Annotated in this window: 96 protein-coding genes, 2 tRNA genes and 1 pseudogene (2 of these 99 cut by a window edge); 27 read left to right on the top strand and 72 right to left on the bottom strand. The window is 70.9% G+C overall.

Annotation, left to right across the window (positions count from 1 at the left end; translation table 11 throughout):
- Positions 1-1,277, bottom strand: partial view of a 2-isopropylmalate synthase gene (gene leuA / locus AB0B50_RS34015; protein WP_362339670.1) — the 5' portion only. It extends 445 nt beyond the left edge of the window; the window shows 1,277 of its 1,722 coding nt (coding positions 1-1,277); its start codon is at positions 1,275-1,277; its stop codon lies off the left edge, out of view.
- Between the two features lie 290 nt (positions 1,278-1,567).
- On the opposite strand from leuA, the gene AB0B50_RS34010 reads away from it, so the two are divergent.
- The 4 genes from AB0B50_RS34010 (at position 1,568) to AB0B50_RS33995 (ending at position 5,676) form a co-directional block, all read left to right on the top strand.
- Positions 1,568-2,644 (top strand): M4 family metallopeptidase, encoded by a 1,077-nt coding sequence (locus AB0B50_RS34010; protein ID WP_362339669.1) that lies wholly within the window; start codon positions 1,568-1,570, stop codon positions 2,642-2,644.
- A 44-nt stretch (positions 2,645-2,688) separates the two neighbouring features.
- Positions 2,689-2,955, top strand: a complete 267-nt coding sequence (locus AB0B50_RS34005; RefSeq protein WP_362339668.1) for a protealysin inhibitor emfourin — start codon at positions 2,689-2,691, stop codon at positions 2,953-2,955.
- Positions 2,956-3,070: 115 nt separating this feature from the next.
- Positions 3,071-4,441: a GH1 family beta-glucosidase gene (locus AB0B50_RS34000; protein ID WP_362339667.1), complete on the top strand. Its 1,371-nt coding sequence runs from the start codon at positions 3,071-3,073 to the stop codon at positions 4,439-4,441.
- Positions 4,438-5,676 carry an MFS transporter gene (locus AB0B50_RS33995; protein WP_362339666.1) on the top strand — a complete coding sequence of 413 codons (1,239 nt, stop codon included), beginning with the start codon at positions 4,438-4,440 and terminating at the stop codon, positions 5,674-5,676. Before AB0B50_RS34000 ends, AB0B50_RS33995 begins: the two co-directional genes overlap by 4 nt.
- A 66-nt stretch (positions 5,677-5,742) precedes the next feature.
- On the opposite strand, the gene era is transcribed toward AB0B50_RS33995, so the two are convergent.
- Entirely contained in the window at positions 5,743-6,696 is a 954-nt protein-coding gene (gene era, locus AB0B50_RS33990) for a GTPase Era (RefSeq protein ID WP_362339665.1), read from the bottom strand.
- A 196-nt stretch (positions 6,697-6,892) separates the two neighbouring features.
- Between era and AB0B50_RS33985 the strand changes: the two genes are divergently transcribed.
- Entirely contained in the window at positions 6,893-8,194 is a 1,302-nt protein-coding gene (locus tag AB0B50_RS33985) for an ammonium transporter (protein ID WP_362339664.1), read from the top strand.
- Positions 8,191-8,529, top strand: coding sequence for a P-II family nitrogen regulator (locus AB0B50_RS33980; RefSeq protein ID WP_362339663.1), 339 nt, complete (start codon positions 8,191-8,193; stop codon positions 8,527-8,529). The genes AB0B50_RS33985 and AB0B50_RS33980 overlap by 4 nt, the downstream gene beginning before the upstream one ends.
- A gap of 254 nt (positions 8,530-8,783) precedes the next feature.
- Here the strand turns inward: AB0B50_RS33980 and AB0B50_RS33975 are convergent, their stop codons facing one another.
- Positions 8,784-9,137: a cytidine deaminase gene (locus tag AB0B50_RS33975; protein WP_362339662.1), complete on the bottom strand. Its 354-nt coding sequence runs from the start codon at positions 9,135-9,137 to the stop codon at positions 8,784-8,786.
- Between the two features lie 26 nt (positions 9,138-9,163).
- Positions 9,164-10,057, bottom strand: a complete 894-nt coding sequence (locus tag AB0B50_RS33970; protein WP_362339661.1) for a helix-turn-helix transcriptional regulator — start codon at positions 10,055-10,057, stop codon at positions 9,164-9,166.
- A gap of 91 nt (positions 10,058-10,148) precedes the next feature.
- Between AB0B50_RS33970 and AB0B50_RS33965 the strand changes: the two genes are divergently transcribed.
- The gene (locus AB0B50_RS33965; RefSeq protein WP_362339660.1) at positions 10,149-11,591 is read left to right on the top strand and encodes an MFS transporter; all 1,443 of its coding nucleotides are present in this window, start codon (positions 10,149-10,151) and stop codon (positions 11,589-11,591) included.
- 57 nt (positions 11,592-11,648) lie between these two features.
- Here AB0B50_RS33965 and AB0B50_RS33960 read toward each other — a convergent pair whose 3' ends face one another.
- Together AB0B50_RS33960 and AB0B50_RS33955 are read right to left on the bottom strand one after the other, a co-directional pair.
- Positions 11,649-11,858 (bottom strand): DUF397 domain-containing protein, encoded by a 210-nt coding sequence (locus AB0B50_RS33960; RefSeq protein ID WP_362339659.1) that lies wholly within the window; start codon positions 11,856-11,858, stop codon positions 11,649-11,651.
- 193 nt (positions 11,859-12,051) lie between these two features.
- Positions 12,052-12,972: a helix-turn-helix transcriptional regulator gene (locus AB0B50_RS33955; protein WP_362339658.1), complete on the bottom strand. Its 921-nt coding sequence runs from the start codon at positions 12,970-12,972 to the stop codon at positions 12,052-12,054.
- A gap of 443 nt (positions 12,973-13,415) precedes the next feature.
- On the opposite strand from AB0B50_RS33955, the gene AB0B50_RS33950 reads away from it, so the two are divergent.
- Positions 13,416-13,547: a hypothetical protein gene (locus AB0B50_RS33950; RefSeq protein WP_362339657.1), complete on the top strand. Its 132-nt coding sequence runs from the start codon at positions 13,416-13,418 to the stop codon at positions 13,545-13,547.
- Between the two features lie 205 nt (positions 13,548-13,752).
- Here the strand turns inward: AB0B50_RS33950 and AB0B50_RS33945 are convergent, their stop codons facing one another.
- From AB0B50_RS33945 to hrcA, 16 genes are all read right to left on the bottom strand, one after another.
- Positions 13,753-14,109, bottom strand: a complete 357-nt coding sequence (locus AB0B50_RS33945) for an MmcQ/YjbR family DNA-binding protein (protein WP_362339656.1) — start codon at positions 14,107-14,109, stop codon at positions 13,753-13,755.
- Positions 14,106-15,413, bottom strand: coding sequence for a hemolysin family protein (locus AB0B50_RS33940; RefSeq protein WP_362339655.1), 1,308 nt, complete (start codon positions 15,411-15,413; stop codon positions 14,106-14,108). Before AB0B50_RS33940 ends, AB0B50_RS33945 begins: the two co-directional genes overlap by 4 nt.
- A gap of 4 nt (positions 15,414-15,417) precedes the next feature.
- The gene (gene ybeY, locus AB0B50_RS33935) at positions 15,418-15,915 is read right to left on the bottom strand and encodes an rRNA maturation RNase YbeY (RefSeq protein WP_055701710.1); all 498 of its coding nucleotides are present in this window, start codon (positions 15,913-15,915) and stop codon (positions 15,418-15,420) included.
- A gap of 12 nt (positions 15,916-15,927) precedes the next feature.
- On the bottom strand, positions 15,928-16,962 hold the full coding sequence (locus AB0B50_RS33930) for a PhoH family protein (protein WP_362339654.1): 1,035 nt from the start codon (positions 16,960-16,962) through the stop codon (positions 15,928-15,930).
- Between the two features lie 294 nt (positions 16,963-17,256).
- Positions 17,257-18,360, bottom strand: a complete 1,104-nt coding sequence (locus AB0B50_RS33925) for a PfkB family carbohydrate kinase (protein WP_362339653.1) — start codon at positions 18,358-18,360, stop codon at positions 17,257-17,259.
- 63 nt (positions 18,361-18,423) lie between these two features.
- Positions 18,424-19,737 (bottom strand): glucarate dehydratase family protein, encoded by a 1,314-nt coding sequence (locus AB0B50_RS33920; protein WP_362339652.1) that lies wholly within the window; start codon positions 19,735-19,737, stop codon positions 18,424-18,426.
- A gap of 93 nt (positions 19,738-19,830) precedes the next feature.
- Positions 19,831-21,021: a macrolide family glycosyltransferase gene (locus AB0B50_RS33915; RefSeq protein WP_362339651.1), complete on the bottom strand. Its 1,191-nt coding sequence runs from the start codon at positions 21,019-21,021 to the stop codon at positions 19,831-19,833.
- A 170-nt stretch (positions 21,022-21,191) separates the two neighbouring features.
- Entirely contained in the window at positions 21,192-22,193 is a 1,002-nt protein-coding gene (locus AB0B50_RS33910) for an adenosine deaminase (protein WP_362339650.1), read from the bottom strand.
- Positions 22,194-22,240: 47 nt separating this feature from the next.
- A complete protein-coding gene (locus tag AB0B50_RS33905; protein ID WP_362339649.1) occupies positions 22,241-23,146 on the bottom strand; it encodes a ribonuclease Z in 906 nt (301 codons plus the stop codon).
- Between the two features lie 14 nt (positions 23,147-23,160).
- Positions 23,161-23,514 (bottom strand): histidine triad nucleotide-binding protein, encoded by a 354-nt coding sequence (locus AB0B50_RS33900; protein ID WP_362339648.1) that lies wholly within the window; start codon positions 23,512-23,514, stop codon positions 23,161-23,163.
- 116 nt (positions 23,515-23,630) lie between these two features.
- Positions 23,631-26,849: a S41 family peptidase gene (locus tag AB0B50_RS33895; protein ID WP_362339736.1), complete on the bottom strand. Its 3,219-nt coding sequence runs from the start codon at positions 26,847-26,849 to the stop codon at positions 23,631-23,633.
- Between the two features lie 37 nt (positions 26,850-26,886).
- On the bottom strand, positions 26,887-27,528 hold the full coding sequence (locus AB0B50_RS33890) for a hypothetical protein (RefSeq protein WP_362339647.1): 642 nt from the start codon (positions 27,526-27,528) through the stop codon (positions 26,887-26,889).
- A 301-nt stretch (positions 27,529-27,829) separates the two neighbouring features.
- Entirely contained in the window at positions 27,830-28,570 is a 741-nt protein-coding gene (locus AB0B50_RS33885; RefSeq protein WP_362339646.1) for a 16S rRNA (uracil(1498)-N(3))-methyltransferase, read from the bottom strand.
- On the bottom strand, positions 28,567-29,640 hold the full coding sequence (locus AB0B50_RS33880; protein ID WP_362339645.1) for a nitronate monooxygenase: 1,074 nt from the start codon (positions 29,638-29,640) through the stop codon (positions 28,567-28,569). The genes AB0B50_RS33885 and AB0B50_RS33880 overlap by 4 nt, the downstream gene beginning before the upstream one ends.
- A gap of 163 nt (positions 29,641-29,803) precedes the next feature.
- Positions 29,804-30,943, bottom strand: a complete 1,140-nt coding sequence (dnaJ, locus tag AB0B50_RS33875; protein WP_362339644.1) for a molecular chaperone DnaJ — start codon at positions 30,941-30,943, stop codon at positions 29,804-29,806.
- The gene (gene hrcA / locus AB0B50_RS33870) at positions 30,944-31,960 is read right to left on the bottom strand and encodes a heat-inducible transcriptional repressor HrcA (protein WP_362339643.1); all 1,017 of its coding nucleotides are present in this window, start codon (positions 31,958-31,960) and stop codon (positions 30,944-30,946) included.
- Positions 31,961-32,153: 193 nt separating this feature from the next.
- On the opposite strand from hrcA, the gene AB0B50_RS33865 reads away from it, so the two are divergent.
- Both AB0B50_RS33865 and AB0B50_RS33860 read left to right on the top strand, forming a co-directional pair.
- Entirely contained in the window at positions 32,154-32,891 is a 738-nt protein-coding gene (locus AB0B50_RS33865; RefSeq protein ID WP_362339735.1) for an MBL fold metallo-hydrolase, read from the top strand.
- Between the two features lie 34 nt (positions 32,892-32,925).
- The gene (locus tag AB0B50_RS33860) at positions 32,926-33,750 is read left to right on the top strand and encodes a DUF3097 domain-containing protein (RefSeq protein ID WP_362339642.1); all 825 of its coding nucleotides are present in this window, start codon (positions 32,926-32,928) and stop codon (positions 33,748-33,750) included.
- A 75-nt stretch (positions 33,751-33,825) separates the two neighbouring features.
- Here the strand turns inward: AB0B50_RS33860 and hemW are convergent, their stop codons facing one another.
- On the bottom strand, positions 33,826-35,058 hold the full coding sequence (gene hemW, locus AB0B50_RS33855; protein ID WP_362339641.1) for a radical SAM family heme chaperone HemW: 1,233 nt from the start codon (positions 35,056-35,058) through the stop codon (positions 33,826-33,828).
- Between the two features lie 62 nt (positions 35,059-35,120).
- A complete protein-coding gene (locus AB0B50_RS33850; RefSeq protein ID WP_362339640.1) occupies positions 35,121-37,037 on the bottom strand; it encodes a SpoIIE family protein phosphatase in 1,917 nt (638 codons plus the stop codon).
- A 237-nt stretch (positions 37,038-37,274) separates the two neighbouring features.
- On the opposite strand from AB0B50_RS33850, the gene AB0B50_RS33845 reads away from it, so the two are divergent.
- On the top strand, positions 37,275-41,369 hold the full coding sequence (locus AB0B50_RS33845) for a HAMP domain-containing protein (RefSeq protein WP_362339639.1): 4,095 nt from the start codon (positions 37,275-37,277) through the stop codon (positions 41,367-41,369).
- Between the two features lie 12 nt (positions 41,370-41,381).
- Positions 41,382-41,966, top strand: a complete 585-nt coding sequence (locus tag AB0B50_RS33840) for a response regulator (protein ID WP_362339638.1) — start codon at positions 41,382-41,384, stop codon at positions 41,964-41,966.
- Positions 41,967-42,034: 68 nt separating this feature from the next.
- Here the strand turns inward: AB0B50_RS33840 and AB0B50_RS33835 are convergent, their stop codons facing one another.
- The 4 genes from AB0B50_RS33835 to lepA all read right to left on the bottom strand — a co-directional run bounded on the left by AB0B50_RS33835 (position 42,035) and on the right by lepA (position 47,118).
- Positions 42,035-43,924, bottom strand: coding sequence for a long-chain fatty acid--CoA ligase (locus AB0B50_RS33835; protein ID WP_362339637.1), 1,890 nt, complete (start codon positions 43,922-43,924; stop codon positions 42,035-42,037).
- 233 nt (positions 43,925-44,157) lie between these two features.
- Positions 44,158-44,463 carry a hypothetical protein gene (locus tag AB0B50_RS33830; RefSeq protein WP_362339636.1) on the bottom strand — a complete coding sequence of 102 codons (306 nt, stop codon included), beginning with the start codon at positions 44,461-44,463 and terminating at the stop codon, positions 44,158-44,160.
- 192 nt (positions 44,464-44,655) lie between these two features.
- Positions 44,656-45,012, bottom strand: a complete 357-nt coding sequence (locus AB0B50_RS33825) for a hypothetical protein (RefSeq protein WP_362339635.1) — start codon at positions 45,010-45,012, stop codon at positions 44,656-44,658.
- A gap of 234 nt (positions 45,013-45,246) precedes the next feature.
- Positions 45,247-47,118, bottom strand: a complete 1,872-nt coding sequence (gene lepA, locus AB0B50_RS33820; protein WP_362339634.1) for a translation elongation factor 4 — start codon at positions 47,116-47,118, stop codon at positions 45,247-45,249.
- Between the two features lie 217 nt (positions 47,119-47,335).
- On the opposite strand from lepA, the gene rpsT reads away from it, so the two are divergent.
- Positions 47,336-47,596 (top strand): 30S ribosomal protein S20, encoded by a 261-nt coding sequence (gene rpsT, locus AB0B50_RS33815; RefSeq protein WP_055702434.1) that lies wholly within the window; start codon positions 47,336-47,338, stop codon positions 47,594-47,596.
- A gap of 263 nt (positions 47,597-47,859) precedes the next feature.
- On the opposite strand, the gene AB0B50_RS33810 is transcribed toward rpsT, so the two are convergent.
- Both AB0B50_RS33810 and holA read right to left on the bottom strand, forming a co-directional pair.
- Positions 47,860-48,030, bottom strand: a complete 171-nt coding sequence (locus AB0B50_RS33810; protein ID WP_362339633.1) for a hypothetical protein — start codon at positions 48,028-48,030, stop codon at positions 47,860-47,862.
- Positions 48,031-48,211: 181 nt separating this feature from the next.
- Complete coding sequence (gene holA, locus AB0B50_RS33805) at positions 48,212-49,198, bottom strand: DNA polymerase III subunit delta (protein WP_362339632.1); 987 nt, start codon at positions 49,196-49,198, stop codon at positions 48,212-48,214.
- Between the two features lie 72 nt (positions 49,199-49,270).
- On the opposite strand from holA, the gene AB0B50_RS33800 reads away from it, so the two are divergent.
- On the top strand, positions 49,271-49,516 hold the full coding sequence (locus AB0B50_RS33800) for a hypothetical protein (protein WP_362339631.1): 246 nt from the start codon (positions 49,271-49,273) through the stop codon (positions 49,514-49,516).
- A gap of 49 nt (positions 49,517-49,565) precedes the next feature.
- Here the strand turns inward: AB0B50_RS33800 and AB0B50_RS33795 are convergent, their stop codons facing one another.
- The 6 genes from AB0B50_RS33795 to leuS form a co-directional block, all read right to left on the bottom strand.
- Complete coding sequence (locus AB0B50_RS33795) at positions 49,566-50,447, bottom strand: YceI family protein (RefSeq protein ID WP_362339734.1); 882 nt, start codon at positions 50,445-50,447, stop codon at positions 49,566-49,568.
- A 173-nt stretch (positions 50,448-50,620) separates the two neighbouring features.
- Positions 50,621-53,260: a ComEC/Rec2 family competence protein gene (locus tag AB0B50_RS33790; RefSeq protein ID WP_362339630.1), complete on the bottom strand. Its 2,640-nt coding sequence runs from the start codon at positions 53,258-53,260 to the stop codon at positions 50,621-50,623.
- Positions 53,257-54,126, bottom strand: a complete 870-nt coding sequence (locus AB0B50_RS33785) for a ComEA family DNA-binding protein (protein ID WP_362339629.1) — start codon at positions 54,124-54,126, stop codon at positions 53,257-53,259. The genes AB0B50_RS33790 and AB0B50_RS33785 overlap by 4 nt, the downstream gene beginning before the upstream one ends.
- Before the next feature lie 368 nt (positions 54,127-54,494).
- The gene (locus tag AB0B50_RS33780; RefSeq protein ID WP_362339628.1) at positions 54,495-55,340 is read right to left on the bottom strand and encodes a DegV family protein; all 846 of its coding nucleotides are present in this window, start codon (positions 55,338-55,340) and stop codon (positions 54,495-54,497) included.
- A 51-nt stretch (positions 55,341-55,391) separates the two neighbouring features.
- A complete protein-coding gene (locus tag AB0B50_RS33775) occupies positions 55,392-56,135 on the bottom strand; it encodes a hypothetical protein (protein WP_362339627.1) in 744 nt (247 codons plus the stop codon).
- Positions 56,136-56,252: 117 nt separating this feature from the next.
- Entirely contained in the window at positions 56,253-59,153 is a 2,901-nt protein-coding gene (gene leuS / locus AB0B50_RS33770) for a leucine--tRNA ligase (protein ID WP_362339626.1), read from the bottom strand.
- 541 nt (positions 59,154-59,694) lie between these two features.
- Here leuS and AB0B50_RS33765 point away from each other — a divergent pair.
- Positions 59,695-60,747: a cytochrome b/b6 domain-containing protein gene (locus AB0B50_RS33765; protein ID WP_362339625.1), complete on the top strand. Its 1,053-nt coding sequence runs from the start codon at positions 59,695-59,697 to the stop codon at positions 60,745-60,747.
- Positions 60,744-62,336 carry a ferredoxin gene (locus tag AB0B50_RS33760; RefSeq protein ID WP_362339624.1) on the top strand — a complete coding sequence of 531 codons (1,593 nt, stop codon included), beginning with the start codon at positions 60,744-60,746 and terminating at the stop codon, positions 62,334-62,336. The genes AB0B50_RS33765 and AB0B50_RS33760 overlap by 4 nt, the downstream gene beginning before the upstream one ends.
- Positions 62,337-62,424: 88 nt before the next feature.
- Here AB0B50_RS33760 and AB0B50_RS33755 read toward each other — a convergent pair.
- Positions 62,425-62,497 (bottom strand) — tRNA-Ala (locus AB0B50_RS33755).
- Positions 62,498-62,619: 122 nt separating this feature from the next.
- On the opposite strand from AB0B50_RS33755, the gene AB0B50_RS33750 reads away from it, so the two are divergent.
- Complete coding sequence (locus AB0B50_RS33750; RefSeq protein ID WP_362339623.1) at positions 62,620-63,894, top strand: glycosyltransferase 87 family protein; 1,275 nt, start codon at positions 62,620-62,622, stop codon at positions 63,892-63,894.
- 7 nt (positions 63,895-63,901) lie between these two features.
- Here AB0B50_RS33750 and AB0B50_RS33745 read toward each other — a convergent pair whose 3' ends face one another.
- From AB0B50_RS33745 to AB0B50_RS33700, 10 genes and pseudogenes are all read right to left on the bottom strand, one after another.
- Complete coding sequence (locus tag AB0B50_RS33745; protein ID WP_306334254.1) at positions 63,902-64,135, bottom strand: hypothetical protein; 234 nt, start codon at positions 64,133-64,135, stop codon at positions 63,902-63,904.
- Positions 64,136-64,138: 3 nt separating this feature from the next.
- Complete coding sequence (locus AB0B50_RS33740) at positions 64,139-64,321, bottom strand: hypothetical protein (RefSeq protein WP_362339622.1); 183 nt, start codon at positions 64,319-64,321, stop codon at positions 64,139-64,141.
- Positions 64,322-64,391: 70 nt separating this feature from the next.
- Positions 64,392-65,216 (bottom strand): annotated as a pseudogene (locus tag AB0B50_RS33735) (MFS transporter); the annotation flags it as partial.
- A 139-nt stretch (positions 65,217-65,355) separates the two neighbouring features.
- Positions 65,356-65,428 (bottom strand) — tRNA-Ala (locus AB0B50_RS33730).
- Between the two features lie 159 nt (positions 65,429-65,587).
- Complete coding sequence (locus AB0B50_RS33725; protein WP_362339621.1) at positions 65,588-66,229, bottom strand: histidine phosphatase family protein; 642 nt, start codon at positions 66,227-66,229, stop codon at positions 65,588-65,590.
- Positions 66,226-66,669: a ribosome silencing factor gene (rsfS, locus tag AB0B50_RS33720; protein ID WP_362339620.1), complete on the bottom strand. Its 444-nt coding sequence runs from the start codon at positions 66,667-66,669 to the stop codon at positions 66,226-66,228. Before rsfS ends, AB0B50_RS33725 begins: the two co-directional genes overlap by 4 nt.
- Before the next feature lie 98 nt (positions 66,670-66,767).
- Positions 66,768-68,492: an LCP family protein gene (locus AB0B50_RS33715; RefSeq protein WP_362339619.1), complete on the bottom strand. Its 1,725-nt coding sequence runs from the start codon at positions 68,490-68,492 to the stop codon at positions 66,768-66,770.
- A gap of 16 nt (positions 68,493-68,508) precedes the next feature.
- Positions 68,509-69,147, bottom strand: coding sequence for a nicotinate-nucleotide adenylyltransferase (gene nadD / locus AB0B50_RS33710; RefSeq protein WP_055702806.1), 639 nt, complete (start codon positions 69,145-69,147; stop codon positions 68,509-68,511).
- Positions 69,148-69,224: 77 nt separating this feature from the next.
- Positions 69,225-69,389 carry a hypothetical protein gene (locus AB0B50_RS33705; RefSeq protein WP_362339618.1) on the bottom strand — a complete coding sequence of 55 codons (165 nt, stop codon included), beginning with the start codon at positions 69,387-69,389 and terminating at the stop codon, positions 69,225-69,227.
- An 86-nt stretch (positions 69,390-69,475) separates the two neighbouring features.
- Positions 69,476-69,784, bottom strand: a complete 309-nt coding sequence (locus AB0B50_RS33700; RefSeq protein ID WP_362339741.1) for a hypothetical protein — start codon at positions 69,782-69,784, stop codon at positions 69,476-69,478.
- Positions 69,785-69,883: 99 nt separating this feature from the next.
- Here AB0B50_RS33700 and AB0B50_RS33695 point away from each other — a divergent pair, with 99 nt between their 5' ends.
- Entirely contained in the window at positions 69,884-71,002 is a 1,119-nt protein-coding gene (locus AB0B50_RS33695; protein ID WP_362339617.1) for a M48 family metallopeptidase, read from the top strand.
- A 13-nt stretch (positions 71,003-71,015) separates the two neighbouring features.
- On the opposite strand, the gene AB0B50_RS33690 is transcribed toward AB0B50_RS33695, so the two are convergent.
- The 5 genes from AB0B50_RS33690 to proB form a co-directional block, all read right to left on the bottom strand.
- Entirely contained in the window at positions 71,016-72,104 is a 1,089-nt protein-coding gene (locus tag AB0B50_RS33690) for a hypothetical protein (protein WP_362339616.1), read from the bottom strand.
- A 113-nt stretch (positions 72,105-72,217) separates the two neighbouring features.
- Complete coding sequence (locus tag AB0B50_RS33685; protein ID WP_362339615.1) at positions 72,218-72,832, bottom strand: hypothetical protein; 615 nt, start codon at positions 72,830-72,832, stop codon at positions 72,218-72,220.
- A 167-nt stretch (positions 72,833-72,999) separates the two neighbouring features.
- Positions 73,000-74,292 (bottom strand): glutamate-5-semialdehyde dehydrogenase, encoded by a 1,293-nt coding sequence (locus AB0B50_RS33680; RefSeq protein ID WP_362339614.1) that lies wholly within the window; start codon positions 74,290-74,292, stop codon positions 73,000-73,002.
- 145 nt (positions 74,293-74,437) lie between these two features.
- Positions 74,438-74,926, bottom strand: coding sequence for a hypothetical protein (locus tag AB0B50_RS33675; protein WP_362339613.1), 489 nt, complete (start codon positions 74,924-74,926; stop codon positions 74,438-74,440).
- Between the two features lie 227 nt (positions 74,927-75,153).
- A complete protein-coding gene (proB, locus tag AB0B50_RS33670; RefSeq protein WP_362339612.1) occupies positions 75,154-76,260 on the bottom strand; it encodes a glutamate 5-kinase in 1,107 nt (368 codons plus the stop codon).
- A 327-nt stretch (positions 76,261-76,587) separates the two neighbouring features.
- Here proB and AB0B50_RS33665 point away from each other — a divergent pair, with 327 nt between their 5' ends.
- Positions 76,588-78,681: a hypothetical protein gene (locus tag AB0B50_RS33665; RefSeq protein WP_362339611.1), complete on the top strand. Its 2,094-nt coding sequence runs from the start codon at positions 76,588-76,590 to the stop codon at positions 78,679-78,681.
- 96 nt (positions 78,682-78,777) lie between these two features.
- Here AB0B50_RS33665 and obgE read toward each other — a convergent pair whose 3' ends face one another.
- From obgE to AB0B50_RS33575, 18 genes are all read right to left on the bottom strand, one after another.
- Positions 78,778-80,226 carry a GTPase ObgE gene (gene obgE, locus AB0B50_RS33660; protein WP_362339610.1) on the bottom strand — a complete coding sequence of 483 codons (1,449 nt, stop codon included), beginning with the start codon at positions 80,224-80,226 and terminating at the stop codon, positions 78,778-78,780.
- 151 nt (positions 80,227-80,377) lie between these two features.
- Positions 80,378-80,632, bottom strand: a complete 255-nt coding sequence (gene rpmA / locus AB0B50_RS33655; RefSeq protein ID WP_010986870.1) for a 50S ribosomal protein L27 — start codon at positions 80,630-80,632, stop codon at positions 80,378-80,380.
- Between the two features lie 14 nt (positions 80,633-80,646).
- Positions 80,647-80,967: a 50S ribosomal protein L21 gene (gene rplU / locus AB0B50_RS33650; RefSeq protein WP_362339609.1), complete on the bottom strand. Its 321-nt coding sequence runs from the start codon at positions 80,965-80,967 to the stop codon at positions 80,647-80,649.
- Between the two features lie 198 nt (positions 80,968-81,165).
- Positions 81,166-82,524: a phospholipase D-like domain-containing protein gene (locus tag AB0B50_RS33645; RefSeq protein WP_362339608.1), complete on the bottom strand. Its 1,359-nt coding sequence runs from the start codon at positions 82,522-82,524 to the stop codon at positions 81,166-81,168.
- Positions 82,525-82,790: 266 nt separating this feature from the next.
- Positions 82,791-86,924, bottom strand: coding sequence for an Rne/Rng family ribonuclease (locus AB0B50_RS33640; protein WP_362339607.1), 4,134 nt, complete (start codon positions 86,922-86,924; stop codon positions 82,791-82,793).
- Positions 86,925-87,161: 237 nt separating this feature from the next.
- Positions 87,162-87,962 carry a TIGR03936 family radical SAM-associated protein gene (locus AB0B50_RS33635; protein ID WP_362339606.1) on the bottom strand — a complete coding sequence of 267 codons (801 nt, stop codon included), beginning with the start codon at positions 87,960-87,962 and terminating at the stop codon, positions 87,162-87,164.
- Between the two features lie 48 nt (positions 87,963-88,010).
- Positions 88,011-89,261, bottom strand: a complete 1,251-nt coding sequence (locus tag AB0B50_RS33630; RefSeq protein WP_362339605.1) for a hypothetical protein — start codon at positions 89,259-89,261, stop codon at positions 88,011-88,013.
- 6 nt (positions 89,262-89,267) lie between these two features.
- A complete protein-coding gene (locus AB0B50_RS33625; RefSeq protein ID WP_362339733.1) occupies positions 89,268-89,759 on the bottom strand; it encodes a GNAT family N-acetyltransferase in 492 nt (163 codons plus the stop codon).
- Between the two features lie 69 nt (positions 89,760-89,828).
- Positions 89,829-91,754 (bottom strand): TIGR03960 family B12-binding radical SAM protein, encoded by a 1,926-nt coding sequence (locus AB0B50_RS33620; protein ID WP_362339604.1) that lies wholly within the window; start codon positions 91,752-91,754, stop codon positions 89,829-89,831.
- 52 nt (positions 91,755-91,806) lie between these two features.
- Positions 91,807-93,471, bottom strand: coding sequence for a CYTH and CHAD domain-containing protein (locus AB0B50_RS33615; protein ID WP_362339603.1), 1,665 nt, complete (start codon positions 93,469-93,471; stop codon positions 91,807-91,809).
- A gap of 62 nt (positions 93,472-93,533) precedes the next feature.
- On the bottom strand, positions 93,534-94,730 hold the full coding sequence (gene rodA / locus AB0B50_RS33610) for a rod shape-determining protein RodA (protein WP_362339602.1): 1,197 nt from the start codon (positions 94,728-94,730) through the stop codon (positions 93,534-93,536).
- Positions 94,731-94,783: 53 nt separating this feature from the next.
- A complete protein-coding gene (gene mrdA / locus AB0B50_RS33605; RefSeq protein WP_362339601.1) occupies positions 94,784-96,961 on the bottom strand; it encodes a penicillin-binding protein 2 in 2,178 nt (725 codons plus the stop codon).
- A 64-nt stretch (positions 96,962-97,025) separates the two neighbouring features.
- Complete coding sequence (gene mreD, locus AB0B50_RS33600) at positions 97,026-97,697, bottom strand: rod shape-determining protein MreD (protein WP_362339600.1); 672 nt, start codon at positions 97,695-97,697, stop codon at positions 97,026-97,028.
- A gap of 11 nt (positions 97,698-97,708) precedes the next feature.
- Positions 97,709-98,653 (bottom strand): rod shape-determining protein MreC, encoded by a 945-nt coding sequence (gene mreC, locus AB0B50_RS33595; protein ID WP_362339599.1) that lies wholly within the window; start codon positions 98,651-98,653, stop codon positions 97,709-97,711.
- 144 nt (positions 98,654-98,797) lie between these two features.
- The gene (locus AB0B50_RS33590; protein ID WP_030362602.1) at positions 98,798-99,817 is read right to left on the bottom strand and encodes a rod shape-determining protein; all 1,020 of its coding nucleotides are present in this window, start codon (positions 99,815-99,817) and stop codon (positions 98,798-98,800) included.
- A 304-nt stretch (positions 99,818-100,121) separates the two neighbouring features.
- Positions 100,122-100,535 (bottom strand): nucleoside-diphosphate kinase, encoded by a 414-nt coding sequence (gene ndk / locus AB0B50_RS33585; protein WP_362339598.1) that lies wholly within the window; start codon positions 100,533-100,535, stop codon positions 100,122-100,124.
- Positions 100,536-100,643: 108 nt separating this feature from the next.
- Positions 100,644-100,994, bottom strand: coding sequence for a DUF4233 domain-containing protein (locus AB0B50_RS33580; protein WP_362339597.1), 351 nt, complete (start codon positions 100,992-100,994; stop codon positions 100,644-100,646).
- 4 nt (positions 100,995-100,998) lie between these two features.
- A complete protein-coding gene (locus AB0B50_RS33575) occupies positions 100,999-102,510 on the bottom strand; it encodes a folylpolyglutamate synthase/dihydrofolate synthase family protein (RefSeq protein WP_362339596.1) in 1,512 nt (503 codons plus the stop codon).
- A 155-nt stretch (positions 102,511-102,665) separates the two neighbouring features.
- Between AB0B50_RS33575 and AB0B50_RS33570 the strand changes: the two genes are divergently transcribed.
- Entirely contained in the window at positions 102,666-103,682 is a 1,017-nt protein-coding gene (locus AB0B50_RS33570) for a rod shape-determining protein (RefSeq protein ID WP_362339595.1), read from the top strand.
- Positions 103,683-104,035: 353 nt separating this feature from the next.
- Here the strand turns inward: AB0B50_RS33570 and AB0B50_RS33565 are convergent, their stop codons facing one another.
- Positions 104,036-105,196 (bottom strand): histidine kinase, encoded by a 1,161-nt coding sequence (locus AB0B50_RS33565; protein ID WP_362339594.1) that lies wholly within the window; start codon positions 105,194-105,196, stop codon positions 104,036-104,038.
- Between the two features lie 196 nt (positions 105,197-105,392).
- Between AB0B50_RS33565 and AB0B50_RS33560 the strand changes: the two genes are divergently transcribed.
- The 5 genes from AB0B50_RS33560 to AB0B50_RS33540 all read left to right on the top strand — a co-directional run bounded on the left by AB0B50_RS33560 (position 105,393) and on the right by AB0B50_RS33540 (position 110,626).
- A complete protein-coding gene (locus tag AB0B50_RS33560; protein WP_362339593.1) occupies positions 105,393-106,040 on the top strand; it encodes a hypothetical protein in 648 nt (215 codons plus the stop codon).
- Positions 106,041-106,052: 12 nt separating this feature from the next.
- Positions 106,053-107,189: an ATP-binding protein gene (locus tag AB0B50_RS33555; RefSeq protein ID WP_362339592.1), complete on the top strand. Its 1,137-nt coding sequence runs from the start codon at positions 106,053-106,055 to the stop codon at positions 107,187-107,189.
- A complete protein-coding gene (locus AB0B50_RS33550; protein WP_362339591.1) occupies positions 107,186-107,872 on the top strand; it encodes a response regulator transcription factor in 687 nt (228 codons plus the stop codon). Before AB0B50_RS33555 ends, AB0B50_RS33550 begins: the two co-directional genes overlap by 4 nt.
- Positions 107,873-108,074: 202 nt before the next feature.
- Complete coding sequence (gene wecB, locus AB0B50_RS33545; protein WP_362339590.1) at positions 108,075-109,241, top strand: UDP-N-acetylglucosamine 2-epimerase (non-hydrolyzing); 1,167 nt, start codon at positions 108,075-108,077, stop codon at positions 109,239-109,241.
- Between the two features lie 35 nt (positions 109,242-109,276).
- On the top strand, positions 109,277-110,626 hold the full coding sequence (locus tag AB0B50_RS33540) for a glycosyltransferase (RefSeq protein ID WP_362339589.1): 1,350 nt from the start codon (positions 109,277-109,279) through the stop codon (positions 110,624-110,626).
- 84 nt (positions 110,627-110,710) lie between these two features.
- On the opposite strand, the gene AB0B50_RS33535 is transcribed toward AB0B50_RS33540, so the two are convergent.
- Complete coding sequence (locus tag AB0B50_RS33535) at positions 110,711-113,335, bottom strand: valine--tRNA ligase (protein WP_362339588.1); 2,625 nt, start codon at positions 113,333-113,335, stop codon at positions 110,711-110,713.
- 136 nt (positions 113,336-113,471) lie between these two features.
- Here AB0B50_RS33535 and AB0B50_RS33530 point away from each other — a divergent pair, with 136 nt between their 5' ends.
- Both AB0B50_RS33530 and AB0B50_RS33525 read left to right on the top strand, forming a co-directional pair.
- Positions 113,472-114,428 (top strand): hypothetical protein, encoded by a 957-nt coding sequence (locus AB0B50_RS33530; protein WP_362339587.1) that lies wholly within the window; start codon positions 113,472-113,474, stop codon positions 114,426-114,428.
- A gap of 202 nt (positions 114,429-114,630) precedes the next feature.
- Positions 114,631-115,343 carry the 5' portion of a hypothetical protein gene (locus AB0B50_RS33525; protein WP_362339586.1) on the top strand. It continues 301 nt past the right edge of the window, so 713 of the gene's 1,014 nt are visible here — the first part of the coding sequence; it begins with the start codon at positions 114,631-114,633; the stop codon falls past the right edge of the window.

Genomic DNA, 115,343 nt, shown 5'->3' with positions numbered 1-115,343 from the left:
GAGAACTCGATCTGCATGCGGCGCGGCAGGTCCAGCTTGTGGTCGTTCTGCAGGACGTACGCGATGCCGCCCTTGCCGGACTGCGAGTTGACGCGGATGACGGCCTCGTAGGAACGGCCGACGTCCTTCGGGTCGATGGGCAGGTACGGCACGGCCCACTCGATGTCGTCGACGGTCTTGCCCTGGCCCGCGGCCCGGGTCTCCATCGCGTCGAAGCCCTTCTTGATGGCGTCCTGGTGGGAGCCGGAAAAGGCGGTGTAGACGAGGTCGCCCGCGTACGGGTGGCGGGGGTGGACCTCCATCTGGCTGCAGTACTCGTACACACGACGGACCTCGTCGATGTCCGAGAAGTCGATCTGCGGGTCGACGCCCTGCGAGAACAGGTTCATGCCCAGCGTCACCAGGTCGACGTTGCCGGTGCGCTCGCCCTGGCCGAACAGGCAGCCCTCGACGCGGTCGCCGCCGGCCATGACGGCCAGCTCCGCGGCGGCGACGGCGGTGCCGCGGTCGTTGTGCGGGTGGATGGACAGGCAGACGAACTCGCGGCGGGAGAGGTTGCGGCTCATCCACTCGAAGCGGTCCGCGTGCGTGGACGGCGTCGAACGCTCCACGGTGGCGGGCAGGTTGAGGATGATCTCGCGCTCCGCGTCGGGCTGCCAGACGTCCATGACGCCCTCGCAGACCTCCAGCGCGAAGTCCAGCTCGGTGTCGGTGAAGATCTCGGGGCTGTACTGGTAGCCGAAGGTCGTCTCGGGGCCCAGCAGCTTGTCGGCGTACTCCATGACCAGGCGCGTGCCGTCGACGGCGATCTGCTTCACGGCGTCGCGCGAGCCGCGGAAGACGACGTCGCGCCAGACGGGCGCGGTGGCGTTGTACAGGTGGACCGTCGCGCGCCGGGCGCCCTTCAGGGACTCCACCGTGCGCTCGATGAGCTCCTCGCGCGCCTGGGTCAGGACGGAGATCGTCACGTCCTCGGGGATCGCGTCCTCGTCCTCGATGATCGACCGTACGAACTCGAAGTCGGTCTGGCCCGAGGAGGGGAAGCCGACCTCGATCTCCTTGTAGCCCATGCGGACCAGCAGGTCGAACATCGCGCGCTTGCGGGCCGGGGACATCGGGTCGATCAGCGCTTGGTTGCCGTCGCGCAGGTCGGTGGAGAGCCAGCGGGGGGCGACCGTGATCCGCTTGTTCGGCCAGGTGCGGTCGGGGATGTCCACCTGCTCGTACTGCCCGTACTTGTGGACGGGCATGGAGGTGGGGCGCTGGAAGTTCGGCATGTGCGGGGCTCCTCGGGAATGTCCGGAAGGACGGCCGACGGTCTTAGCGCAACACCGAACTCCGCGGGGAGGGGGTCGGCCTCGACTACAGGCCCTCGCCGCGGCAGCTAAGGAGAAGCAGCCCGAATCGCATGATGGGGCGAGCCTAGCCGAGCCGCGCGTCGTGCGCGGGCCCGTATCAGTATGCGGGATCGCCGCCAGGTAACGGCTATGGCGTGATCAATACCTCTATTTCACTAATCATGGTTGCAGGTAGTGACAGCGGCATGACCCAGTGCCACATTGCCGCCATGACCGCCAACCCGACGGGTTTCGAGCCCGTTTTCTGCACCATCGTGCCGCCCCACGTCCTGGACACTCTCGCCCAGAGCCAGGACCCCGCACTCGCCGCGCCCGCCCGCCGCACCCTGGAGCGGGACGCCATCGAGCGCACCCACCGCCGTCTGACGACCGTCATCGGCGCGCCCAGCGTGACCCCGCCCAAGGAAGCCGCGGCGGGCAAGCCGCACCGCACCATCTACGACGCCAAGCACCGCACCGAGCTCCCCGGCCGCAAGGTCCGCGGCGAGGGCGACAAGCCCGGCAAGGACGCCACGGTCAACCGCGCCTACGCGGGCCTCGGCGCGACCTTCGAGCTGTACCAGAAGTCCTACGAGCGCAACTCCATCGACGGCAACGGCCTGCCGCTGAACGCCACCGTGCACTACGGCGAGGACTACGGAAACGCCTTCTGGAACGGCGAGCAGATGGTCTTCGGCGACGGGGACAACGAGATCTTCCTCGACTTCACCATCCCCGTGGACGTCATCGGCCACGAGCTCACCCACGGCGTCGTGCAGTACACGGCCAACCTCACGTACTTCGGCCAGCCGGGCGCCCTGAACGAGTCGATGGCCGACGTCTTCGGCTCGATGATCAAGCAGTACACACTCGGCCAGACCTCGTCCGAGGCCGACTGGCTGATCGGCGCCGGCCTGCTCGCCCCGCGCGTCACCGGCAAGGCGCTGCGCTCCATGAAGGAGCCCGGCACCGCGTACGACGACGACGTGCTCGGCAAGGACCCGCAGCCCGCCGACATGGACCACTACGTCCGCACCGGCCGCGACAACGGCGGCGTGCACATCAACTCCGGCATCCCCAACCGCGCGTTCTACCTGGTCGCCGACGCGCTCGGCGGTCACTCGTGGGAGCGGGCCGGACAGATCTGGTACGCCGTCCTGACCGGCGGCGAGCTGGCGCAGGACGCGTCCTTCACGGACTTCGCGAAGCTGACGGTCGCCGCGGCACGCGCGAAGTACGGCGACGGCGACGAGCTCAAGGCCGTCATCGACGCGTGGTCCACGGTCAAGGTTCCCGCCACCGACTGACGGGCGCGCTACCGGCCGCCCATCCCGTGGAGTAGACAGGACCCATGCGTATCCAGGTGAAGCGGACCGGAGGATTCGCGGGCATCGACCGGCACGCCGAGGTGGACACCTCGGGGCTGGCCGATGCCCCGGAATGGCACGCCCTGGCCGAACGGGCCCTGGCCGAGGGCAGGAGCACCCCGCCGATAGGAGTGCCGGACGGCTTCAACTACCAGCTGACGGTGGACGGGCGCACGGTGTACTGCTCGGACCCGCGCCTGACGGAGCCGCAGCGGAAGCTGATCTCACGGGTACTGAAGGAGGGCTCGTAGCCTCACCCTGAAGAACACCGCCCTGAAGAACCTCGCCCGGAAAACCTGAGCATTGTTCATCTTTTCCGCGCACGCCCATTGACTTCCGTACTCGGCGGTACGGAAGATCCCGGCCATGGCAGCGAGTGCGGCGACATCGGCGAGAGACCCGTTCCCCCAGTTCCCCCACGACTTCCTGTGGGGTGTGTCCACATCGGCCCACCAGATCGAGGGCGCCGTCGACGAACGCGGCGCCTCGGTCTGGGACGCGTTCACGGCCGTGCCGGGGAACGTGAAGGACGGCACGACGGCCGCCGTCGCCTGCGACCACTACCACCGCTACCGCGAAGACGTGGCGCTCATCAGGGAGTTGGGGGTCGGCGCGTACCGCTTCTCCGTCTCCTGGCCGCGCGTCCTGCCCACGGGGGCGGGCCCGGTGAACGCGGCAGGGCTCGACTTCTACGACCGCCTCGTCGACGAGCTCTGCGCGGCGGGGATACGCCCCGTCCCCACCCTCTTCCACTGGGACACCCCGCTGGCCGTGCACAAGGCGGGCGGCTGGCTCGCGCGGGACACCGCCGAGCGCTTCGCCGACTACGCGGCCGTGGTGGCGGCCCGCGTCGGCGACCGCGTCACCAAGTGGATCACCCTCAACGAACCCGCGGAACACACCCTGTTGGGCCACGCGCTCGGCCAGCACGCGCCCGGCGAGCGGCTCCTCTTCGACGCCCTGCCGGTCGCCCACCACCAGCTCCTCGCGCACGGCCTCGCCGTACAGGCCCTGCGCGCGGCGGGCGCCGACGACATCGGCATCGCCAACTCGCACGGCCCGACCTGGCCCGCGTCCGCCGCGGACGAGGACACGGCCGCCGCGGACTTCTACGACGTACTCCTCAACCGCCTCTTCGCGGACCCGCTGCTGCTCGGCCACTACCCGGAGGGAATGGGCGAGTTGATGCCCTCGCCGGACCTCTCGGCGGACCTGAAGGTGATCTCCGAGCCGCTCGACTGGTACGGGATCAACTTCTACCAGCCGACGAAGGTGGGCGCCCCGCTCCCCGAGGGCACGGCCGCGGAGTTCTCCGGCGTCACGCTCCCGCCCGAACTGCCCTTCTCGCCACGGGAGATCGAGGGGTACCCGGTCACGGACTTCGGCTGGCCGGTCGTCCCGGACTCGCTCACAGAGCTGCTGACCGGCTTCCGGGACCGGTACGGCGACCGGCTTCCGCCCCTCGTCGTCACCGAGAACGGCTGCTCGTACGAGGGTCTGGACGACCAGGAGCGGATCGCCTACCTGGACGGTCATCTGAGGGCGCTGCACCGGGCGTTGGAGGCCGGGGTGGACGTACGCGGCTACTTCGTCTGGTCCCTCGTCGACAACTTCGAGTGGGCGGAGGGGTACCGGCAGCGTTTCGGCCTCGTCCACGTCGACTACGACACGCTGGAGCGCACCCCGAAGGCGTCGTACGGCTGGCTGCGCGAGGTTCTGCGGGCGCAGCGCCCATGACCGGCACCGCGCTCGCTGAGCCGACCGCACGGGTCGGCCGGGGCTGGACCACTTCGCTTTCGGTGGCCAACGGCGCGATCTGGGTGGGCTGGTACGGGCCGCTGCAGATCCTCCTCGCCGTCCAGGCGGAGGACCTGGCGCCTGCGGGCACGTCGAAGGAGGCGGTCCTCGCCTGGGTGACGGGCGTCGGCGCGGTGGTGTCCCTCGCCGCGAACCCGTTCTTCGGCGCGGTCTCGGACCGCACGACGTCCCGCTGGGGTCGCCGCACCCCCTGGATCGTGGCGGGCACGGCAGGCGGCGCGGCCTGTCTCCTCCTGCTCTCCGCGGCGGACTCGGTGTGGTGGATGGCGGCGGGCTGGTGCCTGGTCCAACTCACCCTGAACGCCGCCTTCGCCGCGATCACGGCAGCGGTGCCCGACCGGGTGCCGCGGCTTCAACGGGGCTCCGTGGGCGGCTGGTTGGGCGCGGCGCAGCTGCTCGGCGTGGTCGTCGGCACGGGGCTCGTGACGGTGGCGGGCGGGACGGTCGCGGGGTACGCGGCGTGCGCGGTGTTCACGGTGGCGGGCGTGCTGCCGTACGTAGTACGCCACAGGGACCTGCGCCTGCCTGCTGCCGACCGCCCGCCCTGGCAGTGGCGGAGCTTCCTGGCGGGCTTCCGGCTGAGCCCGCGCCGCCACCCGGACCTGGGCTGGGCCTGGCTGACCCGCTTCCTGATCAACACGAGCAACTCGATCGTGCTGCTGTACCTGCTCTACTTCCTCAGGGACCGCCTCAACCACGGGGACCCGGACGAGGGAGTACTGATCCTGACGGCGGTGAACGGAGCGACGATGCTCGCCACGGTCGTGGTGGGCGGCGCCTGGTCGGACCGGCTGGGCCGCCGCAAGCCGTTCGTGATCTGGTCGGGCGCGCTGATGGCGGCGGCGACGGCCCTGCTCGCCGTCTGGCAGACCTGGCCGGGCGCGATCGTGGCGGCAGCGGTCCTGGGCATCGGCTTCGGCGTCTTCACGTCGGTGGACTTCGCCCTGATGACGGACGTCCTCCCCGAGGCCAAGGACCGCGGCAAGGACCTGGGCATCATCAACATCGCCAACTCCCTCCCCCAGGTAGCGGCCCCGGCTCTGGCGGCCCCGATAGTGACGCACCTGGGCGGCTACCGGGTCCTGTACCTGACGGCGGCGGTGACGGGGCTGGTGGGGGCGGTGCTGGTGACGCGGATCAGGGGAGTCGAGTAGAGCCTGTCCGGCGGTTGAGGACGAACTCGGCGAAGCCGGTGATCCACCGAGCCCCGCGGAACCCGCTCAGAATCCGAGCTTGCGAAGCTGCCGAGGGTCCCGCTGCCAGTCCTTCGCGACCTTGACATGCAGATCAAGGAAGACGGGCGTCCCGAGGAGCGCCTCGATCTGCTTCCTGGACTTGATGCCGACGTCCTTCAGCCGCTTGCCCTTGGGGCCGATGATGATCCCCTTCTGGCTCGGCCGCTCGATGTACACGAACGCGTGGATGTCCAGGAGCGGCTTGTCCGCCGGGCGGTCCTCGCGCGGGATCATCTCCTCGACGACCACGGCGATGGAGTGCGGCAGCTCGTCCCGCACACCCTCCAGCGCGGCCTCGCGGATCAGCTCCGCGACCATGACCTGCTCGGGCTCGTCCGTGAGGTCGCCCTCGGGGTAGAGCGCGGGGCCCTCGGGCAGGAGCGGGACGATCAGGTCCGCGAGAAGCCCGACCTGCTTGTCGCCCACGGCCGAGACCGGGATGATCTCGGCCCACTCGAAGCCGAGCTCCTTGCCGAGCTGGTCGATGGCGATGAGCTGCTCGGCCAGGGCCTTGCTGTCGACGAGGTCCGTCTTCGTGACGACCGCGATCTTCGGCGTCTTCTTGATGGACGCGAGCTCCTTGGCGATGAACCGGTCGCCGGGCCCGATCTTCTCGTTCGCGGGCAGGCAGAAGCCGATGACGTCGACCTCGGCCCACGTCGTCCGCACGACGTCGTTCAGGCGCTCGCCGAGCAGCGTCCGCGGCTTGTGCAGCCCGGGGGTGTCCACCAGGATCAGCTGCGCGTCAGGCCGGTGCACGATGCCACGCACCGTGTGCCGCGTGGTCTGCGGCTGGTCCGCGGTGATCGCCACCTTCTTGCCGACCAGAGCGTTCGTGAGGGTGGACTTGCCCGCGTTGGGGCGGCCGACGAAGCAGGCGAAGCCGGCGCGGTGCACGGCATCGGACGGCTCGGCTGAAGACGGGGTACGAACGCTCATGGCGCCCATTGTCCCTGATCCCGCGAGCCCCGCCGCACCGGCACGGCCCCCGGCCCCGCCCCGCACGGCCTCCGCGCCCGCGCCGTGAGCCCCCGTGAGCCCTCAGAAACCGCTCGGCAACCCCTCGGCAACACGAAACACGGCGGAAACCCCCGGGTGCCCGATACGAAACGCGGGCCCGTGACGCTCTCCCCCCATGACGACCTCCGCCGCCCCCCACCTCGACACGGGCGACACCGCCTGGCTCCTCGCAGCGACCGCGCTGGTCCTCCTCATGACCCCGGGCCTCGCCCTGTTCTACGGAGGCATGGTCCGCACGAAGAGCGTGCTGAACATGCTGCTGATGTCCTTCGTCTCGATAGCCCTGGTCACCGTGGTCTGGCTGCTCGCCGGCTACTCGCTCGCCTTCGGCGACGACGCCTTCGCCGGCCTCATCGGCGACCTCGACCACATCGGGATGGCCGGCATCGGCCCGACCACCCTCACCGGAACCGTCCCCACCCTCCTTTTCACCACCTTCCAGCTCACCTTCGCGATCATCACGGCCGCGCTGATCAGCGGCGCCGTCGCGGACCGCACCAGGTTCGCGGCGTGGCTGGTCTTCGTCCCCGTCTGGACCCTCCTCGTATACGTTCCCGTGGCGCACTGGGTCTGGGGCCCCGAAGGCTGGATCGCGAACGCGCTCGGCGCCCTGGACTTCGCGGGCGGCCTGGTCGTCGAGATCGCCTCGGGCGCCTCCGGCCTCGCCCTGTGCCTGGTGCTCGGCCCGCGCATCGGCTTCAAGAAGGAGGCCATGCGCCCGCACAACCTCCCCATGGTCCTGATGGGTGCGGGCCTGCTCTGGTTCGGCTGGCTCGGCTTCAACGGCGGCTCGGCCCTCGGCGCGAACGGCCTGGCGGCGGCGTCGTTGCTGAACACCGTCCTCGCCGGCTGCACGGGCCTGCTCGGCTGGCTCCTCGTGGAGCAGCGGCGCGACGGCCACCCCACGACGTTCGGCGCGGCGTCGGGCGCGGTCGCGGGCCTGGTGGCGATCACGCCGTCGTGCGGGGTCGTCGACGTCCTGGGCGCCGCGGTGATCGGCCTCGCGGCGGGCGTGGTCTGCTCGTACGCCGTGGCGTGGAAGTTCCGCCTCGGCTACGACGACTCACTGGACGTCGTGGGAGTCCACCTGGTGGGCGGGGTGGTGGGCACCCTCCTGATCGGCCTGTTCGCCACGGCCACGATGACGGCGGGCGGCCAGGAGGGCCTCTTCCACGGCGGCGGGCTCGCCCAACTCGGCAAGCAGGCGGTGGCGGTGGCGGCCGTGGCGACGTACACGTTCGCCGTGACGTACGGCATCGGCAAGGCCATCGACGGACTGATGGGCTTCCGGGCGTCGCCCGAGGACGAACTGACCGGCCTGGACCAGACACAGCACGCGGAGAGCGCCTACGATCACGGCGTCCTGACGAGCCCTGTGGGCTCCGCGTCGGTCAAGAAGGGGAGCACCGTCGCATGAAGCTGATCACCGCGATCATCAAGCCGTTCCGCCTGGACGAGGTGAAGACGGCACTCCAGGAACTCGGCATCCAGGGCCTGACGGTCACCGAGGCCAGCGGCTACGGCCGCCAGCGCGGCCACACCGAGGTCTACCGCGGCGCCGAGTACCGGGTCGACCTGGTCCCGAAGGTCCGCGTGGAGGTGGTCGTCCCGGACCTGGACGCGGACCCGGCCATGGACGCGATCGTTCGCGCGGCGTATACGGGGAAGATCGGCGACGGCAAGGTGTGGGCGGTCCCGGTGGACACGGTGATCCGTGTCAGGACGGGTGAACGGGGCCCCGACGCAGTGTGACGGCAGATCACCGGCTCCGCCGAGTCCGTCCTCAAGCACCGGACGGGCTGGATCTTCCAGCCCGTCCGGTGCTTGTCGTCCTTCAGCCCGTCCGGTGCTTGTCGTCCTTCAGCCCGTCCGGTGCTTGTCGTCCTTCAGCCCCTCCGGCGTTTGACGTCCTTCAGCCCCTCCGGCGTTTGAGGAGCGGGGTCTGGGGCGGAGCCCCAGTTTCGGGAAGGGGCGGGATCGGGGAAGAACCCGCCGGAGGCAAGACCTCAGCCCGCCTCCACCCGCACCCGAACCTCCCCGTCGGCCCCCGCGAGGAACACCGGCGTACCGGCCCCGCCAAGGTCCCGCACAGCCGCCAGATCCTCAGCCGAGACACCCTCCGCCCCGGAAACGACCGCCGCCGCCTCCAGCGACTCCGCCCCCGAAGCCACCGCCATCGCGACCGCCGTCCTCAACGCCGACAGCTGAAGCGAATCCAGCGCAACGGTCCCCGCCACATACGTACGCCCCGTCTCATCCCGCACAGCCGCCCCCTCAGGCACCCCATTACGGGCCCGAGCAGAACGAGCCAGGGTGACGATCTTGCGGTCCTCGGGATCCAGCGCGGCACTCTCAGTCATGCCCCGAGCATACGGAGCACGCCCCACTACCCCGCCACCGGATGGATCGACCCCCGCCGCCCCTCCGGTGACGCCAGCCACGCCAACTTCCCCGCCGTGTCCACCTCCGCGTCCGGCAACGGCGTATGCAGCACGATCGTGAGATCGGGCCTGGCCGGCACCTTCAGCTGGGTGGACTGAAGGAACAGCGTCCCCGCCACCGGATGCTCGATCTCCTTGGTGACCTGCCCCCCGGGCAGGACGTCCCGCCGCTCCCACAGCTCCACGAACTCCGCACTCACCGCCTTCGCCTCGGCGATCACCGCCGCGAACCCGTCGTCGTCCGGCAGCTCCGAGCACGCGGCCCGGTACATCGCCACGACCTGCGGAGCGTTCCGCTCCCAACTGCTCGCTCGCTCACGGTAGATGGAGTCGGTGAAGAAGGTGAGCAGACAGTTGTCGGAGGTCTCCGAGCGCATGCCGAGCACGGACGCCGACGCGTCGTTGTACATCACGCAGTTCCAGTACGCGTCCATGATGTGCGCCGGATACGGCAGCCACGCCTCGATGAGCCGCCGCAGCCCGTCACACATGTCCTGGTCGTCCCTGGCGACCTCGGGCCGCGGCGGATTGAGCCCGGCGAGGACGTAGAGGTGACGCCGCTCGGCGCCGCTGAGCCGAAGGACGCGCGCCACGGAGTCCAGGACCTGCGGCGACACGGAGATGTCGCGGCCCTGCTCCAACCACTGGTACCAGGACGCCCCGACCCCGGCGAGGACCGCGACCTCCTCGCGGCGGAGCCCCGGCGTGCGCCGCCGACCGCCGCCGTCCGGCAGCCCGGCCTCCGCAGGGCTGACCCGGGCGCGCCGGCTCATCAGGAACTCCCGCAGCTCGCCGAGGCGGTGGGCCTTCGCGGCGTCCGGGACCGACGCTGTTGCCATGTGCTGCTCCCCCAAGCCCTGACTGGTGTTACGGCCACCAGCATAAGTTCCCGCTCCCCACGGGTATTCCGGCCGATCCAAGCTCTTGACCATGGCGATCGACACCTCCACCGCCCCGTCCACCCAGGCCGCCCCTCCGGCGCCACAACCGCACACCCCCGCTCCCGCACCCAAGCTCTCCTCCCGCGACAGGCTCATCCTGTTCGTGCTCTGCGCCGCGCAGTTCATGGTCGCGCTGGACTTCTCCGTCCTGAACGTGGCCCTGCCCGTGCTCGGCGCCGACCTCGGCATGAGCCAGTCCGCCCTGCAGTGGGCGGTGACCGCCTTCGCGCTGCCCTCGGGCGGCTTCCTCCTCCTCTTCGGCAGGACCGGCGACCTGTTCGGGCGGCGCAGGCTGTTCCTCGCCGGGCTCGCGCTCTTCGGCCTGGCCTCGCTGCTCGCCACGTTCGCCTGGGACCCGGCGTCGTTCCTGGCCGGGCGCGCGCTGCAGGGCGTGGGCGCCGCGGCCATCGTGCCGACCGGCATGTCCCTGCTGACCACGACCTTCCCCGAGGGCCCGCAGCGCGAGAGGGCCCTCGGCATCTCCGGCACGCTGCTCTCGCTCGGCTTCACGGTCGGCATGGTGCTCGGCGGCGTCCTCACCGACACCCTCGGCTGGCGCTCCACCATGGGCCTGCTGACCCTGTTCGCACTGATCGTGCTGCCGCTGGCGCCGGGCCTGCTGCCGGAGTCCCGCACCCCCGACCGCCCGCGCCTGGACATCCCCGGAGCGGTGACCGTCACCGGCGGTCTGCTCGCCCTGATCTACGCCCTGTCGACGGCCGCCGAGCGCGGCTTCGGCGGCACCGACGTCATCGTCACGCTGGTGGCGGGCGTCCTGCTCCTCGCGGCCTTCGGATACGTCGAGTCGCGCACCGCCTCGCCGCTGGTCTCCCTGCCCATGCTGGGCCGCCGCACGGTGGCGTGGGGCAACCTGGGCGGTCTGGTCACCTTCTCGATGATGACGACGGTCGTCTTCGTGCTGACCCTCTACTTCCAGGAGATCCTGCACCTGTCGGCCTTCGAGACGGGCCTCGTCTTCGGTGTGCAGGGCGTCCTGTCGGTGGTCGCCGGTGTGTACGCGCCCAAGGTCATCGGCCGCTTCGGCGCACGCCGCACGCTGGTCGGATCCCTGGTCGGTCAGGGCCTGTTCGTGGCGGCGCTGCTCGGCATCGGCGAGGGCGGCTGGTCGGTGTATCTGGCCACGGCCGCGGTGTCGGTGGCGAGCATGTTCCACCTGGGCGCGATCGTCTCGTACGGCGTGACGGTCACCTCGGGCGTCCCCGACGAGGAGCAGGGCCTGGCGACGGGCCTGGTCACCTCGACCCAGCAGGTGGGCATCACGATCGGCATCCCGCTGCTCGGCGTCCTCGCGACGACCACGACGGACCTCCTCGCGGGCACGCGGACGGTCCTCCTGATCGACGCGGCGGTGGTCCTTACGACGGCGGGCCTGATCTCGCTCGGCCTGCGCCGCACCGCCCTCCGCGCCTAGCCGCCCCCTCACACAGTGACGGCCCGACCCCCTTGGGAGGCGGGCCGTCACCATGTCTCATGGGCGGCGCGCCCCGGCGGACGGCGCCGCCCGGTCCGCCAGGACGAGGAAGGCCGACCAGGCCTCCGGGCCGAAGGCGAGCACAGCGTCCCGGGGCCGTGTCGAATCGCGCACACGCACCGCCTCACCGGTCCAGGCGATCTCCACGCACGCGCCGTCCGGACCATCGCTCGCGCGGCTCTTGCGCCACGTCCATGAGCTGCCCACGCTTCTCCTCCACCCCGGGTGCGGAAGACCAGCCGTCGCTGCTCACGGCGGAAGGACGGAGGCCGGGATTCCAGCTCAGTCGGCTCCCCCGTGCGGCTGGTGCAGGGACACGCAGCACCTCTTCCAGAATAACGGGGCGCCATTCGAATATGAACGACCCGTTTCCCGCCAAGATCCCGTGGTCCAGGGCGAGTTACTCCTGCGCGACGGCCGCCTCCACGGGGGTCGCGTTCCCGAGCAGCGTCTCCAGATCGTCCCTGCCGTCCTCCATCCTGTCGGCCAGCGCCCGCAGCAGAGTGCCGATGTCGTCCTTGATGGCGAGGTCCTCGAGCTCCCAGAACCGCTCCAGGTAACGGCCCGTCTCGTCCGGGGCGTTGGTGGTGTACGAGTCGCCTCGCGGGTTCTCCAGATAGAGCGAGTCCGGCATCTCGTCGGCCTCGAACTCGAAGTGGCTGAAGGGCCCTTGGATGCCCGCGTGGGCACCGATGCTGAAGGGCAGGATCTGGATGGTGACGCCCGGCCTGGCCGCCAGCTCGGCGAGCCGCTCCAGCTGGGCGCGCATCACGCCGCGGCCGCCGACATGTCGGCGCACGACCGCCTCGTCGAGGACGTAGAAGAGCTCGCGCCCACCCGAGGTCAGCAACTCCTGCCGCGCCAGGCGGACTTCGACACCGCGCTCAAGGCGCTCGTCGGAGATGCTCTTGTTGTAGGAGAGCATGATGGCGCGCGCGTACTCCTCGGTCTGCAGCGGCCCCGGCACCACCATGGCGCCGTAGTGCCGGATGATCGACGCCGAGGACTCCAGGGAGAGGAACTCCAGGAACTCCTTGCGATAGAGGTCGCGGTACTCGCTGTAGGGCATTCTCCGGCTGCCCCGGGCCAGATCGAGCAGCTCGTCGATCTTGCGCCGGTCCCTGATGCCGTACGCATCCAGGAGAGGCCGCAGGTCGTTGACCGAGATGCCCACCTCACCGGCCTCGATGCGGATCAGCTTGGAGGGGCTCCACTCCATCTTGGACGCGACCTGGCGCTGCGTGAGGCGGGCAGCGGTCCGCGCCTTGCGGAGCTCGGTGCGCAGCCGCAGCCGCTGGAGTGCCGCATTTGGCACGCTCATGATGGCTCCACCCCCAAGCGGACCGTGCGAGGTGCAACATAGCAGACTAGCAGCTTACTCATCGAGACCTTCCGAGGCGACGGTTCACGTCACTGCCAGGAGAACCCAAGCCGCCCGGAGCGGCAACAGGAGGGCCCGGCAGTTGCCGGATAGCTATATCGCATTTGGCGAGCTGCGCATCGGAGGCTCCGAAGATGACACTTACTTCGGCCACCTGTCCGACAGGAGTCTACCCAGCTGCTCACGTGCAGGCTACGCTGGTCTGAAGCAGCGGCACGCCCAACTGACCATTCCAGCAAGGAGGTTGACTACCAGGACCGACACGGCACCGGCTCACTCCATCGAGTGCCGCGAGGTCGACGGTTCCCTCTTCCTGGCGCCGCCCATCCGTGGATCGCCGCGGTATCCACGACATACGTGGGACCAGGAAGGAGAACAGCCCGATGGCCGAGAAGCCTGACGGGCGCCGCACCATCCACAAGTGGACGGAATGGGCCGCGATGTCGGCTCCGTGGATCAGCCTCGCACTGCTGGTCCAGGAGATCATCGACAAGTGGGTCATGCCCCACGTGTAAGACGGAACTGGCCCCGACCTGGGGGCCGGGGCCAGATGCGGCGGACGCCATCGCACAGACGTTTCCACTCCGAGTTCCCTTGGCCGGCAGCCCGGAGTGGGAGCGTTTCGGATCCGCCTGTCACTCCATTCTGCCGCCCCTCCACCCCGATGGCGAGGGGCTGTTGGGACACTCTGCCGAGCACACCCCGGGTCGCGTACGCCCCTCAAGGGCGATCGAGACGCAGGCGCTCCGCCCGTGGCAGACCCGCGACCACCAAGTCGTACGAGTCCTCGACGAGCTCCCTGATCTGGCGGTCCGGCAGGTCGCCGTCGACCGTGACCGTGTTCCAGTGGCGCTTGTTCATGTGCCAGCCCGGCACGATCTCGGCGTGCGCGGCCCTCAACCGGTCCGCGATGTCCGGCTCACACTTGAGGTTGACGGTGAGCGGACGCCGGTCGAGCGCCGTGAGCGCGAACATCTTTCCCGCCACCTTGAAGACCGAGGTCTCCGGCGTGAACGGGAAGTCCTCCACGGCGTCGTTGAACGAGAGGCAGAACGCCCGCAGCTCCTCGGGTGTCATCCGGATTCCCCCTCCTTCTCCGCGTCCCCACCGGACGCGACCGGCTCCACGAGCACCGTCACGATCTTGTTCCTGCGGCCGGCCGCGGACTCCGCGGTGAGCCTCAGCTCCCGCCCGTCCGGCAGCGCCACGACCGCCGAGGCCCCCGCGATCGGGACGCGGCCCAGTTGCTTGGCGAGCAGACCGCCGACCGTCTCGACGTCCTCGTCGTCGAACTCGTCGAGCCCGAAGAGCTCCCCGAGGTCGCCGATGTCGAGCCGCGCCGTCACGCGGTAGCAGCCGTCGGCGAGCTCCTCGACGGGCGGCAGTTCACGGTCGTACTCGTCGGTGATCTCGCCGACGATCTCCTCGAGGATGTCCTCGATCGTCACGATCCCGGCCGTGCCGCCGTACTCGTCGATGACCACGGCCACGTGGTTGCGCTCCTGCTGCATCTCGCGCAGCAGGTCACCGGCGTTCTTGGTGTCGGGCACGAAGGTCGCGGGGCGCATCGCCGTCGACACGAGCTCGGACTCGCTGTCGCGGTTGATGTGCGTCTTCCTCGCCAGGTCCTTCAGGTACACGACGCCCACGATGTCGTCCTCGCTCTCGCCCGTCACGGGGATGCGCGAGAAGCCGGAGCGCAGCGCGAGGGTGAGCGCCTGGCGGATCGTCTTGAACCGCTCGATGGAGATCAAGTCCGTGCGCGGCACCATGACTTCGCGCACGAGCGTGTCACCCAGCTCGAAGACGGAGTGCACCATGCGGCGCTCCTCGTCCTCGATCAGGGACTCCTTCTCGGCGAGGTCGACCATCGCCCGCAGCTCGGCCTCGGAGGCGAACGGGCCGCGCCGGAAGCCCTTGCCGGGCGTGAGGGCGTTGCCGATGAGGATCAGGAGCGGCGGGATCGGGCCCATCACGCGGGCCAGCGGGAGCAGGACGTACGCCGCGGCGGTCGCCGTGTTCAGCGGGTGCTGACGGCCGATGGTGCGCGGGGAGACCCCGACCGCGACATAGCTGACGAGGACCATCACGCCGATGGCGACGGCGAGCGCCTGCCAGGTCTCGTCGAACTCGTTCAGACAGGCATACGTCACCAGGGCCGCCGCCGCCATCTCGCACGCCACCCGCACAAGGAGTGCCACGTTGAGATAGCGGGTCGGATCGGCGGCGACCTGCGCGAGCTTCGCGCTGCCGCGCCGCCCGGAGCGGACCGCCTCGTCCGCGCGGAAGCTGGAGACGCGGGCGATGCCCGCCTCGGCGCAGGCCGCGAGCCAGGCGACGACGACCAGGGCGACGGCGCCCACGATCAACTGAGGGCTCATGGCGCTACGAGACGGTGGGCGCCGGGGACGGGCCGGTCAGGCCCTTCTCGGCGCGCCAGCCGTCGACGATCGCCGCCTGCAGGCCGAACATCTCGGCCTTCTCGTCGGGCTCCTCGTGGTCGTACCCGAGCAGGTGCAGCACTCCGTGGACGGTCAGGAGCTGGAGCTCCTCGTCCATGGAGTGCTGCGTCGGCGCGTCGGCGCCCTGCTTGGTGGCGACCTCGGGGCAGAGCACGATGTCGCCGAGGAGGCCCTGCGGGGGCTCGTCGTCGTCCTTCATGGGCGGCCGCAGCTCGTCCATCGGGAAGGACATGACGTCCGTGGGCCCCGGCAGGTCCATCCACTGGATGTGGAGCTGCTCCATGGCGTCGGCGTCCACGACGATCACCGAGAGCTCGGAGAGCGGGTGGATGCGCATCCGCGCGAGGGCGTAGCGGGCGATGTCGAGGATCGCCTGCTCGTCGACCTCGGTTCCGGACTCGTTGTTGACGTCGATCGACATGACGCTGCTGGTCTACTTCCCGTTGTTGCCGCCGCCGGTGGCGCGGCTGTCGTGCTGCTCGTACGCGTCGACGATACGGCCGACCAGCTTGTGCCGTACGACATCGTGGGACGTGAGCCGCGAGAAGTGGATGTCCTCCACGCCGTCGAGGATCTGCTGGACCTCGCGCAGACCGCTCTTGGTGCCGCCCGGCAGGTCGACCTGGGTGATGTCACCGGTGATGACGATCTTCGAGTCGAAGCCGAGGCGGGTGAGGAACATCTTCATCTGCTCGGCGCTGGTGTTCTGCGCCTCGTCGAGAATGATGAACGCGTCGTTCAGCGTCCGGCCGCGCATGTACGCGAGCGGCGCCACCTCGATGGTCCCCGCGGCCATGAGACGCGGGATGGAGTCCGGGTCGAGCATGTCGTGCAGGGCGTCGTACAGCGGGCGGAGGTACGGGTCGATCTTCTCGTACAGCGTGCCGGGCAGGAAGCCGAGGCGCTCGCCCGCCTCGACCGCGGGGCGGGTCAGGATGATGCGGTTGACCTGCTTGGACTGCAGCGCCTGCACGGCCTTGGCCATGGCGAGGTACGTCTTGCCCGTACCGGCCGGGCCGATGCCGAAGACGATCGTGTGCTTGTCGATCGCGTCGACGTACCGCTTCTGGTTCAGGGTCTTGGGGCGGATGGTGCGGCCGCGGGACGAGAGGATGTTCTGCGTGAGGACCTCGGCGGGGGTCTCCTCCGCGCCGTTGCCGTTCTCGTCCGCCCTGAGCATGGCGATCGAGCGTTCCACTGCGTCCTCCGTCATCGGCTGACCGGTGCGGAGCACCAGCATCATCTGGTCGAACAAGCGCTGGATAAGGGCGACTTCGTGGGCGCTGCCCACGGCGCTGATCTCATTGCCCCGGACATGGATGTCGGCCGCCGGGAAGGCCTTCTCGATCACCCGCAGCAGGGCGTCGCCGGAGCCGAGGACGGTCACCATCGGGTGGTTCGCCGGGACGGTGAAGTGGGCTCGGGCCTGGTCCTGTGCGTCGGTGTGAGTTGTGGGTGTCTGAGTCATGGGCCGGCTCTGAAGGCCTGCTCATCCTCCTCATGCGGGGCTTGGTGGCCGCTCGACAGCCTTGCGGCTTCCAGGGTACGACGGGGCGCTGACAGAGCCGTAGGCCTTTTCTCCCCAGACGCACCGTGAGGCACGTGGCAGACCGTTTCCGCTGTGGGCAGGCGTTCCGCAGGGCGAGGGGGGTCCCTCCTGCTCGAGCGAAGCCGAGAGCTTGGGGGAGGGCGGGCGCAGCCCGAAGCCGCCGGGCAACGGGTGGCAAGGCGCCAGCCCCGGCGCAGCCGGACCGCACCCTCACTAGGCCGAGCGGAACCCAATGGTGGGAACGGCACGGCGCAGGGGCCACGGCCGGGCAGCGGCCGGAAGCAGCCTCTCCAGGAAGGCATAGCGCCGCAGCGCCACCGGGTCCTGGTCGTCGAACTCCCGCACCCTGCGCCACCAGGCCCCCACCTCCGCCCACCCGGGCGCGGAAAGGGACCCGCCGAACTCCTGCACCGAGAGCGCCGCCGTGAGCCCCGCGAAGGCGAGCCGGTCCGCCAGCGGCCACCCCGCCAGCGTCCCGGTGACGAACCCCGCGACGAAGACGTCCCCCGCCCCGGTGGGATCGAGGGCCTCCACCTCGATGGCGGGGACCTCCGCCGTCTCCCCCGTCCGCCCGTCCACCGCGTACGCGCCCTCGGCCCCCAGCGTCACCACCGCCAGCGGCACATGCGCGGTCAGCGCCCGCGCCGCGGCCCGCGGGCACGACGTCCGCGTGTACCGCATCGCCTCCTCCGCGTTCGGCAGGAACGCCTCGCAGTGCTCCAGGTCGGCGAGGCCCGCCAGGTCCCACCGCCCGGTGTCGTCCCACCCCACGTCCGCGAAGATCCGCGTACCGCTCCGCGCGGCCTGCGCGATCCACGGCGCGCGCGTGCCCGGCGCCAGCGAAGCGATGGCGGCACGCGCGCGTGGCGGGCACGCCGGGGCGCCCCCGTCGGGTGCGTCCGCGTCCGGCGGCGGCTCGTGCCCGTGGCTGACCATGGTCCGTTCGCCCTCGTACGCCATGGAGACCGTGACGGGCGAGTGCCAGCCGGGCACGGTCCGCGACGTCGTGAGGTCGATGCCCTCGCCCTGTTCGAGGGCGTCCCAGCAGTACTCCCCGTAGTGGTCGTCCCCGAAGGCCGCGGCCAGCGAGGTGCGCAGGCCGAGCCGGGCGAGCGCGGTCGCCATGTTGGCGACGCCGCCGGGGCTCGACCCCATGCCGCGCGCCCAGGACTCGGTCCCGCGCACGGGCGCGGAGTCGAGCCCGGTGAAGATGATGTCGAGGAAGACCGTGCCGGTGAGATAGACGTCGCAGTCCGGATCACCGGCTCTGCGTGCCGTCTTCAGCGGGTCGACGGTGGGCTGTACGGGTACGACCATGCAGGCAACGTAACGGACGAGCCGCACGGAGGCCCGGGGTACCCGCGCGGCACGACGGAACAGTCACCAGCGCGGCACCGCCGGAGTCACCCACTGCGGATCGACCACCCGCATCGCCGCCGCGTCGTCCCGCTCCCGCATCGCCCGGAAGTCCGGGTCGAGCCAGCGCGCGTGCAGTGCGGCGAGCCGCTCCCTGTCGAGCTCGACGCCGAGCCCGGGGGCGTCGGTGACGGCGACCTTGCCCTCCACGAACCGCAGCCGCGAGGTCAGCACGTCCTCGGCCTGCCACGGGTAGTGCGAGTCGCAGGCGTACCGCAGGTCGGGCACGGTCGCGGCGACGTGCGTCATCGCGGCCAGGCTGATGCCGAGGTGGGTGTTGGAGTGCATGGAGACGCCCACCCCGAACGTCCGGCAGAGCGTGGCCAGTTCACGCGTACGCCGCAGGCCGCCCCAGTAGTGGTGGTCGGAGAGCACCACCCGCACGGCCCGCTTCGCGAAGGCCTCCGGTATCTCCTCGAAGGTCGTCACGCACATGTTCGTGGCGAGCGGCACCCGCGTGCCCGCCGCGACCGCCGCCATCGCGTGCGTGCCGAGCGCCGGGTCCTCCAGGTACTCCAGTACGTCGCCGAGCTCGGCCGCGACCTTCAGCGAAGTCTCCACGGACCAGGCGCCGTTGGGGTCGAGCCGCAGCGGCGCGTCAGGGAACGCCTCGGCGAGGGCGCGGATCGCGGCGATCTCCTCGTCCGGCGCCAGGACGCCGCCCTTGAGCTTGAAGGAGGAGAAGCCGTACCGCTCCACGAAGAGCCGGGCCTGGGCGACGATCCCGGCCGGATCGAGCGCGGCACCCCAGCCGTCGACCGGCTCGCTCGCGATGCCCTCCGGGTGCTCGCCCCACTTGTAGAAGAGATAGGCGCTGTACTCCACGGCGTCCCGCACCTTCCCGCCGAGCAGCGCGTGCACGGGCAGGCCGAGCGCCTTGCCGAGCGCGTCCAGGCACGCCACCTCGAACCCGGAGACGACGGAGAGCCGCAGCTTGTCGGCGGTCTGCACCCCGCGCAGGCCGCCGACGTCCACGGAGTCGTCGACCCGCGCGGCATCCACGGCCACGTCGTCCGCGAGTGTGAACAGCCCGTTCAGATCGGAGACCGCACGCCCGACCAGCCGCTCGGCGAGCGGCCGGGCGAGCTCCAGATACTTCCCGTCCCCGTAGGTCTCCCCGATCCCCGTCACGCCGCCCTGTGTGACCACCTCGACGATGAGGCGCGGGGTGTAGGGCTGATGGACGCCCTGAGTGTTGAGGAGCGGCGGATCGGCGACGAGGACGGGCGTGAGACGGACATCTTCGATGACGAGGCTGCCGGAACACTGTCCATACATGAGAACGGAGACTAGGTACGCGAACGCACGCTAGTCAACGGCCCGTTCCCCGCGCCCCTGTTGAGGGGCGCGGGGAACTGCGCGAAACAGCAACTAAAGCTCGGCCTCGATCAGATCAGCGGCCCGAGCTGTACCTCCATCACCCCGCACCTCCGCCTTCAACCGCGCACAACGCTCCGCCACTTCAGGATCCGAGGTCAGTTCAAGCAGCGCCGACCTCAGAACAGCCGCCGTGGCCGCCTCCGTGTCGATACGCCGGGCCACCCCCAGCTCCACAAGCCGATCCGCATTCATCGGCTGCTCCGCACCCTGCGGCACGGCGATCATCGGCACCCCGCAGAAGAGCCCCTCCGAGCTGCTCCCCATGCCCGCATGGGTCACAAAGGCGTCGGCCTGCTCAAGAATCGCCAACTGCGGCACCCAGGAGCGGACTTCGACATTGGCCGGAAGAGCATCACCAAGCTCCGCGGGAGACACGTGCTTGCCGATCTGCAGCACCACGTGCCACCCCGGCAGATCCCCGAACGCGGCCACGCAGCTCCGGTAGAACTCCGGCTGCTGCGTGTACGCCGAGCCGAGCGAGACCAGGAGCACCTTCCCGGCGCCCGCGGGCCGCTCCCAACTCCCCTGCTTCGCACGGTCCCCGAAGCAGGGCCCGACGAAGGAGATCCGCTCGGCGTCGACGGTGTCGGCGTGCGGCTGCATGGCGCGCGGGATGGTGGCAAGGGCCCGCGGCGGCACGCCGGAGAACTCGCCGACGTCCAGCGTGGTGGCCCCGCACCCGGCGAGCCACTCCTTGAAGCGGGCCTCCAGGACATCGGCTCCCGGCAGCTGGGCGAGCATCGCGCCCACGTCCTCCTGGTAACTGCCCCAGGCCACATACGTGGGCGACAGCTGCACGAGCGGCCGCCCCTGCGCCTCGGCGAGCGCACGGGCGACGTACGCCCCGATGTCGTACAGGTACAGATCGGCGGGATCGTCGTCGTACGCCGCGCGGAGCTGCGGAAGCACCGCCATCGCGTCGTCGAGGAAGAGCCCGCTGGCCTCGATGGGGTCCTCGGGCCAGATGTTGTCGCGGTGCGGGAGCGTCGACTCGTACGCGACGAGTTCGGCGCCGGTGGGCTCGATCAGCCCCGCGGCGGCCGGGTCGTTGGCGTACGTGACGCGGTGGCCGCGCGCCACCAGCTCACGGATGATCTCCAGGCTGGGCAGCACGTGGCTGACCATCGGGACGCCGATCATCGCAATATGGGCACGGCGACGGGAAGGTCCACGAGATGACATGAGAGTTCCTTCGAATGCAGAAAGCTACGGATGAGGACACGACGGCCCACCGCCTCGGCCTCTCTACGCGGGCAAAGCCTCACGAGGGGCGGGCGGGGGCCAGAAGGCCGTGTCAGCCGTAGATCTGCGCGATGGAATCCATGCCGGGACCGTAACCCGGCGCCCCGCGATCAGTCGAACGAATAAGCCTCGACCTCGGCGAGGTACTTCGCCCGCAGCGCCTCGTCCGCCGCGTCCCGGTCCAGGAAGGCCGCCTCGAAGGAGTTCCGCGCGAGGGTGCGAAGCCGTTCCCGGTCGAGCCCGAGGGCCTCGCGCACGGCGTGGAAGGTGTCGTCGACGTACCCGCCGAAGTAGGCCGGATCGTCGGAGTTGACCGTGCACATCAGGCCGGCGTCCAGCATCCGCGCCAGTGGGTGCTCCTCCAGGACGTCGATGGCGCGCAGGCGGACGTTCGAGAGCGGGCAGAGCGTGAGCGGCACCCGTTCGCGGACCAGGCGCTCGACGAGCTCGGGGTCCTCCATGCAGCGCAGGCCGTGGTCGACGCGCTCCACGCGCAGCACGTCAAGGGCCTCGGTGATGTACGCGGGCGGGCCCTCCTCACCGGCGTGGGCGACGAGCCGCAGCCCCAGGGCGGAAGCTGCCTCGTACACCTCCTTGAACTTGACCGGCGGGTGACCGACCTCGGCCGAGTCGAGGCCGATGCCGATGATCCGGTCCAGGTACGGCTCGGCGGCCCGGAGGGTCTCCATCGCGGACTCGGCGGACTCGTCGCGCAGGAAGCACATGATGAGCCGCGTGGAGACGCCGTGCCGCTCCTCGCTGCGGTCCAGGGCGCGGGCCAGGCCCTCGATCACGGTGCCGATGGGGACGCCGCGGGCGGTGTGCGCCTGCGGGTCGAAGAAGATCTCGGCGTGCCGCACGCCCTGTGCGGCGGCGGAGGCGAGGTAGGCGTCCGCGAGCTCCTCGAAGTCGGCCTCGGTGCGCAGCACGGCCATGAGGCTGTAGTAGAGGTTCAGGAACGTCTGGAGGTCGTCGAAGAGGTAGGCCTTGCGGAGCTCTTCGGTGTCGGCGTAGGGCAGTTCGACGCCGTTGCGTGCGGCGAGCGCGAAGGCGAGCTCGGGTTCGAGGGTGCCTTCGATGTGCAGGTGGAGTTCGGCCTTGGGGATCGGCATGGTGCGGTCTCGCTCAGTTCTCTGGTGGCGCAGTTCTTTGGTGGTGCTCAGGTTCGTTTGGGCAGGGGTACGCGCAACAGGTCGCGGGCGACGGTGAGTTCACCGTCGAAGCCGGCGGCGCGGGCCTGCTGTTCGTAGACGTTCGGGTCGGGGTAACGCTGGCTGAAATGCGTCAGGACGAGGTGGCGCACACCCGCGTCGATCGCCACCCGGGCCGCCTGGCTCGCCGTCAGATGCCCGTGGTCGGTGGCGAGTTGCTCGTCCTCGTCGAGGAAGGTCGACTCGATGACGAGCATGTCGCAGCCCTCGGCCAGCGCGTACACGCCGTCGCAGAGCCGGGTGTCCATCACGAAGGCGAACCGCTGGCCGCGCCGCGCCTCGCTGACCTCGTCGAGGGTGACGTCGCCGAGGCGGCCCTCCTTCTGGATCCGCCCGATGTCGGGCCCCTTGATGCCGCGCTCGGCGAGCAGCCGCGGCAGCATGCGCCGCCCGTCGGGCTCGGTGACGCGGTAGCCGAAGGACTCGACGGGGTGCGAGAGCCGAACCGCGTCCAGGGTGTACGAGGGAGTGGTGGCCAGCGGTCCGTCCGCGGCGACCGGCGCCTCGGTGAGCGACACGGTCTCGCGGTAGGCCGTCGCGTACCGCAGACGGTCGAAGAAGTGCTGCCCGGACGCCGGGTAGTGGGCGGTGACCGGGTGCGGGACCCGGTCGAGGTTGATGCGCTGGATCACCCCGGCAAGGCCCAGCGAGTGGTCGCCGTGGAAGTGCGTCACGCAGATCCGGTGCAGGTCGTGCGCGGCGACCCCGGCGCGCAGCATCTGGCGCTGCGTGCCCTCGCCGGGGTCGAACATGATGCCCTGGCCGTCCCAGGACAGGACGTAGCCGTTGTGGTTGCGGTGCCGGGTGGGGACTTGGCTCGCCGTGCCGAGCACCACCAGTTCACGTACGGACAAGGGGAGTTGCCCCGCTATCCGGGCGGCCACTGGAGGCCGCGGCCGCCCAGGACGTGCGCGTGCGCGTGGAAGACGGTCTGGCCCGCGCCCGCGCCGGTGTTGAAGACGATGCGGTAGCTCTCGGACTTCTCCTCGGCCGCCACGTCGCCCGCCTCGCGCAGCACATCGGCGGCGATCTTCGGCTCGGCGGCGGCGAGCGACGCGGCGTCCGGGTAGTGCACCTTGGGGATCACCAGGACGTGGGTCGGCGCCTGCGGGTTGATGTCGCGGAAGGCGAGGGTCGTCTCGGTCTCCCGGACGACGGTCGCCGGCACCTCACCCGCGACGATCTTGCAGAACAGGCAGTCGCTTTGCGCTTCGCCCGCCATGGGCCGCCTCCTAGCTGAGCACGATGGGATCGCTGAGAACGATCAGTACGTGATGATGGGAACGATCAGTACCTTCGGCATGCTATCGGCCCCCTGTGCCGGAGGCCGGGGCACGGTCACTCCGTGCCGGGCACGGGCGGGGCGGCCTTCGCCGGGTTCTCCGCCAGGGCGGCGAGCGCGATGCGCACGGCCTCGTCCAACTGCGGGTCGCGGCCTGCGGTGTGGTCCTCGGGCGTGACGACGACCTCGACGTCCGGGTCGACGCCGTGGTTCTCGACGCCCCACTCCTGGCCCTCCATCCAGAACGCGTACTTCGGCTGGGTCACCAGCGTCCCGTCGACCAGGTGGTAGCGGCTGTCGACGCCGATGACACCGCCCCAGGTGCGCGTGCCCACCACGGGGCCGATGCCCAGCGCCCTGATCGCGGCGTTGACGATGTCGCCGTCGGAGCCGGAGAACTCGTTGGCGACGGCGACGACGGGGCCGCGCGGCGCGTCCACGGGGTAGCTGAAGGGGCGCGAGCCGCGGGGCATGTCCCAGCCGATGATGCGGCGCGCCAGCTTCTCCACGACGAGCTGCGAGGTGTGCCCGCCGCGGTTCTCGCGGACGTCCACGACCAGGCCCTCGCGGGCGACCTCGACGCGCAGGTCCCGGTGGATCTGCGCCCAGCCCGGCGCCTGCATGTCGGGCACGTGGAGGTAGCCGAGGCGGCCGCCCGAGCACTCGTGGACGTAGCGGCGCCGGTCGGCGACCCAGGCGTGGTAGCGCAGCGCCTCCTCGTCGTCCACGGGGACCACCACGGCATGGCGCGGATCGCCGCCGCCCGAGGGCGAGATGGTCAGCTCGACGGCCTTGCCCGCGGTGCCCACGAGGAGCGGGCCGGGTCCTGTGACGGGCTCGACGGTCCTGCCGTTGACCTCGATGACCGCGTCGCCGGGGCGGACCGCGACGCCGGGCGCGGCGAGCGGTGACTGCGCGGCGGGGTCGGAGGTCTCCGAGGGCAGGATCCGGTCGATGCGCCACAGGCCGTCCTCGCCGCGCGAGAGGTCCGCGCCGAGGAGCCCTTGGCGGTGCGCCCCGCCCGCGCCGCCCGAGATGACGTACGCGTGAGAGGTGCCGAGCTCGCCGTGCACCTCCCAGAGCAGGTCGACGAGGTCGTCGTGGGTGGCGACGCGGGCCAGGCAGGGGCGGTAGCGATCCAGGACGGCGTCCCAGTCGACGCCGCCCATGTCGGGCCGCCAGAAGTTGTCCCGCATGAGGCGGCCCGTCTCGTCGTACATCTGGCGCCACTCGGCGGCCGGGTCGACGGTGTGGCGCACCCGGGAGAGGTCGACGGTGATGTTCGAGTCGCTGTCGTCGTCGCCGGACGCGCGCCGGTCGCTGGGTACGACCTTCAGCTTGCCGTCGGTCCACAGCAGGACCCGCTTGCCGTCGCCGGTGACCGCGAAGTGGTCGGCGTCGGCGGCCAGTTCCTCGACGCGGCGCTGCGCGAGGTCGTACCGCTCCAGCTCGGTCTTGGGGTCCGGGTCGTCCGGCGTCGCGCGGGAGGCGCCGAGGACGCCGCGCACCGGGTGGCGCAGCCAGAGGAGCCCGTCCTTGGCGGCCCGCAGCGTGGTGTAGCGGGCGGCCTCGACGGGGAACGGCACGATGCGGTCGGCGAGCCCGTCGAAGTCGATGCGGGTGACGGGCGCGCCCTCGCTGTCGGGCGTCTCGGCGCCGGGGCTGTCCTGCGCCTCGAAGGGCCTGCCGTGCCGCTGCGGCCCGAAGGGGGACGGCGTGGTCGCGGCGAGCGTGATCAGGTGGGGCCGCGAGCCGCCGACGAAGGCGAGGTCGAAGACGTGCTCGTCGTAGACCGGGTCGAAGGCGCGGGCGGACAGGAACGCCAGGTGCTTGCCGTCGAGGGTGAAGGCGGGCGCGTAGTCGCGAAAGCGCAGCGGGGTCGCGTCGGACACCGACAGGTCGGCGGTGTTGGCGAGTTTGAGCTGGCGCAGCGGGCGCGGCCCCGCGTGGGACCAGGCGAGCCACGCGGAGTCGGGCGAGAAGACGAGCCCGGTGGCCTCGCCGTCCTCGCTGCGGTCGACCTCGCGGACCTCGCCGCTCTCCCGCTCGACGAGCAGGACCCGGCCGTCGTGCGAGGCGACGGCGGCGCGGGAGCCGTCCGGCGCCATGGCGAGCGAGAGGACCCGGCCGAGCTGTCCCGCGGCGAGCCTGCGGGGCGTGGCGCCGGGCGCGGGTCCTGTGGCGGGCGCGAACTCCAGGGCCTCGTCGCCCTCGGCGTCCGTGACCCACACGACGTGTTCCTCGCCCTGCACACGGAAGGTGCGGGGCAGCCTGGCGCGCACCCCGTGCTCGGCGGCGAGGGCGCGGGCGGGGCCCTCGCGGTGCGTGACCCAGTGCACGGAGCCGCGCACGGAGACGGCGCTGCCGCGTCCGGTGTGGTCGGGCGCGGCGGCGCCGAACCAGCGGGCGGCGGCGACGGGATGGGGCTGCAGATCGGTGCGCTGCCCGCCGAGCCGGACGTCGACGCGGCGCGGTTCGGCGTCCGACAGGTCGTCCAGGAGCCAGAGTTCACCGGCGGACACATGGACGACGCGAGTGCCGTCGGTGGCGGCGTGCCGCGCGTAGAAGCCGTCGATCGGGGTGTGCCTGCGCAGATCCGAACCGTCGGGCAGCGACGAGTACAGCGCCCCGACGCCTTCGTGGTCGGAGAGGAAGGCGATGCGGTCCCCCACCCACAGCGGATACTCGATGTTCCCGTCGAGGCCTTCGTGTACGCGTACGAAGGACTGGTCCTCCCCCGCGGCGCGGATCCACAGCTTGCCCGCCGTGCCGCCGCGGTACCGCTTCCACCAGGCGGCCTCGCGGCCCATCGGGGCGGAGAGCAGCAGGACTTGGCCCTCGGGGCCGTGGGCGACGTCGCCGACGACGCCGTACGGCAGGGTGGCCGCGGGGCCGCCGTCGAGCGGCACGGCGCGCGCCCAGGTGCGGCGCGCCGAGGGCCGGCCCTCGGCGCTGACCGCGAGGACCTGCCCCTCGGGGGTCCAGCCGCGCACGGCGGTCTTCCAACTCCCCCAGTACGTCAGCCTCTTGGAGGGGCCGCCGTCGACCGGCGCGATGTGCACCTCGGGGGCGCCGTCGCGGGTGGAGGTCCAGGCGACGGTCGTGCCGTCCGGGGAGATCCTGGGGTGGTTCACGGGCATGTTGTCCGCGCTGACCCGCCAGGCGCGGCCCCCGTCGAGAGGCGCGACCCAGACGTCGTCCTCAGCCGTGAAGGTGATCAACTCGCCGTGGATGTGCGGGAACCGAAGGTACGCAGTCTGTGTCACATCGCCCAGCCTAGGCAGGCTCCGCGCGGGTCGGCACAGGTTTGGATCACTTGCCCGGGATGCAGTTGCAGGTGGGGTCGGGCGCCGGGTCGGGAGGGGCGGTCACCGTGACGGTCGTGGTGGGCCCGGGTTCGGGCTCCTGGTGGGAAGGCGTCGTGGACGGCTGGTCCCCGCCGTCATGGCCGCCGTCGCCATTGCCGTCGCCGTTTCCGTCATCGTTTCCGTTGTCCGCCTCGCAGTTGCCCAGGACGTCGACCCGGAACCACTCCTTGCCGCCGACCTTGGCGGTGAGGTTGCCCCGTACGCAGGCCCCGTCGACGACGGAGTGCACCCGGCCCCTGATGGTGATGTCCGTGCCGTCGTCGGTCTCGCCCTGGCAGTCCACCTTGACCACGGACTCGACATTCGCGGACTCGCTGCGTGGCGTGACCTTGTCCTCGAAGCTGGCGGTGCAGCTGAGCCACGACACGTCGACGCCCTGCCGCTCCAGCTCCTTGGTGCCCATCTCGTCGGTGGTGATGGCGACGGCGGAGGTGTTGATGTCCCCCTCCACCGGCTCGCACGCGGTGACGCCCAGCGCCGCGGCGCCGGCGAGCCCTACCGCGTACAGAATCGTCGGACGCCGTGTCCTCGCCGCCGGGCGCCGCGTCCCCGCAGCCCGGTCGCGTAACCGCCTCAAAGCCCCCATAGGCGGCAGAGTGCCACCGCACGCGCCGATGCGGTAGACCGCTTGCGGCCATCTGTCCACTCACGGACCGAAAGGAGCCCTCGCGGCCGAAAGGGGTTCGTCGGGGCCGGAAGGGGGCCATCGGGGCCGGAACGAATCATCGCGGCCGGAAGGGGGCCATCGGGGCCGGAACGAATCATCGCGGCCGAAAGGGGGTCATCGGGGCCGGAACGGGTCCTCGCGGCCGGAAGGGGCTCCTCACGGCCGGAAGCACGGACGCCCGCCCCTGAACGGGTTCCAGGACAGCCCTCGGAGGGTTCGGTCAGGACCAGCGGCCCGTGCGCCCGAGGAGCAGCGCGGTCGCCGCGGTCCCTGCGGTCGAGGTGCGCAGCACGCTGCGCCCGAGCCGGTAGGGCTTCGCGCCCGCCTCGGCGAAGGCCGCCAACTCGTCGGGGGAAACGCCCCCTTCGGGCCCGACCACCAGCACGACGTGCCCGGCCGCCGGGAGTTGGGCCGTGGCCAGCGGCTCGCTGCCCTCCTCGTGCAGGACGGCAGCGAAGTCGGCTCCCGCGAGGAGGGCGGCCACCTGCTTGGTCGACGCGGCGTCGGCCACCTCGGGGAAGCGGACCCGGCGCGACTGCTTGCCCGCCTCGCGCGCGGTGGCCCGCCACTTGGCGAGCGCCTTGAGGCCGCGGTCGCCCTTCCACTGCGTGATGCAGCGCGACGCGGTCCACGGCACGACGGCGTCGACGCCGGTCTCCGTCATGGTCTCGACGGCGAGTTCACCGCGGTCGCCCTTGGGCAGCGCCTGCACGACGGTGATCCGCGGCGACTCCTCGGGCTCCTCGGCCACGGCGCCCATCGTCACGACGAGCCGGTCCTTGCCCTCGGTGTCGAGGACCACGCAGTCCGCCCAGCGTCCCGCGCCGTCGGTCAGGACGACGTCCTCACCGGCCCGCAGCCGCTTCACGGAGACGGCGTGCCGCCCTTCGGGCCCCTCCAGTACATAGCGTCCGCCGTCGCCCGCGTCGAAGTGCTCGACGACGAAGACCGGGGCGGTCACGCGGCGCCCTCCGAAGCCAACGAGGCCTTCGCCTCGGCCAGTTCGGCCACGAGGACCTCCACGAGCTCCCCCGCGGGCAGCTCCCGGGCGAGCCGGTGGCCCTGCCCGGCCCAGAGCGCCATGGCCTGCGCGTCACCGGCCTTCGCCGCGGCCTTGCGCAGCCCGCTGGTGAGGTGGTGGACCTGGGGGTAGGCGGCGGGGGCGTACGGCCCGTGCTCGCGCATGAAGCGGTTGACGAGGCCGCGCGCGGGGCGTCCGGAGAAGGCCCGCGTCAGCTCGGTCCGCACGAAGAGCGGATTGGTCATGGCCTGCTTGTGCAGGGCGTTCGCGCCCGACTCGGGGGTGACGAGGAAGGCGGTGCCGAGCTGGGCCGCGTCGGCGCCCGCGGCGAGCACGGCGGCGATCTGCGCGCCGCGCATCAGCCCGCCGGCGGCGACGATCGGGATCTGCACGGTCTCGCGGACCTGCGTGATCAGCGAAAGGAGACCGATCCCGGCGCCGTCGGCCTCGGGGTTGTCCTTGTGGGTCCCCTGGTGCCCGCCCGCCTCGATGCCCTGCACGCACACGGCGTCGGCGCCGCACCACTGGGCGGTCTGCGCCTCCTCGGGCGAGGTGACGGTGACGACGGTGAGGGTGCCGACGCGCGCGAAGGCGTCGAGGACGTCGCGGGTGGGGCACCCGAAGGTGAAGGAGACGACCGGCACGGGGTCGTCGAGCAGGATCGCGAGCTTGGCGTCGTACCCGTCGTCGCGCCCGCTGTCCGGATCGCCGAGCTCCGTCTCGTACCAGGTCGCCTCGCCGGCGAGCTGGCTGCGGTAGACCTCCACGGCCGCCGCGTCCGCGGTGTCGGGCTGCGGCATGAAGAGGTTGACGCCGAAGGGCCGCGAGGTGAGCCCCCGCAACTGTTTGATCTCCTGGTACATCCCGTCGGCGGTCTTGTACCCGGCGGCGAGGAACCCGAGCCCACCGGCATCGGAGACGGCCGCGGCCAACTGCGGGCCGGAGGCACCGCCGGCCATGGGGGCCTGCACGATCGGACAGCGGCAGAGATCGGTCAGTGCGGAGGACATGACGGCATCGTGCCACGTCCTCCCGCACCGACCGAATCGCCCCTTCCGGGTACGCGACGGCGGCTGGCCGCTCCCGCTGTGGGCAGGCGTTCCGCAGGGCGGAACGGGTGGGCACAGCCCGAAGCTCCCGGGCAACAGTCAACGAGGCGCCCGCAGCAAAGGGCTAGCGCCCGTTGAACGCATCCTTCAACCGCGAGAACAACCCTTGCTGCCCCGGCTGGAACTGCCCCGTGGGCCGCTCCTCGCCCCGCATCTTCGCCAGCTCCCGCAGCACCCGCTCCTGCTCGGGGTCGAGCTTCGTCGGCGTGAGGACCTCGACGTGCACGATGAGGTCACCGCGCCCGCCGCCCCGCAGATGCGTGACACCGCGGCCGTGCAGCGGGATCGACTGCCCGGACTGGGTCCCCGGGCGGATGTCGACCTCCTCCATGCCGTCGAGCGTCTTCAGCGGCACCTTCGTGCCGAGCGCGGCCGCCGTCATCGGGATGGTGACGGTGCAGTGCAGATCGTCGCCGCGCCGCTGGAAGACCTCGTGCGGCAGCTCGTGGATCTCCACGTACAGGTCGCCGGCGGGGCCGCCGCCGGGGCCGACCTCGCCCTCGCCCGCGAGCTGGATCCGCGTGCCGTTGTCGACACCGGCGGGGATCTTCACGGTCAGCGTCCGGCGCGACCGGATGCGGCCGTCACCGGCGCACTCCGGGCACGGCGTCGGCACGACGGTGCCGAAGCCCTGACACTGCGGACACGGCCGCGACGTCATGACCTGCCCCAGGAAGGACCGCGTGACCTGCGACACCTCACCGCGACCGCGGCACATGTCACAGGTCTGGGCGGAGGTACCGGGCGCGGCACCCTCACCACTGCAGGTCGTACACACCACTGCGGTGTCGACCTGGATGTCCTTGGTGGTCCCGAAGGCGGCCTCTTCGAGGTCGATCTCCAGACGGATCATGGCGTCCTGGCCCCGGCGCGTGCGCGACCGCGGCCCCCGCTGCGACGCCGTCCCGAAGAACGCGTCCATGATGTCGGAGAAGTTGCCGAAGCCACCGGCGCCGAAGCCGCCCGCGCCTTGGCCGCCGCCCGCCTGGGACAGGGGGTCGCCGCCGAGGTCGTAGACCTGCTTCTTCTGCGGGTCCGACAACACCTCGTACGCGGCGTTGATCTCCTTGAAGCGCTCCTGAGTCTTCGGATCCGGATTCACATCCGGGTGAAGCTCACGCGCCAGCCTCCGGAAGGCCTTCTTGATCTCGTCCTGGGAAGCGTCGCGGCGCACGCCTAGTACGGCGTAGTAGTCCGTGGCCACTTACGACTCCGCCAGGATCTGTCCGACGTAACGTGCCACTGCGCGTACTGCTCCCATCGTTCCCGGATAGTCCATGCGGGTCGGTCCGACCACGCCTAGTTTGGCGACTGCCTCGCTGCCCGAACCGTAGCCGACCGAGACCACGGACGTGGAGCTGAGGCCCTCATGGGCGTTCTCATGACCGATCCGTACGGTCATGCCCGAATCCGTAGCCTCCCCAAGCAACTTGAGGAGCACGACCTGCTCCTCAAGGGCTTCGAGAACGGGCCGGATGGTGAGGGGAAAGTCATGTCCGAAGCGGGTGAGATTGGCGGTGCCGCCGATCATCAGCCGCTCCTCAGTCTCCTCGACGAGTGTCTCGAGGAGGGTGGAGAGGACGGTCGCGACGGTGCCGCGATCCTCCGCCTCGAAGGCCTCGGGCAGGTCCTGCACCAGCTGCGGCACGTCCGCGAAGCGGCGGCCCGCGACCCGGCTGTTGAGCCGCGCCCGCAGATCGGCGAGCGAGGCCTCGCCGAACGGTGCGGGACAGTCGATCATGCGCTGCTCGACCCGGCCGGTGTCCGTGATGAGGACGAGCATCAGACGCGCGGGAGCCAGCGAGAGCAACTCCACGTGCCGCACCGTCGACCGCGTGAGCGAGGGGTACTGCACGACGGCGACCTGCCGTGTGAGCTGCGCGAGCAGCCGCACGGTCCGTCCCACGACGTCGTCGAGGTCCACGGCGCCGTCGAGGAAGTTCTGGATGGCGCGACGCTCGGGCGCGGTCATCGGCTTGACGCCGGCGAGCTTGTCGACGAACAGGCGGTACCCCTTGTCCGTCGGGATGCGCCCCGCGCTGGTGTGGGGCTGGGCGATGAACCCTTCCTCCTCCAGCGCCGCCATGTCGTTGCGGACGGTGGCCGGAGAGACCCCGAGGCGGTGCCGCTCGGTGAGCGCCTTGGAGCCTACGGGCTCCTCCGTCCCCACGTAGTCATGGACGATGGCGCGCAGCACTTCGAGCCTGCGTTCACTGAGCATCGCGCACACCTCCAACCGTCTCCGTCGTTCACACCGAGCCCCCGGACCCCCGAGCCCCCGGCCTGGCACTCACCGCAGGGGAGTGCCAGCCTTCCAAAAGGTCAGTGTACGGCCGTGAGGTACGCACGGGGCAAGGCCGGACCCCCTAAGTCATGCCGACGTGTGCCGCAGGAGCTAGCGTCACCGTATGGACGTGGCGCTGGCATGGGAAGCGGCGGGCTGGGAGCGACTCGCACCGCGCGTGGGGAGGTGCCGTCTGCCGGTCTGGGACTGCACGGCGGGGCTCGTCGTCGGCGACGACGCGGCCCTCATGATCGAGGCGGGTTCGAGCCTGGCCGAGGGCGCGGCCCTGCGCACCCGGGCACGCGGGATCCTGGGCGGCGGCCGCCGGGTCACGCACCTCGCCCTCACGCACCCGCACTTCGACCACGTCCTCGGGGCGGCCGCCTTCGCGGGCGTGGAGGTGTACGGCGCCGTGGGCATCGACACGGTCTTCGCCAAGGGCCGCGACGAGCTGCGCGCGGACGCGGTGCGGCACGGCGTTGACGCGGACGCGGCGGCGGAGGCTGCCGACCTCCTGGTCCACCCGCACCATCTGGTGTGCGGGGAGTGGACGCTCGACCTGGGCGGCGGCGTCCAGGTGCTGCTCGCGAACGTGGGCCCCGGGCACTCGGGCCACGACCTGGCGATCCTGGTCCCCGGCACCGACGGCGGGCGGGAGATCGTCTTCTGCGGCGACCTGGTCGAGGAGTCGGGCGAACCGCAGGCGGGCCCGGACGCGGTGCCGAAGCGGTGGCCCGCGGCACTGGACCGGCTCCTGGAGCTGGGCGGCGAGGACGCGCTGTACGTGCCGGGGCACGGCGCGACGGTAAATGCGTCCTTTGTCCGTGAGCAACGCGCCACACTGGCGTCCCGTTTCGGCGTGTCGTAGGACAAGGAACGCCACTCTTCCTATGGTCGGCGGAATGCGCCAGTACTCCGCCGACCTCACGCCGCCCTGGAAGAAGCCGAAGCCGGTCCCCGAGGTGGCGGCGGACGTCGGCCTCGTGGTCGAGGAGCTGAGCACCGGTTTCTGCGGGGCGGTGATCCGCTGCGAGAAGACGGCGCAGGGCCCGACGGTGACGCTGGAGGACCGCTTCGGCAAGCACCGCGTCTTCCCGATGGAGCCGCGGGGCTTCCTCCTGGAGGGCCGCACGGTCACCCTCGTCCGCCCGACCACGACGGCACCGGCTCCCCCGCCCCGCCCCACGCGTACGGCGTCCGGCTCGGTGGCGGTCCCCGGCGCGCGGGCCAGGGTCGCCCGCGCCGGGCGCATCTACGTGGAGGGCCGTCACGACGCCGATCTTGTGGAGCGGGTCTGGGGCGACGACCTGCGCATCGAAGGCGTCGTCGTGGAGTACCTGGAGGGCATCGACGACCTCCCCGCGATCGTCGCGGAGTTCGCGCCGGGCCCCGACGCGCGCCTGGGCGTCCTGGTCGACCACCTGGTCCCCGGCTCCAAGGAGTCCCGCATCGCGGCCGAAGTCACCAGCGCGCACGCCCTGGTGGTCGGCCATCCGTACATCGACGTGTGGGAAGCGGTGAAGCCGTCCTCGGTGGGCATCGCCGCCTGGCCCCGGGTCCCGCGGGGCCAGGACTGGAAGACGGGCGTGTGCAGGGCCCTGGGCTGGCCGGAGAACACGGGCGCGGCCTGGCAGCACATCCTGTCCTCGGTCCACACGTACAAGGACCTGGAGCCGCAACTCCTGGGCCGGGTGGAAGAACTGATCGACTTCGTCACCCTGCCGTAGCCCCTCCGGGCGGGGCCCGCTTCCTTCCTCGGCACCGGGCGGCTCCGGGCTGCGCCCGCCCTCCCCAAGACCCCCTCAGTCCACCAGGTCCCGAACCACCGCATCGGCCAGCAACCGCCCCCGCAACGTCAACACCGCCCGCCCCTCCGCGTACGGCCCGGCCTCCAGCAGGCCTTCGTCCCGCGCCCGCGCAGCCGCCGCGAGCCCCGCCTCCCGCAGCAGCGACAGCGGGCACCCCTCCCGCAACCGCAGCTCCAGCAGAATCCGCTCCACCCGCCGGTCCTCGGCGGACAGCACCTCACGCCCGGCCCCGGGCGACCCGCCACCGGCCAGCGCCCCCGCGTACGCGCCGGGATGCTTCACGTTCCACCACCGCACGCCCCCCACATGGCTGTGCGCCCCCGGCCCGGCCCCCCACCAGTCGGCCCCCCGCCAGTACAGCTCGTTGTGCAGGCACCGCCCGGCCTCGGACGTGGCCCAGTTGGACACCTCGTACCAATCGAACCCCGCACCCCCGAGCACCTCGTCGGCGATGAGATACCGGTCCGCGTGCACGTCGTCGTCGGTCATGGGGACCTCCCCGCGCCGAATCCGCCGCGCCAGCTGCGTCCCCTCCTCCACGATCAGCGCATAGGCGCTGACGTGGTCGGGCCCGGCCCCGATCGCCGCGTCGAGCGAGGCCCGCCAGTCGTCGTCCGTCTCCCCCGGCGTGCCGTAGATCAGGTCGAGGTTCACGTGCTCGAAGCCCGCCGCCCGCGCCTCGGCGACACACGCCTCGGGACGTCCGGGCGTATGCGTACGGTCGAGGATCTTCAGGACATGCTGCTTGGCACTCTGCATGCCGAAGGAGACCCGGTTGAACCCACCGGCCCGCAGCTCGCCCAGATAATCCGCGTCGACGGACTCGGGATTGGCCTCGGTCGTGATCTCCGCGTCGTCCGCGAGCCCGAACTCGTCCCGTACGGCACCCAGCATCCGTACGAGATCCTTCGCGGCCAGCAGCGTGGGCGTCCCGCCCCCGACGAAGACGGTCCGCACGGGCCGCGGGTCGTCGCCCAGGACCTTCCGCGCGAGCCGCACCTCGTCGATCAGGGTGTCGGCGTAGTTGTCACGGGAGGCGAGCACACCGCCGGAGCCGCGCAGCTCGGTCGCCGTGTAGGTGTTGAAGTCGCAGTACCCGCAGCGCGTGGCGCAGTACGGAACGTGCAGGTAGAAGCCGAGGGGGCGGGCGGCCGCGCCGTCCAGGGCGGACGCGGGCAGCGCCCCGTCCTCGGGCATGGGCTCACCATCGGGCAGTGCGGAAGGCATGCCTTCGATTGTCCCGCACGCAAGGAGCCCCCGGATGTCCCGCCCTCAAGGCCGCCTCGCGATCACCGCGCCTGCAACACCAGCAACGCAAGATCGTCGTCCGGCGGCCGCTCCGAGAACTCGTGCACGAGCCGCCGGATCCGCTCCGCCACGAGCCCCGCGTCCAGCCCCGCACACCCGGCAAGGGCACGGGCGAGCCCGTCCCCGTCGTCGAACTGCAGCCGCCCCGAGCGCCGCTCGGTCACCCCGTCCGTGACGCACAGCAGCGTCTCGCCGGCCCGCAGCTCGAAGCTCACGCTCGTGTACGTCTCGTCGTCGACGACGCCCAGCAGCATCTGCGGAGTGGCCGCCTCCCGCACCTCCCCCTCCGGGGACAGCAGGAGCGGCAGTGGATGCCCGGCGCACGCGATGGTGCACCGCACGCCCCCTTCGTACGGAACCAGCTCGCCGTACAGGAGCGAGAGGAAGCGCGATGTGGGCCCGTCCGGCGGGACGCCCTGGCCGCCCGCCACCGCGACGACCGCCGCGGCCGCGTCCGCCGCCTCGGTCGCGTCGTCCAGGAGCAGCTGGTTGAGCCGGTCCAGGACCTCGGCGACCTGGTAGCCCTCGCGGGCGAGCAGCCGCAGCCAGGGCCGGGCGAGGCCGATGACGACCGCCGCCTCGGGGCCCTTGCCCTGGACGTCGCCGAGCGCGAAGCACCAACGGCCCTCGCCCGCCTGAAACACGTCGTAGAAGTCGCCGCCGGGACCGCCCTTGTCCCGTGGCTCGTACACCACGCCGCTGTCCACGCCGGGGATCTGCGCGACCTGGCTGGGCAGCAGCCCGCGCTGGAGGACCTGACTGATGTTGGCCTGGCGCTGATAGCGGCGCGCGGTGCTGATCGCGAGCGCCACGCGGCGGCTGAAGTCCTCGATGAGACCGGTGACTTCGTCGGGGAAGCGCACCAGCCCCGCCCGGCCGATGACGAGCGCGCCGAGCGCACGCCCGCCCGCGGCCAGGCGGTACGCGAGCGCCGTGCCGGACGAGTCGCCCGCCAGCGCCTCGCCGGGCCAGGGGACGGGGAAGGCGCCCGAGCCCGCCGCGTCGGGCAGCCGCGGCGGCTCCTTCTCCAGGACCCGGCGCAGCTCCTCTATCCGGTGCTCACTGGTGTGCCAGACGCGGGCGAGCCGTGCTCCCTGGCCGCCGTCGGTCCCGCGCCCCACCCCTTCGGAGGTGTCGTGGAGCCACACCGCGCACCAGTCCGCGAGGCGCGGCACAAGGAGCTGTCCGGCCAGGGCGGCCACCAGGTCCTCGTCGAACTGCCCGGCCAGCAGGTCGGACGCCTCCGCGAGGAAGGTCAGCGCGCCGCGGTTGACCCAGTCCGTGTCGTGCGTGGCCCGCTTGGGGAGCGGCGCGAGGATCTCGGCGGCGCGCAGTCCGCGCTGCAGCGCCTGTTCGCTCGCGTACGACTCGATCTCGTGGACGGCCTGGACGCCCTCGATGGGCAGCCGGGCCCAGACGGTCTTGGTGCCCGTGCGGTAGGTGATGCCCCAGGACTCGGAGAGGGTCGCGACGAGTTGGAGACCGCGGCCGTACTCGGGGGTGCCGGACGGCGGCGGTCCCTGTTCGTTGCGCACGGCGCGGGAGGGGTGGTGGTCGGAGACCTCGATGACGAGGAACTCGTTGCTCTCGCCGGGGACGGCACCGTCGAGGCGGCACAGCAGCTCCACTGCGGTGCCCGCGTGCACGACGGCGTTCGTCACCAACTCGCTGACCAGGAGCACCGAGTCGTCGGCCAGGCGGTCGGTGAAGCCCCCGGCCGCGGACACCCCCAGCTCGGTCCAGTCGGCGAGCGCCGCGCGCACGAATCTGCGCGCCGCGGCGGGAGCCAGCGGGTTTCCGGGCAGCGACGTACGCACCACCGCCGGTGGCCCCGGTCGGTCCGGGGCTGTGACGGAGGAGCGATATTCGGTCTCCCGTTGCATCGGAATGGACCCCACGGTGCGGCTCCTGAGCAGTTCGGTCGAATACGCCTCAGGCGACACCGACAGAGTGACAGACTGACCATGCCCATAAGCACCGAGTCACTGAAGTGGGCCGCTATGAGTGAGAACAGTGCTATGCCTGCGCTTAAACCTGGCCGGATTCCAGCTCCCGCGCAGACGGCCGATTCCGATGCCCCCGGAGGCGTCGGTACGGAACCGACCGCCACACAGCTGCGCCCTCTTCTCGCCGCCATGCGGGCCGCGCGGGACGGGGAATTCGCCAAGGTCACGCCCGTCGGCGACGGCCTGACGGCTGAGCTGTGCTCGGTCTTCAACGAGATGGTGGACCGCTCCCTCCACTTCGACGGCGAACTCGTCCGCGTACGCCGGGAGATCATCCGGCACGGCCGCCTGGACGAGCGCTTCGCCGCGAGCCCCGGACAGGGGAGGTGGGCCGCCCGTGTCACGGAGGTCAACACCCTCCTGGACTCCCTGGTCGCCCCGGCGGCCAACGCCACCCGCGTACTGAACGCGGTCGCGGGCGGTGACCTCACGCAGCGCGTCGACCTGCACGACGGCACCCGTGAACTCCGGGGCGATCTGCGCCGGCTCGGCCGCGCCGTCAACACGATGGTCGACCAGCTGTCCCTCTTCACGGGCGAAGTCACGCGCGTCGCCCGCGAGGTCGGCACGGAGGGGCGCCTCGGCGGACGCGCGAAGGTGCGGGGCCTGTCGGGCAGTTGGCGGGACGTGACCGAAGCCGTCAACACGATGGCGGCACGGCTCACCGCCCAGGTGAGGGACATCGCCCTGGTGACCACGGCCGTGGCCCAGGGAGACCTGACCCGCACGGTCACCGTCGAGGCGACGGGCGAGCTCCTCGAACTGAAGCTCACCGTGAACACGATGGTGGAGCAGCTCTCCGCGTTCGCCGCCGAAGTGACGCGTGTGGCGCGCGAGGTGGGCACGGAGGGCCAGTTGGGCGGCCGCGCCCAGGCACGCGGCGTGTCGGGCGTGTGGAAGGACCTCACCGACAACGTCAACTTCATGGCGTCGAACCTCACCTCGCAGGTCCGCAACATCGCCCAGGTCACCACCGCCGTCGCCAACGGCGACCTGAGCCAGAAGATCACCGTCGACGCCCGGGGCGAGATCCTGGAGCTGAAGTCGACGGTGAACACGATGGTGGACCAGCTCTCCGCCTTCGCCGACGAGGTCACCCGCGTCGCCCGCGAGGTCGGCACCGAAGGAAACCTCGGTGGCCGCGCCCAGGTGCGGGGCGTCTCCGGCGTCTGGAAGGACCTCACCGACAACGTCAACTTCATGGCGGACAACCTCACTTCGCAGGTCCGCAACATCGCGCTCGTGTCGACGGCAGTCGCCCAGGGTGACCTCGGCAAGAAGATCACGGTCGAGGCGAAGGGCGAGATCCTCGAACTGAAGTCGACGATCAACACGATGGTGGACCAGCTCTCCGCCTTCGCCGACGAGGTCACCCGCGTCGCCCGCGAGGTCGGCACCGAAGGAAACCTCGGCGGTCAGGCGCAGGTCCGCGGCGTCTCGGGCGTGTGGAAGGACCTCACCGACAACGTCAACTTCATGGCGTCGAACCTCACTTCACAGGTCCGCAACATCGCCCAGGTCACCACCGCCGTCGCCAACGGCGACCTCTCCAAGATGATCACGGTGACGGCGCGCGGGGAGATCCTGGAGCTGAAGGACACCGTCAACACCATGGTGGAGCAGCTGCGCGCCTTCGCCGACGAGGTCACCCGCGTGGCCCGCGAGGTCGGCACGGACGGCCGGCTCGGCGGGCGCGCGCAGGTCCTCGGCGTCTCCGGTGTGTGGAAGGACCTCACCGACAACGTCAACTACATGGCGGACAACCTCACGGGCCAGGTCCGCAACATCGCGCAGGTCGCGACGGCGGTGGCCCAGGGCGACCTCTCCAAGAAGATCGACGTGGACGCGCGCGGCGAGATCCTGGAGCTGAAGACCACCATCAACACCATGGTGGACACGCTCTCCTCGTTCTCCTCCGAGGTGACCCGCGTGGCCCGCGAGGTGGGCTCCGAGGGCCAACTGGGCGGCCAGGCCCGGGTCGAGGGCGTGTACGGCACGTGGAAGCGCCTGACGACGAACGTGAACGAGCTGGCGCTGAACCTCACCACCCAGGTGCGCGCCATCGCCGAGGTGGCCTCCGCGGTGGCGCAGGGCGACATGACCCGCGCCATCACGGTCGAGACGCGCGGCGAGGTCTCCGAGCTCAAGGACAACATCAACCTCATGGTCTCCAACCTCCGCGAGACCACCCGCGCCAAGGACTGGCTGGAGTCCAACCTCGCCCGCCTGGCCGGCCTGATGCAGGGCCACCGCGACCTGATGGAGGTCGCCGACCTGATCCTGCGCGAGCTGACCCCGCTGGTGAACGCGCAGTACGGCGCCTTCTTCCTGGCCGACCCGGACACGGCGGAGGCCCCTGCGCCCACCCAGGTCACCGCGAAGGGCCTCGCCTTCATCGCCGGGTACGGCTCCGCACAGGGCTCCGTCGTCGACACCGGCGGCATGCCCGCACAGGGCCTGGTGCGCCAGGCGGCCCTGGAGAAGAAGCGCATCCTCGTCGAAGAGGTCCCGCCGGACTACATCAAGATCCATTCAGGGCTCGGCGACGCCGCGCCCGCCACGGTCGTCATCATCCCGATCCTCTTCGAGGACAAACTGCTCGGCGTGATCGAGCTGGCGACGTTCTCCCGCTTCTCCGACGTCCACCTGGCCTTCTTCGACCAGTTCGTGAACACCATCGGCGTCGCGATCAACACCATCATCGCCAACTCCCGTACGGAGTCGCTGCTCGGCGAGTCCCAGCGCCTGGCCACTCAGCTCCAGGAGCGCTCGGACGAACTCCAGCGCCAGCAGGCCGAGCTGCGCCGCTCGAACGCGGAGCTGGAGGAGAAGGCGGCCCTGCTCGCCACGAGTTCGCAGTACAAGTCGGAGTTCCTCGCGAACATGTCGCACGAGCTGCGCACGCCGCTCAACTCCCTCCTGATCCTGGCCCGGCTGCTCTCCGACAACCCCGACAACCACCTCTCCGACCAGGAGGTGCAGTTCGCGACGACGATCCACCGCTCCGGCTCCGATCTGCTCCAGCTCATCAACGACATCCTGGATTTGTCGAAGATCGAGGCGGGCAGGATGGACGTACGCCCCAAGAAGCTCCCGCTCATCAAGGTCCTCGACTACGTCCACGCGACGTTCCGCCCGCTCACCCTCGACCGGGGTCTTGCTTTCGACGTGTCGGTGGGCGAGGACGTGCCGCGCGAGATGTTCTCCGACGAACAGCGCCTCCAGCAGATCCTGCGCAACCTCCTGTCGAACGCGGTCAAGTTCACCTCGTCGGGCAGCATCGAGCTGCGCGTCAGCCGCGTGAAGGACAACTCGGTCGACCGCATCCTCCACGACAACGACGACCTGCTCTGCTTCGCCGTCAGCGACACCGGCATCGGCATCCCGTCCGAGCAACTCCCGGTGATCTTCGAGGCGTTCCAGCAGGCCGACGGCACCACCAACCGCAAGTACGGCGGCACCGGCCTCGGCCTCTCCATCAGCCGCGAGATCGCGGGCCTGCTCGGCGGCCGCATCACCGCACAGAGCCATCCCGGCCAGGGCTCGACCTTCTCGCTGTACGTTCCCGTGGTGCACCCCGGTCACGGCGCGGCCGCCATCGCGTACGCCGCCTCGCGCACCCAGCACCTGCCGGAGCCCATCGAACAGGCCGCCCTGCGCCCGCACACCGCCCTGGAACCCGACGACAGCTGGCCCACCCCCACCAAACTGGAGGAGTGGAAGGAAGGCCGCGCGGGCCGCATACTGCCGGGCCGCCGGGTGCTGATCGTCGACGACGACATCCGCAACGTCTTCGCACTCACCCACGTACTGAGCCGCGTCGGCATGCCCGTCCTCTACGCGGAGAACGGCCGCGAGGGCATCGAGACGCTGGAGCGCAACCCGGACGTCGACATCGTCCTGATGGACATCATGATGCCGGAGATGGATGGGTACGAAACCATGGCAGCGATCCGCCGCACCCCCCGCTGGCGGGGTCTGCCCATCGTCGCCCTCACCGCGAAGGCCATGCCCGGGGACCGCGAGAAGGCCATCTCGCAGGGCGCCACCGACTATGTCCCGAAACCTGTGGACGTGGACCAACTGCTCGGCGTCGTCTGCTCCCTCCTGGACCCGGAGGGCGCAAAAGCAGCCGAGCAGTCCACCTCCCCCGATTCAGAGTCCGTCGCCGTGGAACAGGCAAGTGCCCAGGGAGAAAGCGCTGTTCCGCCGACAACCGAATGAGGCACCGTGACCATGAGCGCAGAGTCCACGACCGACAACCGCGCGAGCATCCTCCTTGTCGACGACATGGAGGACAACCTGATGGCACTAGAAGCAGTCCTGGGGTCGTTGAACGAGCCATTGGTGCGCGCCCGTTCGGGCGAGGAAGCCATGAAGGCGATTCTGCGGCAACGATTCGCCGTGATCCTCCTGGACGTCCGGATGCCCGGCATGGACGGCTTCGAGACCGCGTCGAACATCAAGCGCCTCGACCAGACCAAGGACGTGCCCATCATCTTCCTGACGGGCACGGACAACGACGCGGGCTACGCCTTCCGCGGGTACGCGACGGGCGCCGCGGACTACCTCACCAAACCGTTCGACCCCTGGGTGCTGCGCGCCAAGGTCACCGTCTTCCTCGAACTGCACCGCAAGAACCGGCAGTTGGAGCGGATACTGGCCCGCGAGCAACGCCAGTTCGACGAGCTGGCCGCGCGCCTCTCGGCGATCGAGACCCATATGGCGGCGAGCAGCCTGAAGGACGTCCTCGAACTTCGCCGCCAAGTGACGCACATGGAGGAACTGGTGCAGGAAATGCGCCGCGGGCGGGGCGTCTAGCACCCCGCCCGCCATGAGCCCGAGGGGCCCCGCGCCCGGGGCCCGCACCAGGAGCCCCCGCCCGGGGCTCACGCCTCGCGCGAGCCCGCGTACATCTCCTCGATGAGGTGCTTGTACTCCCGCTCGACGACCGGACGCTTCAGCTTCAGGCTGGGCGTCAGTTCGCCGTGCTCGATGTCCAGGTCGCGCGGCAGGAGCCGGAACTTCTTGATGGTCTGCCAGCGCTGCAGGCCTTCGTTGAGCTCCTTGACGTACCCCTCGATGAGCTCGACCGTCGCGGGGTTCGCGCACACGTCGGCATACGACTTGCCGTCCTGCCCGTTCTCCTTGGCCCAGCCGAGGATGGCGGGTTCGTCGAGGGCGATGAGCGCGGTGCAGAAGTTCCGGTCGGCGCCGTGCACCAGGATGTTGGACACGTACGGACACACCGCCTTGAACTGCCCCTCGACCTCGGCGGGCGCGATGTACTTGCCGCCGGACGTCTTGATGAGGTCCTTCTTGCGGTCGGTGATCCGCAGGTACCCGTCGACGGACAGCTCGCCGATGTCCCCGGTGTGGAACCACCCGTCGGATTCGAGCACTTCGGCCGTCTTGTCCGGCAGCCCGTGGTATCCCTCCATGATGCCGGGACCGCGCAGCAGGATCTCGCCGTCGTCCGCGATCCGCACCTCGGTGCCGGGCAGCGGCTTGCCGACGGTGCCGGTGCGGTAGGCCTCGCCGGGGTTCACGAAGGAGGCCGCGGAGGACTCGGTCAGCCCGTACCCCTCAAGGATGTGGATCCCGGCTCCCGCGAAGAAGTACCCGATCTCGGGCGCGAGCGCCGCCGATCCCGACACCGCGGCGCGCAGTCGCCCGCCGAAGGCCTCGCGCAGCTTGGAGTAGACGAGCGCGTCGGCGACCTTGTGCTTGGCACCGAGCCCGAAGGGCACCGAAGCGGTGCCGGTCCTGCGGAAGTTGTCCTGGCTGGTCTTCGCGTACTCGCGGGACACCTCGGCGGCCCACTGGAAGATCTTGTACTTGGCCCCGCCGCCGGCCCGCGCCTTGGCCACGACGCCGTTGTAGACCTTCTCGAAGATGCGGGGCACCGCGGCCATGTACGTCGGCTGCACCACCGGCAGGTTCTCGATGATCTTGTCCACGCGGCCGTCGACCGCGGTGACGTGCCCGAGCTCGATCTGCCCGGAGGTCAGCACCTTGCCGAAGACGTGCGCGAGCGGCAGCCACAGGTACTGCACGTCGTCGGCCGTGAGCAGCCCGGTCGCCGCGATGGCCTTGGCCATGTACGACCAGTTGTCGTGCGGCAGGCGCACACCCTTGGGCTTGCCGGTGGTGCCGGAGGTGTAGATCAGCGTCGCGAGCTGGTCGGCGGTGATCGCCGCGATCCGGTCCTTGATGAGCTCCGGGTTCTTCTCCAGGTACGCGGCGCCGCGCACCTCCAGCTCGGCCAGCGTGAGGACGAAGCCCTCGGGGTCGCCGTCGACCGGCTCCGCGCCCTCGGCATCGAGCACCACGACATGCCGCAGCTCGGGCAGCTCGGCCCGCTTCTCGCGCGCCTTGGCGAGCTGCGCGGCGTCCTCGGCGATCAGCACCCGGCTGCCCGAGTCGGCCAGGATGTACCCGGACTCCTCGGCATTGGTCTGCGGATAGATGGTCGTGGTGGCCGCACCCGCACACATGATGCCGAGGTCGCAGAGGATCCACTCGACCCGCGTGGACGAGGCGAGGGAGACACGGTCCTCGGGCTGCAGACCGAGCTCGATCAGCCCCGCCGCGATGGCGTGGACCCGGTCGGCGGCCTGCGACCAGCTGAGCGCCCTCCAGTCGTCGGGGCCCTCGCCGGAGGCAGCTGGGACGGGGTAGCGGTAGGCCTCGGCATCCGGCGTGGCCGCCACGCGCTCCAGGAAGAGATGCGCCACGGAGGGCGGACGGTTCTCGATCAAGGTCTGTGTGTCGCTCACGACATCCTCCGGGCCCACGACAGTGCGGCGAACTGGCTGGCGGCTGCTTCTTACATCCCTGTCGGCTACTTGTTTAACTTGCGAGTAACCTACGAGTGGTGATCAGAGTAGAGCGCCGACGCCCGGTGCGTAAGGGGCTGCTGCCTGTCACTTCCTACAGACACCCAAACGGAACGGGCCCACCGCGCCGATGCGCCGTGGGCCCGTTCCGACCTGTCGTGACAGGAGTGACGTCAACCGATCGCGGCGGTGACGCTGGCGGCGAGATCCGTGAGGATGTCGATGCCCACATTGGTGTCGTTGCTCACCGACGTCGAGATGCCGGCAGGCCCACCGATCTTGATGCCGGTGTTGGCGTCCGTGCCGTTGACGTTGCTGCTGGAACCGACGTCGAGCAGCCCTCCGACGCTGATGCCGGTGTTGACCTTGCTCTGCACGGCCGGGCCGTCGTCCGCCGACGCGGTGGCCGCCGTGGCCCCCACCAACAGGAAAGCCGCGAGAAATCCGCCGACCAGGCGTGCGATTACGTTCTTATTCATGTAAACCTCCTTCGAACTGGAACGGTAACCAGAATTTACCGAACGTAACGCCGTTGATTCGCCTGCGTCGACACAACACCCCAAGAGACCAATAGAAATACAAACACGGGCCCGGCGCTTTTCAGCACCGGGCCCGTGGGGTGCGCGGCCGTGTCACTGCTCGAGGAAATGACACGGCATGCGCCGGGGAATTCAGCCGCCGAGGGGCAGGCCACCCATCATCGGGGTGCCCTCGATGGCGCGGGCGCTGGCGCCCTGCAGAGCGTTCGTCTTCGAGGCCAGGTCGTTCTTGGTCGCCAGCTTGTCGGCGACCTTGCTGACGCCGTTGACGATGACCTCGGCGTTGATGTCCTTCAGCGGGTTCTTGACCTCGTTCTTCGAGACCGTGCTGCTGTCCACCAGCTGGTCATCGGCCTTCGCCGGAGCGTTGTCGACGTCGTCGGCGAACGCAGGCGCGCCGGCGCCCAGGGCCATCATGGTTCCGGCAACGACCGCAGCAGCCTTGGTGTACTTCACTTCAGCATCCCTTTCCGAAGAGGCGTCCTTCACGGTCACGACCGTCGTGCCGCCCGAGCGTCTTGCTGGCCGCTCGGAACGCCGTCTTCCATCCTTCGTAACGGGGCGCCCCGGTCTGCGGAAACTCTTAAGTGACGGGTTTTTTTCCAATCACCCAAATGTCGCAGGTGCTTTTCTAATTCTCACATCAACGCAAAAGGCGTCTGTCCGGAGTAAGGACAGACGCCATTTACGTCGGTACGACAGGGGCCGGGCCCCGCGGAGCGGCTACTTCTTGGCCTTGCCGCCACCACTGTCGTCGCTGGAGAGCACCGCGATGAAGGCCTCCTGCGGCACCTCGACGGAGCCGACCATCTTCATGCGCTTCTTGCCCTCCTTCTGCTTCTCGAGCAGCTTCCGCTTACGGGAGATGTCACCGCCGTAGCACTTGGCGAGGACGTCCTTGCGGATGGCGCGGATGGTCTCGCGCGCGATGACCCGGGAGCCGATCGCGGCCTGCACGGGCACCTCGAAGGCCTGCCGCGGGATGAGCTCGCGCAGCTTGGCGACGAGCCGCACGCCGTACGCGTACGCCGCGTCCTTGTGCGTGATCGCCGAGAAGGCGTCGACCTTGTCGCCGTGCAGCAGGATGTCGACCTTGACGAGCTGCGCGGACTGCTCGCCCGTGGGCTCGTAGTCCAGCGAGGCGTACCCACGGGTCTTGGACTTCAGCTGGTCGAAGAAGTCGAAGACGATCTCCGCGAGCGGCAGCGTGTAGCGGATCTCGACGCGGTCCTCGGAGAGGTAGTCCATGCCGAGCATGACGCCGCGCCGGTTCTGGCACAGCTCCATGATCGAGCCGATGAACTCGCTGGGGGCGAGGATCGTGGCGCGCACGACGGGCTCGAAGACCTCGTCGATCTTGCCCTCGGGAAACTCGCTCGGGTTGGTGACCGTGTGCTCGGTGCCGTCCTCCATGATCACGCGGTAGACCACGTTGGGGGCGGTGGCGATCAGGTCGAGACCGAACTCGCGCTCCAGGCGCTCGCGGATCACGTCGAGGTGCAGCAGGCCGAGGAAGCCGACGCGGAAGCCGAAGCCGAGCGCGGCGGACGTCTCGGGCTCGTAGACGAGCGCGGCGTCGTTGAGCTGCAGCTTGTCCAGGGCGTCGCGCAGCTCGGGGTAGTCCGAGCCGTCCAGCGGATACAGGCCCGAGAAGACCATCGGCTTCGGGTCCTTGTAGCCGCCGAGGGCCTCGGTGGCGCCCTTGTGCAGGGAGGTGATCGTGTCACCGACCTTGGACTGGCGGACGTCCTTCACGCCGGTGATGAGGTAGCCCACCTCGCCGACGCCGAGGCCGTCGGCGGCCAGCATCTCGGGCGAGTTGGTGCCGATCTCGAGCAGCTCGTGGGTGGCGCCGGTGGACATCATCCGGATCCGCTCGCGCTTGTTGAGCTGGCCGTCGACCACTCGTACGTACGTCACGACGCCGCGGTAGGAGTCGTAGACCGAGTCGAAGATCATCGCGCGGGCCGGGGCGTCCTTGACGCCGACCGGGGCCGGGATCTCGGCGACGACCTTGTCGAGCAGCGCCTCGACGCCCATGCCGGTCTTCGCGGAGACCTTCAGGACGTCCTCGGGCTCGCAGCCGATGAGGTTGGCGAGCTCCTCGGAGAACTTCTCCGGCTGGGCGGCCGGCAGGTCGATCTTGTTGAGGACCGGGATGATCTTGAGGTCGTTCTCCATCGCCAGGTAGAGGTTGGCGAGGGTCTGGGCCTCGATGCCCTGGGCCGCGTCGACGAGGAGGATCGTGCCCTCGCAGGCCGCGAGCGAACGCGAGACTTCATACGTGAAGTCCACGTGGCCCGGGGTGTCGATCATGTTGAGGATGTGGGTACTGCCCTCGTCCGGGCCCCCGGTCGGGGCCCAGGGCAGACGCACCGCCTGGGACTTGATCGTGATGCCGCGCTCGCGCTCGATGTCCATCCGGTCGAGGTACTGAGCACGCATCTGCCGCTGCTCCACCACACCGGTGAGCTGGAGCATGCGGTCGGCGAGCGTGGACTTGCCGTGGTCGATGTGCGCGATGATGCAGAAATTGCGGATCAGCGCCGGGTCGGTACGGCTCGGCTCGGGCACATTCTTAGGGGTCGCGGGCACGCAGGGTCCTGTCTCTTGAGGCGCCTGTCGCCTCGGGTCGGATCTATACGTAGGTTCCATCGTCCCATGGGTGAGGGACTGCGCTCGGTTTGGGCCGGTCGGAGGGCGGCTGGTACCGTGGGCAGCTGTGTCTCGTAGCCCTCTCAGCGTCGAGACGCATGTCGGAAACACTCATCTGCAGTACCTCTGCAGTACCTGAACCTGAAAAGGCTCTTTCGTGGCGAACATCAAGTCCCAGATCAAGCGGATCAAGACCAACGAGAAGGCGCGTCAGCGCAACAAGGCGGTCAAGTCTTCCCTGAAGACCGCGATCCGCAAGGCCCGCGAGGCCGTTGCCGCCGGTGACGCCCAGAAGGCTGCCGAGCTCACGCGTGAGGCCACGCGCCAGCTCGACAAGGCCGTCTCCAAGGGTGTCATCCACAAGAACCAGGCCGCCAACAAGAAGTCGGCGCTTGCTTCGAAGGCCGCGTCCCTCTAAGGGCTGAAGCCTCTGCTGAGTGCTTCGGCGGCCGTTTCGGCGGCTGACGACGACGCTCACTTGATTTGACGCCGGGCCGGGACCCAGCGGGCCCTCTCTTCCGCTCCCGACCGGCACCCCCGGATCCGTACACGACTGCGTTCGCCACGCGGGTACGGATCCACACAGCGTGAACGGAAGCCCCGTTCCACCGACCTTCCCCAGGTCGGCGGGACGGGGCTTCCGGTTTGTTCCTTCGTCGCGCCTTCGTTGCGCCTTCGGCGCTATGCGGCCTTGTTCACCACGTCGGCCGCCGGGTACATCCAGCGTATGGCCTCGCGGACGTCGTCGGCGTCCGTCTCGGTGATCGGCTTCGGGCCCTCGTCGATGCCGGTCGCACCCGGGCCGTGGTAGAGCAGGTCGACGGCGCCGTACCGCTCGGTGCCGAGGCGCACCCGATCGCGGTACCGGCACTGACGCAGGGGCAGCTGGACGCGGCCCGTGGGGTGGGTGGCTAGATCTCTGTGCGGGTCCCTCGCAGGGGCTCTGCGCGGGTCCCTCGCAGGGGCTCTGCGCGGGGTCCCGCAGGGCCTCTGTGCGGGGTCCCGCAGGATCTCTGCGCGAGGTCCCGCAGGGTCAGCCCCGGCGGGATCTGGCGGCTCGGGCGATGGCTACCACCGCCTTCTCCAAGGCGTACTCCGGGTCGTCGCCACCGCCCTTGACGCCCGCGTCGGCGGCCGCGATGGCGGTGAGCGCGGTGGCCACGCCGTCCGGGGTCCAGCCGCGCATCTGCTGGCGCACGCGGTCGATCTTCCAGGGCGGCATGCCCAGCTCACGGGCGAGGTCGGCGGGGCGGCCGCCGCGCGCGGAGGAGAGCTTGCCGATCGCCCGCACGCCCTGCGCGAGGGCGCTGGTGATCATGACGGGGGCGACACCGGTCGACAGGGACCAGCGCAGCGCTTCGAGCGCCTCGGCGGCGCGGCCCTCGACGGCCCGGTCGGCCACCGTGAAGCTGGAGGCCTCGGCCCGGCCCGTGTAGTACCGGCCGACGACGGCCTCGTCGATCGTGCCCTCGATGTCCGCCACCAGCTGCGAGACCGCGGAGGCGAGCTCGCGCAGATCGCTGCCGATCGAGTCGACCAGGGCCTGGCAGGCCTCCGGGGTCGCCGAGCGGCCCAGCGTGCGGAACTCGTTCTTGACGAACGAGAGGCGGTCCGCGGGCTTGGTCATCTTGGGGCAGGCGACCTCGCGCGCCCCCGCCTTGCGGGCCGCGTCCAGCAGGCCCTTGCCCTTGGCGCCGCCCGCGTGCAGCAGGACGAGGGTGATCTCCTCGACGGGCGCCCCGAAGTACGCCTTCACGTCCTTGACCGTGTCGGCCGACAGATCCTGCGCGTTCCGCACGACGACGACCTTGCGCTCGGCGAAGAGCGAGGGGCTGGTCAGCTCGGCGAGCGTGCCGGGCTGCAGCTGGTCGGGGGTGAGGTCACGCACGTCCGTGTCCGCGTCGGCGGCGCGGGCGGCCGCGACCACCTGCTGCACGGCGCGGTCGAGGAGCAGGTCCTCCTGCCCCACGGCGAGCGTGAGAGGAGCGAGCGGATCGTCGTTAGCTGTCTTCCTGGCCATCGCGGTCAAGCATCCCACGCGGCACTGACACTCCGTCCCGGACGGCCTCTCCCGTATCGGAGAATGGGTCACGTGAGCGACGTACGACATGTCCTGGTGCTGCCCGACCGCGATGCCGCGGAGGAGGTCGCCGAAGAGCTGCCCGACCGCTTCGGCGTCGCCGAAGAGCCCCAGCTCGTACGCGACGCGCTGGCCGGCGAGGACGACGCCGAGGACGCCCAGTGGCTGGTCGTGGTCGAGGACCCCGACTCCCGCCTCGACCCGGCGGCGCTCGACGAGTTGGCCGCCGAGCACGAGGGCTGGCTGGAGGCCCCCTAGCCGCCTGGAGGACCCTGGGGCGCGGTGCGCCGTCCCGGCGCCCCGAGCGTCACTTCTTGCGGATGACCTGGATGTCGAGGTCGATCGTGATGCTGTGCCCGACGGCCGCGATGCCGCGCGCGAGCATCGTCTGCCAGGTGATCGTGAAGTCGTCGCGGTGCAGTTCGGTGCTGGCCCGGCAGGCGACGCGGGTCTCGCCCTCCAACCCCTGACCGACCCCGAGGTACTCGGTGTCGAGCGTGACCGTGCGCGTCACGCCGTGCAGCGTCAGGCCGCCCGATATCGCCCAACGGTTGCCGCCCTTGTGCACGAAGCGGTCGCTGTAGAACTCCATCGTCGGAAAGCGCCCCACGTCGAGGAAGTCACCGGAGCGCAGATGGTCGTCGCGCATCTGGACCGCGGTGTCGATGGAGGCCGCGTCGATGACGACGTGCATCGCGGATTCCTCCATGCGCTCGCCGAGCCGTATCGCGCCCGCGAAGCTGTTGAACCGGCCGCGGATGCGGGCGAGGCCGATATGGCGGGCGGTGAAGGCGACCGAGGAGTGCATGGGGTCGATCTCCCAGTCCCCGGGCTCGGGCAGCGCCGCCGGCTGGGCGAGCTGGAGCATGACGTCGCCGAGCGAGGCGTGCGCGCCCTCCCCGACGGTGGCGCTCGCCCGGTACGGGGTGAACCCCTCCGCCGAGACCGCCAGACGGTAGTCGCCCGCCGGAACGGTCGTCATGAACGAGCCGAACGGATCCGTGCCCCCGCTGACGATCTTGCGCCCAGCGGCGTCAGTGACGGCGAACTCCGCGTTCCGCACGGGCTCGTTGACCGGGTCGAGGACCCGGCAGCTGAGCACCCCCGCGCCCGGCGGAACCGGAAGCGCCGACAGCGGCCCTGTCCGTCCAGCCCGATTCGTACGGTTTCCCAGCCAGCGGCCGAACACGTGCGACACACCCCCGCGTCACTTGACAACACCTGCAAACTGCAACGAAAAGGCATTCGATCACCGTTGCGGCTTTACATGCAACACGAACCCACATCGCAGGAATACTGACGATGCGTTGGAAGTGTTGCGAGTAGTCCGAAATGGCTCCTCCCTTTCTGCGTCTCACCAGGTCACAGCGGGGTTCCCCGCGGTAGCCCCAAAGCGGTCCCCATCCCCCCGGGGCCAGGACGGCCTCCTCGAAGCGCCCCGGGCCCGCTCCAGGGCGGGCTCGTGGCCACTTCGAGCCGCGGCGCCACCCCTGGCCCCGATCCCACCACCGCGATCGCGCCATCCCTGTCCGTCCGCAGCACCTGCGCTCCCCCGGCCCGCAGCGCCGCGAGCGTCACGGGCGCGGGGTGGCCGTACGAGTTGTCCGCGCCGCAGGAGATCAGCGCCAGCCGCGGCGCCGCTCTGCGCAGCAGCTCCGGATCCTGCTGGGCCGAGCCGTGATGGGCGACCTTCAGCACGTCCACGGAGGCGAGCGACTCGGCCGCCGGGGTACGCAGCAGGGCTCGCTGGGCGGGCGGTTCGAGATCCCCGAGGAGCAGCAGCGTCAGCCCCGCCGTCCGCACGAGCAACGTGACGCTCGCGTCGTTCGGCCCCTCGGGCCGCGGCTCCGGCCCTGCCGGGGGCCAGAGCACCCGCCAGTCCAGCCCCTGCGCACGGCGCCGCTCCCCCGCCACGGCCCGCGTCACCGGAATGCGCGCGGCCGCCGCCTGCTCCCGCACGAACTCGGCCTGCTCCGGCGGCTCCTGGTACCCCGTCGTCTGGATCGCCCCCACCTCACGCCCCCGCAGCACGCCCGGCAGCCCTGCGACATGGTCGGCGTGGAAGTGCGTGAGCAGCACGAGCGGCACCCGGCTGACCCCGAGCGACCGCAGGCAACGGTCGGCCGCCACCGGATCGGGCCCCGCGTCGACCACCACCCCGGCACCGTCCCCCGCCGCGAGCACTGTGGCGTCGCCCTGCCCCACGTCACACATCACCAGGCGCCACCCCTGGGGCGGCCAGCCCGCGATCACCCGGGTGACGGGTGGCGGCTGGATGATCACCAGGAGGAGCAGCAGGGCACAGGCCGCGGCGAGCCAGGGACGTCGCGCGAGCCTGCGCCCCGCCAGGACGAGGGACACCGTGGCGAGCGCGAGCAGGAGTCCTCCCCACCAGCCACCCGGCCAGTCGATCCCGCTACCGGGCAACGCGGCCCCGGTGCGGGCGATCTCCGCGATCCACTCGGTGGGCCAACTCGCGCCCCAGGCCAGTGCCTTGGCGACCGGCATCGCCGCCGGCGCCGCGGCCAGCGCGGCGAAGCCGAGCACGGTGGCCGGCGCGACGGCGGACTCGGCCAGGAGATTGCACGGCACCGCGACCAGGCTCACCCGGGCCGCGAGGACGGCGACGACGGGCGCGCACACCGCCTGCGCGGCGGCCGCCGCGGCCAGCGCGTCGGCGAATCTCGGCGGCACCCCGCGCCTGCGCAGCGCGGCACCCCAGCGCGGCGCGAGGGTGAGCAGCGCGCCGGTGGCGAGGACGGAGAGCAGGAAGCCATGGCTCCGCGCCAGCCACGGGTCGTACAGGACGAGCAGCAGCACCGCCGCCGCAAGCGCCGGGATCAGCGATCTGCGCCGCCCCGTGGCGATGGCGAGGAGCGCGATCAGCCCACACGCCGCGGCCCGCAACACGCTCGGGTCCGGTCGGCAGACGATGACGAACCCGAGCGTGAGCAACCCACCGAGCAGGGCGGTCGTCCGCAGCGGAATACCCAACTTCGGCGCGAGCCCGCGCCGTTCGACTCGCTGGGCAGTACCCGGCGGCCCGATGAGCAGGACGAGGACGATCGTGAGATTGGCCCCGCTGACGGCGAGCAGATGGACGAGGTCGGTGTCCCGGAAGGCCTGCTCCAGCTCGGCGGGCACCCGCGAGGTGTCCCCGATCACAAGCCCCGGAAGCAGCGCGCGGGCATCGGCGGGCAGCCCGTCCGTGGCCTCCCTCAGCCCGCCCCGCAGCTTCCCGGCCAGCCGCTGCGGTGCGGAGGGCGCCCCGACCATGCGCGGCATCCGCTCCCCGGCCACCCGGAGCACGGCCGCGACTCGGTCCCCCTGCGGCAACGGCGGAGCCAAGCGGGCCTGCACCCGCAGCCGCGTCGACGGCAGCAGGGAGAGCCAGGCACCGCCGCCGGACCCCTTCGGCTCCGTCCGCACGACGACCAGCACCGGGGCGCGCGTCACGGTCGACGCGCCGTCCGCCTCCGTGACGCGGACGATCTCGGCGTCCAGCACGACGGCGGGCGGCATCGCATGCGCGCTCGCGACGCGGGGCCGGGTGCGCCGGGGGTCGGACGTGACCTTCAACTCCGCCTCCACTTCCGCGTATCCCCGTGCCAGCTCGGGGACCGGCCCGCGATGCAGATCCGCTCCGTGCAGAGCCGCCGAGGCTGTCGCCCCCGCGACGCAGAGCAGAACCGCCGCCACCGACAGCCGCCCCCATGTGTGCCGCCCCCATGCGCGCCGTCGCCCCGGCGACTGCCCGTGCCCTCCGGCTCCGTGCGCCCACCGGCCTCGGACCGTCCGCGTCAGCAACAGGGCACCGGCCGCCACCCCGCAGACCGCCACGGTGGCGACCGCCCATCGAGGTGGGGCGTCCAGCATCACTGCGGCCGCTGCCCACGCCGCGAGCGCAGGCGGCACGAGACGGAGGTCGGCCGGCCCTTCCTGCCGGGGGTGCGAGGCACCGAGGCGGTGTCCCGAGGCGACATGAACTGCCGGGCGCCTCATGGCCGTACGAGATCCTGGAGATCGGCGAAGCGCCGGTCGCCGATGCCGTTGACCTCGCGGAGCTCTTCGACGGAGCGGAACCCGCCGTGCTCGGTGCGGTAGTCGATGATGTGCTGCGCCAGCACGGGCCCCACGCCCGGAAGTTCGTCGAGCTGCTCCGCGGTCGCCGTGTTCAGTCCGATCGGCGCGGTGGCCGCCGCCCCGCCCGCTCCCGCCGGTCCTGTACCGGCACCGCTGCTGCTGCCCGCTGCTCCGCCGGTCCCCGCGGCCGGCTGCGGGCCTCCCACGACCACCTGTTCGCCGTCCATGAGGAACCGCGCGCGGTTGAGGCCGTCCAGGTCGGTGCCGGGTCGGACCCCACCGGCGGCCTTCAAGGCGTCGGTCACGCGGGACCCCGCGGGCAGTTGATGAACCCCGGGGCTACGGACCTTCCCACTGACGTCCACGACGATCTCCCCGGCGGCACCGCCACCGGCCGCTCCGGCACCCGCGCCGCCCGCACCCGCCGAAGCCTGCCCCGCCGGTGCCGGAGGCCCCGGCGAGGGAGCCGGTTCCGCACCTTCCTCTGCGGCGGCGCCCGCCTCGCGCACGATGTCGGGCGGGCGCACGGGCTGGGTCCGCCCCGTCCAGAAGTGCTGAGCCGCGAAGGCCGCGGCGACGGCCAGGACCACGACGAGCACGACCACGCCGCGCCGCTCAAGACCGCACCGCGACTGCACCCACACCGGCAGCCGCTCCCGCACGGCGAGCGCCATCCGCTCCCGCCGCGAGGGCCCCGACCGCCTTTCCGCCGCCTCCGCCTCCGGGACGGGTCCCTCCACCGCCTCCGCCTCCCGCGCCCACCCGGGCACGGGCACACGCGGCACGGATACGTCCGTGACCCGGTCCTGGCCCAGCAGTGGCGCATCCGCAGCCGCCACGTCCAACCGGGGCGAGGGCGGCGGTTGGGGCTCGGCGAAGATTGTCTCCGCCCGCAGCCGCACCGCCTCCGCCGTTGCGCGTCGGCGCCGGGCCCGCCCACGGGCGTGACGGTGACTCGCGCGGCCGTCGGACGCCGGGCCGCGGCCGGGGCCGCTCGTCGAAGAAGCTGTCCGGGAAAGTGATCGAAGTGCCATGCCGACGACGTTAGGCACCGCGAGAAAGAGATGTTGATCTTGGTCAATTCCCGTGGATTACCCGGGAGTTGTGGACAACTCCGTCACCCACACGTGGGAAAGGATCCACCTGCCGCGGCTCAGCGCGGCGAGACCACTGCCCCAAGGAGACCCGGCCCCGTGTGTGCGCCGATCACCGCGCCGACCTCGCTGACGTGCAGCTCCGCAAGGTCCGGTACCCGCTCGCGGAGCCGGTCGGCGAGGGCCGACGCCCGCTCCGGCGCCGCCAGATGATGCACCGCGATGTCCACATGGCCGGTGCCCGCCCGCTCGACCACGATCTCCTCGAGCCTCGCGATGGCCTTCGACGCCGTCCGCACCTTCTCCAGCATGTCGATGCGCCCGCCGTCCAGCTTCAGCAGCGGCTTCACGGCGAGCGCGGAGCCCAGCAGCGCCTGCGCGGCGCCGATGCGGCCGCCCCTGCGCAGATAGTCGAGGGTGTCGACGTAGAAGTACGCGGACGTGCCCGCTGCCCGTTTCTCGGCCGCCGCCACCGCCTCCTCCGCCGAGTCGCCCGCCTCCGCGGCCTGGGCCGCCGCGAGGGCGCAGAAGCCGAGGGCCATCGCGACCATTCCGGTGTCCACCACCCGCACCGGCACCGGGGCGTCCTTCGCAGCGAGGACCGCGGCGTCGTACGTGCCGGAGAACTCCGCGGACAGGTGCAGCGAGACAATGGCCGTGGCGCCCGCCTCCGCGACCTTCCGGTACGTCTCGGCGAAGAGCTCGGGGCTGGGCCGGGACGTGGTCACCGGCTTCCGCTTCTGCAGCGCCAGGGCGAGGGAACGGGCCGAGATCTCGGTGCCCTCCTCCAGCGCCTGATCGCCGAGGACCACGGTCAGGGGCACCGCGGTGATGCCGTGCCGCTCCATCGTCCGCTGCGGCAGGTAGGCCGTTGAATCCGTGACGATCGCGACATGGCGGGACATGAGCTGGAGATTACCCGTCTGGACCCTCGGGCGGCAGCCCGGCCCCTGTACTCAGGTCGTGCTCTCGGGCTTGGCCTTCTTCTCCCAGGGATATGTGGGCCTCGGGGTGGGCGGAGTGATCGCGGGCCGGGTCGGCTCCTGGGCCGCCTTCCGGGCGGACTCGGACGGCTCGGACCAGGTCTGCTCGGCGTCCTTGCCCGGCGCGGGCGCGGGCTCGGGCCACGCGGCGGGGGTCTGGGCGGGCGGGGGCTCCGTCGTCCAGTGCCGCAGGGCGCCCGCCTCCATGTCGATCTGCGTGCTCAGGGAGTCCAGGTCGTCGCCCGCGAACCGACGGGCCCGGTCACGCGCCGACCACCGCAGCGAGTCCGCCGCCTTCGTGATCTGCTCCGTGCGCTCCCGCAGTTCGGGGAGGCGCTCGGCCAGGGCGCTCTTGTCCGGGTCGCGCTCCAGGCGCCGGAGCTCGTCGTCCAGCTCGTGGCCGTGCGCGCTGAGCCGCTCGAAGAGTTGCAGGGACTCCTTCAGGGAGGCGTCCTCGGCCACGCCCGCGTGCAGGACGTCCTGCGTGGACCGCATGGACGTGCGCAACGAGAGCCGCAGCTGGGCCAGTTCACTGGCGGTGCCGACCTGCGCGAAGCTCTTCGCCCGGAGGGTGGTGTCCTCCACGGTCCGGCGCGCCTCCGTGATGGTGCGGTCCACGCCTCGCTTGGCCGCCTTGGCCACCTTCACTGTCGCGTAGACGCCCAGTACCAAGAACAGCACGAACAGCAGCGCCACGATTGCGCCCACGGCTCCCATGGCGATCCTCTCCGTGTCCGGTCCGCTCCGGCGGCTCCTTCCACCGTAAACGGAGAAGGCAGGCCGGAGGTTCCAACAGAACCCCCAACCTGCCCGTAAGGGAAGACCCCGATGCCGCTACGCAGGGACGATGTTCACCAGCTTCGGCGCCCGCACGATCACCTTGCGGATCCCGGCGCCGCCCAGCGCCGCCACGACCTTCTCATCGGCCAGCGCGACCTTCTCCAGCTCGGCGTCGGAGATCGACGGGGAAACCTCCAGGCGCGCCTTGACCTTGCCCTTGATCTGCACGACGCAGGTCACGGACTCGTCCACGACGTACGTCGGGTCGGCGACCGGGAAGTCCTGGTGGACGACCGAGTCGGTGTGGCCCAGCTTGCGCCACAGCTCCTCGGCGACGTGCGGGGCCAGCGGCGCGATCAGCAGCACCAGGCGCTCCGCGACGGACTTCGGGATCGAGCCGCCGACCTTCGTCAGGTGGTTGTTCAGCTCGGTGATCTTGGCGATGGCGGTGTTGAACCGCATGCCGTCCAGGTCCTGGCGCACACCGTCGATGGCCTTGTGCAGGGCGCGCAGGGTGGCCTCGTCGATTTCCGACTCGGCGACGTCCGCGACGGTGACCTCACCGGTCGACTCGTCGACGATCAGGCGCCACAGGCGCTGCAGCAGGCGGTACTGGCCGACGACCGCGCGCGTGTCCCAGGGGCGGGAGACGTCCAGGGGGCCCATCGCCATCTCGTACAGGCGCAGGGTGTCCGCGCCGTACTCGTCGCAGATCTCGTCCGGGGTGACGGCGTTCTTCAGGGACTTGCCCATCTTGCCCAGCTCGCGCTTGACCGGCTCGCCCTCGAAGAAGAACTTTCCGTCGCGCTCCTCGACCTCGGCCGCCGGCACCGGGAAGCCGCGGCTGTCCCGGTAGACGTACGCCTGGATCATGCCCTGGTTGTACAGCTTGTGGAACGGCTCGGCCGACGAGATGTGGCCCAGGTCGAACAGGATCTTCGACCAGAAGCGGGCGTACAGCAGGTGCAGCACCGCGTGCTCGGCGCCGCCCACGTACAGGTCGACACCGCCGGTCGGCTGCCCCTCGCGCGGGCCCATCCAGTACTGCTCGATGGCCGGGTCGACCATCTTCTGGTCGTTGTGCGGGTCCAGGTAGCGCAGCTCGTACCAGCACGAACCCGCCCAGTTGGGCATGGTGTTGGTCTCGCGGCGGTACTTCTTCGGCCCGTCACCCAGGTCCAGCGTGACGTTGACCCAGTCCTCGTTGCGGGACAGCGGCGTCTCCGGAGAGGTGTCCGCGTCGTCCGGGTCGAAGGTGCGCGGGGAGTAGTCGTCGACCTCCGGCAGCTCCAGGGGCAGCATCGACTCGGGCAGCGAGTGGGCGATGCCGTCCTCGTCGTAGACGATCGGGAAGGGCTCGCCCCAGTAGCGCTGGCGGCTGAACAGCCAGTCGCGCAGGCGGAAGTTGACGGTGCCCTCGCCGATGCCGCGGGTGGCCAGCCAGCCGGTGATGCGGGCCTTGGCGTCGACGACGCCCAGACCGTCCAGGGAGATCTCCTCGTTCGAGGAGTTGATCAGCTTCGCCTCGTACGAGGAGAAGGCGTCGTCCCACGTCGCGGTGTCGGTGCCGCGGTCGTCGGAGGGCTCGACGACGCAGTGCATCGGCAGGTGGAAGGCGCGCGCGAAGGCGAAGTCGCGGCTGTCGTGCGCCGGGACGGCCATGATCGCGCCGGTGCCGTAGCCCATCAGGACGTAGTCGGCGATGAAGACCGGGACCTGCTCGCCGCTGACCGGGTTGGTGGCGTAGACACCGGTGAAGACGCCCGTCTTCTCCTTGGCGTCGGCCTGGCGCTCCACGTCGGACTTGGAGGCCGCGAACGCGCGGTACTTGGCGACGGCCTCGGCCGGCGTCGCGTGCCCGCCGGTCCACACCTCGTGGGTACCCTCGGGCCAGGCCGCGGGGACGACCTTGTCGACCAGGTCGTGCTCGGGCGCCAGGACCATGTAGGTCGCGCCGAACAGGGTGTCCTGACGGGTGGTGAAGACGGTGATGGCGTCGCCTTCGGAGCCCACGGGGAAGTCCACGCGGGCGCCTTCGGAGCGGCCGATCCAGTTGCGCTGCTGCAGCTTGATGGCCTCGGGCCAGTCCAGCGCGTCCAGGTCGTCGAGCAGCCGGTCGGCGTACGCGGTGATGCGCATGTTCCACTGACGCAGCTTGGCCTTGAAGACGGGGAAGTTGCCGCGCTCGGAGCGGCCGTCGGCGGTGACCTCCTCGTTGGCCAGGACGGTGCCCAGGCCGGGGCACCAGTTGACGGGCGCGTCGGAGGCGTAGGCCAGGCGGTACTGGCTCAGCACGTCCGCGCGCTCCGAGGCGTTCAGCTCGCTCCACGCGCGCGTGGAGCCCGGTACGGCGCGCTCACCACTGTCGAACTGGGCGACCAGGTCGGCGATGGGACGGGCCTTCTTGGCGTCGGCGTCGTACCAGGAGTTGAAGATCTGGACGAAGATCCACTGGGTCCACTTGTAGTAGTCCGAGTCGATCGTCGCGAACGAGCGGCGCTTGTCGTGCCCCAGGCCCAGGGAGCGCAGCTGCGCCTTCATGTTCTCCATGTTGGCCTCGGTGGAGACCCGCGGGTGGGTGCCCGTCTGCACGGCGTACTGCTCGGCGGGCAGGCCGAACGCGTCGAAGCCCAGGGTGTGCAGGACGTTGTGGCCGTTCATGCGCTGGAAGCGCGCGAAGACGTCCGTGGCGATGTAGCCCAGCGGGTGGCCGACGTGCAGGCCCGCTCCGGAGGGGTACGGGAACATGTCCATGATGAACTTCTTGGGCTTGGCGACCAGAGCGGTCTCCGCCTCGCTCCGCGCGGCCATGTCACCGCTCGGGTTCGGCGCCTCGTAAGTGCCGTCGGCGTCCCAGAAGTCCTGCCAGCGTGCCTCGATCTCGGCGGCCAGAGCGGCCGTATAGCGGTGCGGCGCGGCCACCTCGGAGGCGGCAGCAGAATTCGTCTCGCTCATGATCCTCAAAGCTCCATCGATCGTCTCTGCCTGCGGAATTGACCGGCGCCACGGCGGCCCAGGTCAAACAAAAATGCCCCTCGCACAGGAGGGGACGCCGCGCCGATTCCGACCGCGATTCACCGGCGGTCGGGACTGATCAGCGCGGCCCGCTAAGCAGAAGGCGTACGGCACGCATGGCGTCAGGGTACCGCAGCCCTCACGCGGCCCGCGACGAGCTTCCTTGCGCGGCCGCCCGAAGGGCTCGATCACCACCCTTGGCCAAGGATTACTCCGCGTACCGCCCTCTAACGGGGCAACACCAAGATCGCGTCGCGCTTTGATAACAACGCAATAACTCAAACCCCGTACCCACCGGTATGGAGCGACTTAGCATGCGGCGGGACCGAACCATTTCGGAGCCGCCCCCATGAACCCTCTGCACCCTCATCGCAAGAGCCGTTCCCTCCCCCTTTCGGCAAGGCCCTCACCCCCTCGCTCCTTACCCCCCTCACGAGCCCTGGGCGCCGGAGCCCTGCTCCTGATACCCCTGCTCGTCCTCGTGGGCAGCGACCGTTTCCGTGCCGCCCTCGACTTCACCACCGGCGTCCTGTGCCTGGTCTCGCTCACCGCCTCCGTGGTCTGGGGCCTGGTCGCCACGGACCGCCTGTTCCTCCACTCGCGCCAGCGCCTGCTCGCCCAGGCCGTGCACCGGACCACGGCGGTCGCCTCCATCGGCTTCCTGCTGCTGCACGGCACCGTCAAGATCGTGCTCGACCACGTGTCGCTCCTCGGCGCCCTGCTGCCCTTCGGGCTCGGCGTCACGGGCAGCGCCGGGCTCATCGGCCTCGGCTCGCTCGCCGGCCTCCTCATGGTCGCCACGGGCGTCACCGGCGCCCTGCGGAGCGCCTTCGCCTCCCCCGCGCGGATCGCGTCGCGCTGGCGGGCGCTGCACATGCTCGCCTACCCCGCCTGGTGCGCCGCGCTGATCCACGGCCTGTACGCGGGGCGCCCGCCGAAGCCGTGGGTGATCGCGCTGTACTGCCTGTGCCTGGTCGCGGTCGCCGGGGCCGTCGCGCTGCGTGCGGCGCCCCGCCCGGTCAAGCGGAAGGTCGCCGCCCGGATCCTGGCCCTGCTGGAGCCCGAGCGTGGCACCACGCCCCGGCAGGATCCCCGCGCGCGGGACACCACTTTCGCCCCGCTCCGGGAAGAGCAGCCCGCGCGGGACACCGCTTTCGCCCCGCTGCCCGGCACGACCGCCTCCGCCGCCGCCCCCGACCCGGCCGTCGGCATCTCGGCCGCCTATCGCGCGCTGGCGCCCACCTCGGCCCCGTACCCCACCGGCACCCTGCCCCGCGCCGAACCCGCCGGGCGATGGCCCGCGCCGTCGCCCCCACCGCCCGCCGAGTCCCCCTACGTGGCATCCCAGCCCACGTACGACACCGCCCCCCAGCCCGTCTACGACCCCGCATGCGAGCCGCTCCCCGACTCCGCGTACGAGCCCGTCCTCGACCCCGCGTACGACAGCGGCCCCGCCACCGAACCGCTGCCCCGGCCCTTTCAGGCCCCCAGCTCGGGCGAGCCCTGGAACGCCGCCACCGGAGGCCACCCGTGAACGCGTCGCTGCCCGACGTCCCCGAAGTCCGCGTCGTCGGCCTGCCCCTGCTCACCTCGGGGTTCGATCTCGTCGAACGCCTCGACCTCGGCATGCACCTGAAGGTGCACGGCCCCCTCGAACCCATGGCGGGCGAGCCGCTGGCCCGCCTCGCCGAGGACATCGCACTGCGCGGCCGGGGCGGCGCGGGCTTCCCCTTCGCGCGGAAGCTGCGGTCCGTCGCCGACGCGGCGATCCGTCGCGGCGTACGTCCCGTGGTCGTCGTCAACGGCAGCGAGGACGAACCCGCCTGCCGCAAGGACACCGTCCTGATCAACCGCGCCCCGCACCTCATTCTGGACGGCGCCCTGCTCGCCGCCGAGGCGCTCGGGGCCCGCACGCTGGTCGTCGGCGTGACCCGCGACTCCACCGAGGCCTCGATGCGCACCGCCCTCGCCGAGCGCGGCCTGAGCAACCGGCGGGGATCGCCCCTCCGCGCGCGCGTGCAGCGCAATCCGGTGCGCATGGTCACCGGGGAGTCCTCCGCCCTGGTCCGCTCGGCGGACGGCGGCCCCCCGATGCCGCCGGGCCGCAAGGTGCGTACGTCCGACTCCGGAGTCGGCGGCGCACCCACCCTGCTCTCCAACGCGGAGACGTTCGCCCAGCTCGCCGTCGCCGCACGGACCGGCGCCGACCGCTACTGCCGCACCGGCTTGCGCGAGGAGCCCGGCACGGTGCTGCTGACCCTCTCCGGAGCGGTGGCGCGGCCGATGGTCGTCGAGGTCCCCACCGGAGTGCCCTTGCGGTACGTCCTCCAGCTCGCCGGAGCGCCCGCGCTCCCCCAGGGCGTGCTGACGGGCGGCTATCACGGCAAGTGGCTCGACGGCGTCACGGCGCACGACGCGGTCGTCTCCCGCGCCTCCCTGGAGGCCTGCGGGGGTGCGCTCGGCGCGGGCGCGATCCTGCCGATCGGCGAGGGCACCTGCCCGCTCGGCGAGTCGCTGCACGTCGCGAACTGGCTGGCCGCCGAGAGCTCCGGACAGTGCGGCCCCTGCTACCTCGGCCTCCCCGCGGCGGCCCGCGGCCTCGCGGACGTCCTGCAGGGCGGCGGTCCGACCGCTCTCGAGGCGCTGCGCGAGGTGACCCGGGCCGTGAAGCGGCGCGGCGCGTGCAAGCACCCCGACGGCTCGGCGGCCTTCCTGGAGTCGGCGGTCTCGGTGTTCACGGACGACCTCGCCGCGCACGTCCTGGGCGGCGGCTGCGGCCGTCCCGTCGATGGCGTCCTGCCCCTCCAGGAAGAGGCCCCCCAGGCCGAGGCCCCCAGCGGCAGCAGGCTGGCCGTCGACTGGACCCTCTGCCAGGGCCACGGGCTGTGCGCGGACATCGTCCCCGAGCTGATCCAGCTGGGCCCCGACGGCTTCCCCTCGGTGGCGGAAGCCTCCGTACCGCGTTACTCCGAAGCACGCGCCTCACGCGCCGTGCGCCGCTGCCCTGCGCTCGCCCTGCGCATCGAGGAGGACCCGAAGGCGACTCCCGCGGTCCGCCCGTCGCTGCCGGCCGCGCTCCCACCGGGGCGTGGCCGCAGGGCACTGGGCAGCGGAAGGCAGTGACAGCCGAGGAGCGACCGAGAACGGCAAAGGAAGTGCCGACAGCGAAAGAGCGGGCCACCCGATTCGGGTGGCCCGCTCTCATCTTCTGTGGAGCTAAGGAGAATTGAACTCCTGACCTCCTGCATGCCATGCAGGCGCTCTACCAACTGAGCTATAGCCCCTTGCCTTGTCCGCCCGGTTTCCCCGGCGGCTCCGCCAACATTACACGGTCCTACCCGTGCTCCACCAAATCGTTTCCGGTCTGGGCGGATACCGACCGAAACGCCCGGTACTGTCAGCCGTCGTGACCGTGATCGCGCTCGCCGCCGCCCACCGCCGTGTGCCCTTGGCCGCCGGGGCCTGCCTGCTCTCCTTCACGGCCTTCTGGATCGCCCAGCGCGCGGCGGACGTCTCGATGATCGACCTCATGGTCTACCGGGCCGAGGGAGAGACCGTGCGTGCGGGCGGCGACCTGTACGCGCTGCGCACCACCGAGGCCCGTCTGCCCACCACGTACCCACCGTTCGCCGCCCTCCTGTTCACGCCGCTGACGCTCCTGGAGACGGCGGACATGCGCACGCTGGCGACCCTGGGGAACCTGCTGCTCCTGGTCGCGTTCGTACACCTCTCCCTGCTGCTGATCGGCGACAAGCGGCACGCACACGTGACGCACGCACGCGTGGAGCACGCACACGTGAAGCACGTACGTCTGGAGAGCGCCCTGTGGGTGTCCGCGCTCGCCGTCTGGTGCGAGCCGGTGTGGACGACCTTGCGGTACGGACAGATCAATCTGCTGCTCGCCGCCCTCGTCCTGTGGGACCTGTCCCGGCGCCCCGGTCACCGCTGGGCGGGCGTGGGCATCGGCATCGCGGCGGCGATCAAGCTCACGCCCGCGCTCTTCGCGGTGTTCCTGCTGCTCACGGGGGCCGTCGAGGCCTCGCGGCGCGGCACGTGGCGGCCCGCCGTGCGGCACGCGTGCGTGGCCTCCGTGTCGTTCACCGGCGCGACGCTCCTCGCGGCCGCCGTCCTGCCGTACGACTCGTGGCGCTTCTGGACGCGCATGGTCTTCGAGGCGGGCCGGGTCGGGCTCGCCGAGGACACCGCGAACCAGTCGCTGCGCGGCGTGCTCGCGCGACTTCTGCACACCGGGGAGCCGGGCGGTGCGTGGGTCATGGCCGCGGCCGTGGTCGGCGTGCTCGGCCTCGCGGTCGCGGTGGCATCGGCGCTGCGCGGAGAGCGGGCCTGGGCGGCGCTCGCCTGTGCGGCGACGGCGCTCCTGGTGAGCCCGGTGTCGTGGTCGCACCACTGGGTGTGGTGCGTGCCGATGGTGCTGCTCCTGGGCATGGAGGCGATGCGCCGGGGCGGCCGGGCGTCGTGGGCGGTCGCCGGGGCGGCGTCCCTGGTCTTCTGCTCGTACGCCTTGTGGTGGGTGCCGCACGGGGCGGGTCGGCTTGAACTCGCCCAGAATTTTGGCCAGATGACGCTTTCGGCCCTCTACGTAGTGACCGCTTTTGCGTTTCTGCTGGTCGCCTCCACCCGCTCGCGAACGATCACGCGCTCACGCGCGATCACCCGGTGACGACCGATCAAGCGGTCGCGAACGAGTAGAACCTCTTGAGCGTGCAGTGCTCGTCCAGCAGCCGGCCATAGATCGGCTCCCCTTCGAGTTCGCGGTACGTCTCGATGGGGTCGCCCTTTATGATCAGCGCCCGTGCGCATTCCTCGCACCAGTACTGGTACTCCTGGTTGACCGGCTCCATGTCGCGGACGATCGGTGTGCCACTGCCGCACCAGTCGCACTTCCGCCTGTGTGCACCCATCGATCAGCTCCAGCTGTGGCCGCAGGCGGTGCAGACGTACGAGACTCCGCCGTTGTCACCGAGTACTTGGGCGACATGGGACGAGCCGCAGGAAGGGCAGTTGAGGAGCGTGCGCAGCGCGGCCCGTTCTCGTACGGCCGCCTCGCCGAAGAGGCGGTCGACCTCTTCGAGGATGCTCGCAGGCATCGCGCTCTCCCTCCCGTCGGGCTGCGTCCCCTTCCGGCCGTCCGATTCTGCCACGGTCTGAGCAACCCGGTCAGCGACGCATTCGTACCAGTCCGGACACGGCGCCGAGTGCGGCCACCACAGCCAGCGCGCAGGAGCACACCAGGAGCGCGCTCCCGGATGAATACGCCCCTGGCTCCCCTTGTGACTCAAGCCGGTTCAAGAAAAGCGCACCGAAACAGGCAACGCCGGCGGCCAGCGACACCGCGGTGAGCGCGAACCCACAGGAAATCAGCAGCCGTTGGACCGCCCCGGGCCAGCCGCGCCATGTGAGCCCGACCCGTCCGAAGACCACGGCGGTCGGCGCGAGGGTGAGTCCCGCGCGCAGCGCGCTGCAGCCGAGGCCACCCTGGACGTGCAGGGTGAGCGCGAACAGGAAGCCCGCGTTGACGGCCATCGCGGCGGCGATCCGGAAGACCGCGAGACCCATGCCCGGCGTCCGCAGGACCCTGGGCGCGATCAGCGGCGCCCCACCGCTCCGGGCGAGCCGGGACTCGTACGCGCAGAAGAGCGCGAAGCAGACCGCGGCGGCGGCCAGCGAGAGCCAGGACCACAGCGGCCAGTCCTCCTGCTGTCCGAGCACCAGCGGCACGGTGAACTGCGAGACGGCGGCGCCGAGCAGCACGAGCCCCGGCAGATCGAGCCCGCGCGCCCGCCCCGCCACCCGGCCCGCCTCGCCGTCGCGCGGCAGCACGCGCACCGCCATGACCAGCAGCACCACGCCGACCGGCACATTGACGAGGAAGACCGGACGCCAGCCGGCGCCGAACAGGTCGAGGCTGACGAGGACGCCGCCGAGCACCTGTCCGGCGGCGGCGCCGGTCGTGAGGACCGCCGAGTACGCGCCGAGCGCCTTCGCCCACGCCCTGGGCCTACGCCCGCGACGGCGTCCCGAACGTCCTCAGTGAGTGTGGACAGCGGCGAGAGGACATCGGCTAGAGAGGAGCGACAACAGAAAATCCCGCCCCCTGGTGGGGACGGGATTTCCGGGACTGTGGAGCTAAGGAGAATTGAACTCCTGACCTCCTGCATGCCATGCAGGCGCTCTACCAACTGAGCTATAGCCCCTTGTGTTCTTCCGTTCCCCCCGCTTGGCGGGGCGAACAAGAAGAACTTTAGCCTGCGACCAGCCGGAATGTGAAATCCGGGTCCGGCTGCCCTCCGAAGCGGCTCCCGAGCGGCTCCGACGTGGGTTCCGGAGCGGCTCCGACGTGGGTTCCGGAGCGCTCAGTCGTCGTCGCCGAGCACCGGCTCCGGCAGCGTGCCGGCGTTGTGCTCCAGCAGGCGCCAGCCCCGCGCGCCCTGGCCGAGGACCGACCAGCAGCAGTTGGAGAGACCCCCGAGCCCCTCCCAGTGGTGGGACTCCAGACCGAGGAGGCGACCGATCGTGGTGCGGATGGTGCCGCCGTGGCTGACCACCACGAGCGTGCCGTTGTCCGGCAGCTTCTCGGCATGGCGCAGGACGACGGGCGCGGCCCGGTCGGCGACCTCGGTCTCCAGCTCGCCGCCGCCGCGGCGCACCGGCTCGCCGCGCTTCCACGCGGCGTACTGCTCGCCGAAGCGGGCGATGATCTCGTCGTGCGTCAGGCCCTGCCACTCACCGGCGTACGTCTCCTGGAGGGCCTCCTCGTGCGTGACGGGGAGGCCGGTGATCGCGGAGAGTTCACCGGCCGTGGCCGCGGCGCGCTTGAGGTCGGAGGCGACGATGGCGTCCGGCTTCAGGGAAGCGAGCAGCCGGGCGGCGCGCCTGGCCTGCGCGACGCCCGTCTCGGTCAGGTCGATGTCCGTGGAGCCCTGGAAGCGGCGCTCCAGGTTCCAGGACGTCTGGCCGTGCCGCCACAGGATGATCCGGCAGCCGCGGTTGCTCACCGCAGCTCACCGTCCAGGTCCGCCTCCTCCGCGGCCCGCTGCTCGGCGTGCTCTGCGGCCTTGCCGCGGGTCGCCTTGGCGTCGTCGGGCAGCTCGATCTCGGGGCAGTCCTTCCACAGGCGCTCGAGGGCGTAGAAGACACGCTCCTCGCTGTGCTGGACGTGCACCACGATGTCGACGTAGTCGAGGAGGATCCAGCGGGCGTCGCGGTCGCCCTCGCGGCGGACCGGCTTGGCGCCGAGCTGCTTGTTCAGCTGCTCCTCGATCTCGTCGACGATCGACTTGACCTGGCGGTCGTTGGGTGCGGAGGCGAGCAGGAAGGCGTCCGTGATCGACAGCACGTCGCTGACGTCGTACGCGATGATGTCGTGCGCGAGCTTGTCGGCAGCCGCCTGCGCGGCGACGTTGATGAGCTCGATGGAGCGGTCCGTGGCGGTCACTAGAGAGCTTTCCTTCGGATGGTCGATACACCCCAAGGGTCTCACGGACCGCCGACGGCGCCCCAGACGATTTCGTCACCGCCCCCGCGCGGAGGCCGTCACCCGGCCCGATAGTCCTGGCCGAGGACCACGGAGACGTCGGCGTTCGAGGCCGTCTTGCCCTTGCGGACCGCGCTCGCCGGCAGGCCGAGGGTCTTGGCGACCTCGGTGGCCTGTGTCTTCTTGGCCTCGTCGGCGTAGGTGACCTGCGAGGTGGGCTGGGCCGCGGGGACCGAGCCGCCGTCGATGAAGGTGTAGCCGCCGTTGACCAGGGTGACCCTGGCGCCCTGGGCCGCGTCCTTCTTGCCGGAGGCGTTCTTGACGCCGACCCGCACGGCATCGCCCTGCTCCGGGCTCTTCACGGCGCCGCCGAGGACGTCCTCGACCACGGTGTCGGCCGCCCGCTCGGTCAGCGTGCCGTCCTGCCGCACGGGCAGCAGCGTCGTCTTGTAGTCGCCGCCCTTCGCGCGGTCGGCGAGCTTGGCGAGGAAGGCGCCGAGGTCCTTCTCCTTGAGCGAGGGGTCGAGGATCTGCGCGAGCGACTCGACGGTGGTCGTGGCCGCCTGCGGGTCCGAGGAGAGCTTGCGCAGGACGCCCCGCATGACCTCGCCGAAGCGGGACAGCTGTGCGGTCTCCGCCTCGCCGGGTGCGCGGTAGGTGGCGTACGCGACGGCCATCGGACCGCTCAGGGTCTGCTGCTCGCCCTTCTTGACGAGGGGCGCCTCGCCGTCCTTCGCCTTCGGGTCGGGCACGTCGGTGTTCGTGTCGATGTCGATGTTGCCGACGAGCTCGACGAGGTTGTTCAGGTACGGGGTGTCCAGACGCCAGGTGCCCTCGACCGAGGTGCCGAGCACCGTGTCGATCGACTCGCGGGTGCCGGTGGACCCGTCGTCGTCGACGGACTTGCCGAGCGTCGTCGGCGTACCGTCCTCGTCCGACACGGCAAGGGAGTTGGGCAGCAGGACGGTGGCGCCCTGCTTGGTGGTGGCGTTGTCCACCAGCAGCGCGGTGGAGGTGACCTTGCTCTTGGTGTTGTGCAGATGGACGACGATCACGTCGCGCTTCTGCGGCCCGGCGGCCGTGGCGCCGCCGCTCTTGTCGTCCGACTGACCGGGCAGCTTGCCCGCGAACCACAGGTATCCGACGCCGCCCGCGACGACCAGCGCGAGGACCACGACGAGCGCGACGACCCGGGAGCGCCCACGGCGCTTGGCCTCCTCGCGCCGCTCGGTGCGGCTCTCGGTGAACTTCAGCCAGTCGATGACGTCTTCGGAGTCCTCGTCCGGCTCCTCGATGAAGGAGAACTGCTCGGTCTTGTACTCGCGGGACTGTTCACGAGGCTGTTCACGTTCACGGGGTTGTTCGCGCGGCTGCTCGTGCCGCATGGGCTCGGGCTCGACTTCACGCGTCGGCTGAGGCGTCTGCTGCGGCTGCGCTTGTTGCTGCGGCTGCGCTTGCTGGTGCTGGTGCTGCTGTTGTTGCTGTTGCTGTTGCTGTTGGGCAATCCAGCCGGTTTCGTACGAGGTTCCTGAACTCCCGTACGTGTCATAGGTCCCGGCGTCGTATCCGCCCTGGTACCCCTGCTGCTGCCCACCCGCATACGGGTCGTACCCGTATCCCTGGGGCTGCTGCTGATGAGACTGCTGCGGGGGCACCTGCGGCTGCACCTGTTGGTACACCGGCCGCCCGTACTCGTCGTACCCGACGACCTGGTACTGATCAGCCGCGTACTCGCCCGCATACGGATCGCTGCCCGCATACGGGTCGTACTGTCGGTCGTTCACCGGTGCCCCTCTCGGCTCATTCGCCGCGGTACAGCTCGCGCTTGTCGATGTAACGCACCACACCGTCCGGCACGAGGTACCAGACGGGGTCCCCCTTGGCGACCCGCGCGCGGCAGTCCGTGGACGAGATGGCCAGGGCCGGCACCTCCACCAGGGAGACGCCGCCCTTCGGCAGTCCGGGGTCGGCCAGCGTATGACCCGGCCGGGTGACCCCGATGAAGTGCGCGAGGGAGAACAGCTCTTCCGTGTCCCGCCAGGTGAGGATCTGACCGAGGGCGTCGGCGCCCGTGATGAAGAAGAGGTCCGTGTCGGGGTTGAGGGCGCGCAGATCGCGCAGCGTGTCCGTGGTGTAGGTCGCTCCGCCGCGGTCGATGTCGATGCGGCTCACCGAGAACTGAGGGTTCTCGGCGGTCGCGATGACCGTCATCAGATAGCGGTCCTCGGCAGGTGACACCTGCTTGTCGCTCTTCTGCCACGGCTGGCCGGTCGGCACGAACACCACCTCGTCGAGGTGGAATTGCGCGGCGACCTCACTGGCCGCCACGAGGTGTCCGTGGTGGATCGGATCAAACGTTCCGCCCATGACGCCCAGGCGGCGCTTGCCGTTGCTCACCGGACCGGTCCCCGGACCGGTAGGCATGTCCTGCTCTCCCATGCGTGCAGACCCTACCGGCCCGGCGGACGAGCCCTGTTTCGGCGGTCCCGTTCAGGGACGGCCGCTCAGTGGTCCCGTCAGCGGTCCCGGTTGAAGCGCGTGGTGATCCACAGGAGCAGCATGAGCGCGACGAAGGCGCCGCCGCCCGTGAGGAGAGGGCTGAGGCTTTCGTGGTTGCCGCCGTGCTCGCCGCCCTCGGAGGCGAGAGTGACCAGCTGGGCGGCGGTGCTGTGGAGGCTCATCTCAGGCAGGACCTATCCGGAGGTGGGATGGACATAAAGACTTCCGGCCCATCGTAAGCGGGGGCCTCGCTCCGGCTCACGCCGACTCAGCCGTTGCGGCTGTCCGCACCCTTGTCGGACGTGCGGTCCTCAGACATTCGGTCCTCGGATGTGCGGTCCTCAGACATTCGGTCCTCAGACATTCGGTCCTCAGACATTCGGTCTTCAGACGTGCGGTCCTCAGACAAGCCCTCCGCCTCGTTCCCCTGCCGATACCCGCGCAGCAGGAACCAGCCCACCAGTACGCACCCGACGACCATGACGATCAGCACGATCCGCAGCAGATTGCCGGGTCCCTGCTGCTCCGCGGCCTTGGCCGCCTCCGTGAGCCAGTCGGCTCCAGGGTTGTGCTCCATGACGGAAGACTCCTTCTGTGTGCTGCCCTGTCACGGTATCTCCGCCTAGGCTGGGCCCCACCTCGGGGGCACGAGAGGACCAGACATGGGGGATGCGGCATGACCGACGACAACCACGGCGACCAGGGGAACAGCGGCCACGAGCACGTGCCGAGCCGGCAGCGCAGGCGCTTCCCCGGCATCTCGTCGCGGGCCTACGAACACCCGGCCGACCGCTCGGCCCTGGTGGCCCTGCGCAAGCTCAGCGGCTTCGACACGGTCTTCAAGGCGCTCAGCGGCCTGCTGCCCGAGCGCAGTCTCAGGCTGCTGTTCCTGTCGGACTCGGTCCGGGTCTCCGACGCGCAGTTCGCGCACCTCAACACCATGCTGCGGGACGCCTGTTACATCCTGGACCTGGAGAAGGTCCCGCCGATGTACGTCAATCAGGACCCGGTGCCGAACGCGATGTGCATCGGCCTGGACGAGCCGATCATCGTCGTGACGACGGGCCTGGTCGAACTGCTCGACGAGGAGGAGATGCGGGCGGTCGTCGGCCACGAGGTGGGCCACGCCCTCTCCGGCCACTCCGTCTACCGCACGATCCTGCTCTTCCTCACGAACCTCGCCCTCAAGGTCGCGTGGATCCCGCTCGGCAATGTCGCGATCATGGCGATCGTGACGGCGCTGCGCGAGTGGTTCCGCAAGTCCGAGCTGTCGGCGGACCGGGCGGGGCTGCTGGTCGGGCAGGACCTGAAGGCCTCCATGCGCGGCCTGATGAAGATCGCGGGCGGCAACCACCTGCACGAGATGAACGTGGACGCGTTCCTGGAGCAGGCCGAGGAGTACGAGGCCGGGGGCGACCTGCGCGACTCCGTGCTGAAGATCCTGAACGTCATGCCGCGTACGCACCCCTTCACCACCGTGCGCGCCGCCGAGCTGAAGAAGTGGTCGGAGTCCCGCGACTACCAGCGGATCATGGACGGCCACTACCCGCGCCGCGACGAGGACAAGGACACCTCGGTCTCCGACTCCTTCCGGCAGTCCGCTTCCGCGTACGCCGACGACGTACGCAACAGCAAGGACCCGCTGATGAAGCTGGTCAGCGACATCGCGGGCGGCGCGGGCGACCTGGGCGGCAAGCTGCGCGGAAGGTTCACGGGCCAGGGCAACCAGGGCAGCCAGGGCGGGCAGGGCAACCAAGGCGGGCAGGGCAACAGCAACCCCTCCGACGACAAGTAGCCCTCAGGAACCCTCAGGAAGAAGCAGCCAGCGAAGGCTGCGCCGAAGCCGCCAGCGTTCCGCACAGCGCCATCGCGTCCCCCGTCGCGTACGGATCGGTGCCGGCCGGACCGCCCGCCTTCGCCTTCTGCCCGGCCAGCAGCGGCCGCAGATGGTTCGCCGTGTCCGCCGCGCAGGCCAGCGGTCCCGCCTGCGCGGCGGAGGTGAGCAGCTCCGCCTGGTGCATCCGCAGGTCGTCGCGGTCGAAGCGGAAGTGCAGTTCGCGGCGGACGGTGAACAGGGACGCCTCGGCGCGGTCCTCTCCGGCGCCCTTGGCGACGGGCCGGAGCGCGTACACGAACGTGTGGTCCGAGGTCACCTCGAGGGTGTTCCTGTCCGCCTCGACGACCCGCAGCGTGCCCTGGGCCCTGACCCGCCGGTCGGCGAGCGCGGTCGTCGCCGGGTCGAACCGCACCAGCCAGCCGGTGGCCGCGTGCCGCCCGTCGGAGACGGGGTGCGCGAAGCTCCGGTCGAACTGGTCGAGTTGCTCCGGATCCAGCAGGATCCGCGCGGAGCGCGCCGAGCCGCCGGTGAGGACGTCCGGGTCGAGCGAGGACTCGACGAGATAGTCCTTGGCGGTGGTCAGCGCGGCCGTCACCTGACTGTCGGAGAAGTGCGAAGTCCTGCGCGCGGCAGGGAGGTTGACCCCTTCGGCGCCCACGCGGAACTGCGCGGCGGGGCTGTGCGCGTAGAGGTCGGCGACGCTCTTCGAGCCGGGCACGCGGCCCTGCGGGGCGAGCGGTATGACGGTCATCCGCAGCGGTTCGGGGCGCTTGGACACCGGGGTTTGGTACGGGTGGCGTACGCCCATGTAGATCGCCGTGCCGAAGGCGACCACGATCAGTACGACGAGGATGACGGCCTGCCGGGACAAGGACCTGTGGAGCGCGGGGCGGCGGCGCACGGCGCGCGCGTGGTCGCCCATGCGCTCCTGCGCGGAGTACTCCTGGAGGCGCGCAGCGCGCACGAACGACTCGTCGAAGACGACGGATCGGTACTCGTCCTCGCCACCGTTGGGAGCTCCCTCGGGTGTCCCCGCAGGTGGATCTCCTGGCCCGCCCATACTTTCAGGGTAGGTCTCCGGGCCGTTCCGTAAACGCCCTGGTACACGACAAGTTCTGACATCTCTCCACGGGTGCGCGCGGCGGAAACGCGCCAGGCCTCGCTGGGGTGCGCTCAGGGGGTGCGCGGCACCGCGGGGACCGCGGGCTGGCCGAACTCGGCCGAGGCGGAGGGGCTCGTCGACGCCTCCTTGTCGGCGCTCTGTCCGACCTCGGTGGAGGCGGGGGCGGGCACCTGGTTCTGGCGGTCCGACGACGCCCCGCGATAGACGGCGGCGAAGGCGAGGGCCACCATGCCTATGCCCATCAGGAGGGCGAGCATCCAGGCGACGGGGCGGTGCCAGCGGACGCGACCCGGGTGGCGGCCGGGGCGGCCGTAGCCGTCGTCGAGGGGGTCGTGTTCGTAGGCCTCGTCGAGGTCGTCGTCGCGGCCGAACTCGCTGCCGTCGTCGGGGCCGAAGCCGTCCTCGTAGAACTCGTCGTCCGACGGGTCGTGGCCCGGGCCCCGGGTGCGGGCCCTGCGGGCCTCCGCTTCGGAGGCCTCGGCGCGCGCCTGGGCTGCGGCCAACAGCCGTTCCACGGCGGTCGGTTCATGTATCTCCGCGGCCCGTACGAAGTCCTCGTCGAAGACCACGGAGGCGAACTCTTCGTCCGCACCCCCGCGGTCGCGGTCGTCGTCGGGCTCCCAGCCGTCAGGGAACGACGGCGTGCCCCCCACGTCCTCCGGCACCCTCCCAGGGTAGACCTGAGAGGGGCAACTTGGGCAGACGGTAAGGGAATTCGACTCGACGCACGCGGCCCGGCGCACGCGGCCCGGCGCACGTGACTCGGCGCACGTGGCTCAGCGCACGTGACTCGACGCACGTAACCCGGCACACGTGACTCGGCGCACGTGGCTCAGCGCACGTGCCCGTCGCCCGTCACGATGTACTTCGTCGAGGTCAGCTCGGGCAGCCCCATCGGGCCGCGCGCGTGCAGCTTCTGCGTGGAGATGCCGATCTCGGCGCCGAAGCCGAACTGGCCGCCGTCGGTGAAGCGCGTGGAGGCGTTCACGGCGACCGTCGTGGAGTCCACGAGCTGCGTGAAGCGGCGCGCGGCCTGCTGGGAGGTGGTGACGATGGCCTCCGTGTGCCCCGAGGTCCACAGCCGGATGTGCTCGACGGCCTGCTCCAGGGTGTCGACGACGGCGGCCGCGATGTCGTACGAGAGGTACTCGGTCTCCCAGTCCTCGGTCGTCGCGGGCACGACGGTGGCCTTGGAGGCGTCGGCGTACGCGAGGACGCGCTCGTCGGCGTGGACGGTGACGCCTGCCTCCGCGAGGGCGTCCAGGGCGCGCGGCAGGAACGCGTCGGCGATGTCCTTGTGCACGAGCAGCGTCTCGGCGGCGTTGCAGACGCTGGGGCGCTGGGCCTTGGAGTTGATCAGGATGTCGACGGCCATGTCGAGGTCGGCCTGCGCGTCCACGTACACATGGCAGTTGCCGGTGCCGGTCTCGATGACCGGGACGGTGGACTCCTCGACGACGGTCTTGATCAGCGAGGCGCCGCCGCGCGGGATGAGTACGTCGACGAGGCCGCGGGCGCGCATCAACTCCCGTACGGAGTCGCGGCTTTCGCCCGGGACGAGCTGGATGGCGTCGGCGGGCAGGCCCGCGCCGTGCACCGCGTCGCGCAGGACGCGCACGAGCGCCGTGTTGGATTCGTACGCCGATGACGAGCCCCGCAGCAGCACGGCGTTGCCGGACTTCAGGCAGAGGGCGGCGGCGTCCACGGTGACGTTCGGACGGGCCTCGTAGATGATCCCGACGACGCCGAGCGGGACGCGGACCTGGCGCAGGTCGATGCCGTTGGGCAGCGTCGAGCCGCGGACGACCTCGCCGACCGGGTCGGGCAGGGAGGCCACGTCGCGCACGTCGGCGGCGATGGCGCGGACGCGCTCGGGGGTGAGGGTGAGCCGGTCGACGATCGCCTCGCTGGTCCCGGCCTCGCGGGCGCGCGCGGTGTCCTTGCCGTTGGCCTCGACGATCTCGGCGGTCCGCACCTCCAGGGCGTCGGCGATCGCGAGCAGCGCGTCGTCCTTGGCAGCGCGTGGCAGTGGCGCGAGCGTGGCGGCGGCACCGCGGGCGCGGTAGGCGGCCTGGGCGACCGGCGAGAGGTTGTCGTAGGGCGAGACGGGAGAGAGCGACGTCATGCCCGCAGGGTAATCCCCGCGCGCGGGGCGCCCCACGGGTGTTCCAGTACCCGAGACCGCGCGGGGGCGGTCCTGGGACGACGGCTCGAAAGACGACGGCTCAGAAGACGACGGCTCGAAAGACGGCGACCCGAAAGACGACGGCTCAAAACGGATGTACGCCCACGGGGGTCGCCGGCAGCGGACCGTACCCCTCCGCGATGCGCTGGTGGTAAGTGTCGCGGTCGATCACTTCGAGCCCCACGATCTCCCACGGCGGCAGCTGCGCGGTCTGCCGGTGCTCGCCCCACAGCCGCAGCGCGACCGCGGCCGCGTCGTGCAGATCGCGGGCCTCTTCCCAGTAGCGGATCTCGGCGTGGTCCGGGGCGTACCGGCTGGTGAGCAGAAAGGGGTGGTCATGGGCGAGCTGTTCGAGGCCTCGCCTGACCTCCTTCAACGGGGCTTCGGCGCCTGAGACGCTCAGCGTGACGTGCCACAACCGGGGCGCCTCCACGGTCTCGCCCTCCCGGCTCTCACGCGTATCGCCCTCCTGCGCGCTGTGCGGGTCGTTCTCGTAGGCCGCCCCGGCGGCGACGCTCGTCAGCGCCCGCTCAGCCGAACCGCGGGACGCCGCCCCTGGGCGCACTCGTCTCACGACGGCCTCCTTTACGCAATGGTGGTGCGGATACGCAACGGTCGTGCGGAACTGTCTTCAACAAAGTTGAGCAGGCCAAGCGGTCTCGCGGGGCGGTTTTGGGGAGTTTCACCTCACACGGGCCGGTCGGCCGGTGCCGTTCGCGGCGGTTTTCGGCCGGGGCGGATGTGATGTGTGGGGCAGTTGTTCCGACGCGACCTGGGGCTTCGCGGCGGCTTCCGGTGCGGCTATCCGTGCAGCAGGACGAGGTCGTCCCGGTGCACGACCTCCCGCTCGTACGCAGGTCCGAGTTCGCGCGCCAGATCCCGGGTGGAGCGGCCGATGAGCATCGGGATCTCCTTGGCGTCGAAATTCACGAGCCCCCGCGCCACCGCACGCCCCGCGGAGTCCCGCAGCTCGACCGGGTCCCCCGCGGTGAACTCGCCCTCCACCGCGGCGATCCCCGCGGGCAGCAGCGACTTGCGCCCCTCGACGACCGCGCGCACCGCCCCGTCGTCCAAGGTCAGCGCGCCCTGCGGCGCGGAGGCGTGCTGGAGCCAGAGGAGGCGGTCGGCGGAGCGGCGCCCGGTGCGGTGGAAGTACGTCCCGGTCGCGCGGCCCGCGAGGGCGTCGCCCGCCTCGCTCGCGGAGGTCAGGACGACCGGGATCCCGGCGGCTGCGGCGATCCGCGCGGCCTCGACCTTGGTGACCATGCCGCCGGTGCCCACCCCCGCCTTGCCCGCGCTGCCGATCTGCACATGCGCTATGTCGTCGGGGCCCGTCACCTCGGAGATCCGGGACGTGCCGGGCTTGGCCGGATCACCGTCGTAGAGGCCGTCCACGTCGGAGAGCAGGACCAGCAGGTCGGCGTGGACGAGATGGGCGACGAGCGCGGCCAGCCGGTCGTTGTCACCGAAGCGGATCTCGTCGGTCGCCACGGTGTCGTTCTCGTTCACCACGGGCAGCGCGCCCATCGCGAGCAGCTGGTCGAGGGTGCGCGAGGCGTTGCGGTGGTGGGCCCTGCGGGCCATGTCGTCGGAGGTGAGGAGCACCTGTCCCACGCGTACGCCGTACCGCGCGAAGGAAGCGGTGTAGCGGGCCACGAGCAGCCCCTGGCCGACGCTCGCCGCGGCCTGCTGGCGGGCCAGGTCCTTGGGTCGCCGCACCAGGCCGAGCGGCGCGAGCCCGGCGGCGATGGCACCGGAGGAGACGAGGACGATCTCGCGCTCCCCTCCGCTGCGGCTCTTGGCGAGCACATCCACGAGGGCGTCAACCCGGTCCGCGTCCAGGCCCCCCGATGCGGTGGTCAGGGATGAGGATCCGACCTTGACGACGACCCGCTGGGCCTCTGCCACTGACTGCCTTGCCGCTGCCACGCTCTTCCCCAACTGATCCCGAGTGATGAACCCGCTGCTCCGGACCTGCAATCTACGTGAGCCGACGGGCCGGGCGCCTGCCCATTCCGAGGGACGGACCGAGGGGCGGACGGAGGAGCGGACCGGGCCGGAGCACGAGCGGGTGTAATTGAGTCAGAGGCGAAAAGGACCCTCGGGGTTCAGTCCCTTTGCCCCTTTATCCGGTGATTGATGTCACGGAAGATTGCTAGGGAGCCACCGCGCGTCATACGGTCAGTGGTCGACTTCCCCCCATTCCCCCTTCATCCCCGCCAGGAGCTCAAGCCCGTGCCCTCTGCCGGACTCGCCCCACGCCGCCGCATCGTGCAGCTGACCGCTCTGTTCACGATGTTCGCGCTCTTCGCGACGCAGCTCGCGACCGCGTTGATCCCCTACGTCCCGGTGTTCATCGCCGCGGCGGCCGCGAACCTCGCGCTCGACATCTATCTGCAGTACAAGCAGCCGGGCCTCCTCTCGCTCCTTGGCAAGATCCGTTTCGACGTCACGGTCCGCCAGCTCCTGCGCGACATGCTGATCCTGGTCGGCCTGCTGCGCATCGACGGCATCGAGCCGCTGGCCGAGCAGTCGCCGCTGACCATCGCGCTGCTCGCCTTCTACGCCCTGCACTTCGGCTGCCAGGCCGTCGCCGTGCTCGTGCGCCGCACCCGCTCCCTGCCGATCGTCACGCGCAACATCGACGCCTCGAAGCTGCACCTGACGGCCGCTCCCCCGCGGATCCTGTCGCGCCGCCAGGCCCACCGCCTGCTGACCTTCTCCGTGCCGACGACGATCGGCCTGCTGGTCACCGCGGCGACCACCGACGCGTACTGGGGCGGCATCGGGCTCGCCGTCTCCATCACGATGATCGGCGCCGGTGCGCTCTACCTCGCCACCTGGCTGCTCCCGAAGAAGCGGGCGAAGAACGACCAGAAGGTCATGCAGTGGCTCGACGAGTGGCTCGCGGACTACAAGCCGACCGTCGCCATGTACTTCTCGGGCGGCACCACGTCCGCGTACCAGGCCAACATGTGGCTCTCCACCCTCGGCAAGCTCGACGGCAAGCCGCTGATCGTGCTGCGCGAGCGGTTCATGGTGCAGAAGATCGACGCGACGGACGTCCCGATCATCTGCTTCCCGAAGGTCGCCACGATGTTCTCCCTGGAGACGTCGACGCTGAAGATGATGCTGCACCCGGCGAACGCCGCGAAGACCTCGCAGGTCCTGCGCATCCCCACCATCAAGCACGCCTTCATCAACCACGGCGAGAGCGACAAGCTCTCCTCCTGCAACCCCTACGCGAAGGCGTACGACGAGGTGTGGGTGGCGGGCCCCGCGGCCCGCGACCGCTACCAGCTCGCGGACATCGGCGTCGAGGACAAGGACGTCGTCGAGGTCGGCCGCCCGCAGCTGTCCCCCATCCGTCCCTACGCCGGCGCGCCCACCGGGACGTACACCACCGTTCTGTACGCCCCCACCTGGGAGGGCTGGGACGGGAACCCCGGCAACACCTCCGTGGTCCTGGCCGGCGAGAACATCGTCCGTGAGCTCCTTGCCGACCCGGGCGTGCGCCTCCTCTACAAGCCGCACCCGATGACCGGCTCGCAGAACCCGCAGGCGGGCGCCGCCAACGAGCGCATCAAGGCGATGATCCTCGCGGCCAACACCAAGCGCTCCGGCGCGCGCCCCGGCCCCGAGGCCGCGGCCGAGCTGGAGCGCCGCACCTCGGCCCTTGACCAGCTGACCGCCAAGAAGTTCCGCAAGAGCTCGGACGAACAGGAGCGGATGCTGCTCCAGGGCGCCCCCGACGGCGACCAGCAGGCCGCGGTCGCCGAGGCGACGGCCGCGTGGGAGAGCGCGTTCTGGGCGTCCTTCCCCGAGTGGGAGCACCAGATCATCACGTCCGCGCGCCCGGCGATCTTCTCCTGCTTCAACCAGGCCGACCTGCTGATCAGCGACGTCTCCTCGGTGGTCTCCGACTGGCTGAGCAGCGAGAAGCCGTACGCCGTCGCCAACACGGCGGGCATGACCGAGGCGGAGTTCCGCGCGAGCTTCCCGACGGCGTCCGCGGCGACGATCCTCACCCCCGAGGCGGACGGCGTCGCGGCCCTCATGAAGGCCGTGCGCGCCCCGGAGCTGGACACCCACGCGGAGGCCCGCGCCGAGCTCAAGGAACACCTCCTCGGCCCCTCGGACCCGCCCTCCCTGGCCCGCTTCAACGACGCGGCCCTCGCCCTGTGCGCCAAGGCCGACGCCCGCCGCGCCCGCATGGCCTCCCGCATCGACGCGGAGATCCCCGGCCAGCGCGTCGCGGAGGAAGCCGCGGAGGAGATGGAGCAGGACCCGTCGGAGTCGAACGGCGCGGAGGACTCGGTCACCGCGTAGCCCATGCATGACCATGACGAAGGCCCCCCGGAGCAGAGCTCCGGGGGGCCTTTCCGTTGCCGCCTGTGCCGACTGCCGCTGTCCGCGGCAGCGGGCCTAGAACGGCTCGAAGTCGTCGTACGCCTGCTGCGCCTCGTCCCGCTCCGCCTGGCGGTCCTTGCGGCGCTGCGCGGCCGGACGGGGGGCCTCCAGGCGGTGGTCCTCGCCACGGCGCCCGAGCATCTCCGCTCCGGCCATCATCGTCGGCTCCCAGTCGAAGACGACCGCGTTCTCCTCGGGGCCGATGGCCACGCCGTCGCCCGCACGGGCACCGGCCTTCATCAGCTCCTCCTCGACACCGAGGCGGCTGAGGCGGTCCGCGAGATAGCCGACGGCCTCGTCGTTGTTGAAGTCGGTCTGGCGCACCCAGCGCTCCGGCTTCTCGCCCCGCACGCGATACAGCGGCTCGCCGCCGACCTCCTCGCGGGTGACCGTGAAGCCGCTGTCGTCCACGGCCTTGGGCCGGATGACGATGCGGGTCGCCTCCTCCTTCGGCTTCGCGGCACGCGCCTGGCCGACCAGCTCGGCGAGGGCGAAGGACAGCTCCTTGAGGCCCTTGTGCGCGACGGCCGACACCTCGAAGACGCGGTAACCGCGCTCCTCCAGGTCGGGCCGGACCAGATCGGCGAGGTCCTGCCCGTCGGGTACGTCGATCTTGTTCAGGACGACGATGCGCGGCCGCTTCTCCAGGCCCGCGCCGTACTGCCGCAGCTCCTCCTCGATGACGTCGAGGTCGGAGACGGGGTCGCGGTCGGACTCCAGGGTCGCCGTGTCGAGTACGTGCACGAGCACGCTGCAGCGCTCGACGTGCCGCAGGAACTCGAGGCCGAGGCCGCGGCCCTGGCTGGCGCCGGGGATGAGACCGGGCACGTCGGCGACGGTGTAGACGGTCGAGCCCGCCGTCACCACACCGAGGTTGGGGACGAGCGTCGTGAACGGGTAGTCCGCGATCTTCGGCTTCGCCGCGCTCAGCACGGAGATCAGCGAGGACTTGCCCGCGCTCGGGTAGCCCACCAGAGCGACGTCGGCGACGGTCTTGAGCTCCAGGACGACGTCGCGCGCCTCGCCGGGCTCACCGAGCAGCGCGAAGCCGGGGGCCTTGCGGCGGGCGGAGGCCAGCGCCGCGTTGCCGAGGCCGCCGCGGCCGCCCTGGCCCGCCACGAAGGTGGTGCCCTGGCCGACCAGGTCCGCGAGGACGTTGCCCTGGCGGTCGAGGACGACGGTGCCGTCCGGGACCGGCAGGACCAGGTCCTGGCCGTCCTTGCCCGAGCGGTTGTCGCCGGCGCCGGGCTGGCCGTTGGTGGCCTTGCGGTGCGGGCTGTGGTGGTAGTCGAGGAGCGTCGTGACGTCCTGGTCTACGACCAGGATCACATCGCCGCCACGGCCGCCGTTTCCGCCGTCCGGGCCGCCGAGCGGCTTGAACTTCTCACGGTGGACGGAGGCACAGCCGTGGCCTCCGCTACCCGCGGCGACGTGCAGCTCGACGCGGTCCACGAAGGTGGTCATGGTGGGGTGCCTCCAGAAACGTACGGAAATTTCTACTGCGTGTGTGTCTATCTAGAACACGCGAAAGGCGGACCCGCTTCCCGAAACCGGGAAGAGAGGTCCGCCCTCGCAGAACTCGCTCGACGAGCGCCTAGTCAGTCGGAAGGACGACTCAGGCGACCGGAACGATGTTCACGACCTTGCGGCCACGGTGGGTACCGAACTCCACCGCACCGGCGTCCAGCGCGAACAGGGTGTCGTCCTTGCCGCGGCCGACGCCCGAGCCCGGGTGGAAGTGGGTGCCGCGCTGGCGGACCAGGATCTCACCGGCGTTGACGACCTGACCGCCGAAGCGCTTCACGCCGAGCCGCTGAGCATTGGAATCGCGACCGTTCCGAGTGGACGATGCGCCCTTCTTGTGTGCCATCTTGTCTCAGTCCCTTACTTCGCAGCCGTGGGGATACCGGTGATCTTGATCGCCGTGTACTGCTGACGGTGACCCTGACGACGGCGGTAGCCGGTCTTGTTCTTGTAGCGAAGGATGTCGATCTTCGCGCCCTTGTGGTGGTCCACGACCTCGGCCGTGACCTTGATACCGGCCAGCACCCACGGGTCGCTGGTCACGGACTCGCCGTCGACAACGAGCAGGGTCGAGAGCTCGACCGTGTCGCCAACCTTGGCGGTGGAAATCTTGTCAACCTCAACGATGTCGTCGACAGCAACCTTGTGCTGGCGACCACCGCTGCGCACGATGGCGTACACGCGGATCTCTCTCTCGCTCGGAACGGGTCCCCCGCAGTCCAGCCGCCGCAAGAAGCGAGCGGCCTCTCTCATGGCACAGGCCACGGGAGGAAAAAGGTTTACGAGGGGCGGACGTGCATAGGAACACGCCGACGGTCAAGGTTACGGGGCCGTTCCCGGAGGGTCAAACCGGCCCCGTACCCCCGCTCACGTGGTCGGTCACGCGGTCGGCTTCTCACCGTCCGGCGGCAGCGGCTTGACGCCCTTGCACAGGTCGGTCTTGTCGGCGCTGCCGGGCCAGGCCACGGCCCGCGTGCGGTCGAAGTGGGCGCGGTAGGTGTTGTGCACCGAGTCGTCGTCGACCTTCACGATCGCCTCGTCGTTCTCGCGCAGGGCGGGCGCCGTGTAGTTCTGCGAGCCGGTGAAGGAGAGCTTGTTCCGCTTGCCGTCGTACATGCCGTCGATGAGCAGGTACTTCGAGTGGACGATGTAGGGCGTCGTCAGCCGGGAGCCGGGGTGCAGCGGGTCCCGGTCGTCGTTGTAGCAGCGCACGGACGGGCCGCCGGACTTGTGCAGCTGCTCCCAGGTGCCCGGGGTGCCGTTCTGGCTCTTGGCGCTGTCCGTCTCGGCGTACAGGATGCTGACCGAGCAGCCCGCCTTCTTCAGCGAGACGAGCTTGTCGGCGATCTGCTTGCGCGTGATCTTGAAGATCGCGGCGCGCACCTTGGTGTGCTGCGTCACGCCCGCCGCGTCCTTGTAGGTGCACTTCACGTTGTTCAGGACCGAGTACATGGTGTCGGTCTCGTTCACCGTGCCGTTGCGCGGGAAGAAGTACGCCTTGTAGCGGCCGCTGCTGACCGTGCGGTAGTCCCAGTCCGCCCAGCGCTTGCCGAGCATGTCCGTGAAGTAGTCCGCGTACGCGTCGTACATCGCGGGGTTGTCCGGGAGCAGCAGCGCGTCGTTGAAGAACTTGGTGTGCGCCGACGGCGTCGAGTTCGACGTGGTCTGCACGACCACGTCCCTGGCGCCCTCGACCTGCGAGAACAGCCAGAACTTGTTGTGCATGATCGACTTGCCGTACCTCGGATCGCCCAGGCAGGACTTCCCTGCCGGGCAGAGCGACACGAACGACGGCTTGCTCCTGTCCGTGCCGAGCGCCGTCTTCAGCGTGTTGTACGAGGTGTTCGTCGGCCGGTCGCTCCTGCTGGTCTCGTCGAGCAGGATCTGCACGTGCACGCCGCGGTTCTTGGCCGCCACGAGCGCGTCGACGACCGTGGCCTCCCATACGTGGTAGACCGCGACCTTGATCGTCGAGCCGGGCACGGCGGCGTTCGTCAGCTCGATCAGCCGCGTACGTATCGCGTACTGCTGGTCGGCGGTGCCCTTCGGGTCGTTGAAGATCGGGCCCTCCGTCCAGGTCGCCGCCGTCTCCGTCTCCGCCGACGCGGTTCCCACGGATCCCGCCGCCTGGAGCCCCGCCGCCGAGAGCACCGTGGCGAGCGCCACCGCCTGGCGTCCGCCCGTGACCGGTTTCGTGGCACGGTGTCGCCCCGTGCCACGCAGGCGCGCACGCGCCATCTGACATCCCTCCCCTGACGCGGACGCGCCGTCTCCCCAACCGCGCGCTCACGCCCCTGTTCATTTATCGGATCGCATGAGTTTTACAGGTGTCTCCCTGCCCTCCAAGGCGAGGGGGGCTCATTTCACGCTTTCGAGCTGCGGAAACACATGCCCCTGGACACACAGGTGTCCCTCTGCTGGACATGAAGGTGCCCCTCTGTCCGGCGGTCTCGCCGGGCAGAGGGGCACCTGTTCACGAAGCGGTCGGCTTCGCCGAAGAGGGGTCAGCCCTCGTCGGCAGCGCTCGCGGAGACGCCGGTCGGCGTCTGTTCCGCGGCCGCGGCCTTCTTCGCCGTCGCCTTCGACGCCTTCTTGGCCGTCGTCTTCTTGGCGGCCGTCTTCTTGGCCGCGGTCTTCTTGGCCGCGGTCTTCTTGGCCGTCGCCTTCTTCGCGGTCTTGCGCGCCGTCTTCTTGGCCGGAACCGCTTCCTCGACGGGGGCCTCGGCGTCCGCCTTGTCCGCGGGCTTGTCCGCAGGCTTGTCCGCCGACGGGACGACCACGACGGCCGTCTCCTCGGACGTGGTCGGCGCCGTGGCCTTGCGCACCGCACGGCGGCGCGGACGGGCCGGCGCGGCGTCGGCGACGGGCGCCTCGGCCACGGGCTCGGCCACCGGCTCGGCGACGGGCTCCGCCACCGGCTCGGCCTTCGGCGCCTCGGTTCCGACGCTCTCCGCGGCCTTCGGCGAACCGGCGGGCGACGTCGCCTTGCGGACCGCACGACGACGCGTACGTCCCTTCGGCGCGGCGTCCTCCACCGGAGCCTCGGGAGCCGCGGCAGCCGCCTCGGCGGCCTCGGGCGTGCCGACCACCGGGTCCTCGGCGGCCGGGGCCTCCGCGCGCGGGGCCTCGGCCTCGACGACGACCGGCTCCTTGGCCTCGGCCTCGGCCTTGGCGGCCTTCTTCTCGGCGGCCTTCTCCGCGGCCTTGGCCTTCTTGCCGGACTTCTTCGACACCGCCCTGGGGGCTTCGGCCTGCACAGCCTCGTCCTTCGGGGCCTCGACCGGAGCGGACTCCGCCCGCGGGGCACCGGCCGGAGCCGAGGCCCGTCGGGTCGCGCGGCGGCGCGAACGGCCACGGGAGGCGGCTGCCTCGGCCTCGGCCGCGCTGCTGTAGAGCTCCTCGTCCGGGACGAACTCGGGCTCGGGCAGGGCCACCGGAGCGGCGACCTCGGCGGCCACCTCTGCCTCGGTCTCGGTCTCCGCGGCGCCGTCCGCCGACTCCACCTCGTGCGTGTGCTCGTGACCGTGGTCCTGGTGGTCCGAGCCGCCGCGGCCGCGCTTCTTGCGCTTGCCGCCGCCACCGGAGGAGGTCGGCTGCTCCATGTGCACGATCACGCCACGGCCGTTGCAGTGCACGCAGGTCTCGGAGAAGGACTCCAGGAGACCCTGGCCGACGCGCTTACGCGTCATCTGGACCAGGCCGAGCGAGGTGACCTCGGCGACCTGGTGCTTCGTACGGTCACGTCCGAGGCATTCGAGCAGGCGCCGCAGGACGAGGTCGCGGTTCGACTCCAGGACCATGTCGATGAAGTCGATGACGACGATGCCGCCGAGGTCGCGCAGGCGCAGCTGGCGGACGATCTCCTCGGCCGCCTCCAGGTTGTTCCTCGTGACGGTCTCTTCGAGGTTGCCGCCCTGACCGGTGAACTTCCCGGTGTTGACGTCGACGACGATCATCGCCTCGGTCTTGTCGATCACCAGCGAACCACCGCTCGGCAGCCAGACCTTGCGGTCCAGGGCCTTGGCGAGCTGCTCGTCGATGCGGTACGTCGCGAAGACGTCGACCTCGGAGGTCCACTTGGAGAGGCGGTCCGCCAGGTCGGGCGCGACGTGCGAGACGTATCCGTGGATGGTCTGCCACGCGTCGTCGCCGCTGACGATGACCTTGGAGAAGTCCTCGTTGAAGATGTCGCGCACGACGCGGACGGTCATGTCCGGCTCGCCGTACAGCAGGCTGGGCGAGCTCGTCGAGGTCGCCTTCGCCTTCTTCTGAATGTCCTCCCACTGCGCCTGCAGACGCTCGACGTCACGGCGCAGCTCGTCCTCGCTCGCGCCCTCGGCCGCGGTGCGCACGATGACGCCGGCGTCCTCGGGAACGATCTTCTTGAGGATGGTCTTCAGGCGCGCGCGCTCGGTGTCGGGCAGCTTGCGGCTGATGCCGGTCATCGAGCCCTCGGGCACGTAGACCAGGTAGCGGCCCGGCAGCGAGACCTGGCTGGTCAGGCGGGCGCCCTTGTGGCCGATCGGGTCCTTGGTGACCTGCACGAGGACCGACTGGCCCGACTTCAGGGCGGACTCGATACGGCGCGGCCCGTTGGCCATGCCGAGCGCCTCGAAGTTGACCTCACCGGCGTACAGCACCGCGTTGCGGCCCTTGCCGATGTCGATGAAGGCGGCCTCCATGGACGGCAGCACGTTCTGGACCTTGCCCAGGTAGACGTTGCCGACGTACGAGGTGGCCTGCTCCTTGTTGACGTAGTGCTCGACGAGCACGTTGTCCTCGAGGACGCCGATCTGGGTGCGCTCGCCGTTCTGGCGGACGACCATCACGCGCTCGACGGCCTCGCGGCGCGCCAGGAACTCGGCCTCGGTGATGATCGGCACACGGCGGCGGCCCTGCTCGCGGCCCTCGCGGCGGCGCTGCTTCTTGGCCTCCAGACGGGTCGAGCCCTTGATGGACTGGACCTCGTCGGCGCCGGTACCGGCCTCGCGCTCCGCGTCCTTCCCACGCCGTTCCCTCGGCTCACGGACCTTGACGACCGTGCGCTCCGGGTCGCCGTCGCCCGGCTCGCCCTCGGCGGAGTCACCGGCACGACGGCGGCGGCGACGGCGCCGACGGCTGCTGCTGGAGCCGGAGGACGACTCCTGAGCCGCCTCCTCGCTCTCCTCGGCGTCCTGCTCGGCGTCGTCCGACGCGTCCTCGTCGGCCGACTGCTCGGCGGCGGTGTCATCGGCCTCGGCCGCGGCGTCGTTCTGCTCGGCGTCCTGGTCGGCGGAGTCACCGCGGCGACGGCGACGGCCACCACGACGGCGACGGCGGCCCTGGCGCTCGCCGGACTCCTCCGTGTCGTCGTCGGACTCGGCCTGCTCGGCGGCGTCCTCGACCGGCTCTGCGGGGGCGGCGGCGTCATCGGCCGGGGCGGCCTCGGCCTTGGCGGGCTCGCGCTCCTCGGCGACGGCGGGCTGCTCGTCCGCGGCGCGACGGCGGCGGCGACGGCGCGGTGCCGTCTCCTCCTCCACCACCACGGGGGCGGGCTCGGCCGCCTCCTCCTCCGCGGCCTCGGCGGCGGCCGCGGCGGCGGCGCGCTCCGGGGTCTGGAACATCGGCTCGGCGAACACCGGCGCCTGGAAGACGGCGACGGCCGGGCGGGCGGGCCTGCGGCCGCCGTCATCGGCGGACTCGTCGGCGCCCTGGGCGGCCTTGCGGGCCTTCTGCGCGGAGGGCGCGGAGAAGCCGGTGGCCGCGGTCTTGCGGGTGGCACGGCGGCGCGTGCGGCCGCGGGGGGCGTCCTCGTCCGTGGACTCGGCGTCGGCGGCGGGCGCGGCAGCGGCGGGGGCGTTGGCCTCCTCGACGGCTGCGGCCTTCTTCGCCGGCTTCTGGGCGGCCTTCTCGGAAGCCCTGTCCGTGGCCTTCGGCTCGGCGGTCTTCGCCTCGGCGGCCTTCGTCCCGGTCTGCGCCTCGGCGGAGGCGGCCGAAGCGGCGGGCGCGGACGCGCTGCGGGTGGCGCGGCGGCGCGTACGACGCGGCGCGGCCTCCTCGGCGACCGGCTCGGGCTGAGTCTCGGGCTCGGCCTTGGCGTCGGCCTTGGCCTCGGCCTTGTTCTCGCTCTTGGTGTCCGCCGCGACCTCGGCGGGGGCTTCCTCGGCGGCGGCCTGCGGCGCACCGGCGGGTGCGGAGGCGCGGCGGGTCGCGCGACGGCGCGTGCGCGGGGCGGGAGCGGCCTCGGCGGCCTTCTCCTCGGCCTTCTCGGCCTGCTCCGCGGCGGGCACGGGCGCCTCGACGGCGGGCTCCGTCGCCTCGGCGGTCTGCGGCGCACCGGCCGGCGCGGAGGCACGGCGGGTCGCGCGACGGCGCGTACGCGGGGCGGGAGCGGCCTCGGCGGCCGGAGCGGGAGCCTCGGCGGCCGCGGCCACCTCTTCGGTCTCCTCGTTCTCCTCGGCCTCTACGGCCTCGTCGTTCTCGTCGGCGGTGATGTCATCGGCGGCGGGGGCGGCCGGTATGGCCGGGGCCGCGGTCTCGGCGGTGCCGGCCGGCGGACCCGCCGGACGCGACGCGGCGCGGCGCCTGCGGCGCGGCGGCAGGGTGTCGCTGGGGGTGTTGTTCTGCGAGCCCTCAGTGGGTTCGTTCGGCTCAAGCATGCGGGCGGTTCTCCCGTCACGCTCCCGGGCGCCGCGCCTGATCCGGTGATGTCCGCGGCCCTCGCCTGTTGCGCGGGGCCGCCATCCGGGGGCGTGGGCGCCGCACGGGAGCTCTCTATGTCTTGTCTCGCCGGTTCCGTACGCCCATGTGCGGACGGCCTGGCGAAAGTCTCGGTCAGTGCGCTGCCCGACCCAGGTGGCTCCCGAGTACGAGGGCGGCGCGTTGACGTACGTCCTTTAGCGGGGGCCTTCCGGCGCCGGCGCCTTCGCGGCGGCAGATACGGCGGCCGTGGGTGGTGCGGCCGTGACTGCCTCGCGGTCGGGCGCGAGCGGGTCGGTCACCGTGCCGGTCTCTTCATCGAAAAGCCCCTGCGCCAGCCTGGTCACCGCTGCGGGGACCGGCGGCGCCAGGTCGGCCACAGCTCGGAGACCGGACAGGACGTCGTCAGGTCGTACGGCAGGTGTCACGTGCCGAACAACCAGCCGCAGTATCGCACAGGGCTTGTCGGTCGGCCTATCAGTGTCGTGAGCGGTCGCCTCGCCGTCGGGGACGGCCGCGAGGCTCACGACGGCCTCGCGCGCGTCGAAGGTGCGCATGCCGTTCTTGGTGCGGCGCTGGACCTCGACCTGCTCGGCGGCCGTGAACGCCTCGGCGGCGCGCTGTGCCTCAGCAGGCTCCACGCCGTCCAGGCGCAGCTCCCAGATGGAGGCGGTCAGCCGGTCGGCGAGCCCGGAGGTACGGGACTCGACGGCGTCGACGATGTCGAGCCCCGCGGGCATCGACTCGTCGAGGAGCTCACGGAGCTTCTCCGGGTCGCGCGGCGCGGTGAGCGCGATCTCCAGGTACTCGGCCTCACTGCCTGTGCCGGTGGGTGCGGCATTGGCGTACGACACCTTGGGGTGCGGTGTGAACCCCGCCGAGTACGCCATGGGCACCTCGGCGCGGCGCAGCGCACGCTCGAAGGCGCGCTGGAAGTCACGGTGGCTGGTGAACCGGAGGCGGCCGCGCTTGGTGTAGCGCAGTCGGATGCGCTGCACCGCGGGTGCGGGCGGCGGGCCTTCGGGCTGTCGCTTGCCCAGTGTCGTTCAGTCCTTCGTGAGTGCGGTCGTACTGCTACCTAGAGTACGTGTCCCCGGCGTGTCCGGTTCCCGCCGGGCCATCGGTACGGGGGTCGGCTCGCCGGCCGCGGCCGGTACCGGGACCCGCTCCTTCGGTGCGCCGAACAGCATGCGGCGCACGTCGGCCCGTGCCTGGCGCACGCTCTCCCGTGCGGAGGCGAGGGCCTGCCGGGTCGCGCGGCCGACGCTCTTGAGCGCCTGGGCGGTGGGCCGCAGCACTGTGTCACGGACCACATGCCCGACGGGCGTGAACACCGACCGGTACACCCACCGCACCGGCTCGACGAAGATCCACCTCAGGAGCTTGCCGAGGAAGCGGCCCACGACCAGGGAGATGTGCCCGGCGATGCGCCAGGCATGGCCGATCGCGTCGGCGATCTCCCGCGCGACGACGGCGATCGCCCGCCCGATCGGCGTGAGCACCCACCGCCACACGGCGACGGCGGGGACGACGAAGATCCAGCGACACAGCGTCGTGACGACCGTCCACAGGCCCCGCGCCAGCCAGGCGATGCCGTGTCCGATCGGGGTCAGCACGCGCGCGTACAGCCATACCGCGGGCACCACGAGCAGGACGTGGCCCAGCCAGGCGAGCGCGATGCCGACCGGCACGACCACGTACCGCCAGAGCCCCACCCAGGGCCACACGAAGAGCGCCTTGAACAGCCACGTCAGGGCGATGCCGATGCCGTGTCCGAGGGGCGTCAGCACGCGCGCGTACAGCCACACCGCGGGTACGACGAACAGAACCCGGCCCAGCCAGGCGATGCCGTGTCCGATCGGGGTCAGCACGCGCGCGTAGAGCCATGCCGCGGGGTCCACGACCAGGACCCGGCCCAGCCAGGCGAGTCCCTTGCCGACCGGCACGAGCACGTACCGCCAAAGGCCCACCCACGGCCACACGAACGCGGCCTTGAACAGCCACGTCAGGACCGTGCCGATGCCGCGCCCGACCGGCCGCAGCGCCCTGAGGTACACGAAGCGGCCGCACACGGCGAGCGCGTCCCACACCAGGCGCACCGGCACGACGAGGACGAGGACGACGATCCGCACCGGAAGGCGGACAGCGACGGCGAGACACCCCTCGGCCTGCGGGGGTGCGGCGGGCAGTGGCTGCTCCACTTGCGGCTGCGCGAGGTGCGAGGGGTGCTCCACCTGCGGCCGCGCGGGGCGCGGCGGCCGCTCGACCTGCTGGTCGGGCCGCTTTTCGAGGTCCATGTCGTCCTAGACGCGTGCGGTGTCGGTTCGGATCCAGTAGCGGAGCTTTCCGCCCCGCTCGTCCTCGAAGGCGCCGCCCGCGGCCTCGATGACCTTGCGGGATCCGGTGTTGTCGGTGTCGCAGGTCACCAGGACGGATTCCAGGCCGAGTTCGGCGGCGTACGGCAGACAGGCCCGGAGCATCTCGGTGGCGTGGCCGCGGCGGCGGGCGGTGGGGCGTACGTCGTAGCCGATGTGGCCGCCGTACTCGCGAAGGAAGCGGGTGGCGACGGTGTGCCGGACGGAGATGCGGCCCACGTAGTTCGCGCCGTCGGCGTACCAGAGCGTGGTGACGGGGACGCCGAGCGGTTCGGCGGGGTGCGCGGCGGCGCGGACCTCGGCGACGTAGGCCGCGAAGACACCGGGGTCCCGCCACCTTCCCGCGTAGTCGCGCAGGGTGTGGCCGAGCGTCGTGTCGTCGTCCGGGCCGCCGCGCCCCTCGGCCCGGAACTCCTCCATCGCGGCGATGAAGGAGTGGTGCACCAGGCCCGAGGGCGGGGCGAGTCGAGGCACTGCCAGGTGTCTCGGTTACTTCACGACCGTGAGCGGCAGCAGCTTCTTGCCGGTCGGGCCGATCTGGATGTGCGTGTCCATCTGCGGGCACACGCCGCAGTCGAAGCACGGGGTCCAGCGGCAGTCCTCGACCTCGGTCTCGTCGAGGGCGTCCTGCCAGTCCTCCCAGAGCCAGTCCTTGTCGAGACCGGAGTCCAGGTGGTCCCAGGGCAGGACCTCTTCGTACGTGCGCTCGCGCGTCGTGTACCAGTCGACGTCTACGCCCATCTCGGGCAGCGTCTTGTCGGCACAGCGCATCCAGCGCTCGTACGAGAAGTACTCACGCCAGCCGTCGAAGCGGCCGCCGTCCTCGTAGACGGCGCGGATGACGGAGCCGATGCGGCGGTCGCCGCGCGAGAGCAGGCCCTCGACGATGCCGGGCTTGCCGTCGTGGTAGCGGAAGCCGATCGAGCGGCCGTACTTCTTGTCGCCGCGGATCTTGTCGCGGAGCTTCTCCAGACGGGCGTCCGTCTCCTCGGAGCTCAGCTGCGGGGCCCACTGGAACGGCGTGTGGGGCTTGGGCACGAAGCCGCCGATCGACACCGTGCAGCGGATGTCGTTCGATCCGGAGACCTCGCGGCCCTTCTGGATGACCTTCGTCGCCATGTCGGCGATCTGCAGGACGTCGTCGTCGGTCTCGGTGGGCAGGCCGCACATGAAGTACAGCTTCACCTGACGCCAGCCGTTGCCGTACGCGGTCGAGACGGTGCGGATGAGGTCTTCCTCGGACACCATCTTGTTGATGACCTTGCGGATGCGCTCGGAGCCGCCCTCGGGAGCGAAGGTCAGGCCCGACCGGCGGCCGTTCCTGGTCAGCTCGTTGGCGAGGTCGATGTTGAAGGCGTCGACGCGGGTCGAGGGGAGGGACAGACCGATCTTGTCCTCCTCGTACCGGTCGGCGAGGCCCTTGGCTACCTCCGCGATCTCCGTGTGGTCCGCGGAGGACAGCGAGAGCAGGCCGACCTCCTCGAAGCCGGTCGCCTTGAGACCCTTCTCCACCATGTCGCCGATGCCGGTGATGCTTCGCTCCCGCACGGGGCGCGTGATCATGCCGGCCTGGCAGAAACGGCAGCCGCGGGTGCAGCCGCGGAAGATCTCCACGGACATGCGCTCGTGGACGGTCTCGGCGAGCGGGACGAGGGGCTGCTTGGGGTAGGGCCACTCGTCGAGGTCCATGACGGTGTGCTTGGACACGCGCCAGGGCACCCCGGACTTGTTCGGCACGACGCGGCCGATGCGGCCGTCCGGGAGGTACTCGACGTCGTAGAACGCGGGTACGTAGACCGAACCGGTCCTGGCCAGGCGGAAGAGGACCTCCTCGCGGCCGCCGGGGCGGCCTTCCGCCTTCCAGGCGCGGATGATCTCCGTCATGTCGAGGACGGCCTGCTCGCCGTCGCCGATGATGGCGGCGTCGATGAACTCGGCGATCGGCTCGGGGTTGAAGGCGGCGTGGCCTCCGGCGAGCACGATCGGGTCCTCGACGGTGCGGTCCTTGGACTCCAGCGGGATGCCCGCGAGGTCCAGGGCCGCCAGCATGTTGGTGTAGCCGAGCTCGGTGGAGAAGCTGAGCCCGAAGACGTCGAAGGCCTTCACCGGGCGGTGGCTGTCCACCGTGAACTGCGGGACCTGGTGCTCGCGCATCAGGGCTTCCAGGTCCGGCCACACGCTGTAGGTGCGCTCGGCGAGGACGCCCTGGCGCTCGTTGAGTACCTCGTAGAGGATCATGACGCCCTGGTTGGGCAGCCCCACCTCGTACGCGTCCGGGTACATGAGCGCCCAGCGGACGTCGCACTCGTCCCAGTCCTTGACGGTGGAGTTGAGCTCCCCTCCGACGTACTGGATGGGCTTCTGCACATGCGGGAGCAGCGCTTCCAGGCGTGGGAAGACGGACTCGACAGGCATCGCGGTGTCTCTCATGAGCTGGCAGGGGTGACCATCAAGCGTACCCCGGCCGTCAGCCGCCCAGCGCCGCCCGCAATTTCCCCCGGGACGCCTCGGCCCACACCCCCGGCAGTTCCCGCTCCCGGTCGGCGGCGGCCGCCTCCTCCTGGCCGTACAGAAGTCCCCAGGTGAAGGCGGACTCCCCCGCCAGGTGCGCCTGGATCGCCAGGGCGCGCAGGGCCTCGCGGGCGACCACGCTGTCCTGGTGGTCGCCGAGCACGGTCTGCACGGCCTTCATCCGCTTCGCGAACCGCTTGGCGGGCTTGCCGAGCGCGGGGGTGGCCGCCTCACCCGCGTACCGGGCGCGCTTGGCGGCCTTGCGGGCGTCGTGCATGGCCGCGTCGCGCTCCTGTCCCGGCGGCAGCACGAGGGCGTGCTCGACGCGGGTGGCGAGGCGGGCGTAGTCCTTGAGGATCGACTTGGGCAGGGCCTCGGCGGGCGGCGTGGCGGCTCCGGAGCGCAGCGGGGGCGCCGCGAGGAGGGCGTCGAGCGTGTCCAGGAGCGCGAGGTACCGCTTGCCGTCGAGCACGGCCACGGTCCTGCGCCGGGAGCCCGCGCGGCGGGCGACGGTCCAGATGCGCAGCCGGCCGCGCACGGGGCCGAGGAGGAGGGTCCTCGGCACGGCGGAGATGCGGGACGTGAGCCGCTCGGTGAGGACCTCGCGGTCCCGGTCGACGCCCAACTCGCCCGCCAGCCACTTGAGTTCCTCGCCCACCGGGTCGGTGACCGTGCGGTCGAGGATCTTCCGGTACGTCTTGAAGGCGCTGCGCATGCGCCGGGTGGCGACCCGCATCTGGTGCACGGCGTCGGGCAGGTCGCGGCGGACGGCGGGGTCGAGCGAGACGATCGCGTCGCGCTGGGCGCGGAGGTAGCCGAGGACGTGGTCCCCCGCGGTCGCGGCCCCCTCGCCGACGGCCTCGCGCACCGCATCGGCCACGGCCTCGCTCTTGCCGGCCTTCGCCCCGCCGCCCGTGCCGACCTCGGTCCTTGCCTTCTTCGCGGCGCGCTTCTTCTGGGTGCGTTCCTTGGGTGCGCTCTCCTTGGGTGCGCTCTCCTTGGGTACGCGCTCCTTCGGCGCGGTCTCGGACAGCGCCCTGGCCAGCTTCGACGACGAGGAGGAGCGCCGTGCGCCCGCCTTCTTCAGCTTCTTCTCGACCTTGTCGAGGAGTGCCGGGTCACCGTCGTCCGCCAGTTCGACCTCGGCCTCGGACCACGCGGCGGTGCCCTCCCCTCCGGTGAGCCGCTCGGCCCGTACGCCGTCGACGCTGACCTCGGCGAGCAGGGCGCCGTCCGCGTCGACGAGGTGGCGCAGGTCGCGTGCGGACAACAGCCGGACGATCGGGACGAGTTCGGCCTCGCGGACCCGGGAGCGCACCAGACCGAGCAGAGCGCGCGGCACCCCGGCCGACAGCGGCGCCCGCACCTCGTCCCGCACGCCGTCGGCGAGCGACACCGGCAGCTTCAGGTGCCAGCCCGCGTCGTCACCGCCGGTGCGGCGGCGCAACGTGATCGAGGCGGCGGCGAGACGCTGGTCGAGGGTGTCCCAGTAGACGGCGTCCAGTTCGACGACGCCTTTGTCGACCACGTCCGCGACCCCGGGAACGCCGGTCAGATCAGGCAGCGCCGCGTCCGCCTCGACCTCGTACTTCCGCTCGATCTCGCGCTTGGTCTCCGCCATGAACCGAATCTAGACGCGAATCAGCGCGCTGGGCAGCCCCGCGACGGCACCCAGCGGAGCGGCTAGGCCGACATCGGCCGTTGGACCTTGATCGACTGGAGCAGGCCGACGGCCACCCAGACCGCGAACATCGACGTGCCTCCGTACGACACGAAGGGCAGCGGGAGACCTGCCACCGGCATGATGCCGAGCGTCATGCCGATGTTCTCGAAGGACTGGAAGGCGAACCATGCGATGATCCCGGCGGCGACGATCGTGCCGTACAGCTCGGTCGTCTCGCGCGCGATCCGGCAGGCGCGCCACAGGACGACGCCGAGCAGGACCAGGATCGCGCCCGCGCCCACGAAGCCGAGCTCCTCGCCCGCGACCGTGAAGACGAAGTCGGTCTGCTGCTCGGGGACGAACTGTCCTGTGGTCTGCGAGCCCTTGAACAGGCCCGTGCCGGTCAGGCCGCCCGAACCGATCGCGATGCGCGCCTGGTTGGTGTTGTAGCCGACGCCCGCCGGGTCGAGCGCGGGGTTGGCGAAGGCCGCGAAGCGGGCGATCTGGTAGTCGTCCAGGACGCCGAGCTGCCATATGGCGACGCCACCGGCGACGCCCGCGCCGACCAGGCCGAAGACCCAGCGGTTGGAGGCGCCCGAGGCGAGCAGGACGCCGAGCACGATCATCGCCATCACCATGACCGAGCCGAGGTCGGGCATCAGCATGACGATCATGATCGGCACGGCGGCGAGGCCGAGTGCCTGCACGACCGTGCGGTGGTCGGGGTGTTCCTTGTCGCCCGCGTCGACGCGGGCGGCGAGCAGCACCGCCATGCCCAGGATGATCGTGATCTTGCAGAACTCGGACGGCTGGAGCGACTGGCCCGCGATCACGATCCACGCGTGGGCGCCGTTGATGGTCGCGCCGAGCGGGGTCAGGACGAGCAGCACCAGGAAGACCGAGACGCCGTAGAGGATCGGCACCGCGGTGCGCAGCGTGCGGTGGCCGAGCCAGACCGTGCCCGCCATCAGGGCGAGGCCGATGCCGATGTTGATGACGTGCTTGATCAGGAAGGCGTACGGGTCGTCACCGACGAGCTCGGTGCGGTTGCGGGTCGCGGAGTAGACGAGCGCGGAGCCGATCGCGGAGAGCGCGAGGGCGGCGAGGAGCATCGGCCAGTCGAGCCGGCGCACCATCGAGTCGCGGGCCAGGAGCCGGGACATGCTGGAGCGCTCGGGGCCGTATCCCGAGACGGAGAAGCCATTGTTCATGGTCATGGGCGCAGCCCATTCGTTGGAAGGGTGGTGGTGGGAGACGGGCGGGCCATGGGCTAGTCCCGCCTCCAGTTGGCCGTGGGACCGGCCGCGAGTTCCTGCTGCTCGGCCGGCGGCTTGGGCGCCTCGGGCTTGTACGGCTTGATCTTCGGGGAGTCGATGGAGCCGTCGGTCTCGATCTTCGGCAGGTTCTTCTGCGGCTCGGGCAGGAGCGCCTTCTTCTTGTCCTGGTTGCCGTTCTCGTCCAGGCCGTAGATCGCGTCGTAGATCTTGCGGACGGCGGGGCCCGATGCGCCGGAACCCGTACCGCCCTGGGAGATCGTCATGACGATCGAGTAGTCCTTGGTGTACGTCGCGAACCACGAGGTGGTCTGCTTGCCGTAGACCTCGGCGGTACCCGTCTTGGCGTGCATCGGGATCTTGTCCTGCGGCCAGCCGCCGAACCGCCACGCGGCCGTACCGCGCGTCGCGACGTCCGCGAGCGCACCGTCTATGTCCTTGCGCAGCTCGGCGTTCATCGGCAGCTTGCCGTGCGACCTGGGCTCGATCTCCTGGACCTGCTTGCCGTCGGCGCTGATGATCGCCTTGCCGACGGTGGGGTCGTAGAGGGTGCCGCCGTTGGCGATGGCGGAGTAGATCGTGGCCATCTGGATCGGCGTGACGAGGGTGTCGCCCTGGCCGATGGAGTAGTTGACGGAGTCACCGGCACGCATCTTCATGCCTTCGAGGCAGTTCTCGTACGCGATGCGCTCGGCGTAGTCGCCGCTCTTCTTGCCCTGCTTGCACCAGGCGTCCTTGTTGGCCTTCCAGTAGTCCTTCTTCCACTGGCGGTCGGGGACGCGGCCGCTGACCTCGTTGGGGAGGTCGACGCCGGTCTCCTTGCCGAGGCCGAACTGGTGGGCGGTCTTGTAGAACCAGTCCTTGGCGTCCTTCTTGGGCTTGTTGCCGCCGTCCTTGGCCCACTGGTCGTGGCTGAGCTTGTAGAAGACGGTGTCGCAGGAGACCTCCAGGGCCTGGCCGAGGGTGATGCTGCCGTGGCCCTTGGACTCGAAGTTCTTGAAGGTCTGGCCGCCGATGGAGTACGAACTCGGGCACGGGTAGCGGTCGTTGAACTCGTAGCCCGCGTTGACCGCGGCGGCCGTCGGGATGACCTTGAAGATCGATCCGGGGGCGGCCTGGCCCTGGATGGCGCGGTTCAACAGCGGGTAGTTGGACTTCTTGCCGGTGAGCTGGGCGTAGTCCTTGCCGGAGATGCCGCCGACCCAGGCGTTCGGGTCGTACGACGGGTTGGAGGCCATGGAGACGATGCGTCCGGTCTTGTTCTCCATGACGACGACGGCGCCCGCGTCGGCCTTGTAGTTCTCCCCGGTGTTCTTGTCGAACTCGTCGCGGGCCTTCTTCATCGCGTCGTTGAGCCAGTACTCGGAGACGGCCTGCACGCGCGCGTCGATGCTGGTGACGACGTTCGCGCCGGGCTCGGCCTTGTCGGACTTGGCCTTGCCGATGACGCGGCCGAGGTTGTCGACCTCGTAGCGGGTCACGCCGGCCTTGCCGCGCAGCTGCTTGTCGTACGTACGCTCAAGACCCGAGCGGCCCACCTGGTCGGAGCGCAGGAACGGGGAGTCGGTGTCCTTGGCCTTGTTGATCTCGTCGTCGGTGACGGGCGAGAGGTAGCCGAGGACCTGCGCGGTGTTGGACTTGCCGGGCGCGGGGTAGCGGCGCACGGCGGTGGGCTCGGCAGTGATGCCGGGGAAGTCCTCGGAGCGCTCGCGGATCTGCAGGGCCTGCTTGGCGGTGGCCTCGTCGGTGATCGGGATGGGCTGGTAGGGCGAGCCGTTCCAGCAGGGCTGGGGGGTCTTGGAGTCGCAGAGGCGGACCTTGTCGGCGACGTCCTTGTAGCTCATGTCCAGGACGTCGGCGAGCTTTTCGAGGACCGCCTTGCCGTCGTCCTTCATCTTCATCAGGTCCGTGCGGGACGCGGAGACGACGAGACGGGTCTGGTTGTCGGCGATGGGCACGCCGCGGGCGTCGAGGATCGAGCCACGCACGGCGGGCTGGACGACCTGCTGGACGTGGTTGCCCGAGGCCTCCTTGGCGTACTCCTCGCCGTTGCGGATCTGGAGGTACCAGAGGCGGCCGCCGAGGGTGAGCAGGAGGGAGACGACGAGGATCTGGATGACGACGAGGCGGATCTGCACGCGTGGGGTGCGGCCCGTCTCCGGAATGTTGGTCACTTCTCCCCTCCCCTGCTGCGTCCCCTGCGGTGTCCCTCGGTGCGGTCGGCGAAGTGATGCGACCTCACAGGCGCTTGACCCCCTTGATGCGTCCGGCGCGGGCGACGCGGGCCTTGGCGGCCTTGGCCCGCAGTCCGCCGCGCTGGTTGCCGATGCGCAGTCCTGTGCCGGACGAGAGCCAGCCGGAGGAGACGTCGGCAGCCTTGTTGGCCGGGGAGTTCTCCCCCAGCGGGTCGTTCTCGGCGCGCCGCGCGAGCGCGATGATCAGCGGCACGGTGAAGGGCGCGAGCAGCAGGTCGTAGAGCGCGGCGGTGAAGAGCAGCCCGCCCAGGCCCACATGGCGGGCCGCGGTGTCCCCGACGAGGGCGCCCACGCCCGCGTACAGCAGGGTCGAGCCGATGGCGGCGCCGACGACCACGACGAGCGGCCCGGTGGCCGAGCGAAGGCGGCCGGTCTCGGGCTTGGCGAGCCCGGCGAGGTAGCCGATGACGCAGAGCACGAGCGCGTACCGCCCGGCGGCGTGGTCGGCGGGCGGCGCGAGGTCGCAGAGGAGCCCCGCGCCGAAGCCGATGAGGGCGCCGCCGACGTGGCCGTAGACGAGGGCGAGGCCGAGGACGGTGAGCAGGACGAGATCGGGGACGGCGCCGGGCAGCTGGAGCCGGGCCAGGACGCTGACCTGGATGACCAGGGCGACGACGACCAGCGTGGTGGAGAGCAGGATTCGGTTGAAGCGCATGGTCCGGTCTCCTACTGCTCGTCGCCGTTGCCGGCCGGGGGCTGTCCTGACGGGGTGGCCGTGACGGTCACCGTCGGGGTCGGCTTGGGCTTGGCGGGCTTGGGCGGCAGGACCGTGTCACGCGGGTCCTCGCGGGGCGCCTCGACGACGACGCCGACGATGTCGAGCTTGGTGAATCCGACGTACGGCTTCACGTAGACGTTGCGGGTGAGGTCGCCGCCGGACGGGTCGACGCGGACGACCTCGCCGACGGGTACGCCGGGCACGAACGGCTTGTCGGCCTGCGAGCCGAAGGTGACCAGGCGGTCGCCCTTCTTGACCTTGGCCTTGCCGTTGAGGAGCTGCACGGAGAGCGGGCGGTCGCCCTGTCCGGTGGCGAAGCCGAGCTCGTCGGTCTTCTCCATGCGGGTGCCGACGGTGAAGTCGGGGTCGTTGGCGAGCAGGACGGTCGCGGTGTCGGGGCCGACCGTGGTGACGCGGCCGACCAGGCCGTCGCCGTTCAGGACGGTCATGTCGCGCTTGAGTCCGTCCTTCGCGCCGGCGTCGATGGTGACGGTCCAGGAGAAGCCCTGGGCCGCTCCTATGCCGATGACCTCGGCGCCCTTGATGCCGTACTGCCCGGCGCCCGCCTTCTTCAGCATGCTGTCGAGCTGGCGCACACGGCTGCGGTTGCGGTCGTCGCTGCCGAGCTTGGCCTTCAACGCGGCGTTCTGCCGCTCCAGTTCGGCGATGCGGTCGTGGCGCTCGCCGGAGTCGCGGACCGCGCCGATGGCGTTGCCGATCGGGTCGACGGCCGAGGACACCCCCTCTTCGACCGGACCGAAGACCGTGGCGGCGGCCTGGCGGGCACCGTCGACCGGTGAGTCCTCGCCGCCGCGGATGTCCACCGTGATCAATGCGAACGCGATGGCGATCAGCAGCACCAGGAGCAGCCGGCTCTCTCGTGTGTCCCTCACGTGCGGCGGCGTGCCTTCCTCAATCGGATTCCGTGGAATCTGCGGGTTCCACGGGGTTCTGGGGAATTCTTATGCCTTGCCTATATATCAACGATCCGCCGCACGAGGTGGCAGGCACTCGTACGGCGGACGTTTCGCGTCAGGTCATCTGCGCGGCTGGGCGTCGAGCACCTGCTGCAACGCCTCGAACTCCTCGACACACTTGCCGGAGCCGAGCGCCACGCTGTCCAGCGGGTCCTCGGCGATGTGGATCGGCATGCCCGTCTCGCGGCGGAGCCGCTCGTCGAGCCCGCGCAGCAGGGCGCCGCCACCGGTGAGAACGATGCCACGGTCCATGACGTCACCCGACAGCTCGGGCGGACACTTGTCGAGGGTCGTCTTGACGGCGTCGACGATCGCGTTGACCGGCTCCTCGATGGCCTTGCGGACCTCGGCCGCGGAGATGACGACGGTCTTGGGCAGCCCGGAGACCAGGTCCCGGCCGCGGATCTCGGTGTGCTCGTCGGCGTCCATGTCGTACGCCGAACCGATGGTGATCTTGATCTGCTCGGCCGTGCGCTCGCCGAGGAGGAGGGAGTACTCCTTCTTGATGTGCTGGATGATCGCGTTGTCCAGCTCGTCGCCCGCGACGCGGATGGACTGCGCCGTGACGATTCCGCCGAGCGAGATGACGGCGACCTCGGTGGTGCCGCCGCCGATGTCCACCACCATGTTGCCCGTGGCCTCGTGGACCGGCAGGCCGGAGCCGATGGCCGCGGCCATGGGCTCCTCGATGATGTGCACCTGGCGCGCGCCGGCCTGCGAGGAGGCCTCGATGACGGCGCGGCGCTCGACGCCGGTGATGCCGGAGGGCACACAGACGACGACGCGCGGCCTGGCGAGGTAGCGCCGCTTGTGGATCTTCAGGATGAAGTAGCGGAGCATCCGCTCGGTGATCTCGAAGTCGGCGATGACGCCGTCCTTCAGCGGGCGCACCGCCACGATGTTGCCGGGCGTGCGCCCGATCATCTTCTTCGCTTCGGCACCGACCGCGAGGATGCCACCGGTGTTGGTGTTGATCGCGACGACGGACGGCTCGTTGAGTACGATCCCCCGACCCCTGACGTACACCAGCGTGTTGGCGGTCCCGAGGTCGACAGCCATGTCACGGCCGATGAACGACATGTTGTTCCCCATGAGGATGCGTCTGGCCTTCCCTAGTGGAGCGTGTGATGGCTTTTTAGGTAGGCGAGGTGGGTGCTGTGTGGCAGTGGAGGCTTCCATCGTAGTCTCGGCCGCACCAAGACGGCGCGAGGGTCTTCGCCATTGTCAGCAGATGATGTGCCGCCCCGCCTTTGGAGACGTGCCATCGGAGGCACGGGTTCCCCCAATTGGGGCGCATATGCCAAAGGACGGCCGAATTTCTTCGGCCGTCCCAGGTCAGGGCGGCGCCTTGCTGACGTGACGTCAGAAGCTCACGCGAGGGGCGTCAGGCGACGCCCGGGAAGAAGATCTTGAGCTCGCGCTCGGCGGACTCCTCGGAGTCCGAGGCGTGGATGAGGTTCTCGCGGACGATCGTGCCGAAGTCGCCGCGGATCGAGCCCGGCGCCGCGGCGATCGGGTCGGTCGGACCGGCAAGGGCGCGCACGCCCTCGATGACCCGCTCGCCCTCGACGACGAGCGCGACGACGGGGCCGGACGACATGAAGGCGACCAGCGGCTCGTAGAAGGGCTTGCCCTTGTGCTCGCCGTAGTGCTGCTCCAGGGTCTCCTGGTCGAGGGAACGCAGCTCCAGCGCGGAAATCGTCCAGCCCGCCTTGCGCTCGATGCGGCCGATGATCTCGCCGACCAGACCACGACGAACGGCGTCGGGCTTCAGCAGGACGAGGGTGCGCTGGCTCATGTGCGGCTCCAAGCAGTGTTCTTACGATCTTTACGATCACGCGGATGGCCCGCACGATACCGGGGGCGGCTACGCGGTGTTACCTCCGGCCTCCGCCCCGGTGCCCCGCTACGCCTCCGCCTGCTCCGCGGCCATGGCGGCGAACCTGGCCTTCGCCTCGTCGACCTTGCGGCCGAAGTGGACCGACGCCCACCACAGGCCGGCGAACACCGCGCCCATGAAGAACATCGTGGGCACCACGAAGCCGCTGGCGATCAGCGCGATCTGCAGGGCCCAGCCGAGCTGCACCCCGCCGGGCCGGGTGATCACGCCGCACAGCAGCACGCACAGGAACATGGCGATGCCGCTGACCGTCCAGACCGTGCCCATGGACAGGTCCGGGTCCTTCATGGCGACCAGACCGGCGAAGCCGATGACGAAGAACTCGCCGATCAGCGTCGAAGCACAGAGCGTACGCACAGAGTCAGCCCCTCCCCAGGAGCAGTCGGGCGTCGCCGACCGTGATGACGGAACCGGTGACCAGGACGCCGCCGCCGGCGTACTCCCCCTCTTCCTCGGCGAGGGTGATCGCGGCCTCCAGGGCGTCGTCCAGGCGCGGCTCGACCTGGACGCGGTCCTCGCCGAAGACCTCGACGGCGAGCCCGGCCAGCGTGTCCGCGTCCATCGAGCGGTGGCTGGAGTTCCGCGTGACGACGACCTCGGCGAAGATCGGCTCGAAGGCTTCGAGGAGGCCCTTCACGTCCTTGTCGTCGCTCGCGCCGACCACACCGATGAGATTGCTGAAGTCGAAGACCTCGCTGATCGCGGCGGCGGTGGCGCGGGCGCCCGCCGGGTTGTGCGCGGCGTCCAGGACGATGGTCGGCGAGCGGCGCACGACCTCCAGGCGGCCCGGCGAGGAGACCGTGGCGAACGCCTTGCGGATCGTCTCGATGTCCAGCGGGCGCGCGTGCTGCGAGCCGATGCCGAAGAACGCCTCGACGGCGGCGAGCGCCACCGCGGCGTTGTGCGCCTGGTGCTCGCCGTGCAGCGGGAGGAAGACCTCTTCGTACTCCCCGCCGAGGCCGCGGAGCGTCAGGAGCTGGCCGCCGACCGCGACCTGGCGGGCGACGACACCGAACTCCAGGCCCTCGCGGGCGACCGTCGCGTCGACCTCGACGGCCTTCTTCAGGATGACCTTGGCGGCGTCCACCGGCTGCTGGGACATGATCACCGTGGCGTCCGGCTTGATGATGCCGGACTTCTCCTTGGCGATCTCGCCGGGCGTGGAGCCCAGGCGGTCCGTGTGGTCCAGGTCGATGGGGGTGATGACGGCGACCGAGCCGTCGATCACGTTCGTCGCGTCCCAGCTGCCGCCCATGCCGACCTCGACGACGGCCACGTCCACGGGGGCGTCCGCGAAGGCGGCGTACGCCATGCCGGTGAGGACCTCGAAGAAGGAGAGGCGGTACTCCTGCTGGGAGTCGACCATCTCCACGTACGGCTTGATGTCGTTGTACGTCTCGACGAAGCGCTCGGCCTCGATGGGGGCGCCGTCCAGGCTGATGCGCTCGGTGATCGACTGGACGTGCGGCGAGGTGTACCGGCCGGTGCGCAGCTCGAAGGCGGAGAACAGGGCCTCGATCATGCGGGCCGTGGACGTCTTGCCGTTCGTGCCCGTGATGTGGATCGAGGGGTACGCGCGCTGGGGCTCGCCCAGGACGTCCATCAGCGCGGCGATGCGGCTGACGGAGGGCTCGAGCTTCGTCTCGCCCCAGCGGCCCGCGAGTTCCGTCTCGACCTCGCGCAGCGCCCTGTCCACCTCCGGGTCGGTGGGACGGGCGGGGACGTCGCCCTGGGGCGGGCCCGCCTGGGTGCGCAGGGTGCGGCTGCCCGCCTCGATCACCGCGAGGTCGGGGTCGCGGTCCGTCTCGGCGTCGATGATCTCGTCGAAGGCGTCGCCCTCGTCGTGCTGGCTGTCGTGCGGGAGGTCACTCACGTACGCCAGTCTACGGAGCGGCACCGACACTCGCCGTCAGGACCTGTCGGTGGGGACCTGCCGGGGCTTCAGGACCTTCGTCGGGACCTTGGGCCCGTCCGATTCGGGACTTTGGCCCCTCCGCTTCGGGGGGCCGCCGGGCAAACTTGGCGATCATGGACATAGGTATCGACCTCGGCACTGCGAACACACTCCTCTACGTGCGCGGCAAGGGGATCGTGCTCAACGAGCCGTCCGTGGTCGCCGTACGGGCGGACAGGGGCGGCAAGAGCGGGGTGCTCGCCGTGGGGGCGGAGGCCAAGGAGACCATCGGGCGGACGCCCGGGTCCATCACCGCGATCCGCCCGCTGCGCGACGGCGTGATCAGTGACTACGAAGCCGCCGAGGAGCTCATCCGGCACTTCGTGCGCAAGGCCGTGCCGGGACGCAGGCCCCGTACGCGCATGGTCGTGTGCGTGCCGAGCGGCGTCACACCCGTCGAGCGGCGCGCGATCGTGCACGCCTCGCAGCGGGCCGGGGCGCGGGCCGTGCACCTGGTCGAGGAGCCGATGGCCGCGGCGATCGGGGCGGGCCTGCCGGTCGCCGAGCCGCGCGGGTCGATGGTCGTCGACATCGGCGGCGGGACCACCGAGGTCGCCGTGATCTCCCTGGGCGGGATCGTCACGGCCCAGTCGCTGCGGGTGGGCGGTGACCGGCTCGACTCGGCCATCACCGACTTCGTGCGCAAGGAGCACGCGCTGCTCATCGGGGAGCGCACCGCCGAGGACATCAAGGTCGCCATCGGGTCGGCGTGGCCGGTGCCGGGTGAGGACGCCTTCGAGATGCGTACGTTCACCGTGCGGGGGCGGGAGAAGGTGGGCGGTCTGCCCAAGACCGTGGACCTCACCGCGCGCGAGGTGCGCAGCGCCCTGGACGAGCCGGTCGAGCACATCATCGCCGCGGTCAAGACGACCCTGGAGGAGTGCCCGCCGGAGCTGTCCGGGGACATCATGGAGCACGGCATCGTCCTGACGGGCGGCGGCGCGTTGCTGCCTGGCCTTGATCTGCGGCTCTCCTCCGCCACGGGAATCCCCGTGTTCGTCGCCGAGGACCCGCTGGACAGCGTCGCGCTGGGGTGCGGGAAGTGTGTGGAGGACTTCGACGGTCTTGAGCGGGTGATGTCGGCGGCGTAGGTCGCGTGGTGGGCCGGGTCTGCGCCTGGGGTTCGTCTGCGGGGCGGGGCCGCGGGGGTATGTCCGTACTCGCCATCTTTGTTGCGGGGCTTTGTTGCTGCGGCTGGGGTTGGCGTTGTGCTCGGTGCTCCGTGCGCACATACCCCCACGTCCCCTCGCGTCTCGTACGCGACTGCGGGTGGGTGGGGGGTGCTCTCACCTCTCGTACGCGACTGCGGGTGGGTGGGGGGTGCTCTCACCTCTCGTACGCGACTGCGGGTGGGTGGGGGTGCTCTCGCCTCTCGTACGCGACTGCGGGTGGGTGGGGGTGCTCTCGCCTCTCGTACGCGACTGCGGGTGGGTGGGGCGGGGGATCAGGCCAGTTCGCCCGCCGGCAGGTGTGCCGTCACCTCGTACGTCTCTCCGTGCGTGCCCGCCTCGAAGTCGCCGCCCACCGCTCTGATGCGTTCCGCCATGCCCGTGATGCCCGTGCCCGTGGAGATCGGGGCCGCGGGCGGGGCCGTGGCGGGGAGGGGGTTGCTGACCTTGATCTTCAGGCGGTCGGCCTCGATGTCCACGCGGACCTCGACCGGCTCGCCCGGCGCGTGCTTCGCCGCGTTCGTCAGACACTCCTGGACCACACGGTGGACCGCGGCCTGGCGGAGCGGTGAGAGGCGGTAGGCCGCGCCGTCGACCAGGAGTTCCACCGGGCTGCCCGCGCGGCCGCTGCGCTCGGCGAGTTCGGGGAGGGCGTCGAGGCCGGGGGTCGGGGCGCCGTCGGTGCCGCGCTGGACGATGATCTCGTTCAGCATCCGGTGCGCGCTGCGCGCCGCCTCCGAGAGCTCCTCGAAGTCGTCCTCGAAGGGGCCGCCCTCCGCCCGGCGCGCCAGCACCTGCGAACGCACGCTCAGCAGCGTCAGCTCGCGGCCGACGAAGTCGTGCACGTCCCGCGCGATGCGGGTGCGCTCCTGCTGGACCGCGTGCAGCGTGTCCGTCTCGGCGCGCTGCGCCTCAAGCGCACGGACCAGGTCCTGCCGGTTCGCCGCCACGCCGACGCCCGCCGCGAGCACGCCGATCGGGACGACCAGGCTCAGGAACGAGCTGAGCGTGTCGCCCCGGTGCGCGGGCCAGCCCGGCAGATTGAACATCACGTACGCGAAGGCGACGTACCCGATGACGCCCAGCGCCCCCGCGAGACGGCCCCGGTAGCGGCCCAGGGAGTAGAGCGCGAACTGGGCCAGCGTCAGCTCGTGCAGCCAGCCGAGGAAGAAGAGCGCGATCGCGTACGTCAGCCAGGGCACCCTGCGGCGCAGCAGCAGCGAGGCCGCGCCGACGGCGAGGGCCAGGGCGGCGAGCGTGCCGTTGAGGGAGTTGTCCGCCTCGGCGAGGCCGGGGACGTCCAGGCTCATCAGCGCGAAGGCGCTCAGGGCGGTGAGCACGTCCTGGGCCCGCGGCGCCTGGGACCAGCGCGCCGAGAGGCGGCCGGCCGTGGCCGCCGCCTGGCGAATCGCCTGGGCGGCGGACAGGTTGCGCATGTCTTCCATCATCCAAGGTCTTTCGGCCCGTTTCATCGGACCTACGTCCTTGTTTTGGTGATTTGCCGCACCTTGGGGGCACCTTGGGGGTTTGGCGCAGACCAATCCCGGCAGAGCCCCCCGGCGCGTGCACACAACGGGTGTACTTTCGGCGCGGCTGACCGGCCACAGGCCTCACCAGGGGTCAAATCGGACCATGTGGTATGCCCAGAATCCCGCCAGGCGGACCCATCAGCTCGCCGGCGACGCCGGGGTCCTCCTGTGGACCGCGCTGTGGGCCGCCGCCGCTGTCATCGCGTACCGGCTGGCCTGTCTGCTCGCCCTCCCCCGCGCCCTCAAGGAGCGCAGGGGGCCGCTGCCCCTGGTCGGCGGGCGCGTCGACACGGCGCTGCGACGCGTCGCGGGCGCCGTCGACGCCATGGACCCGGTGGCCGTCCGCACGGCCGTGGCCGTCGGCGCCCTCGCCCTCTTCGTCGTCCCCGTCGGCCTCGTCCTGGGGGTCTGGCTGCCCCGCAGGATCCGGTGGATCCGGCAGGCGGGCGCCGCCCGTGACCTCGCCGCGTCCGACGACGGCCGTGAGCTCCTCGCCCTGCGCTCCCTGCTCAGGCCGCTCGACGAGGTGGCGGGCACCGCCGCCAACATCGCGGGCGCGACCCCCGGCAGCCTCGCGGAGGGCTGGCGCAACGCCGACCCCGAGACCCTCGACGCGCTCGCCGAGGCCGAACTGGAACGGCTCGGCCTCTGCCTCGCGCCCCGTACGACCGAACCCGCCGTCCACATCGGGCGCCCCGCGGAGCCCGTCGCCGAGTCCGTTACCGAGTCCGTCGCCGGACCGGTCGGATAGGGCGGGGCTGCCGTGCCACAGACCCTGAGGCTGACCTCGCAGGTCGCCCACGCCCTGCTCGCGGCGATCCCCGAGGGCGCGCTGCTCGTCGGGGCCGACCTCCGGGTGATCGCCGTCAACACACAGCTCGTGGAGCTGGCCGGGCTCCAGGGCGTCGACACCTCCCCCGGCGCCCCGGTCGAGCCGATCGCCGCGGCCGTCGCGGAGCTCCTTGCGCCGGGCAGCACGGCACTGCGCCGGCTCACGCGCCAGCAGTTCCCCCGCAAGGCCGAGGTGCAGTTCCGCGACGGGCGGATCGTCCAGAGCAGCCGCAGACCGATCCACGTCGACGGCGAACGCGTCGGGGTCCTCTGGCTCGTCGAGGAGATCACCGAGCGGCGCCGGAGCGAGAACGACCTGCGGCGGCACATCCACGCACTGGGCGAACTGGCCCGCGAGCGCGCCGAGTTCGCCGCCCGTGCCTCGCACGAGCTGCGCACCCCGCTCGCCACGATCCTCAGCTTCTGCCAGCTGCTCGCCCTGCCCGCGAGCGGCCATCTGACCGCGGCGCAACACGACTACCTGGGCGCCATCGACCGCAACGCCCACCGCATGCAGGACATGGTCGACGCCCTGCTGCACGTCTCCGCCGCCGTCGGGGCCCAGTCCGAGCTGTCGTACGCCCCCGTGGACGTCGGCCCCCTCCTGGAGCGGCTGACGAACGACGCACTGCCGCGCGCCGAGGCCGCGGGCGTCTTCCTCAGCCTCCACCACCAACCGGGCCCGGTGGCCCTCGCCGACCGCAACCAGCTGGAGCGAGCGGTGGTCGCGCTGCTCGACAACGCCGTGAAGTTCACACCCTCGGGCGGCGACGTCACCCTCTCCGCCGAGCCGTACGAGGAGGAGGGCATGCCCGGCTGGCAGATCGTCGTCTCCGACACCGGCATCGGCATCCCCAAGGAGTTCCAGGAGGAAGTCTTCACCGAGTTCGTCCGCGCGCCCAACGCCCGCGGCGGCGCGTTCCCCGGCACCGGGCTCGGGCTCTCCGCCGTCCGCGACACCGTGCACCTGCACGACGGGAGCGTCGTCCTGCACGGCGGCGAGGGCGAGGGCACCACCGTCGTCCTGCGGCTGCCGACCGGCAGCCCCGCCCTGTCCAGGCCCGAATGACCTGTGTCCTGGTCGTCGAGGACGACCCGGACCTGGGGCTCGCGCTGCGCGCCGTGCTCGGCCAGGCCGGATACGAGACCGTGCTCGCCGCCGACGGGCAGGCGGCGCTGCGGCTGCTCTTCGCGGAACGGCCCGCCCTGATGGTCCTCGACCTGGTGCTCCCCGGGCTCGACGGCTGGGAGATCCTCGACCGCACCCGGGACATGACCGACCTGCCCGTCCTCATCCTCTCCGGCCGCACCAGCACCGCCGAGCGGGTACGCGGGCTGCGCGCGGGCGCCGACGACTACCTGACCAAGCCGTTCGACCCCCAGGAGTTGCTCGCCCGCATCGAGGCGCTGCTGCGGCGCAGCCGTCCCGACCAGTGGCGCGGGGACTACGTGGAGGCGGGTCTGCGGATGGTGCCGGAGCGGCGGTCCGCGGTCTGGCAGGGCCGCGAGATCCGGCTGAGCGACATCGAGTACCGGTTGCTTCAGGTGCTGGTGCGCAACCGGGGTCGTGTGGTCACGACCGAGCAGCTTCTCGATCTGGTGTGGGACTCGCCGGACGGGAGCGGGCGGGAGCGGGTGAAGTTCGCCGTGCTGCGGTTGCGGCGGCGCTTGGCGGTTCCTGAGGCTGCGGGGGTCGAGGATCCGCTGGAGTCGGTGCGGGGGTTGGGGTATCGGTATCGGGGGCCTCACTAGTAGTGCCCCGAAGGGGCGCGGGGAACTGTGCGACCAGCCCCCACGGCCCGCAGAGGCCGAAAGTCCCGGCCCAAGGTCCCGTGTCCGCCGCCCACGGCACTCGCAACCGTCGCGCAACCGAAAGCGATCCGGCCCCGCAACCGCGCAACCGCACTCTCCAGGACGTACGTCGTAATGTCCCGTTTCTTCTGGAGTGCCCCGCGTGTTCACCGCCGCCAGCCCCGCCCATCAGCTCCCCGCAGGCAGCGTCGCCGTCGTTCTCGGTACCCGGCCCGAGCTGGTCAAGCTGGCGCCGCTCGTTCGGCTGCTCGGGGATGCGGCGCGGCTGATCCACACCGGCCAGCACTACGACGACTCCCTCTCCGGACGGTTCCTCGCCGAGCTCGGGCTGCCCGAGCCCACCCTGCTCGGCGGCGTCGGCGGACAGGCGCGTGCCGTGCAGATCTCCGCCGCGCTCGCCCAGCTGGACACGGAGTTCGCCGCACGGCCGCCGCTCGCCGTCGTCGTCCAGGGCGACACCAACGCGGCGCTGTCCGGCGCGCTCGCCGCCAACGCCCGCGACATCCCCCTCGTCCACATCGAGGCCGGGCTGCGCAGCCACGACCGCGCGATGCCCGAGGAGCACAACCGGGTCCTGATCGACCAGCTCTCCGACGTGCTGTGCGCCGCCACCGAGGACAACCGCGCCAACCTCGTCGCCGAGTCGATCCCCGCCGAGCGGATCGTCGTCACCGGCAACACCGTCGTGGAGGCCGTGTGCGACACGCTGCCCGCCGACGCCGAGCGCGCCGCGCTCCTCGCCACGCACGGCCTCACCCCGGACGCGTACGTCCTGGCCACCGTGCACCGCCCCGAGAACACCGACGACCCGGCGGCGCTGCGGGCCGTCCTGACCGAACTGGCCGCGCTCGCCGAGCAGTTGCCCGTCCTCGTCCCGCTGCATCCGCGCACCCGTGCCCGCGCCGAGGCCGCCGGGCTCGACGCGCTGCTCGCCCCGCTCACCCTCCTGCCGCCCATCGGCCACGGCGAGTTCCTCGCGCTCGCTCGGCACGCGGCGCTGCTCGTCTCCGACTCCGGCGGCGTGCAGGAGGAGGTCACCGTCCTCGGCCGCCCTCTCGTCGTCGTACGCCGTTCCACCGAGCGCCCCGAGGCCATGGCCGCGGGCTTCGCCGAGCTCGTCGACGCGGGCCCTGAGGTCGGGCACGCCGCACGCCGCAGGCTCGCCGAGGGCGAGGCCGGGCTGCGCCGCCTCGCCGCCACGCCCAGCCCCTTCGGCGACGCGCAGGCCTCTCAGCGCATCGTCGCGCTCCTGACGGACCTGGTGGCCGACCGCGCCGCGGGCGCAGCCCCGCTCACCGCGGCCGCCTGACTCCGCCAACTCCCCCCACCCCACCAGGACTTCCGATGCTGACCTTCGACCGGCTGCTGTTCCTCTTCCCCTTCGTCCTCCTCGCCTGCTTCCTCCTCTACTGGGCGGGTGCCCGCCACGCCTATCTGCGCCGCCCCGCCCACGAAGGCGGCGACCCCGGCGCCTTCGACTGGCACTTCTTCGTGCCGTGCCGCGACGAGGAGACCGTCGTGGGGGCCACCGTGACCCGGCTGCGCACGGACTTCCCCGCCGCGCACGTGTGGGTCGTCGACGACGCCAGCGAGGACCGCACGGCCTCCGTCGTCGCCGCGCTCGCCGAGGACGACGTACGCGTCCATCTGGTCTCGCGCCGCAGGCCCGACGCCCGGATCGGCAAGGGCGCGGCCCTCAACGCCGCGTACGCCGAACTCGACGACTTCCTGCCCGCCGACGCCGACCGCTCCCGCGTCGTGGTGTGCGTCGTCGACGCCGACGGGCACCTCGCCCCCGACGCCCTGACCGCCGTCAGCGGGCCCACCGCCTTCGGCGACCCCGAGATGGGCGGCGTGCAGGTCAGCGTGCGGATGCGGAACGTCGAGGAGCCGCGCCCGCTGCCCGGGCGCGGTCGGGTGCTCAACGCGCTGGCCCGGCTGCTCGTGCGCATGCAGGACATGGAGTTCGCGGTCTCCAACGCGGGCATGCAGCTCCTTCGCGGCCGCACCGGCTCCGTCGGGCTCGGCGGCAACGGCCAGTTCACGCGGCTCACCGCCCTCGACCGGATCGCCGCGGCCGAGCGCCGCCCCTGGCAGCGCGACGCGCTCCTGGAGGACTACGAACTGGGCCTCCACATGATCCTGAACGGCTACCGCGTGACCCACGTCGCCGACACCTACGTCACGCAGGAAGGCCTGCCCAACGGCCGCCGTTTCCTGACCCAGCGCACCCGCTGGGCGCAGGGCAATCTGCAGTGCGTGCGGTACGCGCCGCGCATCGTCGGCTCGCGGCACTACTCGGGGCGCGGCGTGATGGAGACGCTCTACACCTTCATGCAGCCCCTCGCTCACGTCGCCGCGCTCGTGCTCACCGTGCTGCTCGTCGCCGCGCTCGCCCTCGGCCGCTCCCCGCTGGACTCGGCGGTCGGCGCCTGGCCGCTGGTGCTCGCGCTGACCGTGCTCTCGGTCCTGCCGTTCGTGCTGTGGGGTCCGGTCTACCGGAGGGACTTCGCTCCCCAACACTCCCGGCTCAAGGGCCTGTTGTGGGGTTTCGCGCTGTGGCTGTACGCGTATCACGTCTTCGTCGTCGCCTCGCGCGGGCTGCTGCGCGTGCTGCGGGGCAAGAACGGCTGGGCCAAGACGCGACGCAACGCGGAGGCCGTGGGTACGGGGCCGGTCGCCACGGAGGCCTGACGCCTGCGGGAGGCTTCAGGACGCGCGAAGGCCCCGGGACCGATCACGGTCCCGGGGCCTTCGACTCCGTACGCCCATAAGGGATTACGCGGCGGGCAGCGCCTCCAGCTGCGCCTGCAGGCGGGCGATGTCGCCCTCCGCCTTGGTGAGGCGGCCGCGGATCTTGTCGACCACGTTGTCCGGGGCCTTGGCCAGGAACGCCTCGTTGCCGAGCTTCGCCGTGGCCTGGGCCTTCTCCTTCTCCGCGGCGGCCAAGTCCTTGGCCAGGCGCTTGCGTTCGGCGGCCACGTCGATCGTGCCGGACAGGTCGAGCGCGACCGTGGCGCCCGAGACCGGCAGCGTCGCCGTCGCCGTGAAGCCATCGCCCTCCGGCTGGAGGCGCAGGAGCTGGCGGATGGCGGCCTCGTGCGGGGCGAGCGCCGTGCCGTCGAGGGCCAGGCGGGCCGGGACCTTCTGGCCCGGCTGCAGGCCCTGGTCGGCGCGGAAGCGGCGGACCTCCGTGATGACCTGCTGGAGGGTCTCGATCTCCCGCTCCGCGGCGGCGTCGCGGAAGCCGCTGTCGACCGGCCAGTCGGCGATGACGATCGACTCGCGGCCGGTCAGCGCCGTCCACAGCGTCTCCGTCACGAAGGGGACGACCGGGTGGAGCAGGCGGAGCGTGACGTCCAGGACCTCGCCGAGGACGCGGGCCGAGACCTTCGCGCCGTCGCCGCCCGCCATGAACGTCGTCTTGGAGAGCTCGACGTACCAGTCGAAGACCTCGTCCCACGCGAAGTGGAAGAGGGCGTCCGAGAGCTTGGCGAACTGGAAGTCGTCGTACAGCGCGTCGACTTCGGCGACCGTCGCGTTCAGGCGGGACAGGACCCAGCGGTCCGTGGCCGACAGCTCATCGGCCGGCGGCAGGTCGCCCTCGATCGTGGCGCCGTTCATCATCGCGAAGCGCGTGGCGTTCCAGATCTTGTTGGCGAAGTTGCGCGAGCCCTGGACCCAGTCCTCGCCGATCGGCACGTCGGTGCCGGGGTTGGCGCCGCGGGCCAGGGTGAAGCGCAGGGCGTCCGAGCCGTACTTGTCCATCCAGTCCAGCGGGTTGACCGCGTTGCCGAAGGACTTCGACATCTTCTTGCCGAACTGGTCGCGGACCATGCCGTGCAGCACGATCGTGTGGAACGGCGGGGTGCCGTCCATCGCGTAGAGGCCGAACATCATCATCCGGGCGACCCAGAAGAAGAGGATGTCGTAGCCGGTGACCAGGACGGAGTTCGGATAGAACTTCTCGAGCGATTCGGTCTGCTCGGGCCAGCCGAGCGTGGAGAACGGCCACAGGCCCGACGAGAACCACGTGTCGAGCACGTCGTTGTCCTGGCGCCAGCCCTCGCCGGTGGGGGCCTCGTCGTCGGGGCCGACGCAGACGACCTCGCCGTTCGGGCCGTACCAGACGGGGATGCGGTGGCCCCACCACAGCTGGCGCGAGATGCACCAGTCGTGGAGGTTGTCGACCCAGTCGAAGTAGCGCTTCTCCATCTCCTGCGGGTGGATCTTGACCTTGCCGTCGCGGACCGCGTCACCGGCGGCCTTCGCGAGCGGGCCGACCTTGACCCACCACTGCATCGACAGGCGCGGCTCGATGGTGGTCTTGCAGCGCGAGCAGTGGCCGACCGAGTGGGAGTACGGGCGCTTCTCGGCGACGATGCGACCCTCGGCGCGCAGGGCGCCGACGATCGCGGAGCGGGCCTCAAGGCGGTCCAGGCCCTGGAAGGGGCCGGGGACCGTGATGACCGCGTGCTCGTCCATGACCGCGATGTTCGGCAGGCCGTGGCGCTGGCCGATCTCGAAGTCGTTCGGGTCGTGGGCCGGGGTCACCTTCACGGCGCCGGTGCCGAACTCGGGGTCGACGTGCGCGTCGGCGACGACGGGGATCGTGCGGTCGGTCAGCGGCAGCTTGATCTGCTTGCCGACCAGGTGCTTGTAGCGCTCGTCCTCGGGGTGGACCGCGACGGCGGTGTCACCGAGCATCGTCTCGGCGCGGGTGGTGGCGACGACGATGGTGTCGTCGCCCTCGCCGTACGTCATGGAGACGAGCTCGCCGTCGTCGTCCTGGTACTCGACCTCGATGTCCGAGATCGCCGTCAGACAGCGGGGGCACCAGTTGATGATGCGCTCGGCGCGGTAGATCAGCTCGTCGTCGTAGAGCTTCTTGAAGATCGTCTGGACGGCCTGCGAGAGGCCCTCGTCCATGGTGAAGCGCTCGCGCTCCCAGTCCACGCCGTCGCCGAGGCGGCGCATCTGGCCGGAGATCTGGCCGCCGGACTCGCCCTTCCACTTCCAGACGCGCTCGATGAACTCCTCGCGGCCGAGGTCGTGGCGGGACTTGCCCTCCTTGGCGAGCTCGCGCTCGACCACGTTCTGCGTGGCGATGCCCGCGTGGTCCATGCCGGGCTGCCACAGGGTCTCGTGGCCCTGCATGCGCTTGCGGCGGGTGAGGGCGTCGATCAGCGTGTGCTCGAAGGCGTGGCCCAGGTGCAGCGCGCCGGTGACGTTCGGCGGCGGGATGACGACGGTGTACGGCGGCTTCTCGCTCTTGGCGTCGGCGGAGAAGTAGCCCCGTTCTACCCAGCGCTCGTACAGCGGCCCCTCTACCTCGGCCGGCGCGTACTGGGTCGGCAGTTCGGGAGTGGTCGCTGGAGGCTGCTGCTGAGCGTTCTCGGTCACGCGGTCAGTTTAGAGGGGTGACGGAGCGGTCCTGAAACCGGAATGTTCGATATCGGTTGCGGTGCGGGGCCCCATGGAACCCGGACTTCGTTCAGGATGTCCGGGACACGTCAGCGTTTCGAGGGGGACCCACGCAATGAGCTACAACCAGCCGGGCCCGTACGGCGGGCAGCAGCCGCAACAGCCCGGGCCGTACGGCGGCGGCCAACCCCAGCAGCAGCCGGGCCCCTACGGCCAGCCCCCTCAGCAGCCCCCGCCCGGCTACGGCTACCCCCAGCAGGCGCCCCAGCAGGACGGCTACGGCCAGCAAGGCGGCTACAGCCAGCCCCAGCAGCCCGGCCCCTACGGCCAGCAGCAGCCGGGCGTCCCGCCGCAGGCCCCGTACGGCCAGGTCCCGCCCCCGCCCTCCGGCGGCGGCAAGAAGAAGACGGGCCTGGTCATCGGCGCGGTCGCCGTGGTCGCCGCGCTCGGCGTCGGCGCGTACTTCCTCTTCGGCGGGAGCAGCGGCTCGGCGTCGGTCGAGGACGACGGAGCGCACAAGCTGGTGCCGCCCGCCTCGGTGGGCGAGTACAAGAAGGGCGACGACTCCGGTTCTCCCGACGACGGCCCGCTCGGCTCCGGCGACAAGAAGAACGCCGAGGAGATCGGCATCAAGAACCCGGAGAATGTGGCGGCCTCGTACGAATCCGGTGAAGCCCTCAAGGGGAAGCAGATGAGCTTCCAGGGCATGTACGGCGAGATCGACGACCCGGAGAAGGCGGTCGACGACGGCTTCGCCAAGGCCGACGAGAACTCCAAGAAGGGCTCCGGCGACAACGTGGGCGACTCCGAGGAGATCGCGCTCGTCGGCAGCCCGGAAACCGTCGAGCCCGACGGTCTCGACAACGCCGTCATGAAGTGCCAGACCGCCAGCTTCAAGGAAGGCAGCGACGAGACGAAGCTGCCGATCTGCATCTGGGCTGATCACAGCACGTACGGCATCGTCTTCGGCATCGACGCCGCCGCGATGGTGAAGGGCGGCGGCGGCATGGCCACGGACGACGTCGCCTCCTTCGCGGCCGACCTGCGCAAGGCGGCCCGCGTGAAGGCGTGAGGGTGCGCACCACGCGTACGCCGCGTACGCCGCGTACGTGAGTGAGGGCCCGGCAGCGGGTTTCGCTGCCGGGCCCGCGCTACGTCCGGGCTCTGGAACAGCCCTTCAACAACTCCGCATCGATCCGCCCCGAGGACGCAACCTCCCGCAGCAATCCGCCAGGATGTTCGGAACACATAAGCATCGGGAGGGAACCCCAGCGATGAGCGACAACCAGCCGGGTCCGTACGGCGGGCAGCAGCCGCAGCAGCCCGGCCCCTACGGCCAGCCGCCCCAGGCCCCGCAGCCCGGCTACGGGTACCCCCAGCAGGCTCCCCCGCCGCAGCCCCAGCCCGGTTACGGCTACCCGCAGCAGGGCGGCTACGGCCAGCCGCAGCAGCCCGGCCCCTACGGCCAGGTCCCCCCGCAGGCTCCGTACGGCCAGGTCCCGCCCCCGCCGCCGGGCGGCGGAGGGAAGAAGACCGGCATCATCATCGCGACGGTGGCGGTGGTCGCCGCCGCGGCCGTCGGCGGCTACTTCCTCTTTGCGGGCGGCGACGACGACAAGGGCGGCAAGAACGGCGGCGGCTCGTCGAACGTGGCGGGGGGTGGCGGCGACGGCTCCGGCATCAAGGACGACGGCCCGCACAAGCTGACGACGCCCGAGACCGTCCTGACCGACTACAAGAAGGATCCGAGCCAGTCCAGCGGGCTGAACGGCGTCGACCTCGACAAGGCCGAAGCGGCCGGGGTGAAGAACGCCAAGGACGTCACGGCCGGGTACAAGTCGGGCAGCGAGGACAACCCGATGGCGCAGAAGATCCTGAACTTCGGCGGCGTCTATGGCGACATCGAGGACCCTGAGGGCGTCGTCGACCACATGTTCGCCAACGCCAAGAAGGAAGCCGAGGAGCCCAAGGACGGCGGCAGCGGCCA

The sequence above is a fragment of the Streptomyces sp. NPDC041068 genome, from assembly GCF_040647455.1.
GTDB lineage: Bacteria > Actinomycetota > Actinomycetes > Streptomycetales > Streptomycetaceae > Streptomyces.
Note: the sequence above shows the minus strand (reverse complement) of the source record. Positions and strands in the feature narration are given on the sequence as shown.

Bases quoted from the DNA above. Each gene is read 5' to 3' on its own strand.
- AB0B50_RS34010 (WP_362339669.1), top strand. From the start codon at position 1,568: ATGACCGCCAACCCGACGGGTTTCGAGCCCGTTTTCTGCACCATCGTG.
- AB0B50_RS34005 (WP_362339668.1), top strand. From the start codon at position 2,689: ATGCGTATCCAGGTGAAGCGGACCGGAGGATTCGCGGGCATCGACCGG.
- AB0B50_RS34000 (WP_362339667.1), top strand. From the start codon at position 3,071: ATGGCAGCGAGTGCGGCGACATCGGCGAGAGACCCGTTCCCCCAGTTC.
- AB0B50_RS33995 (WP_362339666.1), top strand. From the start codon at position 4,438: ATGACCGGCACCGCGCTCGCTGAGCCGACCGCACGGGTCGGCCGGGGC.
- era (WP_362339665.1), bottom strand. From the start codon at position 6,696: ATGAGCGTTCGTACCCCGTCTTCAGCCGAGCCGTCCGATGCCGTGCAC.
- AB0B50_RS33985 (WP_362339664.1), top strand. From the start codon at position 6,893: ATGACGACCTCCGCCGCCCCCCACCTCGACACGGGCGACACCGCCTGG.
- AB0B50_RS33980 (WP_362339663.1), top strand. From the start codon at position 8,191: ATGAAGCTGATCACCGCGATCATCAAGCCGTTCCGCCTGGACGAGGTG.
- AB0B50_RS33975 (WP_362339662.1), bottom strand. From the start codon at position 9,137: ATGACTGAGAGTGCCGCGCTGGATCCCGAGGACCGCAAGATCGTCACC.
- AB0B50_RS33970 (WP_362339661.1), bottom strand. From the start codon at position 10,057: ATGGCAACAGCGTCGGTCCCGGACGCCGCGAAGGCCCACCGCCTCGGC.
- AB0B50_RS33965 (WP_362339660.1), top strand. From the start codon at position 10,149: ATGGCGATCGACACCTCCACCGCCCCGTCCACCCAGGCCGCCCCTCCG.
- AB0B50_RS33955 (WP_362339658.1), bottom strand. From the start codon at position 12,972: ATGAGCGTGCCAAATGCGGCACTCCAGCGGCTGCGGCTGCGCACCGAG.
- AB0B50_RS33950 (WP_362339657.1), top strand. From the start codon at position 13,416: ATGGCCGAGAAGCCTGACGGGCGCCGCACCATCCACAAGTGGACGGAA.
- AB0B50_RS33945 (WP_362339656.1), bottom strand. From the start codon at position 14,109: ATGACACCCGAGGAGCTGCGGGCGTTCTGCCTCTCGTTCAACGACGCC.
- AB0B50_RS33940 (WP_362339655.1), bottom strand. From the start codon at position 15,413: ATGAGCCCTCAGTTGATCGTGGGCGCCGTCGCCCTGGTCGTCGTCGCC.
- ybeY (WP_055701710.1), bottom strand. From the start codon at position 15,915: ATGTCGATCGACGTCAACAACGAGTCCGGAACCGAGGTCGACGAGCAG.
- AB0B50_RS33930 (WP_362339654.1), bottom strand. From the start codon at position 16,962: ATGACTCAGACACCCACAACTCACACCGACGCACAGGACCAGGCCCGA.
- AB0B50_RS33925 (WP_362339653.1), bottom strand. From the start codon at position 18,360: ATGGTCGTACCCGTACAGCCCACCGTCGACCCGCTGAAGACGGCACGC.
- AB0B50_RS33920 (WP_362339652.1), bottom strand. From the start codon at position 19,737: ATGTATGGACAGTGTTCCGGCAGCCTCGTCATCGAAGATGTCCGTCTC.
- AB0B50_RS33915 (WP_362339651.1), bottom strand. From the start codon at position 21,021: ATGTCATCTCGTGGACCTTCCCGTCGCCGTGCCCATATTGCGATGATC.
- AB0B50_RS33910 (WP_362339650.1), bottom strand. From the start codon at position 22,193: ATGCCGATCCCCAAGGCCGAACTCCACCTGCACATCGAAGGCACCCTC.
- AB0B50_RS33900 (WP_362339648.1), bottom strand. From the start codon at position 23,514: ATGGCGGGCGAAGCGCAAAGCGACTGCCTGTTCTGCAAGATCGTCGCG.
- AB0B50_RS33890 (WP_362339647.1), bottom strand. From the start codon at position 27,528: ATGGGGGCTTTGAGGCGGTTACGCGACCGGGCTGCGGGGACGCGGCGC.
- AB0B50_RS33880 (WP_362339645.1), bottom strand. From the start codon at position 29,640: ATGTCCTCCGCACTGACCGATCTCTGCCGCTGTCCGATCGTGCAGGCC.
- hrcA (WP_362339643.1), bottom strand. From the start codon at position 31,960: ATGCTCAGTGAACGCAGGCTCGAAGTGCTGCGCGCCATCGTCCATGAC.
- AB0B50_RS33860 (WP_362339642.1), top strand. From the start codon at position 32,926: ATGCGCCAGTACTCCGCCGACCTCACGCCGCCCTGGAAGAAGCCGAAG.
- hemW (WP_362339641.1), bottom strand. From the start codon at position 35,058: ATGCCTTCCGCACTGCCCGATGGTGAGCCCATGCCCGAGGACGGGGCG.
- AB0B50_RS33845 (WP_362339639.1), top strand. From the start codon at position 37,275: ATGCGGGCCGCGCGGGACGGGGAATTCGCCAAGGTCACGCCCGTCGGC.
- AB0B50_RS33840 (WP_362339638.1), top strand. From the start codon at position 41,382: ATGAGCGCAGAGTCCACGACCGACAACCGCGCGAGCATCCTCCTTGTC.
- AB0B50_RS33830 (WP_362339636.1), bottom strand. From the start codon at position 44,463: ATGAATAAGAACGTAATCGCACGCCTGGTCGGCGGATTTCTCGCGGCT.
- holA (WP_362339632.1), bottom strand. From the start codon at position 49,198: ATGGCCAGGAAGACAGCTAACGACGATCCGCTCGCTCCTCTCACGCTC.
- AB0B50_RS33790 (WP_362339630.1), bottom strand. From the start codon at position 53,260: ATGAGGCGCCCGGCAGTTCATGTCGCCTCGGGACACCGCCTCGGTGCC.
- AB0B50_RS33780 (WP_362339628.1), bottom strand. From the start codon at position 55,340: ATGTCCCGCCATGTCGCGATCGTCACGGATTCAACGGCCTACCTGCCG.
- AB0B50_RS33775 (WP_362339627.1), bottom strand. From the start codon at position 56,135: ATGGGAGCCGTGGGCGCAATCGTGGCGCTGCTGTTCGTGCTGTTCTTG.
- leuS (WP_362339626.1), bottom strand. From the start codon at position 59,153: ATGAGCGAGACGAATTCTGCTGCCGCCTCCGAGGTGGCCGCGCCGCAC.
- AB0B50_RS33745 (WP_306334254.1), bottom strand. From the start codon at position 64,135: ATGGGTGCACACAGGCGGAAGTGCGACTGGTGCGGCAGTGGCACACCG.
- AB0B50_RS33740 (WP_362339622.1), bottom strand. From the start codon at position 64,321: ATGCCTGCGAGCATCCTCGAAGAGGTCGACCGCCTCTTCGGCGAGGCG.
- nadD (WP_055702806.1), bottom strand. From the start codon at position 69,147: ATGGGAGAGCAGGACATGCCTACCGGTCCGGGGACCGGTCCGGTGAGC.
- AB0B50_RS33705 (WP_362339618.1), bottom strand. From the start codon at position 69,389: ATGAGCCTCCACAGCACCGCCGCCCAGCTGGTCACTCTCGCCTCCGAG.
- AB0B50_RS33700 (WP_362339741.1), bottom strand. From the start codon at position 69,784: ATGGAGCACAACCCTGGAGCCGACTGGCTCACGGAGGCGGCCAAGGCC.
- AB0B50_RS33695 (WP_362339617.1), top strand. From the start codon at position 69,884: ATGACCGACGACAACCACGGCGACCAGGGGAACAGCGGCCACGAGCAC.
- AB0B50_RS33690 (WP_362339616.1), bottom strand. From the start codon at position 72,104: ATGGGCGGGCCAGGAGATCCACCTGCGGGGACACCCGAGGGAGCTCCC.
- AB0B50_RS33680 (WP_362339614.1), bottom strand. From the start codon at position 74,292: ATGACGTCGCTCTCTCCCGTCTCGCCCTACGACAACCTCTCGCCGGTC.
- obgE (WP_362339610.1), bottom strand. From the start codon at position 80,226: ATGACCACCTTCGTGGACCGCGTCGAGCTGCACGTCGCCGCGGGTAGC.
- rpmA (WP_010986870.1), bottom strand. From the start codon at position 80,632: ATGGCACACAAGAAGGGCGCATCGTCCACTCGGAACGGTCGCGATTCC.
- AB0B50_RS33645 (WP_362339608.1), bottom strand. From the start codon at position 82,524: ATGGCGCGTGCGCGCCTGCGTGGCACGGGGCGACACCGTGCCACGAAA.
- AB0B50_RS33640 (WP_362339607.1), bottom strand. From the start codon at position 86,924: ATGCTTGAGCCGAACGAACCCACTGAGGGCTCGCAGAACAACACCCCC.
- AB0B50_RS33630 (WP_362339605.1), bottom strand. From the start codon at position 89,261: ATGGACCTCGAAAAGCGGCCCGACCAGCAGGTCGAGCGGCCGCCGCGC.
- AB0B50_RS33625 (WP_362339733.1), bottom strand. From the start codon at position 89,759: ATGGAGGAGTTCCGGGCCGAGGGGCGCGGCGGCCCGGACGACGACACG.
- AB0B50_RS33620 (WP_362339604.1), bottom strand. From the start codon at position 91,754: ATGCCTGTCGAGTCCGTCTTCCCACGCCTGGAAGCGCTGCTCCCGCAT.
- AB0B50_RS33615 (WP_362339603.1), bottom strand. From the start codon at position 93,471: ATGGCGGAGACCAAGCGCGAGATCGAGCGGAAGTACGAGGTCGAGGCG.
- rodA (WP_362339602.1), bottom strand. From the start codon at position 94,730: ATGACCATGAACAATGGCTTCTCCGTCTCGGGATACGGCCCCGAGCGC.
- mreD (WP_362339600.1), bottom strand. From the start codon at position 97,697: ATGCGCTTCAACCGAATCCTGCTCTCCACCACGCTGGTCGTCGTCGCC.
- AB0B50_RS33590 (WP_030362602.1), bottom strand. From the start codon at position 99,817: ATGTCGTTCATCGGCCGTGACATGGCTGTCGACCTCGGGACCGCCAAC.
- ndk (WP_362339598.1), bottom strand. From the start codon at position 100,535: ATGAGCCAGCGCACCCTCGTCCTGCTGAAGCCCGACGCCGTTCGTCGT.
- AB0B50_RS33570 (WP_362339595.1), top strand. From the start codon at position 102,666: ATGGACATAGGTATCGACCTCGGCACTGCGAACACACTCCTCTACGTG.
- AB0B50_RS33565 (WP_362339594.1), bottom strand. From the start codon at position 105,196: ATGCGCAACCTGTCCGCCGCCCAGGCGATTCGCCAGGCGGCGGCCACG.
- AB0B50_RS33560 (WP_362339593.1), top strand. From the start codon at position 105,393: ATGTGGTATGCCCAGAATCCCGCCAGGCGGACCCATCAGCTCGCCGGC.
- AB0B50_RS33550 (WP_362339591.1), top strand. From the start codon at position 107,186: ATGACCTGTGTCCTGGTCGTCGAGGACGACCCGGACCTGGGGCTCGCG.
- AB0B50_RS33540 (WP_362339589.1), top strand. From the start codon at position 109,277: ATGCTGACCTTCGACCGGCTGCTGTTCCTCTTCCCCTTCGTCCTCCTC.
- AB0B50_RS33530 (WP_362339587.1), top strand. From the start codon at position 113,472: ATGAGCTACAACCAGCCGGGCCCGTACGGCGGGCAGCAGCCGCAACAG.